We start from the raw sequence: 113,686 nt of genomic DNA, 5'->3' as shown, positions 1-113,686 counted from the left end.
CGGTCCGCCACTCACCCCCGCGTGCACCGGCCCGCCCGCCGCGGCCCGCTCAGGCGCCGGGCAACGGACCAGGAGCCGGCCGCCGTGACCCGTGCCCGGAGGGCCATGGGGGACGTCGGCGACCGACGACAACGCGGCGAGGCGCGGTGCCGGGCGTCGCGAGCCCGGCAGGACCGGCGAGACACCCCCTGGCGGTTCCCTCGCGGCCCGGACGGTCGAGGAGGCCGATACCGAGCCCCCGCACCGCCCTCCACGGCTCCGGCCGGGTCCCCCGTCCGGAGCCGTGCCGACGCGACAGATGGCTGGTCCGACAGGAGTACCGTCATGGGCCGCCCGCACGGAGTGCTGCCGACCCCCACCCCCGGCGCGTGCGCCGATCGCTCCGGGCCCAGCTCCACGAGCGGTGACCGGAGCCCTTCTGAACGACCGGCAAGGCGCGGACGTCATCGATCACGGCCGGGCGGGCAGAGGACAGGCCCGGCCCGCCCGGCACTGTCCGCCCGCTCACCGCCGCGTCGCCGTCGAGGACCACCCGCCCTTGGCAGCCATCACCGGACGCACACCGCGCAGGCCCCCTCGCCGACGCAACACGCTGCGCTTGTAACGCCCCTCGGTACGGCGAACCGTGGCCGATCGCACGATCCGATGAGCGTACGGTGAGGGGTTTTCGCCCCCACTTGGCGGCCACGCCGGGCAAATCAGGGGTGCCACCGCGCCGTTGCCGGTGAGCGGGTCACGGCTCACGCACCGGATGCCGTCGTCGGGACGGCCCGGGCCGCGCGTTTCGTACGGTGCCGTCGGCGCGCCGCGCGTCATGATGACCGTGTCGGTGGGCACAGGCGCGTACCGTTCGGTGCGGTGGGCGGCACCGGGTCCCTGACAGCGGGCGGTCGGTGCGTGCGCGCGGGGCCGCATCGGGTTCGGGGCGGCCGGGGGCTGCGGGCGGCCGGCGAGGGTCAGGCCGACGTCTGACGCATCTCGGCGGACACCGAGCGCGATCCCATGCGTGCGCTTGGTCCGGGGTGGTCGCCGTCATCCGGGCATGAGCCCGGGAAACCGGGGCAAACGGTCGACACTGTGGTTGGTTTGCTGAAGGGGATGCAGACATGCTGATGGCGGATCCGCACCATGTGAGAGCTCTTCTCGCCCGGTACGCGAGTGCGCGTATCGCCCTCGCGGAGAAGGACGAGCCGAGTTGGCAACGAGCGCTGGAGGACGTCACACACGCGCTGTGCGAGGCGACGGGCACCCGCTCGATCGCCGACGCGCTCCCCGCTGCCGACAGCCTCCTCGCGAGGCCCGTACAGCCCCGGCGGCCCCTCGTTCCCGAAGGCGCTCCGTGCTCCACGGACACGTCGGGGGCCGGTCTGGCAGCTTGACGATTCCCTCTCGTCCGCTGCGGGGCACCGGCATGTGTGGCCGGGGAAAGACGACTCTCCCCGGCTGCGACCCCGTCCCCCGGGCTGTGAGTCCTGGGCCGGTGCCCGCAGCGACCGATCGCCGGGACGGGTCGTGCCGCCGCCGCCCGGGGGTCTCCAGGGGGTGTCTCGCCGGTCTTGCCGGGCTCGCGACGACTGGCACCGCGCCTCGCCGCGTCGACAAGACACCCCCCAGGCCTGACCGCGACCGACCGCGACCGACCGCGCCAACCGTTCGGGCCGGCCCGCTGTTCCTGTGCAGCGAGGGCGCCGGCAGCTGACTTGAGCTGCTCCACGCTGGCGCGCTGCGACGGGTCCGGGTGGCCGCCCAGCAGGTGCGGTGCCGAGGCATCGCGCGCCGACGTACGGCGCATGCGTCCGCCCTCAATTGCAGCCTCGTGCCGCCGATCGCGCATCCGCGCCGGGCCTGCGCCGCCGGTGCTCTTGGCAGGTTGGGAGCGGTGGCGACGCAGGTGCCGTGCCCGCACGGCCGTAGCACCGGCATGACCGTCGACCACAGTCAAGGCATCGTCCTCCTTCGGCCACGCCCCGCGCTGCCGGGCGGTCGGGCCGTTGCGTCCGTGCGTCGGCGACGCCGGGTGCCGGGGCCGGCCGGTCCACGCGGGGATCCCGGGGGTGTGCCACGAGCCCCGACCACCGGCGGCTCCGATGGTGCCGAGCCTTTCGTCCGTGCGACGTTGATCGGCCAGGTCCTCTGCCGGAGACTTGGCACACCGCCGGAACCCACGAGCAGGATGAGCACATGGTCGACGACGAGAACGCGAAGTGCGTGCTCCCGCGGGGAGCGACGGGCTTCTTCCGCCCGAGCGATGGCCCGCTTCCCGAAACCGATCTCGCGACCTTTCGGACCGCGCTGTACGCGGCTGCCCGCGCCGCCGGAGGCACGGTGGGTGAGCTGGAGAAACAGTCATACCCTTGCACGTTCCACACTGCGACGGTCGTCGACGGTTCAGGCGAGTTCATCATCCTGTGCCACGCCCACCTCCCCTGGATCGCATTCGCCCAGGAACGACGGAACTGGTACACGGAGGAGTTCCTCGCACCGCCGGCGTGGAGCGAGACCTTCGGTCACCTGGGTTTCGTGGTGCTCGACCGGGCCCAGCTCACCATGCCTCTCTCCGGGGTCGACACTTCGGCCCTGTCCCGGAACGAATGGCGCGCGGCACGCTCCTATGGCATCACCACGGTGGGAGGAGCACTCTTCAACGCCTGGGTCTGATGAGCGACGGCTTTCGCCCGACAGATCGCGAACCGTCCTGTGGCCGGACCCCCTCGGGCCCCACCCGGTGGTGGACCCACCATGCGGGCGGCTCCTACGTGTGCAGTCAGCAGGGGTGCAGCAAGAGGTGAACCCGACCGTCTTCGGTCACGACTGCCGCGGCCGTTGCCGGCCCGGCCGGGACTGCCCGAGAGCCGCGCAACGCGATGACGACGGCCCCGGCGGCTTCGCTCACACCTACTTCGGGGTGTTCCTGCGTCCCGGCGTCTGCGAGGTCTGCGGCGAACCGCCAGAAGTACATCCCTGGGTGTTCGACTCTCTCACCGGCCAGCGTCGCTCCGCCGGCTGACGCGCCCGGCGACGCCGCCGCGCTCCCGACAACCACCCATCGGTCGCGTCCCCCAGCAGTCGCTGGCCGGCCGGCCGTGTTGGCGGTCTGGTCGTTGTGAGCCGATCAGACACGGTGAGAACGCCGCAGGCGGCCCGAAGGAGGCATCGCGGCGCGAGGCGGTCTCGTACGCCGTGGTGACGGCAGCTGATCGCGTGCGTTCCGCGATGCTGCCGACCCGGAGGGCGACGGAGCACCGAAGTCGCCGGTCACCGCGCTTTCCCGACGCTCTCGGGTTCATGGGGCTCGGGTCCCTGGAGCCGTGAAACATGTGGGCGCAGGGGGATTCGGCCTGCCAGGATGGCGCGGGGGAAGCGAGGTCTCGTGGACGAGTTGAGACGATTCCGTTCGGCGCTGATCGCCTGGGCGGCCGGCGGGGCGGGGGCGGCCGAAGCCGCCGCGGTGGCGCGGGAACTGGCCGACGGCAGGGTGCGCGCGGTCGTGCTCGTCGAGGGGAGCAGTGATCAGGTCGCCGTCGAAGCGCTGGCCGCACGCCGCGGCCGCGATTTCGGCGCGGAGGGCGTTGCGGTCGTCCCTCTCGGAGGTGCGATGAACATCGGGCGCTTCCTGGACGCGTGCGGTCCGGCGGGACTCGGCCTCCCACTGGCCGGTCTCTGCGACATCGGTGAGGAGCGGCACTTCCGGCGACATCTGGAGCGGGTCGGGCTCGGTTCCGGTCTCACGCGTGCCGGGCTGGAGACACTGGGGTTCCACGTGTGCGTCGCCGATCTGGAGGACGAGCTGATCCGGGCACTCGGGGCCGAGGGCGTGCAGCAGGTGATCGACGCCCAGGGCGAGACGCGCCCCTTCCGTACCTTCCAGAGCCAGCCGGCACAGCGGGAGCGGCCCGTGGAACAGCAGCTGCGGCGTTTCATGGGCACGCACAGTGGGCGCAAGGCGCTCTACGCCCAGGCCCTCGTCGCGCATCTGGACCTCGGGCGAGTCCCCCGGCCTCTGGAACGACTCCTCGGCCACCTCTGAGACGACCGGGGCCACAGGCGTCGCCGACGGCACGTCGGTGCTGCGTCCCGCGTCCGCGTCCTGGTTCGCGGTCCCTGCCCCGCGCAAGAGTCTGGCGGCCGAGGGGGCCGCCTCTGCCGCATCGGCCCTCCCGCAGCGGCGCGGCCTCGGATGTCCGTTCTCCCAGCAGGCGGGCGACGGGTCCTTCTCCAGCTGGCCTCACCGGGCCGCGTCGCCCGGCGTTCGCCGTGCCCGGGTGCGTGGACGCCTGCGCCCTGCCGGCCCTGACCCGCCAGCCAGCGGGCCCCCGGGGCGGGCAGGGGCAGGGGTGGCCACGCCTCCGACCGATCCGGGGACTCCGTCACCCGATCGCCCCGGGCCGACCGATCGGCCGGAAGCCGCGAGGGCTGCTGTCAGGACCGGCCTGACGCAGGAAGCGGCCCGGCGTGCGGCTGCTCGCCGCCGGCGGCCGTCGAGTGGCAGCCCCCTTGCTTCCCGCAGCCGCTGCCAGGGGGGAACGGCTCGCCCGGTGGATCACTGTGCATCAGGCATGTGACCTCGGAGAGCGGGCACGAGGAAGATCCCCGACCGGGGTGACGGCGGACCGGGGCGTCGAACGCGTGGATGCCCCGTGCGCCCTCGCGAGTGACGGGAAGATCTTTGATCCTGACGGAGGTTCTCGATGACGACCGCTGCCGCACGCCCGGCCGACCTGGGGAAGCTGTGGACGCTGCCGGGGGTCTACACCCCTCAGGCCGATACCCATCTGCTGGCCCAGGCGCTCGAGGCCGAGAGGATCACGGAGGACATGGACGTCCTCGACATCTGCACGGGTAGCGGCGCGCTCGCCCTGCTGGCAGCGCGCAGGGGGGCCCGGGTGTCCGCGACCGACATCTCCTGGCGTGCCGTGATGACCGCTCGGCTGAACGCGGCCCGCGCCGGTCAGCGGGTGCAGGTGTGGCGCGGCGACCTCACCGGGCCGGTCGCCCAGCAGCGCTTCGATCTGGTGGTGAGCAACCCTCCGTACGTGCCCACACCCCACGCCCACCGGGCCCGCCGTCACCGGGCCGAGATCGCCTGGAACGCCGGCCACGGCGGGCGGCGGGCCGTCGACCGGATCTGCGCCTTCGCCCGTGATGTGCTCCGGCCACGGGGTGTGCTGCTCATGGTGCATTCCGGTCTCTGCGGCGCCGAGGAGACGCTGGGGAAGCTGACCGACGCCGGTCTGCACTGCACGGTGGCCGACCGGTCCTCCGTGCCCTTCGGCCCGGTGATGACCGCGCGCCTGCCGTGGCTGCGCGCACAAGGCCTGATCGGCGCCGACGAGGACGAAGAGGAACTGGTGGTCATCCGTGCCGAACGAGGCTGAGCGCCCCAGGCGGGTCACCGTCGACCGTGACGGTCCGATTCTGATCGAAGGACCGGTGGACGTCGTGGGGGAGGACGGCACCATCAGCACCTCCGACCGGTTCGTCGTCGCCGTCTGCACCTGCCGCCGCAGCCGTTCCTACCCGTGGTGCGACACGAGCCACCGCGGTCACAAGAGGCCCCCCGCCGCCGGACGCCGTGCCAACGACCGGCACTCCGGCGACGACCAGGGCTCCGGCGACCAGAGCTCCGGCAACGACCCGAAGGACACCCATGACGGCGACAACCACTGACCACAGGCATGCGTGCCCCACCCTTCCGGCGGCCAGAGGCCCCCTCTCCGCCGGTCTGCTCGCGGCGCTCGCCGTGCCGCACCAGGACCCTCCCCCGGTACGCGAGGCCGTGGAAGCGGACCCGTACGGGGAGGATCTGCACCTGGCCCTCTACACGCTCTACGAGCTGCACTACCGCGGATTCGCCGGCGTCGCCGAGGACCGGGAGTGGGACCCCGCGCTGATGCCGCTGCGCCGGGCGCTCGAGGAACGCTTCCTCGGCGCGCTGCGTGCCGATGTGCCCGCCGGACGGAACACCGACGAGGCTTTCGGGGAGCTGCTGGTCGAGTCCACCGACCACCGGGACAGCGTCGCTCATCACCTGGAGCACGAGGGCGAGTTGTGGCAGATCCGGGAGTACGCCGCGCTGCGCTCGCTCTACCACCTGAAGGAGGCGGATCCGCACGCCTGGGTGATCCCCCGGCTGCGCGGCCGGGCCAAGGCCGGCATGGTTGCCATCGAGTACGACGAATTCGGCGCCGGGCGCGCGGAGAACGTCCATGCCCAGCTCTTCGCCGACCTGATGACCGACCTCGGGCTGGAGACCCGCTACGGCCACTATCTGGACGCGGCGCCCGCCGCCGCCCTCGCCGTCGTCAACGTGATGACCCTGTTCGGTCTGCACCGGGCGTTGCGCGGCGCACTGGTGGGCCACTTCGCCTGTGTCGAGGTCACCTCGTCGCCGGGCTCACGCCGGCTCGCGGCGGCGATGCGGCGCACCGGCGCCGGGCCGGCCGCCGAGCGTTTCTACGCGGAGCATGTGGAGGCGGACGCCGTACACGAACAGGTCGTACGCCGAGAAGTGGTCGGCGGCCTGCTCGCCGAAGAGCCGCATCTGGAGGCGGACGTGGCGTTCGGATCGGATGCCACGGTGTACTTGGAGAGCAGGCTGGCCGCCCATCTCCTGAAGGCGTGGAGGGACGGACGGTCGGCGCTGCGCCGAAGCTGACGCACGCCGCGCACCGTTCCGCGGGCGGCGTATCGCTCCGGCTTGCACCGAGGGCCGTCACCCGGCGTCCGCCGCTGCGGCGAGCGGACCCGCACCCCCGCCCTTCGAGGGGCTCCGCTCCTTCGCGGAGAACGCCTCAGGCGCCGCCTCCCGTCCCGTCGGCGCAGCCGCGGACGAGCACGAGTCGCCGACGGCAGCCGTCCCGCGGCAGGCCGCGCAGCGTCAGCGCCGTATGCGCCGTCGGCGGCGGGGCGGCGGACCGGGCTACGTGCGGCAGCCGCTCGACACGGGCCGCCCGCCTTGCTGCCCCGGGGAGGCGATACGCCCGGAAACCCGGCGAAGGGCGTCGACAAGAGCGGGGACCCCGCGGTGAGCGTGTGGTTCTCGGCCGATCGCGACGCTGACGAAGAGGACCGGTGCCTGTCGGCCCAGAAGCCGGCCGAGACACTGCTCCGGGCGTTGCCGAAGGCCTGATACGGCTGCGTGCGATCCGGGCCGGCCCGCGCCGGCCAAGCGTCCGGCTCGCGTGCCGTACCCGTGCCCATACACGGCGGCTCCCGGTGGGGCCGCCTCGTCATGGGGGTGGCCGTGGCGAGGTCCGGCGGTATCCGGTGACTGCGGAGACCGGGGCGGAACCGGCAGCGGCTCCCGCTCCTCCCCGGGCGCCTCAGCCGGAATCCCGGCCGGTCCCCGCTCCCGGCCGTCGCACCATGCGCACGTCGATCGGGTCCGCTGCCTCGACGGTGAATCCGTGGCGCTCGTACAGCCGCCGGGCAGCGCTGCCCTGGAGGACGTTCAGGCGCACGGGCACGCCGTCGTCATCGGTACGCTCCAGCAGCGCTCCCAGAACAGCCGACCCGACGCCCCGCCCCTGGATACCGGGAGCGAGGTAGAAATGCTCCAGCCAGCGCCCGTCCTCGGCCGGTCGCAGAGTGACACAGCCCGCGAAGATTCCATGGGCCAGGATGACCGACGTGTACTGCGGGGAGAAGGAGTTCCGCAGCCGCTGCCGGACCCGATGCTCGTCGAAGCGACCCAGCCGTTCCAGGTCCGGGCGCATCACCGCCGCCCGAAGCTCCGCGATCGCCTCGACCTCCGCCGGCTGCGCGGGGCGCATGGCCCATCGCACGGGCCGGCCTCCCATCGGACCGGGCGTCACCCGGTCCGCAGGTATCTCATCCGTCCTGGTACCCACGTCCATGGCCGCATCATCCCAGTGTGCTGCCGCGGCGCCGTCGCGGAGCCCCCGGTCTTCACCGGCTCCGTGACGTGACGGACCGCCCCAGGACGCCGAACCAGGGTGTCGGGAGGCCGGGCCGGCGAGGCGGAGGCCAGGGGCGTCGCTTCCACCCCGTCGGCGCGGCGGCCACGGGGACGCCGAGCCGGTCCGGTTCATCGCCCTGGCACCATCGCGGGCGTTGTCCGGCCGGCACGGGCCGCTGCGTACATCCGGAGGCGGCACGGGGCTCGACCGCGCGACACGGTTGCGGCCGGGGGTTCACTCATCCCTGCTGATGTGAAGGACGGCGAAGGAGCCCCGGACCCGGGCGCCGTCCGGCAGCTCCCACACGCCGGCGATGTGGCCCGCCGCCCCCGGGGCGAGGGGCGCCTGGCCGTCGGACGCGGGGCGAAGAACCCGCCGCACGTCCAGTACCACCCCTTGCGGTGTGCGCAGACCGGTGCCTTCCCGCGTGTCGCGGGTGGTGGCTCCGGCACCCGTGAGTGCCGGCCCACCGGTGTACGAGCTGGTGACGTCACGATCGGGTGTGTCGCTGGCATTCTGGTCCTGTGCCCGTACCCGGCCGTCGGCCAGGGCGAACAGCTGGGCCACCAGCGCCGGGTCGTGGCAGCCGTCGTACACCCAGCGCCGTCCCAGTACCCCGTGCTCCATGGTGCCGATGAGAGCGTGGTCCGCCCCTTCCAGCGGCGCGCCGCGGTACGTGAGCGGCACGAAGTACGTGACCGGCTCGGACCCGGCTGTGTCGACGAGCGCCATCAGCTCCATGCCGACCTCTCCCTGGGGGTCGTCGAGGCGGAAACCGCCGGCCTTGACCAGCTCCGGTTCGTGGCCGCCGGTGAACCACGGCCTCGACGGAAGCCAGCCGGTGAGCAGTTCCAGTTTGGTGGGCTTGAGCGTGGTGTGGTGGATGACGGCCATGGCTGAACCTTCCCTCGGAGCACGTGAGTGAGTGCCCAGTCTTCCAGGTGGGCCCATCTGCGGCCGCTCGGCACGGACCTCCGGAGGACGGCGCGCACACGCCTACGGGAGGGGCAACAGGTCCCGGCTCGTGCGTCGTTCGGCCTCCACCGCGCACAGGCGGCCGCCGGCCTGAGGACGGGCCGGACCCGAGCCAGCCGCGAGTGGCTCACCCCCTGGCCCCGCGTGGAAGAGGACGACGGCATCGCGCTCTCCGACCTGACCGGGCCCGGACGGTCGCGACCTGACCGGGCCCCGCACCGACTCGGACCCACGGCCGCCACAAGCGAGCGATGGCGGCGCCGGCACCCGCGGGGCCGGCGCGTCCGCCCGAGCGGCGCTGCGCGCTCGGGCGTGACCTGTCGCCTGGTGAACCGTTTAACCGATCATGATCTTTACGCAGGGAGAAGAGCAGAGGGCCAAGCGGCTCTCCACGGAGTTGTCCCGGTCGCTCTTCGGTGACGAAGGAAGCGTGCACGAGCACTGGCGCCACGTGGTCGCCGGGGAGGCGTTCGCCTACCGGGACGGCCTGGACCGCCAGGAACGGATCGACCTCGCCTACCGGCGGCTGAACCTGGTCAACGCGTCCGTGGACGACCCGTGGGAGCTGGCCGGGGACGTGCATCGGCTGGCGGCCCTGCACGAGTGGGCGGCGATGGTGGACGGCGGGCTGACCACCGTCGCGGGCATCCACTACAACCTTTTCATGGGCAGCCTGCTCGATCACGACGCCGATCCGCGCCGGGACCTGGCGCCGCTGGCGGCGATGGAGCGCCTGGGGACGTTCCTGTGCACCGAGAGCGACCACGGCAACGACGCCGCGCAGTTGGAGACCACGGCCACATTCGACAGGTCGTCCGGAGGTTTCGTCCTGCACACTCCGCACCCTGGTGCGCGCAAGTTCATGCCCAACACCAGCTTGGCCGGGGGCGCGAAGAGCGCGGTGGTCGCCGCTCGTCTGCTGTCCGGGGGGCAGGACCTGGGGGTCTTCCTGTTCCTGGTCGAGCTGAGCGATGCCGCCGGTTTCCGGCCCGGGATCCGGGTGCAGCAGCTCGACGAGCGCACCGGCAGCCCGGTCGACCACTGCCTGACCACCTTCGACCACGTCGAACTGCCCGCTTCCGCCCTGCTGCAGGGCGCGCACGGCCGGCTCGCTGCGGACGGGACGCTGACGAGCGGTGTCGGCAACCGGCGCAAAAGGTTCCTGCGAAGCATCGGCCGCGTCACCGCCGGCAAGCTCTGCATGAGCGCCTGCGGCGTCGGAGCCGTGCGGGCCGCGCTGACCATCGCCGTGTGCTACGCGCACCAGCGGCACGTCGCCGGCATGACGGCCGGCCGCCGCGTTCCGCTGGCCGCCTTCCGAAGCCATCAGGACCGACTGCTCAAGGCCACCGCACACGCCTACGCCATGACCTTTCTGCACCGCGCCGCCACCCGGGCCTGGGCCCGCCACGAACCCCACGAGCGTGAGGACGTGGAACGCCTCGTCGCCGTCACCAAGGCGTGGAACACCTGGCAGGGCCGCCAGATCCTCATCGAGTGCCGGGAACGCTGCGGGGCACAGGGACTCTTCCCCGCCAACGGCCTGGCCGACTTCCCCGTCGACATCGAGGGCGCCATCACCGCCGAGGGCGACAACCTGGTCATCTGGGTCAAGGCCGCTGGCGAACTCCTCTTCGCACCCGCCGACACGCCGCCCCGTACGGCCTCCGGCCGGGCGCTCGGGGACGTCCGCGCACTGCGGGACCTCTTCGCCGCACACGAGGCCCGGTCGCGGTCGCAGGCATCGGCAGCACTTCGCGCGGGACCGGCGGGGGATCCGCTGGCCCGCTTCAACCGCGCGGTCGGCCCGGCACAGGAAGCCGTGGACGCCCACGCGGTGGTCCGGGCCGCCGACGCCTTTCTCGACGCGATCGCCGCCGCCGATGCCGAGGCCGCGCCCCTGCTGAGCGATCTGTGCCGTCTGTTCCTGCTGGAGAAGCTGCGTCCGGTCAGCGGCGATCTCCTCGCCGCAGACCTCCTGACCGTCGAGGAGGTACGGTTCCTGCCGGGGGCCGTCGACGACCTCTGCGTCCGGCTCACCCCGCAACTGGGCCTCCTCGTGGAGGCCTTCGCCGTGCCCGAGGAGCTGTTGCGGCGCCTGCCCCTCCTCGACCCGACCGCCGATCTTCCGGTCACCGCCCCCGCACCCATGTGACCGGGCGCCACGCCGCCCAGCCCGACGGTGACGCGGCACGGGCAACCGGCACGGGTGGCGCCGAACCCGCTCTTGAACCCGGGACCGGCCGTGGCGTCCGAACGGTTCATGCCGGGGGAGGGCGGGGCGACCGGCTTCGGTCGACAGGCGGGCCGTTGAGTCCGCTGCGCGGCTTCGGGTGTCGCCCAGCGGTCCTCAGCGCGTCCTGCCCACGCGATGGATTGACATGCCCAGCACACGAGTTGATGCTGTGAAGGTGCCCTTCCATCGATGTGAACGGCGTCGGTGAAGAGAGGGGGCAATGCCAAGGAGAGGTTTACCCGCTGCCACCTTTCCGGTAGAGCCTCTACGTCTGAGTCTTCATGTCGGCCCGACCTCGCATCGGGCCACTCGAGGGACGGGACCATGACACTGTTTCGCTGCATTTCAGGCGCTGCGGCCTTTGTGCTGTCCGGTGTCCTCGCCGCCGTGCTGGCGCTGTCGTCCGCCGTACCCGCCCAGGCGGGCCAGACCGGTCTCCGGGCCGCGGACCCCAGCGTGATCCGGGTCGGTGGTACCTACATATCGGTGCAGTCGACGGGTGGCGGCATCGCGGTGCGGCAGGCCGCGTCACCCGCGGCGCTGGCCACGGCGGCCGCTCGGCAGGTCTGGACGGACACCCGGAACCGGGGTGAGGTCTGGGCTCCGGAGATCGTCACGGAGGGCGGCCGCTACTACATCTACTTCTCGGCCGGAAGCGGACCGGCTCACCGGATGTACGTGATCGGTTCCGCGAACCCCGACAGTGGCTACACCGCGGAGGTGAAGCTGGCCCTCCCGGACGACAAATGGGCCATTGACGGAACCCTGTTCACCTTCAACGGGCAGCGCTGGTTCGTCTGGTCCGGCTGGTCCGGCGACACCGACGTCGAGCAGAACCTCTACATCGCCCGGATGAGCAGCCCGACCACACCGGTCGGCACGAGGTACGTCATCTCGCAGCCCCGGGAGGGCTGGGAGCGGGTGGTCGGGAGCCCCTTCATCAACGAGAGCCCCGAAGCCATCAAGGACCCGAACGGCCAGCTGCACATCGTGTACTCCGCCAACGGCAGTTGGAGCGACCAGTACTGCCTGGCCGACCTGAGGCTGCGGGCCGGCGGCGACCCGACATACGTGTGGGACTGGTACAAGTCGAACGGCTGCCTGTTCGGCTCCAACCGCTCGACCATGATGCCCGGCTGGGACCCGACCCTGCACGTCAACGGCCCGGGTCACCACAGCTTCGTCCTGCTCGACGGCGACATCGCCACCAGCCCGCCCGCCGGCCCGACGTTCCCCCTGATGTTCCACGCGGTTCCGAAGGGAACGCCGTACTCGTGGGCGAACCGCTCTTGGTACACCGGCTCGTTCGCCTGGTGGGGCAACACCACCTACAGCCGTGCCGGCGTCCCCGGCCCGAACACCGATACCGGCTGGAGCCTCAAGTTCTTCGAGTAGCGGCGGGACAGGCGTTGTACGCGCCCAGGGGCACCGTGCTCGCGCAGGATTCCCTCGTCGGCGGCCGCGCAAGAGGCCCGGCCGCCGTCGGGCGAGCCGAGGCGAGGCGGATCCTGCCATGACCGGGCCGCCGGCCGACGCTCCGTGCCGGGCCCGTGGTCGCCGGGGGTGACCGGGCCGCCGGCCGACGCCGGGGCGGCCCCGCAGCCTTCACCGGCGCCGCGTGAACGGCGGACGAGCCGGCGCCGTGGTGCGGTGCCGCTGCCCGCCGACGTGCTCGGTTCCCGCGGATGGCCGCGTGAGGAGGCGCGGGCCGGCCGACGGCCGGACGGGACTGCGTCACTCCGTCGCCGAGCGTGCCGCGGCCCCGTGACCGCTGGACCGCCCGGGCGGCGGACGGCCGGGGCGTCGCCTGCCCCTGCCCACGTGTCACCGCGCGGTCCCTACGAGTGGTGAAGCCCGTCGATGGTAGCGCTTTCTTCCGGCATTTCCACCACGTTCAATCACAATCCAACAAAGAAGCGCAGGTGAAAGGTTCTCTTTCTGTGCTCCCGCACATAGGTTCCGTGGTGAACAGTTCGCGCGACGAAGCGAGTACCCATGCATTACTTGGCCGACGGGCTCCGGCTCCCCACGAACGGGCTCGACTACACGATTCTGGCGATCTACTTCGCCGTGGTCCTGGGCATAGGATTCGCCGCCCGGGCGAGTGTGAAGACCAGTCTCGACTTCTTCCTCTCGGGCCGCTCGCTGCCCGCGTGGGTCACCGGGCTGGCCTTCGTTGCGGCCAACCTGGGTGCCACCGAGATCCTGGGCATGGCGGCGACCGGCGCGCAGTACGGCGTCGCCGTCGTCCACTGGTACTGGATCGGCGCCATCCCGGCCATGGTCTTCCTGGGCCTGGTGATGATGCCCTTCTACTACGGCTCCAAGGTCCGCTCGGTGCCCGAGTTCCTGCTCCAGCGCTTCGACCGGTCGGCACACCTGCTCAGTTCGGTCCTGTTCGCCTTCGCCGCCATCCTGATCGCCGGTGTCAACCTCTACGCCCTGTCGATCGTCGTCGAGGCGCTGCTCGGCTGGCCGCAGTGGGTCGCGATCGTGGTCGCCGGCTTCTTCGTCCTCGCGTACATCACGGTCGGGGGACTGTCCTCCGCGATCTACAACGAGGTCCTCCAGTTCTTCGTGATCCTGGCCGCGCTCATTCCGCTGACCATCCTCGGTCTGAAGCGGGTCGGCGGCTGGGACGGACTGACCGGCTCGCTGGAGAGGCAGCACGGCTCCGACTTCCTCTCCGCCTGGGGCGGTACGGGCATCGGTGACGCCAATCCGCTCGGCGCCAACTGGCTGACGATCGTCCTCGGTCTGGGCTTCGTGCTCTCCTTCGGCTACTGGACCACCAACTTCGCCGAGGTGCAGCGCGCCCTGTCCGCGAAGAACCTTTCCGCCGCACAGCGCACTCCGCTGATCGCCGCCTTCCCGAAGATCTTCATCGTCTTCGTGGTGATGATCCCGGGCCTGGTCGCCGCCGTCCTCGTCCCGAAGATCGGCACGGCGGGGTCGGACCTCACCTACAACGACGCGATCCCGCTGCTGATGCAGGAACTGCTGCCCAACGGTGTGCTGGGCATAGCCGTGACCGGTCTGCTGGCGGCCTTCATGGCCGGCATGGCGGCGAACGTCTCGTCCTTCAACACCGTATTCACCGCCGACATCTGGGCGAAGTACGTGGTCAAGGACCGCGACGACACGTACTACCTGCGCTTCGGCCGACTGATCACGGCGATCGGCGTCATCGCCTCCATCGGCACGGCGTTCCTGGCCGCCAGCTTCTCCAACATCATGGGGTACCTCCAGACCCTGTTCTCCTTCTTCAACGTGCCGATGTTCGTCGTCTTCATCATCGGCATGTTCTGGAAGCGGGCCTCGATGAAGTCCGGCTTCTGGGGCCTGATCGCCGGAACCGGCGCCGCGATGGTCAACTACTTCGTCATCTACAAGCAGGGCGTCGTCGACATCCCGACCGACCAGGGCGCCAACTTCGTCTCCGCGATCGTCGGCTTCGTCGCGGGCGCGGTGGTGATGGTCGTCGTCACCCTCTTCACCGCTCCGAAGCCCGAGTCGGAGCTCGCGGGCCTGGTGTACGGGACGAGGTCACCGGGCATGGAGGAGGCGCCGTCCGAGGGCGACGACGCCTGGTACCGCCGCCCCGCCCTGCTTGGCTGGGGCGCGATCGCCCTGGCCGCCGCCTGCTACATCCCGTACTCCTTCTGACCTGCCGACCGGAGGCACCGAGAAATGTCCGAACTGCAGCGTGAAGTCTCCGAGCTGGAGCAGAAGTCCGCCACCGCCGCCCGCCTCTTCGACATCCGGCGCATCATCGGCGGCCTGTTCACGGTCTACGGGATCATCGTCACGGCGGCCGGGTTCACCGCGTCCGACGCGGACCTGAAGAAGGCCGTCGGCGTCAACATCAACCTTTGGACGGGGCTGGGCATGCTGGCCCTCGGGCTGTTCTTCCTGATCTGGCTCCGACTGCGCCCGCTGGCGCCGCCCCTGCCGTCCCACGAGTGACCGATCCTGTCCCTCGTGCCCGTGGCGACAGCGCCGCTGCGGACACCGCTGCGGCGCACACGGGTTCCGTGTGCGCCGTGGTGCGGGGCGCGAGACCTCGGTCCTCTTATGATCGGGAGCATGGACGAGGGCGGGGGGCTGTACGAGGCCCGGCGCGGGGAGCGCTACGAAGACCGGAGCTGGACCTGGGAGCGGAGCCATCCGCTGCGGTTCCTGTTGGTGAGCGAGGAGTGGGACAGGGAGCAGACGGTGTGGGCGCGGTGCTCCGACATCCGGGGTCTGTTCGCGGAGGAGCCGCGCCGCGAGCGGCTGACGCTCACCGGGTGCATGCCGCAGGGCAGGCTGCGCAAGGCCGTCGACGGGGCCGCGCGGGAACGCGACCGGCTGGGTGACCTGTCCCTGCTCGTCGAGCACGAGGATGCGGACAAGCCCGCGCACGACTGGGCTCTGACCGGCGTCGTGGTGCTCGACAGCCGCCCCGACGCCGATGATTCCTCGCGCGTGGACGTGGTGATCGAGGCCGAGGTCGGCGACTGGCCGGGTGCGCACACGGAGGCGCCCCGGTCGGACCGGGTCCTGCTCTTCAACGGGTGGGGCGGTGGACTGATCGGCGAGTGCCGACGGGTGGACGGCCTCTACGGGCAGCGGCGGCCGGCCGCGAGACCGGTGCTCACTCTCCTCGGATGCGAACCCGAGGAGCCGCTGCTGCGGCGCCTGACCACCCGTCGGGAAGCCGGAGACCCCCTGTCCCTGTTCCTCCTCGACCGCATGGGACGCGTGGTCCGGGTCGAGGACCACTTCTTCCTGCACGTACAGGAGGCACGCCCGTCCGTGCTCGGGGGAGCCCTCGTCGACATCCGGGTCGGCGGCGGCTTCCCCAGACCGCTGCCGTACGGTGCCCGCCCGGCCTGGGACGCATGGTACGAGGGCGTCCCCAGCAGGCCCAACGTATGGGCCCCGCTCGATACGAGGGCCAGGGCGGAGTGGCTCCGGTTCACCACGCCCGTCGGCGGTGAGGACCGGACAGGCGACACCTGCCACCTGGACGGCCGGTTCGCCACGGACGTCCCGGGCGTCCAGTGCGCCGTCGGTGAGGCCCTCGGCGGCCCCGGCAGGCATTTCGCCCAGTGCTGGGCCACACTGCGTGGCTGTTCCTGCGGCATCGATCCTCTGCCCGGACCGATCACCCTGATCTGGCACGACGCCCACATCGCCCGGGAGGCGCTGGCGTCGGTGAGCACCGACCCGGAGGGCGAACCGAACTGCTTCGAGAGCGTCCTGCGGCTGCTGGAGCAGTCGGGCATCACGGTCGAGCAGGCGTAGGAGCGGACGTGCCGGCCGCCGTTCCGCTCGGTTGCGCCCCATTGCGCCGCAGCGCCGCTGTCCGGCGCCGTCCGGACGGCGCCCGGAACGTCCGCACACACCGTCACGGTCAGCTGATGTCCCGGGTCCACATGGCTGGGCCGGGCCGGCCGCCGACCGGTGGGGAACGGGTATCCGCAGCCACCGGTCGACGGCGCCCGGCCCGGGGCGCGGCTTCGGGTGACGGAGATGGGGTGGGGTCCGGTCACCCGCTCTCCCGTAGGGCATGGATCGGGTGCACAGCGTCGAGGACACCGGGCCACCGGGCCGGCCGCACCCTTCGGATCACCGCCTCCGACGGGGCCGATCCGGCACCCCCCGGCGCCCGTGACACCGCTTCCTGATCGCCTCCACCCGAGGCCCGAGGCCCGAGGCCCGAGGCCCGAGGCCCGAGGCCCGAGGGCTGCGGCTCGTGGGCTGCCGGACGTATCGGAGAAGATGCGGCAGTGAACGACTTCGAAGAGTTGATCAACCGCGTCGCGGTCGCGTCGGCGGCGAGTGACCTGCTCCAGCCTCCGGTTTCCGCCGCAGAGTTGGACGCGGCCCAGCGCACTCTGGGCTTTCGGCTGCATCCCCTGCTCGCCGCGCTCTATCGCGGGGTGGGCAACGGGGGCTTCGGCCCCGCGGGCTCCGTGCTGCCCCTCTCCGGCGGCCCGGAGGCGGATTGGGAGACGTCGGTCGTCAAGGGGTACGTGGACAGGATCCCTCCGGAAGGATCGGAAACCTGGTGGTCCTGGCCCGAAGGGGTGGTGCCGGTGCTGGACCGGGGCTGCGCGGTGTTCACCTGCGTGGACTGCCACAGCGATGACGGAACGGTTCTGCTCTTCGATCCCCATACGATCAGCGGCCAGGACCTCTCCAAGGCCTGGTTCGTCGACGCGGGCAGCCTCGCCGAGTGGCTGGAGACCTGGCTGGACGGTCGAGGCCGGTACGGAGAAGACGGGCTCGGCGACGTCTTCGGCCTGTCGCCCTGGGCCGACGCCACCGCGCGGCTGTGAACCGGCCCCGCGCCTGCCGGCGATCCAGGCGCGGGTGCCGTCGCTTCCCATGTCCAGGGCGATGCCGCAGCAGCAGCAGCGGCGGCGGCACAGCGGTGGCCAGGGCAGGCACAACGGCGGTCAGGGCCGGCACACCCGTGCCGGGCGGCCCCCGTGTGCCTGCGGTGTGTGCGGGTCACGGGACTGTCCTTCTGGTCTGCCGGCAGCGGGCGCAGTAGCGGGCCTGCGGCACGATCATCAGGTGGTCCCGGTCGATGAGGGTCCGGCACAGGGGGCAGGTGCCGTAGGTTCCCTCGTCCATGCGCGCAAGGGCCGCTTCGACGTCGGCGAGGACCATGCGGGCGGAGGCGGCGAGCTTGACGCGCACCTCGATCTGCGCGGCGGCCTGCTGCTGGAGCCGGTCTTCGGCGCGGGGGGCGACCGGCCCGCCGATTCGGCGCAGTTGCTCTCTGCGGAACAGGCGCTGCTCATAGAGGTTCTCGCGCAGTGCGGCGAGGTCCTCGTGGGACAGGAGTTCCGGGCTCCCGCCGATGGTCCGGTGGTTCACGACTTCACCCCTTTTCCGAGGCAGGGAGGAGGGCCGGCACGGGCGGCGGTCAGGCGGCGCGGCGCCGGCAGGCGACGCAGTAGCGTGTGTACGGCAGGATCTCCAGCCGCTCCGCCGGGACGGGCTTGGCACAGCCCAGGCAGATCCCGTAGGTGCCGTCCTCGATGCGGGCGAAGGCTTCCTCGATCTCTTTGAGGACCCGCTCCACCGCCGTCTTCTGCGTGGACAGCAAGTGATCGTCCGCGGTCTGTCCGGTCTCTTCCAGGGCCCGCAGTTGTGCCAGTCGGGAGGAACGGGCGTGTTCCAGGCGCCCATGAGCCTCGTGCGGGTGGGCCTCGGCCCGGCTGACATCGAGCGACATGGTCAATCCCTTTCTCTGTTCTCTGTGGTTTGTGCGTAGGCGTGCGGCGTGCGGCGTGCGGCGCGCGGTGGGCGGCGTGTCGGCGGTCGCGCGGCTCGTCATGGGAGGCGGGAGGCCCCCGGCGGTGCGGGACCGCCCGCCGGGTGACGGTCGTGTCGTCTTCCACCCTGGCCCGGCGGGCGGCGGTCACCTATCGGGCGCGGGCCCCATTTACGCCGGGGAGAGGGATCCATACGGCCGCCATGGGTAGTGCGCGCCCCGGGAAATGGGGCCCCGGTCCCATCGACGGGGCAGCGGGGACGGAGGAGGCTGGCCGAAGGACCGCTCCAGCACCCCGAGGGCATGGACGCGGTGGGGCTGCCCGATGCCCGACAGTGGAGGTGACCGATGTCGTAGAAGGAGAGGCTCAAGGCCGATGTCCTTGTTCTGGCGGATATTCGCCCTCAACGCCGTGGTGCTGGGCACGGCCACGGCACTTCTGCTGTGGGCTCCGGTAACCGTCTCCGTGCCGGTTCTGCTGACCGAGGCGGTCATCCTGGTCGGCGGTCTCGCCGTCATGCTGGTCGCCAACGCCGCGTTGCTGCGGCTCGGCCTGGCCCCGCTGGATCGGCTCACGAAGCTGATGACCACCGTGGACCTGCTGCGACCCGGCCAGCGTCTGCCCGCTTCCGGCGGCGACGAGGTCGCCGAGGTGATCCGTACGTTCAACGCCATGCTGGAGCGGCTGGAACAGGAGAGGGCCACCAGCAGTGCCCGGGCCCTGCTGGCCCAGGAGGCCGAACGCCGCCGTATCGCGCAGGAACTGCACGACGAGGTCGGCCAGAGCATGACCGCGATCCTGCTGGGACTCAAACGGGCTTCGGACCACGCACCGACGCTGCTGCGCACGGAGCTGCAGGAGATGCAGGAGATCACCCGGGAGAGCCTGAACGAGGTACGCCGCCTGGTGCGCCGGCTGCGCCCCGGCGTCCTGGACGACCTGGGTCTCGTCAGCGCGCTGACCTCGCTCACCGAGGATTTCGCGACCCACACCGGGATGCGGGTCACCCGCCGCTTCGATGCCGACCTGCCGGCCCTGGGGCCGGAGACGGAACTGGTCCTCTACCGCGTCGCCCAGGAATCGCTCACCAACGTCGCGCGCCACGCGGACGCCGAACGGGTCACCGTGGCCCTGCGTCACGCCGAGGACCGTGTGCTGCTGACGATCACCGACGATGGCTGCGGCATCGAGGCCCCCTGCGAAGGAGCCGGCATCCGCGGCATGCGCGAGCGGGCCCTGCTCGTCGGGGGCGGCCTGGAGATCACCCCGGCACCCCGCACCGGCACACGGGTACAGCTCACCGCGCCCGTTTCCGGGAAGCGACCCTGACCATGCCCGACAGGACCACGACCCCCATGACCCAGCAGCGCACGATCCGCATCCTGCTCGCCGACGACCACGCGCTGGTCCGCCGGGGCGTTCGGCTCATCCTCGACCAGGAACCGGACCTCGAAGTGGTCGCGGAGGCCGGCGACGGTGCCGAGGCCATCGAGCTGGCCCGCACCCACCATGTCGACCTCGCCGTTCTCGACATCGCCATGCCGCGCCTGACCGGCCTGCAGGCAGCCCGCGAACTGGCCGCCCTCAAGCCCGGCGTGCGGATCCTGATGCTCACCATGCACGACAACGAGCAGTACTTCTTCCAGGCGCTGAAGGCCGGAGCCTGCGGGTACGTACTGAAGTCCGTCGCCGACCAGGACCTGGTCGCCGCCTGCCGGGCCGCGATGCGCGATGAGCCCTTCCTCTATCCCGGCGCGGTCACCGCACTGATCCGCAACTACCTCGACCGGGCCCGACAGGGCGAGGAAACCCCCGACCAGATCCTCACCCCCCGCGAGGAAGAGGTCCTCAAGCTGGTTGCCGAGGGGCACTCGTCCAAGGAGATCGCCGACCTGCTCTTCATCAGCATCAAGACCGTCCAGCGGCACCGCGCCAACCTGCTGCAGAAACTCCGCCTGCGAGACCGGCTGGAGCTCACCCGCTACGCCATCCGCGTCGGCCTGATCGAACCCTGACCTCCGGCCCGGTGTCCGCCTGAGGTTCCGCCGGCCGGCCCGGCCGCACTCCCAGGAGCCGGACCCGGCCACCGCACCGCACCGCACCGCACAACACGATGAAGGGGGATGGCGCATGCAGCACACCGCGCGCACCGCCCCCGACACCATCGCCCGGCCCCCGGCCGTCGCGGTACTGGCCGCGGTCGTACTGGCACTGCTCGCCGCTCTCACCGTCGCCGGCCCGCCGCCCGGTACGCCGGGTGGACCGATGGCCGGTATGCCGGGCGCCGGGCCGGTGGCCGGTGTGACGGGCGGACCGGTGGCCGGCGCCGCGTACCACCACACCTTCGGACCGCGCGCAGGCGATGGCTGTGACACCGCCTGCGCCGTCCGAGCGGCAACCCGCCTGGAAGCGCAGAGCGAACACCCCGCCCCGCGCGCCCACCTCGCCGTCTGCGGCCAGGGCACAGCACTGTCCCCACCCGGCCCCGCACGGCTCTCGGCGCCGACCGGCAGCATCCCCGCCTCGGAGCCCCACGCTCCTCATGTCCGCGGGCGGGCGCCCCCGGCATCCTCCGGCACCTGACACCCCTCGTTCCTTCACCCCACCTCGCCCAGCCGCGGCCGCTCCCGGCCGCAGCCATGGCCGTGGTGCCCTGCCGGAGGCCCCCGTTGAACCGTTCCCCGCGCGCGAGGGCGCTGCTCGCCCTCACCGTGATCGCCCTGTCCCTGTACATCACCGTCACCATGCCGGTCCGCCTCGGACTCGACCTGCGCGGCGGTACGCAGATCGTGCTGCAGACCCGCTCCACGCCCACCGTCGATGCCGACAGCGAGGCCACCGACCGCACGCTGGAGGTGCTGCGCGGCCGTATCGACGCGCTCGGCGTCACCGAGCCCACCCTCGTCCGTTCCGGAGAGAACCGGATCATCGTCGAACTGCCCGGTGTGCACGACCCCAAGGAGGCCGCAGACGTCCTGGGCCGTACCGCACAGCTCACCTTCCACCCGGTGCTCGGGATCGCCGGCGGTGGCGACACCTCCCGCCCCCTGCCGGAGCCTCCTGGAGAACGCGTCCTGCCCGACGCGTCCGGCGAACCACTGCGCCTCGGCGCCGCGGCCCTGACCGGGGAGCACGTCAAGGAGGCCGTCGCCCGGTTCGACCAGCAAGGCGGCGCCGGCTGGCACGTCACCGTCGACTTCAAAGGCTCCGGCCGCGACGCGTGGGCCCGGTCGACCGGCGAGGCCGCCTGCCACCCGGCGGGCGATCCGGCGCGCCGGGTGGCCATCGTCCTGGACGACAAGGTCATCTCCTCCCCGCAGGTCGACCCCTCCGTCGCCTGCGAGGCCGGCATCCGCGACGGCGCCACACGGATCACGGGCTCCTTCGGCGCCCAGGAAGCCCGCGAGCTCTCCCTGCTCATCAACGGCGGAGCCCTGCCCGTACCCGTCGAGACCGTCGAACAGCGCACCGTCGGCCCTACCCTGGGCGCACAGGCCATCGCCGCGAGCGCCTGGGCCGCGGTTATCGGAACCGCGCTGACCACGCTGTTCATCGTCGTCGTCTACCGGCTGATGGGCGCCCTGGCCGCCGTCGCCCTGGCCTGCTACGGGCTTGTCTCCTACGCTGTCCTGGCCGCCCTCGGCGCCACCCTGACCCTGCCGGGCCTGGCCGGTTTCGTCCTGGCGATCGGCATGGCCGTGGACGCCAACGTCCTGGTCTTCGAACGGGCCCGCGAGGAGTACGCGGGCCGTCGGCGCCCCAGCACCCGCTCGGCGCTGTCGGCCGGGTTCCGCAAGGCGTTCAGCGCGATCGCCGACTCCAACATCACCACGCTGATCGCGGCCGCCCTTCTGTTCTTCCTCACCTCCGGGCCCGTGCGCGGCTTCGGCATCACCCTCGGCATCGGTGTGCTCGCCTCCATGTTCAGTGCCCTGGTGATCACCCGCATGCTCGCCGAGTTCGCCGCGAGCCGCCCCGGTGTACGCCGCCGCCCCGGTCTCACCGGCATCGCGACCACGGGCACGGTGCGCGGCCGCCTCACCCGACTCGACCCCCGGATGATGCGCCGCCCGCGTCGCTGGCTGGCCGCCTCCGCCGCCGTGCTCGTCCTGGCGGCCTCGGGCATCGCGGTGCGCGGCATCGACCTGGGGGTGGAATTCACCGGCGGTCGCCTCATCGAGTACGCCACCACCGGCCCCGTCGACCCCGACCAGGTCCGTACCGCCCTCGCCGACGCCGGATTCCCCCACGCCGTCGTCCAGACCTCCGGCGACACGGGCCTCACGGTACGGACCGAGCCGTTGACCAACGCCGAGGAGGCCGAGGTCACCCACGCCGTGCGCGACCTCGCCGACCGGGCGGAGAAGGTCCGCGACGAGCTGATCGGCCCCAGCCTGGGCGAGGAGCTGCGCCGGGGGGCGCTGCTCGCGCTCGCCGTGGCCCTCGGCGCGCAGTTCGTCTATCTCGCGGCGCGCTTCCGCTGGGTGTTCGGCACCGCGGCGGTCGTCGCTCTCGCCCACGACGTGGTCATCCTCGTCGGCGTCTTCGCCTGGCTCGGCAAGCCCGTCGACGGGGTCTTCCTGGCGGCCCTGCTGACCGTCATCGGCTACTCGGTCAACGACTCCGTCGTCCTCTTCGACCGCGTCAGGGAACTGGCCCGCCGCACCCCCGGGGCGTCGCTGACCGGCATCTCGAACCGGGCGATCCTGCAGACCCTGCCGCGCACCGTGAACACCGGCATCGGCGCCGCGTTCATCCTCACCGCCCTCGCGGTGCTCGGCGGGTCATCGCTCACCGACTTCGCGCTGGCCCTGCTCATCGGCCTCGCCGTCGGCACCTACTCCTCCGTCTTCACCGCCGCCCCCGTCGCCATCCAGCTCCACCCCCGGAACGGACCGCGGCAGCCGCCCCGCCGGCCATGACCCGCCGGTCCCGCAACGGCACGAGGCCCGGCCGAGGAGCGGCGCGCGCCTGCGGATCCCGTACGTACCCCCCCGTGTCGCCGAAGCCGGAGAGCCCGACCGCCTTTCAGGCGAGCCTCCGTGTGAGCGAGGGCAGTGGACCCGGGCCTGCCGCGGCCCGCGCCCCGGACGATCCTCCCCGGGAGCGTCCCAGGCCGCCGGCGGCGGAAGGGGAGGGAACACTCGCCGAACAGCGACGTGTCCCCGGTCGCACACCACCGGGACGCTTCCCAGGGGGCGGTCGAGGCTTCCGGACCGGACAAGCATAGGGTCGCCGTTCATGACGAAGATCAAACTCGCCTGGACGGCGACCACGGCAGCAGCAGCCCTCGCCCTTCTCGGCGCCACCGCCCCGGCGCCCGCGCTCGCGGACGGCGGCACGCACGCTCCGGCGCTGACGACCGGGGTTCTGTTCAACGACCCCACCAGTTCCGATCCCGCGCGGAGTGACGCGATACCTACCCACCTCGCCCGGCTCATCGACGGCGCGGTGCCAGGGTCCGACATCAAGATCTCCACGTACGTGTTCGGCTCCAGATGGGTGGTGCAGCGGCTGAACGCGGCGCATCTGCGCGGGGTGAACGTCCAGGTGCTCCTGGACAGTGAGACCCGCCGGCACTGGGAGGGCGGTCCGACGTACGACCTGCTCGCCGCCGGGCTCGCGAAGAAGCCGGCCGGCTCGGGCGACTCCTGGGTGCGGTTGTGTGCGGACAAGCAGGCGTGCCTGGCGAAGGACCCGAGCCCCACCGACGGCTGGCCCGGCGTCAACCACAACAAGTTCTACCTGTTCTCCCGGACCACGGGCAGTGCCGGCGCCACCGTGCCGGTGGACGACGTGGTCGTGCAGTCCTCCGCGAACATGACCACCTGGGACCGGCTGAAGTCCTGGAACGACGCGTTGACAGTGGCCGGCAACCCGGCCCTCTACGGTGCCTACGCCGCCTACTTCGGGCGTCAGGCCGAGGCGCAGGCGGACCCGTCCAAGCAGGTGTCCGACGTGCTGATGGACACCCAGGCAGGCAGGGCCAAGGCCTACTTCTTTCCCCGGGCGACCACGGACGTCATCGTCAACATTCTCAGCATGGTGGACAAGCCGGTTGACGGGAGGCCGGTCTGCCAGGGCAACGACCCCGGCTACGGCACCACCGACGGTCGCACGGTGATCCGCGTCGCGATGCACGGGATCACCCGCCCGCAGGTCGCGCAGAAGCTGTGGGAGCTGGACGACGCGGGCTGCTACGTGGACGTCGTCTACCGCGACCTCGAGGCGTCGGTCGAGCAGATCCTCACCACGCCCACCCGGTACGGCGGTGTCGCCACGCACAAGCTGGACGACGCGGCGGGCGGCACGGACACGGCCACCCACACCAAGTACCTCCTCGTCGAGGGCACCTACAAAGGCGTGAAGAACCAGAAGATCGTCTTCACCGGCAGCCACCCCTACACCAAATCGGCCCTGGTCGGAAACGACGAGGCGCTCCTGAAGTGGGACGACTCCACGGGCCCCGGGCACCCCACCGCCTCGGTGTACGACGCCTACCGGGAGAACTTCCGCACCCAGCGCGCGGTCTCGGACGCGCAGAACGCTCTGCCGTAGCCGTAGCCGTAGCCGTAGCCGTAGCCGTAGCCGTGACGGCGGTGTGTGAAGCATCCTCGTCGCCCGTACGGGGCAGGTCGAAGAGACGTCATTCGCCTCCCAACTGCAAGGCGGGCACCGAAACTGGAGAACACGCTGCTCTGCTCGGACCGGGCGAGCCCCGAAGCCAAGGGCGCTGCTCACGGACGGCGGGCCTGGACGCGGTGGACCGGATGAGCGAGACGGACCCGCCCGCAACCGACAACCCCCACGCACGCGTCGCACCACCCATGGAACGCGCATGGCTCTTCTCACTCATACCACTGCTGATCGGCGTGGTCTTCCTCAGCTTCGGCGTGTACGGACTCCGCCGCGCCCGCGCGCTGCGTCGGACAGGTGTCACCACGGAGGGTCGGATCGTCCGCCACGAGGTCATGCGGGGCGACGACGGGGCATTGCTGCACTACCCGGTAGCAGCCTGGACGACCCGGGACGGCCGCGCGTGTGAGTACTCATCCAGGTTCGGCCGGGGTTCCGTCGGAGGCAGCTTCGGCGTGGGGGCCCCTGTCGTCATCCGATATGATCCCGCGGATCCTCGCAGGTTTGTGATACAGAACTGGGACGCAGCGGTCGTCGATCTACTGTTCACCGTGCTGGGATCGGTGTTCACCGTGGGCACGCTGGCGGTGTTGCTCACCCTGCTGCTCACTCCCTGACCGCGGTCGGCTTTCCTTCTCCGCGACGGCAGCACGTCCGCATCGATCGACGCGACGCGGGTCACCACCGTGGCTCCGGGTTCGTACGGGTGCGGCCCGTTCCGCGCGCGGGCACACCACGAGTGCCGGGGGATCACCCAGCCCCGACGGGCAGGGGGCCGACTCGGTCCTCCAGCCAGGCCGGCAGCTCCAGGAGCCGGACCCCCTCCTGCTCGTTGGGGTCGGTCCGCGCGACCAGGCACACCATGTCCTCGTCACCCGTGTTCACCGGCATGTGGGGAGTACCGGCCGGGATGTGCATGTAGTCACCCGCGTGCAGCACCACGTGTTCGCCCAGGTCGTCCCCGTGCCATACCTCCACCTGGCCGGACTGGATGAAGATGGCCGACTCATGACCCTCGTGCAGGTGAGGGCGGCCCCGGCTGCCGGCTGCCATCACCAGCCGGTGCAGACACAACCGCTCAGCCCCCGTCGACTGCGCACTGACGCCCACCCCGAACGTGCCGCCCTGCACCCCCTGGTAATGCCCGGTCCGAACCACTGTGCACAGCTTCTGATCCGCCATAGGAGCAGTACAACAGGGCACGCTCGACTGGGCGAGCACTTCCCGCCAACTTCCGGCGAACGTCCGGCGCCTCCACCAGGACGTGCAGGTCCCCACGGTACGGCGGTGTCCGCCGGACGCCCTCATAACCCTCGGCTGTGAATGCCGACGGAGACCAGGCGTCCACATGCGCCTGGACGACCGCCCGCGGCCCTGCCTCGTCGGCGGTACGGAAACGGAATCCGTCCGGCAGCACCGGCTGCTCCACGTCTTCGAGGTCCCGCACGTTGAGTTGGGTCCAAGAGCCGGTGTCACCGAGCGAGGCCGGATCGGTCTCATAACCGTGCGCCGCCCAGCGTTTCAGGGCGAACACATCGGCGGCCGACGGCATCACGGTGCGGTCCAGGCCGACCGTCACACCGTCGTACCAGTCGATCACCTCGTCCACCAGTCCGCTGTGGTCGGGATGGACCTGCGCCAGACAGGCGTTGGTGACGTCCTTCACCGACCCGTCGTTGCGCCTCACCTGGTGCGGCAGACAGACCCAGCCCCCATGCGACCAGAGCGTCACCGGAGAACCACAACCGACGCAGCCAGCTCTCTCCGGCACCCGTGTGCCCTGCGCCCCAGATCCAGGCCAGCTCTCCGGACGTCGCGTCGCTGTTCACCAGGTCGGGTCGGACGGCCGTGACCCGCTGCGCCAGGTCCTGCATGAGCCGCACGTCCGCGGCAGTCACCAGATCGGAGTCATCCATGGTGCGCCACTGTGTCAGGGCATCGCGCAGCCGTCGACGCAAATCCCGCGGGGCCGAGGACCGCTGCACCCCTGTGCACAACGCCCGCAGCACATCGTCGGGCAGCCCGGACGGTGCGAGTAGACAGGCACAAGGGTGTGGCCGGAAAGACCAGTGCGTGGTGCATGGTGCCGGACATCACTGCCCGTGGCCGGACCAGGAGAAGAACCGCGACGCCCCCGCGAAGCCCCGCTGACAGGCCGCGCCCACCGGGCCCGTCGCGTTCCGCCGGGCGGCGCCCTGGCGGGTGAGACCGAGAAGGTGCCACACCGGGGCCAGCAGGTCTATACCGCGCTGGCCGAGGTCGGTTCGACGCATCGCTGCCTTCTGGACGGCCGGCACGTGGCTGGCGCTGCCACCCATTGTCTGCTCGCGCACCCGGGCCCGCCAGATGAGCCGGAAGGGCAGGGCCTATTCGCCTGTCCCTGGGGTGTTCGGTGGGGTGGACGCGGAACGTCACTGGTTCCGTCTCCGCAGTGCACACGATGCTTCGAGGCGTCCGCCCAGCTGTGTTCGCCAGGAGATATGGACGGTTTTCCGAAGTCAAGTCGAATGCCCGAGGAATGCCATGAATATTTGTTCTCAGTGAATTGGCCAGCGCGTCAGGCATGCGACGGCATGACGGGGAGCAGAGGGCTTCTTCGAGGCGGTGGACGCACTTTGCTGGGCCGTCGCTGATGCTGTTGAACTGCGACGCCGGCCCTTGCCGGTCGTGGCACGCAGTACCCGACAGGCCGCCACTTCCACCCGGTTCGCCGATGTCAAATCCGCTCCCGGACGGACAGTGGCACGCAGCGGCCGGGTTGGACACACGGATGGGCGTGGGGTACCAAGGAGTGTAGGCCGCGTAGTTCGGTGATATCCGCCCGTGCACCACTGTTGCGGGGACGAAAGGACGTCACACCGGTGCGCGGCGACGCACCTTCTTCGTTCCCGCGGCGTCATTCAACAACCACGCGGGCCTTATCCCTGAGAGGCAGTGAAACCGGGCTTCGCCTGCGTCATTGCCCAGAAGGAGATCTCATGCGCGCAAAGAAAATCGTGGTCTCGCTCGTGACTCCGCTCGCCTTCGCGACCGCCTTCGCGATCCCGACGGCTGCGTCCGCCACTCAGGCACCCGCCGCCCCCCATGCCATCACAGCGCCTCAGTCCGAGTACACCCAAGCCGTCTCCTCGCCGCGCGACTACCAGCGTGGCTACTCCGACGGCAGCCACCGGGGCCTGCGCCACGGGAGCAGGGACGGTCGCAACTGTGATTACCGCGGCAACTACAACCACCGCAGTGACCACGGCAACCGCGACTACCAGCGCGGTTACCGCGACGGATACAGGAACGCCTACGACTCGGCGTATGAGCGTGCCGCTCGGCGCTGCTGAGCGTCCTGCGCTCGACCGTGCCGCCTTCCGGGTAACGGAAGCGGATCCCGAAAGCCAGGGGTGAGCGGCGACGACCCGGAGGACGTCTCCTCCTGGGGTCTCGGCACACCAGCGGCGAACCGGCGAGGTCCGCGCCTGTGACGGGCGCGGAGTCCCGGGCCAGGGAGACGACAACGTCCACCCGCAGGAGGGAATCCGGCCACGGGCGGTGACTCGCTCGAGTCACCGCCCCTGACACGTCTCCAAGCCGTGTGGGGCGTCGTCCACCCCATCGAGGCGGGCATGCGCACCGCCCTGGCCTGCACACCGAGTACCGACACACGCGACCCCCAGTCCGCCCTGATCCACGGGCACGGCGCGAGCAGGGTGGCCAGGCACAGCAGCATGAACTGCCCTGTCACCGAGGAGTCCTTGATCAGGGCGTGCGGGCCGAGTACGCCGATCAGCGAGACGACCGCCGTGATCACCGGGAACACGTTCTCGTGCCGTGAACACGGTCTCGCCGGCATCCCCACGCGCCCTCAGATGTCCGTCCGGGACGCTTCACCACGCATCGACCCTCCTGGTGTGTGCTGAACCCACGTGCGTGCGGCGTCGTCGTGTCGGCGTGTCACACGGCGGTGCGCGCCCGGACGGCCGCCACCGCGGCTGCCCCATGTCCGGCCGCTCGGAGGCGAGGTCCCGGAGGCGAGGTCCCGGAGGGAATGTGGCAAGGTATGCCGACAGCTCACGTCGGCCGTGCCTCGCGAGGGAGTCCGACCCGTGATTGCTGCCTGGGCTTCGGCATCCTGTGGCGGCGCCCGGAAGCCGGACCGCTGCTCGCCGGGCGGAAGTGTTCCCCCGCCCGGTTCCCAAGCAACCTCGCAGGAGTACACCCGTGAACGGAAAGCGTCGCCGACTGCTGCTGGCGGCCATCGACCCCATGCTCGAGCCGGCGGAGCAGGTCGAGGTGACGACCATCGTGAACCTGAGTTCGGTCTCGGTGCGCCGGACCGCCGCGTTCGCGGCGGCCTCGGCGATCATGAGCGGTGGCGGAATGGCGGTGATCCCGACACCGACCCCCATGTATCTGGCGATGACCGACCGCCGCCTCTTCGTGTTCCGGGCGAACCCGACTTTCGCCCGACCGGAAGAGCACCTGATGACGATTCCGCGCGCCGGCCTCGTCCGCTCCCAGATCAAGGAGCGCCTGCTCAACTCGTCCTTCGTCGTTTCCTCGCCGGACAATGAGCAGGGCTTGAAGATCATATTCCCGCTGGTGGGCCGCAAGGAGCGGAACGTGATAGCGGCTGCCCTACCCCTGGCGGGCTGACCACCGAACACGGGCGCCCGGCGAGCGGCTGTCGGAGCAGGGGCACTCGCATGTCGCCCGCTGATGTGCGGCACACACGGAGACCCCTTCGGTCATGGAGACCGAGCGGAAGGGACCGTACCGGCCTCCCGCACGCACTCGGCCATGACCCGGCCGCGACCAGGCGCCTTGGCCCCTTGTCCGGCCTTGGGCGATCCGCGCGAGGTGCGAGAGCGTCCTCGACGGTGTGCGCGCTCTTCGGGCCGACCGGGCCCTGGCCGGGCGCCAGCCGTAACAGCCCTGGAAACAACGGCCGTTAGCGGTGTTCAGGACCGGTTCTGCCGTGGTCGGTGCCCCCACAGGCGCCCTGGACACCCTGCCACGCGTGAACACGCCCGAGGACCTCGCGCGGTCCGTGACGCCCGTGAACCCCGTAGAGCCCCGTGCAGGCCGGCGTCGCCGGTACCGAGGCCCGGCTCGGCGACATCTCCGTCGTGAAGCCGCGCGGCTACCGGGCGCTCGGAGTCCTGGCCCGCACCTCCGAACGGCCCGTCGCCACCTGCCGGGCGCCTTCCGCGGCTCTGCTCGTACGAGAGCTGCTCGACCTCCTCGGTACGCACACCGGGATCCGCCGCGCGGGTGTCACCGCTCTGCTCGCGCACGACCGGCGGCACGGCTCGGAGCTCGCGCGCTCGCTGTTGCGCTACCGCGACGGCTTCGGCGACGTCACCCGCGTCGCGAAGCCGCCCGGCCGGTGCGGGAGCGGTGCGGGTACGGGCGTCAGTCGGCGTGGTGCGGTCTGCCGTGCACGGCGTCGAGCACCAGGGCCAAGAGCCTGTCGGGCTGTTCGGCGTCCTCGTCGCGGGCTGTGGACAGCGCGATACCGACGACGAGCTGGAGCAGGTCGTCGGCGGTCAGGTCGGCGCGCGCCGTTCCACGCCGCTGAGCCCGTGCGAGCAGTCCGGCCGCCGCTTCCACGATCCTTTGATGGCAGTCGAAGTCCAGCGCTGCGGGCGCTTCGACCATCAGCGCGCTGCCCATGCCGTGATGGACACGCGCATGGACGAGGAAGGCGCGCAGCCATCGCGCCAGGGCGTCGTCGGCGGAGTCCGAGGAGAGCAGTTCCTCCGCCTCCCCGCACAATGTCTCGATGCGTTCCGCGAGTACTGCGGCCAGCAGCGCCGTGCGGTTCGGGAAGTGGCGGTACAGGGTCCCAGGGCCGACGCCCGCGCGGCGGGCGATCTCGTTGAGCGACGCCGTGGGACCGAGTTCGGTGAAGACCTCCCGAGCCGTCGCCACCAGACGTTCCCGGTTGAGGCGGGCATCCGTGCGCCGCGGCCGCTCGGCGGGGGTGTGGTCATGCGTCGTCGTCATCGTCCGGTCCTTCGGTCGTCTCCCGGGATAGCCAAGCGGAGAGGTTCTCCGTATCGTATCGGACAGAAACCGGAGAACCTCTCCGGTTGAGTGTCCGAGGAGTACGGATGACGGGGAGCACACGGACAGGTCTCGGCCAGGTCGGGATCTGGACCTTCGCCTACGAGGGCCAGCCGGCCGGACGCGTGCGGGAATCGGCCGCCGAACTGGAGGAGTTGGGTTACGGAGCCATCTGGTACGGAGAGGCGTTCGGCCGGGACACGGTGGGCCAGGCGTGGCTGCTGCTGTCGGCGACCCGTCGGATCACCATCGCGTCCGGCATAGCGAACATCGCCTTCCGGGACCCGCTCGCGACCGCCGGCGCGGCGCGAACGATCGGCGAGGCGTTCCCCGGACGCTATGTGCTCGGCCTGGGCGGGCACCGGATCGACGACACCGTGCACGAGGTGTCCGGCTATCCCGTGCCGGCCCGTGGCAGGGCGCTGAGCACGATGCGCGGCTACCTGGACGCCATGGACGCCACCCCCGCCCATGGCCCGCGACCGGACCCGGCTCCACCCCGGGTACTGGCAGCCCTCGGCCCGAAGATGCTGAGGCTGGCGGCCGAACGCACATGGGGCGCACACCCCTACTTCGTGCCCGTCGAGCACACCGTGCGGGCGCGCCGGATCATGGGGCCGGACGCGTTCCTCGGGGTCGAGCAGGCCGTCGTGCTGGAGACCGACCCCGCCCGGGCCCGGGAGGTGGCCACGGCGCATGTCGCCGGATACCTCGCGGCGGCGCCGCACCAGGAGGCGAACGTACGACGGCTCGGCTTCGGTGACCAGGACATCATCGGCGGCCCGAGCCGTCGGCTGGTGGACGCGATCGTCGCCCATGGCGACGCGGACGCGGTCCTCCGACGTGTTCAGCAGCACCTCGACGCGGGAGCCGACCATGTCTGCCTGCAAGTGCTGACCGCTGACCCGGCCGCGCTGCCGGACCGGGAATGGCGTGAACTCGCCCCTGCCCTCCTGCCTCGCACGTCACGGCGGGCTGTCCAGGATTCGACAGCCATGTAGTGCCGCTCTCCCGGGCGGGAAGACGAACGCCACGAAGGCCACCCGCCTGCCGGGCCGCACCGCGACCGCAAGTCCCGCGCACTGGACGTCATCCTGCACGGCACCAACCAAGGGCGTGCCCCAACGCCTCCAGCCCGCCACAGATGGCGCTGGGCGGTCGCCGGGGGCATGTCCGTTCCAGGGCAGGCCTGAGCGACACCGCCTGCTTGGTGTCATCACCGGTGCGACACTGGCGGCGTGAGGGACACCGAACGGCAGACGGACCGGCGCCTGGAACGGGCCATTCTGGAGCTGTTGGAGCGTCGTGGCCCTGCCGCGTCGATCTGCCCCTCCGACGCCGCTCGGGCGGTGTACGGAGGGGACGACGACGGCTGGCGCGCGCTCATGGAACCGGCCCGCCGCGCGGCCCGGCGGCTGGTCACGGCCGGCGAGGTGGAAATCACCCAGGCCGGCCGCCCCGTCGAGCCGTCGGAAGCCCGGGGTCCGATCCGTATCCGCCGCGTCCGCTGACGGATCCCGGGCGGGGCGCCCCCCGGAGGGGCGAGCGGCCGTCTCAGGGGGTGGCTCGCCGGTCTTGCCGGGCTCGCGGCGTTCGGCATCGCCCCTCGCCGCGTTGCCGTCGGTCGACGACCGATCCGGCGGGATCGACAACGCACCCCTGGGGCACGCCGGCACCCGGCGGTCACCGCGCCCCGGCTTCCTCGGCCCATGGCGGGCCGCCGCCGAGGGCCGGGTTCCTGGTCGGCGGAAGGGTGGGGTCACATGTGCGCACGTCCGAATCAGCGGCCGGCGCGGCACACGGGCTGCCCGAGCCCGACGGAGCGGCACCTGGGCCGCCGCGGCACGGCGCCTTCGCCCCAGGGCATACGGCCCCCTTCGGCCGGGTTCCGCCGCGCCAACGGGGCTTCAGCCGGTCCCCGCGACCTCGACGGGGATGCCCAGTCGGTCGGCCACGGTGGTGAGCGCCGTTCCCAGGGGGAGCGCGACCCGGGTGAGGGCATGCTGGTCGCCGCGGGTCGGGTCCCGGTTGACGATCAGCACCGGCTTTTCGGCCTGGGCTGCCTGACGGACGAACCGGAGCCCGGACATCACCGTCAGTGAGGAGCCCAGGACCAGCACCGAGGCCGCGTCCCGGACCAGCTTGCGGCAGTACTCGATCCGCTGCGGCGGAACGGCTTCGCCGAAGAACACCACGTCCGGTTTGAGGATGCCGCCGCAGATCGCGCAGGGCACCACATGGAAGTCCCCGACCTGTTCGTCGGTGAGGTCGGCGTCACCGTCCGGGTTGATCCCGGCCGCCACCGGCTGGAAACCCGCATTGGCCTCCCGGAGCCGCCGGGCCAGTTCGCGGCGCGGGCTGAAGGTGCCGCAGGAAAGGCAGACGACGCGGTCCAGGCTTCCGTGGAGCTCCACGACGTCCTCGCTGCCGGCGGTCTGGTGCAGGCCGTCGACGTTCTGGGTGATCACACCCGAGAGCAGGCCCTGTCGCCCGAAGGCGGCCACGGCCCGGTGCCCGGCGTTGGGGCGGGCGCGGCCGAAGGTGCGCCAGCCGAGGTGGCTGCGTGCCCAGTACCGGCGCCTGGCCTGGGCACCCGAGGTGAAGTCCTGGTAGGTCATCGGGGTGTGCCGGCTCAGGCTTCCGCCTTCGCCCCGGTAGTCGGGGATGCCTGATTCCGTGGAGATGCCGGCCCCGCTGAGCACCAGCACACCGCCGGTGCGCAGCGCGTCGGCGACCGGCTGCAGATCCGTGGTGCCCGGCGGCAGGTCCTTGGCGGGGGTCCAGCTCAGAGTGGGGCGCATGCGCATACGGCCCAGGGTACGGATCGGGTTGTACTCGGCTCCACTGTTCGCGGCGGGTGAGCGCTCATGGCGGGAACAGGCCGCGGTGTCGTCCGCGAGGTGCCGGCGGTGCGCCGCGGGAGCGGGGCGGTGCCGCGGCGTCGCCAGGCGCAGCAGCGCGGTGCCAGGCCCCGGCCCCATCGGTGGGGGTGCGCCGATGGTGGAGCTCGTGCGGCCGGACCGGCTTCGTGTCGGATGCATCGGCCACATGGGCCGGGGCCCGTCCGGACGGTCGACGGGTCGACGGGTCGACGGGTCGACGGTTCGGCCGGGAGGTGGCGCGTGGCCGCGGGCAGAGGGGTGCGCTGTCGGTCGGTTGCCGATGGGGGGCACGGCCGGCACTCGGCACGGGTGTCGGGGTGGCCGGCGTGGGCAGGCGGGAAGCGCTCGGCTGCGTGCTCGTAGCGTCGGTGCGGTCCGGCAGCCATCGAGCCGGCCGCCGCTCGACCACCCTGCGGGTGACGGCCCGGCAGGGACATGCCGTCAGGCCGTACGCCCAGGCCGCCCCGGCCTGGGCGTACGGCCTGACGGCCGACGGACAGGGCCCACGGCCCACGCGGACGTCGTCCCCGTCCCGGCCTCCGCCCGCGCACCAGGTCTGCCGCGCGGCCCGCCCCGTCCGTCCGGGGAACGGACCCCGGGGAGTGGTGCACCGACGGGGAGTGGAGTCCGGGAAGTATCGGCGTCCGCCCGGAGGGCGTCGCGGTCCGGGCGGGACTTTCCCGGCACCCCCTGGAGAAGCGCACCGCTGATGGTGAGGGCGCAAAGGCCGGTGCGTCGCGAAGCCGACGGGCAACCGGCCGAGATGACTCAGGCCGACACCGGCGTCCTGATGTCGCGGCGGCGGCGAACTCCACTCCCCGTCGGTGCGGAGCTGGTCCTGCCTCTGCCGGTAACGGGCCGGTGCAGCGGATGCTCCCGGCTCTCGCGAGGTCACCGCCCGTATATCCTCAGGGAGTGACGCAGCGACCCCTCCCGCATGAGAGGCAGCCCGCCAACGAAGGGCCCAGGGCAGGTGCCCGCAACCGGGCCGCCCTTGTGGCCGCAGCCCGGGTCATCTACGCGGAGCAGGGGCTGAACGTGCCGCTGTCCGCCATCGCGAAGAGGGCGGGCGTCGGTCAGGGCGTGCTCTACCGGCACTTCCCCGACCGCGCCGCAGTGGTGATCGCCGTCCTGGAGGAGAACGTCTGCCAGATCGAGCTGGCGTCGGCAGCCGACGGCGCGGACATCGCCCGGCTTCTCGGAGTCCTTACCTGGCACCAGACGGAGTCGGCGGCTTTCGTCAGCGTGCTGCACGCCGACGGGGCGGGACGCCGGTCCGGTGTCCCCGACTGCGCCGTACCTCTCTCCCGGAGGGTCGAGCGGGCCCTGCGCAAGCACCTGCCGGCCGGGCACCCGCTCGCCGCCCGGCCCGATGACCTCATGATCGCGGTCGCCATGGTGTCCGGTGCTGTGGCCGGCCCCACGCGCGAGCACAGGGAGCGCCGCGCGCTGGCTGCCTGGCGGCTCCTCGGTGTCGATGTGGGACCGGTGCGGCCCTTCGGGCGGTGAGCCCGGGCTGTGTCAGCCGCCGTTGGACTGGCGGACCCCTTCAGCCAGTGCGTCGAAGGCGAACAGGTAGCCGCCGGCAGGCCCGCTGACGGTCATGTAGGCCCGCTTGCCGCCGGGCGTGATGGCCACGTTGGTCGCCGACTCGAGTCCCTGCGCGGCGCGGGCGGGAATCTCCACGGTCGCCAGGTGCTCGCCGTGCTTGCTGTACACCGCCATCGCGGGCCGGCCGTGCAGGCCCTGGTAGAGGTTGCCGTCGGCGTCCACGGCGATGGAGTCGGTCTGCGCGATCCCTCCGTCGACCCGGATCGCGGTGTGCCGGGACGCCACTCGGCCCTCGCCGTCCAGCAGCAGGTAGGAGATGCGGTTCTGCGTCAGCTCGCTGAACCACAGCCCTCGGTAGTCGGCGTCGAACGAGATGCCGTTCGGTGCTGACAGGCCGTCCGCCAGGACGGTGGCCCTCCTCCCGTCCCGGTCTATGCGCACCACGCGGCCGGTGGCCTTGCCCTCGGACATGCCGACCGAGTCACTGACGTACAGGTTGCCGTCCCGGTCGAAGGCGAGGTCATCGGGGTTCATCGGCGTTCCGTCGACCTCGCCGGAGAAGAAGACCCGCCGGCCGGTGCCGTCCGGGGCCAGGCTGACGATGTCGCCGTGGGAGAAGTCGGTCAGGTAGACGCGTCCGTCGTGTGGGCTGAACTGGGCGGAGGTGTACGTGCCGCGGTCGTCGGTGTGGAGCGCCTGCCCGGTCCTTTCCCGGACATCGACGCGCAGCACCTTCGGCTCGCCACTGGGCGCGGTGACGTCGACAACGAGCAGTTTGCCGTTCTCGTCGAAGGTCGGTCCCTCCAGCAGGGTCATCCCGGTCTGCTCGTGTACGTCCGTCAGCCGCATGAGCGCGTGCGCGGGGATCGTCCTGCCGCCGACGGGGCGGCCCGCCGCGTCCGCAGGGCTTCCGGCGGTTTCCACGCCGCACGCGGTGAGCGTCAGCATGCCGAGGGCGGCGAGTGAGGCGAGGGGGCGGGTCGGGAGTCTTCTCATGTCGATCACCGTTTCTGTCCGAAAGATGCGGAAGCGACTTCCCAGCTACCGGACAATGTTGTCCGGTTAGTTGTTACGGTAGTGCACGGCTGCTCAAGTCCCCTGTCTGCACGCCCAGTTCGCGGAACGGCGGCTCGACGGCAGCGAAGCGGAAGGAACGAGGCCCCCATATGACGCATGCGTCACACTTGCCCGTAGAAGCCCTTGCCGGGCTGAGGGAGCGCTACCTGTTCGAGAGGCAACGGCGGGTGCGGCCCGACGGCGTCCGGCAGTACCTCGGCGCCGACGCCCGGTTCGGCTACTTCGCCGAAGACCCGTACGCGGGCGAGGCGGCCGAGCGTGAGCCGCTGCGGGACCGCGTGGACGTCGCGGTCATCGGCGGTGGCTTCGGCGGCATCCTCGCCGGAGCGCGGTTGCGCCAGCGGGGCGTCGAGCGAGTCCGCGTCATCGACAAGGGAGGCGACTTCGGCGGCACCTGGTACTGGAACCGGTACCCGGGCATCCACTGCGACGTGGAGTCGCACGTCTACCTGCCGATGCTCGACGAGACCGGATACGTCCCGGAGTGGAAGTACGCGCCCGGCGAGGAGATCCGCCGCCACGCGGTGCGCATCGCGGAGAAGTCCGACCTCTACGCCGACGCTCTGTTCTCCACTACGGTCACATCGCTGACCTGGGACGATTCATCCGGGTCCTGGACCGTCACGACCGACCGCGGGGACGAGTTCAAGGCCTCCTACGTCGTCACGGCCACCGGCACCTTGTCCGAGCTGAAGCTTCCCGGCATCCCCGGCATCGAGAACTTCAAGGGCCACACCTTCCATACCTCGCGCTGGGACTACGGCTACACCGGCGGCACCCCGGACGGTGGCCTGACCGGCCTCGCGAACAAGCGCGTGGGCATCGTGGGTACCGGCGCCACCGCCGTCCAGGTCGTCCCGCTGCTGGCCGAGGACGCCGAGCACCTCCACGTCTTCCAGCGCACCCCGTCCACCGTGGACGTCCGCGCCAACCGGCGCACCACCGCTCAGGACGTCGGCGCCGACCGGCCCGGCTGGGCACGCGAGCGCCGCGACAACTTCCTGCGCATCGTCTCGGGCGGGTCCGTCGACGAGGACCTCGTGGCGGACCAGTGGACGGGGTCGGCCGGCCTGCTGGAGAAGCTACTGCCGAGCTTCCACCGCCCGGCGGACGGGGCGGTCTTCGAGGCCTCTTACGAGGTCGCCGACGCCGTCAAGATGAACGGGATCCGCGCCCGGGTCGATCGGATCGTCGCAGACCCGGACACCGCGGAGAAGCTCAAGCCCTGGTACCGGTATGCCTGCAAGCGGCCGACCTTCTCGGACCTGTACCTGCAGACCTTCAACCGTGCCAACGTCACCCTGGCCGACACGGCCGACACCCACGGCATCGAGCGCATGACCGAGCGCGGTGTCGTGGTCGGTGACACCGAGTACGAGCTGGACTGCCTGATCTTCGCCACAGGATTCTCCGTCGGCGTCTCCGGCATCCACTCCGGCAGACTGCCCGTGTACGGCCGGGACGGCGTCCAGTTGCAGCACGCCTGGCGACAGCAGGGGCCGCGCACGCTGCACGGGTTCACCAGCCACGGCTTCCCGAACCTGATCCAGCTGGGCGGCGTGCAGAGCGCCAGCAGCGTCAACTACACGCACATACTGGACGAGCACGCCGTTCACGCCGCCGCGCTCGTCGCCGCGGCCGAGGCGGGGCACGCCCTGATCGAGCCCTCCCGCGCGAGCGAGGACGCCTGGATCACCGCTCTGGCCCAGGGCGCCGCAGACCACGAGTGGTTCCACGCCGAGTGCACGCCCGGCTACTACAACGCTGAGGGGCGTGGCCGGCCGAACGGTCCGATCGCCTATCCCCACGGAGCCCCCGCCTTCCACGAGCTGCTGCACCGGTGGCGAGAAGAGAGCATGGACGAGGTGCTCCACGCGAAGACCGCCGCACGCGACCGGGGGGTGTGACCGGTTACGTCCCGCGCAGGGCGGCGGGCGCTCCCGCCCGCCGTCGGCGCGTCGCCCCTTCGCACGGGGCGGTCGCGGGCAGAGGGGTGACTCGGCTATAGTGGATCATGTGAGGCGGTCGCTGCGGCAACTGTCGTCCACGCGTTGGTCGTCCAAGGAAAGACACCCCGCTTCCTGTGGGGAAATGCAGGTGCAAGGCCTGCCCAGCGCTCCATACGGTCCCGTCCCGCTGTCGCGGGGCGGGACTTCTCACATGGTGCTCCCTCGACAGGCGGCCCGGCCCCCTCCCGACGGCGCCACCGGCGGAACGCCCGGGATGCCCCGCCTCCGTGGCGGCCGGTGCCGTGCGCGGGCGACGGCGACCGACCTCGGCCGGCCGCGGCGTCCGTGCGGTGACCCCCGGGGCGCACGGGCGCGACCGGCGAGGACCGGACGGCTCATGGGGACGGCACAGGGCAGCCGAAGGCAAGCACCCGCTCGCACAGCCGGCCCGTGACATGAGTGCCGGTGACCGAGACGTCAGTGAGCCACTCGGCAGCGATCAGCTGTGTCACCAGTTCGCGGAGCTCGGTGGTGTCCACGGCGCACAGCCCGGCCAGCGTCTCGATCTCCAGGCCCTGTCCGGAAGCCCCGAGACGCCCCTCGGCGTCGCTGTGCGCGGCGCAGGCCAGCGCGAGGAGCCGCCCTGCGGCGGGCAGCTTCTTCTTGCGCAGTTTGCGCTCCCCCACGACCTTCTGCGCCCATCCGGACAGCTTGGCCCGCGTCGTCTTCCCGAAGCCGAGCGGGCCGCGGCCCTCGTCGTGGGGGAGGAGGGAGGGCACGACGATGTGGGTGGGGTTGTCGGAGCCCGAGGCCAGGAGATCGGTCACGGTCCCGGGCAGCCGCAGCCAGCCTGTGTCGAGGACCTCTCGCAGGACCTGTTCCGCGTCGCCGAGCGGCCAGCCGGTCAGGTCCTGGCCGGTGACGTTGCCGCTTCCGTCGCGTGCGGTGCGCAGCGTCAGCATGAGCACCAGCAGGCGCCCCTCCGGGCCCGCAACCGGTGCGTGGTCGCGGACATGGGCGAGTACGGCCCGCGCGTGCTCCCACTGGCCCGGCGCGGTCAGCACGCGCGCGACCGCCCCCTCGGCACCCTGGCCGGTGCGCTGCTCGTGCTGAAGGCGGACATGGGCCGCCGCCTGCTCTGCGCGCAGTGCCTCGGCACGCAGGGTTTTGTCGCCGGTCACGTCCGCCCAGACGGTGAAGGCGTTCGCCTTGCGTTCGTGCAGGTCGGCCAGGAGCGCCAAGTCGGGTTCGCTGGACCGCTGGTAGGCACGGAACGCGTCACCGAGTTCGATGAGCTCGTCGCGCAGGGCCACCGGCCGCAGATCGTGCGGCACCGGGCGCTGCGCGATCTTCCCCCACCGCTTGGGCCGACGCGGCCTCGTCGCGGGCGCGGCGGCCCGGGCCGTGGGAAGCCGCTCGCCGCCAGGCACGTTCCCGCCGGGTGGTGTCGGCTCAGCTGCCGAGAAGACCGGGGCCCCCACCCCGCTCTCGCCGGCCCGCGCGGGAGCTTCGCCCCCGTCCGGGGTCCCGGAGGCCGTCGCAGGAGGAGCGGTGGCCACCACCTGGGCGGCGGGATGGGCGGCAGCGCAGCGTGAACAGCACTCCCACGCCCGCCACCAGCGACCGGCCGGGTCGGTGACCACGGCCAGCACCGTCGCCCCTCCGCACCGCCAGGCCGCGTCCGCGTGCCCCTGGGCGGCCCCCTCGGTATGCGCCTGGCAGCCTGCGGCCCGGCACGCGCACGCCGCCTCCCGTCGTGGTCCTGCGGCCGCCCGCAGATGAGCTCCCAGATGGGCAGCGGCGAACGACCGGCCCTGTGCGACGGAGCCCAGACGCCGCGGTGCGCAGGCGGGCCGGCTGCAGCTGACCTTCACCGCCATCACACCGCGCCCGGCGGCATCCAGTCGTACGGTCCACACCCGCCCCGTCACCCGCTCGCTCTCCACATCGGCCTGCGACATCAACCGCCCCTCTCCGCTCGACCGAACACCCGGAACTGCTGTCCGGCATCATCCGCCATCCGGCGGCCCCGGCGCAGGGCGCCGACCGCACGACGCCACGCCGTGACCACCCCATGCAGCCGGTCGACGCCCGGGCGGTGCCTCCCCGGCACGGCCCCTCGCCCGGGCGAAGCCCGGCCACCCGCCGCTCCAGAGTTCCGGCCGGGTCCTGCCCATGCCGTTCGACGATTCATGCCGATGCTCCGAGCCGATCACCCGTACGAGTACAGGGTTTCGATTTCTGTTCGGCATTGCGGGGAGGGCGAGGTGCGGTCAGCGCGGTCGCGTACCGACCGTCCTGTGCGCTGCCCGGACCGGCTGCCGGCAGAGATGTCCGCAGTGGCTCGACGTCCTTCACGGTGACGGCGGAAGCGTCATCGCCTCGGAACCGCACGGCGGACCGCACGGTCCCGCAGGGCACCTCTCCGAAGAAGAGGAGGAGCGGGCTCTCGCCGGACCGAACCGCCCGGGCCGGGGGCTCAAGGAGTTCGACCTCTCGGCCTTCCGAAGGCCGTGCGGGGTTCCTCCGGCCGGGATCCCTCGGCCGGTGACTCCGCTGACCGCCGCTCGTACGCTCATCACCCTGGTCGCGGCCGCGGTACGGCCGGTCAGGTCCGGACCGCGGCACGCAGGGCTCGCGCCAGCCACTCCAGCTCCTCGGTCGCGTCGGCAGACGCGTACTGTCCGCGCACGCGGGCGACGAGCCTGCGGTAACGCTCCGCACCGGCTTCGATCCCGGCCTCCAGGCACAACAGCACGGCGGCCCGATCGTCGTTCCCGAACAGCTGGGAGAGGACTTCGCCGGCTGCCGGCCCCTCAGCGGCGATCCCGCGTTCCCTGGCCGCCGCGACGGTCCCCACGACCTGCCTGGCCCACCAGATGGACGCCCCGGGGGGACGGCCCCGCCCCGGGACCGGGGTGCTCAGCTCCAGCATGGTGCGCATACGGGCACGGAAACCGGGGTCCCGCACCAGCTCGGCCAGGTCGATCCAGGCATCGACCTGCTCGGATGTGGGGTCGTCGGGAAGTTCGACACTGAAGGTGCGCATGCGGTCACGCAGGCGCGGGTCGATGTCCAGGCCGCCGAACACCTCCTCCTTGAACTCCTCGATGATCTGCCCGCGTTCGGCGGCGGAAAGCCGCGCCAACCGGTTCATCAGTGCTGTCTCCTCGGCGGTCGATCCACGTTTCGACACGGTGGACAGGACGGCCCGGCTCACCTTGAGGGAGCGGATCTGCGCGTCGAGCGCGGCCACGTGCGCGTCGGCGACCTCGGCGACCGTGGTGCGGCCGCTGAGGACGCGGCACACGGCATCGAGCCCGAGGCCCAGCTCCCGCAGGGTGCGGACCAGCTCGACCCGGGCCACGGACCCGGCGTCGTACAGCCGGTAGCCGCTCGCGGAGCGGGCCACGGGTGGCACCGCCCCTTCGTCCGACCAGAAGCGCAGGGTCCGCACCGGAATTCCGGTGCGGTGCGCGAGCCGGCCGATGGTGAGCGGATCGGGGCGTTCGTCTTCCATGGACAGATCCTGGACCCTCCAGCCGGTGGAGACTCAAGCGCCGGGGCGTACGAGCCGGTGGTTCTCGGTGGCGAGGGGTTCTCCGCCGCTTGCCCTGACACACCTGTGGGGCGGCAGCCGGGCAGGTGTGCGGGACGGGCACGCTCAGGGCCGACACGTCGCCCACCCCGTCCGCACGCCCGGCCGCGCGTCCCGCGAACGCCGCTCGGGCGGTCCGGCCACGGCGGCGCGTCCGGTCGGAGGGTTGCGGTGCGAGGCCGCGTGTGTCCGGCGGCGAATCAGCGCTCCGCCACAAGAATCACCTTGTGACGCTCATGCATGCACAGATCGCCCCGCCCGAGGGGCGCACCGCGGGCACCGACGTGCCCCTCCCAGGTTTCGCCGCCCGCACCCTCTCCGAACGGGACCGTCGTCTACTCGACCGCCGCGAGCACGTGCTGATCGGCCTGAGCCCCTTCAACGGGTACTACAAGCCCCCACTGATCCGCCGTCTGCTGGCCTGGTGCCACACCCGCTTCGAGCACCTTGACGTGTTCGTCCCCGGCTACGAGGCCGCGCACACGCTCACCAGTGCAGGCCTGGAACCCCGCGAGGCGGTCCACCGGGCCCGCCGCGCCACCAACCAACTGCGCAACGCCGCTCTGGGCGCCCTGCGCGACTGCGGCGTCGCCGAGGCCCACAGCCACGTCCACACCTGGACGACGCTGGCGAACCGTCCCGCGTACGCGCGGCTGCACGAACGGGTGCGGCGGGACTACGCACACGACCCTGTCATTCGCTTCGCCTGCCGGGAAACCGCGCGGGCGGCGGTGCGCACGCACACGTCCGAGGAGCCGAGCGAGCGGCAGATCGACGGGGCGGTCAGCTACCCGCTGGCCGAGCTTCCGCTGCTGCTGGACAGCCCCGCGATCTTCGACGTCGATTCGTCGGTGTTCGTGTACCACCGCGAGATGGAACCGTTCACGCCGCTGATCCTGGGACGCTCGGGCTCCGTGCGCCCCAGCGACGGGCAGGGGTTCGCGGTGCTCACGCCGGCCCTGCCCGGAGCCGGGCCGACCGAGAGGGGCGCCAGACCATGAGCCGCGCCGACGACTTCACTCCGCCGCTGGCCTACCCGTTCCTTCCGCCCGGACGGCTCGGCACCCCACCGCCCGCCATCGCGTGGGCACGCAAGCACCGCCCCGTGTGCCCGGTGATCCTGCCCAGCGGCACCCAGGTGTGGATGATCACGCGCAAGGACGACATCGGTTCCGTCTTCACCGATCCGCGGTTCTCCCGCGATCTGGTCCGCCCCGGCTGCCCCAGATTCGTCGGGGAGGACTTCACCGCGGTGCCCGGCGGCATCTTCAACGTCGACGGCGCCGACCACAGCCGTATCCGGCAGGTACTCGCGCCGCACTACACGCGGGGCGCCGCCGCCCGGCACGCCCCGATGATCGCCCAGCACGCGGAAGCGCTGCTCGACGCCATGGCGTCGGGTCCGGATCCGGCCGATCTGGTGGAGACGTACGCGGGCCCGCTGCCGCTGCGGGTGAGCTGTGACATCCTCGGCGTCCCGGTCCGGTCGCGCGCCGACTACCTGGACGCCTTCCGCACCCAGGCGAGCCTTGGCGTCACCGCCCTGGACGTCGAGGCGGCCACCGCGGCGACCATGGACCTGACCTCGCAGATCGTCAAGAACAAGCGCGCCAGGGGCGACACCTCCGGGCCGATCGGTTCGCTGATCGCGGCCGAGGCCGAAGGGGTGATCAGCGACGCGGAACTCCACGGCACCGTCTGCTATCTGCTCGTCACCGGCTCCGAGCCCCTCGTTCCCCCGCTGTCCGCGGGACCGGTCACCCTGATGCTCCACCGCAACCAGCTGGAACAATGCGTCGCCGACGAGAGGCTGTGGCCGCGGGCCGTGGACGAGGTGCTGCGCTACCACCACAACGGAGTCCTGGGTCTGCCCCGGATGGCCCTGGAGGACGTGACGCTGCACGGAGTGCGGATCCGGCGCGGGGAGGGCGTCTGCGCGCCGATGCTGGGCGCCACCTGGGACCCACGGCACTACCGCCATCCGGAGAAGTTCGACATCCACCGGGCGGAGGACGCCACCGCCACGTTCGGAGCGGGCCCGCACTTCTGCCTCGGCGCCTCCTTCGCCCGGGTGTTCCTCACCACCGCCTACGCGGCGCTGTTCCGCCGGTTCCCCGGCCTGTTCCTGACCGTCGCCGAGGACGACCTGCCGTGGCAGGACGACCTGGTGCTGTCCCGTCCGGCGAAGGTTCCGGTCTGCTGGTGACGTGCCGGGAGGTGGTGTGACGTCGCGTGCCGCGGTCGGCCGGCCCGGCCCCACCGGTCCGCGGCGGCACGGTCGGTCACGGGGCGGGCGTGGCTTCCGCGGGCCGGGGCACGGGCGACGCGGCGGGGGCGGGCGGCCTGTCGGCGGCCGGCGCGAGTCCGGCCAGGCGCGGCACAAGGTCGCCCGGCTGAGGCATCGAGGCGATCTCCAGCCGCACCCGTTCGCAGGCCCGGTGCACGGCCGGGTCGTCGAGCACACGCTCCAGCGCGTCGCGCACCTCGCGCACCCCGGGCCTGGTGCGGGGGATCGCGACGCCGATGCCCGCGTCGCTCACGGCCTGTGCGTTGAGCGGCTGGTCGGCGACCTGCGGAATGACCAACTGCGGAACGCCCTGGGCGCAGGCCGTGAACGTGGTGCCTGACCCCCCGTGGTGGATCAGGGCCGCACAGCCCGGCAGCAGCGCGCTCAACGGCACCCAGCCGACCCGCCGGACGTTGGCGGGCAGCGGCCCGTCGGTACCGGTGGCGGAGCCGGTAGCGAGGACGACCTCGGCTCCGGTGGGTTCGAGCGCCGCCAGGACGGCGTCGAGGGTGGGTCCCATGCCGTGCTGGTCGAGCACCGACCCCCAGGTCACGCAGACCCGGGGGCGCACCGCTCGCCGCTGGAGCCAGCCGGGCAGGACGCCGCCACCGTTGCACGGCACGAAGCGCAGGGGCCACCCGTTCCGGCCCGCCCCCTCCGGACGCAGGCTCGGCGGGCACACATCGAGCACGGCGGCCGACGGAGCGGGCCGCTCCGGATGCAGGCCGGGGAAGTCGGGGTGGGGCAGACCGATCCCGACCCGTACCGAGGGCACCCCGGCGCGGGAGGCGGCGAGCTGACCGCCGCACAGGAACGTGGTGTACAGGACGAGATCGCCGCCCCAGTCCCGGATCACCCTGGCGGTCCGGTCGACGGTGCAGGCCACCAGGTGCAGCAGCAGGTCGTCCGGTCGGTCCGTGTCCTCTCCCGGATCCGCGAACCGCCGCCAGGCGGAGGAGAGGTCGTGTCCGTCGGGACGCGTCTCCATCTCACGTGCGGCGAGCCGCCGGTACGCGGCGTACGCCTCGCCGTCGTCCGACACGTCGACGGCGGCGAACCCGAGGCGCTGCGCCATGTCGAGGCTGGGACCGGTGGTGGCGACCAGCACCTGGTGACCCGCCGACACGGCGGCCCACGCCACCGGAACCGCAGGCAGCAGGTGCCCCATTCCGGGTGCGGCTGCGACGACGATGCGCACGTCGAACTCCTTGGGGAGGGGAGGGACGGGGGTGCGGTATGAGAGCACCGTAACGCGGCAATCTATCAAGAGTCCGGATATGCCGTTTTAGGACTGCTATGCAGGCTTCGTTCAGTTCCCTGCGCGCGAGGAGCGCCGATGTCGCCGTCCAACCACCGCGTTCCGACTCTTCCGTCGCTCACCGGGCTGCGGTTCGCCGCCGCCTTCGGGGTGTGGCTGTCGCACGCCGCGTTCCTGAACCCCGCGCCCTGGGGGCAGGCCCTGCCGGTGCTGATCGCCCTCGGCCCGGCAGGGGTCTCGCTGTTCTTCGTCCTCAGCGGCTTCGTGCTGACCCGTTCGGCGAGACCTGATGACACCCCGCGCGCCTTCTGGCGCCGACGCGCCGTCAAGGTCTACCCGGGGCACCTGACCGCATGGGCCGCCGTCACCGCGCTCACGGTCGCGGCGGGCCTCGCCGGCGCCTTCACCCTGACGGACTTCCTGCCGGGGATCCTGCTGGTGCAGACCTGGCTGCCCGTTCCCGACCACCTCATGGCCGGGAACATCATCTCCTGGTCGCTGTGCTGCGAGGTCTTCTTCTACCTGATGTTCCCCCTGCTGCTGCGCCTGGTGAACCGCATCCCCGCTCACCGGCTCACGGCTGCCGCGATCGGCGCGGCCGCGGTGGTCTGGCTGTGCCCCGTCGTCTCCTCCGTCTTCGACGGCCCGCGGCTGCCCGGCTTTCCGCTCGAACTGCCCGCCCACCAGACGTGGTTCGTCTACTTCTTCCCACCGTGCAGGCTCCCCGAGTTCGTCCTCGGCATGCTCCTCGCCGCCGGACTGCGTTCCCCCGTCGCCCCGCCGCGCCGGGCCGGCGTCCGCGCCGCCGCGGCGCTGCTGCTCGGCGCCCTGACGGTCGGCACCCTGGTCCTGCCACCGGCCTTCACCTTCGCCGCGGCCGGGATCATCCCGACGGCGCTGCTGATCCGGTCGACGGCGGTGTCGGACCTTCACCACGCCCCCTCCCTGCTGCGAACCCGTGTGATGCTCTTCCTCGGCGAGATCTCCTACGCGTTCTACCTGACGCACACCTGCGCACTGCTGGCGGTCCACCAGGGCCTGCGGCTTCTGGGGCAGAAGGACTTCGGGCCGCTCGCGATGTGCTGTGGTCTGATGGCCTCGGTGGCGTTGGCCTGGCTGTTGTACATCGCGGTCGAACGGCCGTGCATGCGCCGCTTCGCGGAGCCCGGCGGCATGAGGAGGCAGCGGCTCGCGGCGGCGGCACCGACGGGCCGACCGGTGGCGCCCCACTGACCGCCCGGTGAGCCCGGGCCGCCCCGGCCGCCGATGCAGCCACCCCGGGCGGCCGCCTTCCCGGGCGCCGGGCGTTGGGGCGGGGGAACGGACGCTCTCGGCGGGGGAACGGACGCTCTCAGCGGGCGCGACAATAGAGCCATGGTCATGGCAAGGCGCTTGTATGCCTCTTCTCCCGTCGTGGACGGTCTGCCGTTGCTGGCGGAGCCGGAGTTCTGGGCCGCACATCTGGCCGACCTGTACGACGGCGCGCTGGTGGAGTCCTTCGGTGTGGATGTGGCGGACGTCGAAGTCATGCTGGACCGCCTGGCCGACAAGGCCGCCTGGCCGATGTTCCGCATCCCGCTCGCGGGCGGACACACCGTCCTTGTGCACTACAACAACGGTGAGGAGTACACCTCCACGGACTTCTTCCTCGTGCACCCCGCCTGGCGGGCGAACGAGCTGGTCCTGGCCAGCACCGACGCGGACCGGATCGGCCCGGGCCTGTGCTGGGCCGAGCTCGCCGCACTCCTCGACGCCCCGGGGGACGGGGAAGGCGTGACCGACCCGCATGCCCGGCTGCTCCTGCTGCTGCCGGTCCTGGGCGACACGAACGTCCCGGCGGGAGCCGTCACCCGGGTCCAGGAGGCGCTCGTCGCCCAGGGCGCCGCCCACGCCTGTGAGCCACTGGCCCGCCGGCTCCTCAAGGGCCACCCCATGTGGGGAGCCGCCCCCTGGTCGTACGACGGGGACGAGCGCGCCTGGATCTGCGAAGGTGCGCACAGCCCTCGCAAGACGCCACTGGGCGATCACCTCCCGGCCTCGCACCGCACGGCGCTGGAGGACTGCCTCACGCCGTGGGAGGCCTGACCCAGGCGGCACCGGCCGTACCTTTCCGGCAGGCCGGTCACGAACCGCCCGCTTGCCCCGTCCTGGCGCGGCTGGGCCCTGTTGCCCGCGGCCCCGGCGGATCGGCCGTCCAGCTTTGCGCGCTCCGCTGGGCAACCGCACGCTCCGCGACGGGATCAGAGGCACGGCACGGTGGCCGGTGTCGCACGGTGGCCGGTGTCGCGGCAACGCCGACCAGCGGGCCGCGGACAGCGCACCGAAGGGCGGGAGGGTGGCCCCGGCGGCGAAGCCTGCCGACATCAGGGGCACCGCGGGCGCTCCCGGCACGGCCAGTGCGACCAGGGCGGCGATCGCTCCGGCGTGGGCGCACAGCGGAGGGATGAGGACGCGCGGCTGTCCGAAACGGTCCATGAGGGGAGCCGTTCGCGGGCCCAACAGGGTCTCCGCCACTGCGAACGAGCCGACGACCAGGCCGGCCACCCCGAAGGACCCGTACGTGGCATGGATCAGCCAGACCATGCCGAGACCCGCCATGGCCACCCCGACCCGGGCCGGAGCCGCGGCAAGGAAGAAGGCCGCCGCGCCGGGTGTCCGCAGGACAGAACGGTAGGACGCGCTTCCGGTCCCAGCCACATGGTGGAGCGAATCCCCCGAGGGACGGCGGACATCCGGTGCGGACCGACGGAACCAGTGCCGTGGTGTCACGGCGAACCTTCCGCTGCCGGGTGGGACGGTCCGGGGGAGCGCCGCCCGTCGCGGGCACGGCCCCGGCCGCCAGGAGTCGCCCATGGTGACGCAGAACGGGCGGAATCGAAGCGCGCGTCGGCGTCGGCTCCAGCGCCGGCAGAAACGTTGAGTGCTGAGATCGGGGATTCGAGATCGACAGGCGGACAGGGCAGAAGGAGACACTGGCGGCGGTGCGGGGCGGAAGGAAGACCGCCCGGAGAAAGGGCCCGCCGCGACGTCAAGCGTCCGAACGGCTGACGGCACACCCTGAGCGGCCCGCGAGCCAGACGGCGATCCGCTCCTTGAACTCGCGGTCGACGTAGGGACTGTCGCGAAGCCCGATCCCCTCCAGATACCGCAGGATGTTCTCCGATCGGTCCGGGTGGCGCACCGCGATCACGTCGACGCCGATCTCGCCCGTCGAGGCCTTGACGTACACGCTGCCGTCGAGAGCCATCATGGCGAAGCCCGGACGGCCCGCGTGTACGCCCAGGAACGCCGATGCCGCGCCCCGGCCCATGATGTCCCAACGGTCCAGGAGGCGGACCCGGGCCCAGAGGTACGGCGCGGTGCGGCTGCCGCTGTACGGGTCGCGCAGGGCGGCCTGGTGCGTGCGGGTGCCCTGGGGGAGCTGGACGAGGAACTCGCGCCGGTCATCGAGGAGTCCCGAGGAGACGGCGAGGTCGTACCAGTCCTCGTTGAGCCGCTCGACGAGCCGTGGGGTGTCGTACCGGTGGGAGAATCCGCCGGCCATGTCCTCGGCCCGGTATCCGGCGACGAACGGCATCGTGCCGTCCGGCACGGCGTCCGGGATCACCTCCAGGCCGGCCCGCCGCAGCGGCCGTAACACCTTGCGGTCGCGCTCCTGGATACCCACAGGTCAGTGTTCTACCAGGGCCGGCACGCCGAGGAAAACCGGCCCGGGCCCGCACCGGCACGCGGCTGTGGACGGTCGACGCCGACCGGCCCCCAGGCTGTTACGGCGGCGAGCCCGCCCAGAACCGGCAGATCGCCGCCGGCCGCGCGGTGTTCGGCCACGCGGTGTTCGGCCGCGGGGGAGCGACTCGGCGGCACCGGCACCCTCACGCCGCGGCAGCCGGCCCATGGGCTCGTCGTTCGGCACAACACGGTGCGCGCGGAGTTCGCACCGGGCCGGATCGCCGTGCACGAGAAGTGGTACCGCGCCGACGATGCCCCCCGCTGTCCCAGCGGCGACGCCACCGCTGTCCGGACCCGTGGAGGCGACCGGCTCACACCCGGCGATCCCCGCATCACCTCGTGAGCGCCGTGCGGCCGGCGGGGCACCGGCGCGGGAAAGCGCGTCCACGCGGCGAAGTGGACGCTGCTGCCTGGCCGGACAGGTCCCCCGACGGCTGTCACGGACCACGCCAACGCCCCGACCAGGAACGGCCCGGGCCGGCGCGGGACACTGCCGGCGGAGGGACGGGTCCGCGTGGTTCACGCCGACCCGCCCGGCCTTCTCAGCTGACGGCGCCGACCAGCAGTTTCGCGGCCTGCATCGCTCCGTCGATGCGGACCGTGCCGGCCACGGTCTTCGCCCGGGCGGCGGTTTCGGGAGCCAGGGCCGTCCCGAGCGCGGCCGACAGGGACTCGACGGTGGGCACCGGACCGTCGTGGGCCACGCCGATGCCCAGCTCGGCCACCCGGCCGGCCCAGTACGGCTGGTCAGCCAACTGGGGCACCACCACCTGGGGAGCGCCGGCCCGAGCGGCCGTCGTCGTCGTACCCGCGCCGCCGTGGTGCACGACGGCGGCCACCCTCTCGAACAGCTGCTGGTGGTTGACCTCGCCGACGGCGAAGCAGTCGTCCCGGTCGTCGATGAGGCCCAGATCCGCCCAGCCACGCCCGACGAGGACCCGGCGGCCCTTCCCGCGGACCGCCTCGATGGCCACTCGGGCCGCGTCCTCCCCCGCGCGCACGGCCATGCTGCCGAAGCCCACGTACACGGGTGGCTCGCCGGCGTTCAGGAAGGCCACCAGCTCCGCCGGGAGCGGCCGATCGTCCGGCAGCACCCACGCGCCGGTCTGTACGACGTCGAGGTCCGGCGTCTCCAGCCACGGGTCCAGCGCAGGGTCCGTCGCCAGCCACGGCCGGTCGCCGAAGGCGTAGTCGCGGACCCCGTCCACCGGGGGCAGGCCGATCGACGCCCGGCAGGTGTTGAGCGCCTCACCGAACAGCGCGTCGATGCTCCGGGCGTCCAGTTCCCACAGTGCCCGGTTGTCGGACACCTCCGGCGGGAACGGCCGCCCCGGGTACGCCAGCGGCGGGCGCTGCGGCGAGGGCAGGGTCAGCTGCTGGAAGATCACGGACACGCAGCCGATGCCCAGCTTCTCGGCCACCGACCGAGCCCCGGCGATGGCCGGCATCGCCCCCGTCGCCACCAGCACGTCGCACCCCTCTGCCGCCGGGGGTATTACCTCGAACTGACTGGCAATCAGTTCGGCCGCACGCTGGGGCAGATTGCCCTTCGACGGCGGCGGTGCCCCGGTCGTCAGCGCGCGCGCCGACTGCCCGACACCCACCATGGGTACGCCGACCCCGGCCAGCCGCTCCGCGAAGTCCTCGTCCGGCGGCGCGCACACCCGCACCTCCGCGCCGAGTTCCCGCAACCGCACCGCGAGTCCCACCAGTGGTTCGACGTCCCCACGTGACCCATACGTCGACAACAGCACACGCACTTCGTGCCTCTCCTCTTTCCATGGTTCCCTGGTCAGGCACCCCATCATGAGGTACGGCCCGGAGTGATGACCGTCCGGACCCGTTCACGGCGGGTGGAGGGCTCCCGGCCGGTCGCGCCGGCATCCACCGTGACGGTCCAGGTGCCGGGTCCGGTACTGCCCGGCTGGAGGTCAGGCCGGTCATGGTGGCGTTCGGGCAGATGGTGACATCGTCGGTCGGGGGAGTGATGACACGTACGCCGTGTTCCCGTCCCGGCCGGTGCCGAAGCCGTCGTCGGTCATGGCCGCCTTCGAGCCGAGTGGGTGCGGATTCTCGCGACGCGCGAGCGGGCCCCCCTGACCGGGGGACCCGCCTGACCTCTGCCCCTGCCGGCTGTTCACATCCGACGCAGTGCCGAGCGGCCCGCGAAGCGCGCCGAGTCGCCCAGTTCCTCTTCGATCCGGATCAGTTGGTTGTACTTCGCCGTGCGGTCCGAGCGGGAGAGCGAGCCGGTCTTGATCTGACCGCAGCCGGTCGCCACCGCCAGATCCGCGATGGTGGTGTCCTCCGTCTCGCCCGAGCGGTGCGACATGACAGCCGTCCAGCCCGCCTCGTGGGCCGTGGCCACCGCGCCCAGTGCCTCGGTCAGGGTCCCGATCTGATTGACCTTGACCAGCACCGAGTTGCCGACACCGGTGCGGATGCCCTCGCGCAGCAGAGTCTCATTGGTGCAGAACACGTCGTCGCCGGTGAGCTGGCAGCGGTCGCCCACGCGGGCGGTCAGCTCGCGCCAGCCGTCCAGGTCGTTCTCCGCCATCGGGTCCTCTACGGAGACGACCGGGTAGGCGTCGATGAGCTTGATGAGGTGGTCGGCGTGCTCGGAGGGAGTGCGGCGCACCCCCTCGCCCGCGTAGTCGTACACCCCGTCGCGGAAGAACTCCGACGACGCGGGGTCCATGACCAGGCCGATGTCCGTACCGGGGCGGTAGCCGGTGCGCTCGATGGCGGTCATCACGAAGTCGAGCGCCTCCTCGGCGGTACGCAGCGCGGGCGCGAAGCCCCCCTCGTCGCCGACGCCCGTGGAGTGACCGGCGGCCAGCAGATCGCGGCGCAGGGTGTGGAAGATCTCGCTGCCCATGCGGACGGCCTCGGCGAAGGTCTCCGCGCCCACGGGCGCGATCATGAACTCCTGGAAATCCAACGGATTGTCGGCGTGGGCGCCGCCGTTGACGATGTTCATCATCGGCAGCGGCAGGAGGTGGGCGTCGGCGCCGCCGAGGTAGCGGTAGAGGGGCCGGCGGTGGGCCGCGGCGGCGGCCTTGGCGGCGGCGAGGGAGACGCCGAGTATCGCGTTGGCGCCCAGCCGGGACTTCGTGGCGGTGCCGTCGAGGGCGACCAACGCGGCGTCGAGACCCGTCTGGTCCGCCGCGTCCCGGCCGCGCACGGACGCCGCGATCTCCCCGTTGACGTGGGACACCGCGCGGTCGACGCCCTTGCCGTGCCAGCGCGTGAAGTCGTCGTCGCGCAGTTCCACGGCCTCCCGGGCACCGGTGGAGGCGCCGGAGGGGACAGCCGCGCGCCCCAGGGAACCGTCCGCCAGGACGACGTCGACCTCGACCGTGGGGTTGCCCCGGCTGTCGATGATCCGGCGGGCGGTGACGGTCTCGATGGTGGCGTTGACGGTTCCGGCGGCCTTTGCGGACATGGAAGGTCCTTCCCGTTGTCGTGTGCCGTGGCTTCGGCTGCGACGACGTTGGCGCTGAGCCCGACAGAAAAACCATACAGCAATGCTGATCAGTTTGGCTGTTCAGCGTTGCTGTGCAGGTCAGGTGCACGGCTCTGCCGACCAGCGGGGTAAAGTGCCCTATGCCCACCTCGGAAGCCGCCGCCATCGCCGCCGAACTGCGCACGGCGATGGGCAAGCTCACCCGACGCGTCACACACGAGGACCGCATCCCGCTGGGTCAGGTCGCCGTGCTCGGTGCACTCGACCGCCACGGCGCCATGACCACCAGCGACCTCGCCGCCGATCAGCGCGTACGCCCCCAGTCGATGGCCCGGGCGGTGGGGCTGCTCATGGAGCAGAACCTGATCACACGCCGGGCGCATCCCACGGACGGCCGCAAGTCGCTGGTCGAGCTGTCGGACGCGGGCCGGGCCGCCCTCGAAGCGGAGCGCGGCCGCAGGGTCGGTTGGCTCGCGCAGGCCATTGAGGCCGAACTCACGGATGAGGAGCGGACATTGCTGGCACGGAGCGCCGCCCTGCTGGAGCGGCTCGCCACACGCCACTAGTCTCGCCACATCGCTGAGGGGCGCATCCCGGATCTGCGGGCGGACCCGGCCCGGGCGCTGAGGATCAGCGGCGTGGCCGTCGTGCCGGCCGCCTTCCTCTCCCTCGCTTGGGGGCCGCGGATCTCGGCGCTGCTGATTGCGCACGGAGCGCCGGACGCCGACCCGGTCCGCCGTTGGGCAACACGCTGCAGGCGTTCGGGCTCGGGCTCATCCCGTTCTCCGCCCAGCACCCGCTGTTACGCGGCTTCTGTGCCCTCGGGGGCACCCGCACTCCGTTTTTCACGGCGGCCTGGATCGCGGTCGTGAACATTGCCCTGGCCACCCGCCTGTCATCTGCTGCCGCCCGCCCGGTGGGCGGCAGTCGGCATGGCGGGCGCCCACACCCTCCTACGCGGCCGGCCTCACGCCTCACCGCGATCCTGCCGCGCAGGCGGCCCTGGGGCACCTCCTCCTTGCCCGGGAGTGAAGATCAATGCGTTGCGTCGCCTGCCCGGGGTGCGTTGAGTCCAGGTGAACGACGCGAGGAGGCGTGCTTCCGGGCTCTGACCCGGGTGCCGTCGTGGCGACCGCGGCAGGTGCGGACCCAGAACACGTCCACCTGCGGCTTCATGGGATTCCGTTCCGTCCGGGGCTCCGTGCCCTGGTCCGTGACGGCGCCGGCTGGCGGGCTGAGATGTCGGCATGCCGTCGAGGCCCGGGGGGCGCTCCCGCTCGCGCCGGGCCTTGTGTCACCGGCCCTGCTCGTGAGCGGGGGAGGCGTCTTGCGGCAGGTGGAAGTAGACGGTGCCCGACCACCAGGGGCCGTGCTCGGTCGCCTCCGACTCGATCACCACGTCCTGGATGTCGGCAGGGCCCAACGACTCGACGGAATCGGCCAGCCGTCGCAAGAGGGCCGGAACACTGTCACAGCCCGGGCCGGCGGGATTGGCCTGCGAGAAATGGCGCACGGTCCATTGCTTCGGGATGTCGCTCATGTGCAGATCGTAGGACCTGCCGTTCGGGGCCCGGGCGGAATCCGAACGGCAGGCCACAACCGCGTGGTGTTACAGCGGCCGGTGAGGGCGCCGGCCCACCCCTGAGCCCGTGTCGCGGCCGGCCGTGCCCTTCCTTCGGCGCCCGTGCCTGCCATGGCCGGACCCGGTCAGGTGGTGCCGATCAGGCCGCGAGCGCGGCCGGCCCGGGTGCTGGGCGATGGCGCGCCGTGACGGCGTGGTGCGCGGCAGCACTCGCCGACCGGATCTCGCTCGGAAGGCGGAGGGGGGCCAGGTGGAAATGGACACCCCGACTGCACGGGCTGTGAGAAGCCCCCGCCACTTGCTCGGCGGGCGGCTGCCGTCGGGGACCCCGGAGGGCGCCGGGCCCCGGCCGAGCGGTCCTACGCCGCCGCAGCCGGACGCCGCCCGCCGGTCGGCCGAGCGCCTCACCGAGGCCGGCTCCGGCCACCCCCGGGGCCGGGGTGTGGCGCAGCGGCGCCAGGGGCAGCCGCGAGGGCCTCGACCCGGCCCGGTCGTGTTCCCGAGCCGGTCGCGGAGATCAGCACCGGCACTGCCATCACACGGCATCCGGTGCCGCGCCCGCGCTTCGTCCGGCTGCGCCTGGACTTCACCCTCGCCGACGTACCGCCCTTCGGGGAAGGTACCCGGCCCTCCGGCGGCAGGCGCCCTGTGTCCGTAAAGGTTGACCAGTGCAAGGATCTTTGGGCACGCGGGCACAAAGGCGCCCATCGGCTCTGGAGGCGGAGGTGGGCAGGCGACGCTGCCCGTCGGAGCGTTATCCCCCTTTTGCACCGATATCCTAGGGACTGTGATCGAGTCTGTACGGATGCGGCTCCGTCGGCGCTACGGTCGGGGGTCGCTTGTGCGGCTGTCGCCGGTCGTTCTGACCATCGTCATCGCCAGCCTGGCCTATGCCACTCCGCCGGACATGGCCTTCAGCCGCCTTCTGCCCGCCGCGCCGGCCCTGGCCGCCGCCATGTGGCCGGTCCTGCCCACCGTCCTGCTCGGGACGGTCTGCCTCTTTCTCATGATCGGCCTCAGCCTCGTCTTTCCCGATCTCGGAACCTGGTGGACGGCCGCGGGGATCATCGCGGTAACCGTGGCCGCCGCGTACGGAAGCCATGTCCGGCTGCAGCGGGAGCGCACTCTCTTCCAGGTGCGGCTCGTGGCCGAGGCGGCGCAACAGGTGGTGCTGAGCCCCATGCCGCGCCGCTTCGGGGACGTCGAGATCGAGTCCCTGTACCTCGCCGCCGCGGCGGAGGCCCGCATCGGCGGGGACTTCTACGAGGTGGTCGATACGCCGTACGGGGTCAGGCTGCTCATCGGTGACGTACGGGGAAAAGGCCTGCCGGCGGTGGGGGCGGCCGCGGCGATCGTCAACGCTTTCCGGGAGGCGGCCTACGGCGAGGCCGACATGATCGACGTCGCACGCAGGATGGACGCCAGCAGTACCCGGTACAACGCCGCCTTTCCCCCCGACGGGCCGATGGAGCGCTTCGCCACCGCCCTTCTCGTCGAGATCCCGCGCGGGGGCAGACGTATCGACATCCTCAACTGCGGACACCCCCCGCCGCTGCTCCTGAACCACAGGAAGCTCCGTGTCCTCGAGCCCGCCACCCCCTCGCCGCTGCTCAGCCTCGCGGAGCTCATCGGCGATCACTACAACGTCGACACCTTCGACTTCGCCCCTGGCGACCTGCTGCTCCTCTACACCGACGGGATCGCCGAAGCCCGCGCCCATGACGGCGAGTTCTTCCCGCTGGCGGCCTGGATGCGCCGGCAACCCCCGACGCCGCCCGGCGAACTGCTCACGGCTCTTCACCGCGACCTCCTCCGCTACAGCAGACGCCTTGACGACGACATCGCCGCCCTCGCCGTACGGCTGTGCGAGCCCTGAGGTTCGGAGTCCCGGTGATGTCCGTGCCCGCACCACTCGACTTCGACGGCACACGCTCATGATCCGGTGACATCGGGCAGCCGGTCGCCCCGTCCGCTCCCGCGTGCCCGCATGACACAGAAATCGAACATGCGATCTAATATTCGCATGGACTCCACCACTGCTTTCCCCCGCGACCTGCTGCAGGCCCAGCACGACTGGAACACCGCCTACCGCGCCCTCGCCACACCCCGTCCGGCCCACAACACGACGCTGCGCCGCCGACTGCTCCGCCTGTCCGCGCAGCTCTGGTGGCACCCCTACTGGAGGACCGTCCCTTCCGTCCCGGCCGCGCGCGTGGAGCTGCGCGAGGCCGTCCGCACGCACGAGGCGCTGAAGGCCGCGTGAGGCAGGGACACCCCACCGCGCACCGGACGGAGACACCGCGGCCGCTGCGTGAGTGGATCGCGGACCACCGCCAGGCGTCCCCGATCCACCGGCGGGCACTGTTCTCGACCTGTCCGGCCCGGGGGCGGCCGCCTACCAGCCCGCCCGGCTGGAGGAGCGGGCATTGACCGGCCGCAACGAGCGGCGCTCGCGCTCCCGCCTGGGCGGCTGACCGAACGCCGGGCCCCGGAGCGAGTCGGCCGATGCTGCGGGCAGTGTGCCTCCGCCACCTTGACGTCCCAGGTCAAAGGGTTGGCGCTACCGATGCCCGGGGCGCTCACGCGGGTCTTTGATGACCCGCGACCACCTCCTCAATCCCCTCCGTCGCATCGCGCGGCGAGAGAGGCGTCCGGCACGCAACCCCCGGCGGCACGGGCCCGCCGGTACTCGGCCAGGTCCGCGTCGAGCGCGCACACTCCCACGTCGGCATGCGGGTACTGCCCGACGGCACCACCCGGGCCGCCCCACCATGGCCGCTCAGCCGCTCAGCCGCTCCGCTGCCCAGCCCCCCAGCCGCCACGGCCGGGCAAACGGGCAGCATCATCGACCGGCTCGCCGCCGCCAGGCAGCCGTCCGCTCCCACTTCGATACGGCCTTTCGGCCTGACCCGCCTCGGCGGGGAGCGCACGTGCGCGACGCCTTCCGGACCCGGCCCGCCCCTGCCCGGCAGAGGCGAGGCGCACCAGCGCCAGATGGCCCGCCAGGCAGGCTTCCGGGGCTGACGCAAGCCAGTCCTCCTCGCGGGATGAGCGGGATGAACCCTTGCTCGCGGCGCGATAGATTACGGCCGACACGAGAGAAGAGCTCGCATGGACTCCCGCATCCCGCGGCTGCGACGCAAACTGGCACGCATCCCCTACATGCCGAACCGAAGCCACTCCTTCGGCGAGGAACGACACGAATTCCGTCTCGGCCCCCGCTTGCCCAGCGCTCGGGTGGATGTCTTCGAAGCCGAGCATGACGTCGAACTCCCGCAGGCGTATCGCGATTACCTCACGAACATGAGCGGCAGCGGTGCGTCCCCGTACTACGGACTGATTCCGCTGGAAGCCTGCGCCCTCTTCACGATGAACCCAAAAGCTCCCGACAGGGTCACCAGAGGGTTCCGCCGGGCCTACCGCCCCACACACGACGGTGACCTCTTCCTGCATGTCATCGAACGTGGCTGCAGTGATCTCGTCCTCGTAGGCGTATCAGGCCCTCTCACCGGGCGCATGCTCATCGGCAACGCCGACGGCTTCTGGGGTCCGAACGTCTCCTCGGCCCCGGACTTTCTCGCCTGGTACGAACGATGGCTCGACCACATGGCAGCCGGACTGGACAACCCGGCCCTGCTGCTCACGTCGCCGCGGCTCCACGCCCACCCGAATCGGTACCGTCCGGCTTCGAAGACCTGACCGCCCGCGGGTGCTGCTCACCGGGCCAGGGCCTGGCCTCGACGGGGTTCACGCCGCTCCGCACCAAGGAGGACGCGGCTGGGGGGGGTGACCCCTCTGCCCCGGGACCAGGTGGCCGCCCGCCCAACCCGTTCGCCCCAAGGGTGCTTGGTGCCTCCCGGCACCGGGTCCTGTGACGTGCACCCGCACACCACCGCGCAGTGTTCGGCATCGCGGGGGCATCATCAAGGGGTCTCATGCGCTCGCCCGTGCGGCTTCCCCACGCCCGTCGCCCCGATGGCCGGGACGGTCCGCGCCTGAACGCTCCGCTTCACACCCCGTCGACGCCGGCGTCGCGGGAGCACGGGGACGGGCCCTGGACACCGGCCAGAAGTCCAGCCGGATGCGTCCATCACATGGCTGTCCTCGACCATGTGGAGCGACGTCGTGTCGCACACTGAGCGCTGCGGTCGGCCAGTCGGGCAAGGGCGGCGCGTTCACACCGTCCGCCCGGTCGATCTCGCTGTCAGTGCCCTGTGCAATTATGCGTACGCGTCCCGGGGTGTGGGCCGCGGTCTGCTGATTGCCAGGGGGTTGGGGATGGGCGCGGGTACGGAGCCGGACAACTCGTCCAGGTCGGACGAGGAGTGGGAGCGGTTTCTGCGCGAGTCGGTGGCGGGTGCCTCCGACGCGCCCAAGGAGCCGTCGGCGCGGGCTCGCGAGGAGGCCGGGCGGCTGCGCGCGGAGCCCGGCCGTGGCGTGGAGGGCTGGCGCGGGTACACGCCCGCGCGGCCCGAGCGTCGCAGGGGCTGGTATGTGGTCGGGCTGCTCGCCTCGCTGGTGCTGCTGGTGGTGGCGCTCGCGCCGGGACGGATAGTGGGCCTGTTCGCCGGCGACGACCCCGACTCCCCGACGCCGGCGGCCGAGACCGCCCGCCCGACCCAGGCGCCCCCGGTGGAGGCCGCCCAACGCCCCACCATGGACGAGCCGTTCCGCGGCTCGCCTGCGGCGAGCTGGGCGGGCGGAGCGGCGGGGATCACCGTGCCGAAGGCCGGGGCGGTCGGCTGGATGAGCGCGGCAGAGGTCGAGCGGGCCCTCGCCCGCAGCCGGGACTTCGTCGTCGCGTCCGGCCTGGACCGCGGGGTGTTGCGGGGCGAGCGCCCCGAGAAGGCGATCGCACTGATCAACCCGCATCAGAAGGACGTCCAGTCCCTTCTGAACACCGCTTTCCGAAACCCGAGCGAGAAGAACGACCCCCTCCTCCTCTTCAGCCGCTTCCAACCCTCCCGCACCCGTCTGGTTGGCGACGTCGTGAAGACCCGGGGCCGGCTCACCTACCGGGAGGGCGAGCGCGGCGCGCTCCAGGTGACCGCCGACGTCACCTTCGTCTACCCGGTCACCCGCGCGGACGCGGGCGGCGACGACGAGGTCGTGCGCACGATCGTCCGGCGCGAGCTGGTCCTGAGCTGGGACGACCCCGACAAGGTGATCACCGAGCCAGGCACGTTCTCGATCGTCTCGTACAAATACGACACGACCAACGGCGGCTGCGGAGCCTCCACTGGCTACTTCACCCCTCCCTTCGGCACGGACCGCCGGGCGGACGAAGACGGCACGGAGGTCGACCCGTACGACCGCAGCGTGCCGGTCGGGCGGGGTGGCTCGACCGGGGACGAGTGCGGGAGGGCGACGCGGTCATAGGCCGTACGGCGTGCTGACCATGCCCCGGCCCGAGCCCTGGGGACACGGCTGTCGGAACCGTTTGGCACGCACCACCTGGCCGTCCGCGGCGTCCGGATCTCGGCAGAGGTCATGCGGCGGTGCAGAGCCGAAGGCATCCACCCCTACGGCGACCGGCCGGCGACCGGCGTCCTCGCCATGGAACGCCGGACCTCGACGTCGCCGTCACCACCGCCCGCCACCCGCTTCCCGCTTCCCGGCAAAGGGTGGCCCGCTCCCGAGCCGTGGCGTCGGACCGAGGAGGAGCTCAGGACCTGGCGTACCAGCCGTTCACGCCGCTGCCCTCCGACGGGTCGTACGACTGGTGCAGCCCGAGCAGCGCGGCCACCAGCCGGGGGTCCCAGCTCCCGTCGAGGACCCGGTACTCGTCGGCGACCCCCCGGAAGACCAGGTGCGCCCGGCGTGAGGAGTCGCGCCAGATCACTCTGCGCGGCTTGCCGAAGGCGTCGTCGCCCTCGCCGAGCAGGGACAGGATCAACCACACCAGGCTCACGGGCAGGCCGACCGGCCACCACACCGCCCACCAGAACAGGCGCCCGCGGAAGCCGCGTACGGAGTGTCCGGTCACCGACTCGACGGTCCACCGCGCGCGGGCGCCGCGCAGGGCGCGTCCGCGCCGGTACGTGATCCGGCCCAGCGGGGCGCCGTACGGGTCGTCGACGCGGTACACGGCGGGGCGTCCGCTCCCGCGCGAGCCCGTGTCCTCCGTCGACACCCGGGCCATCGCGCTCTGGTCCTCGCCGACGATGTCGAAGGTACGGGCGGAGGGGTGCGCGGCACCGGCGTGGTCGTCGGGCACACGGCGGAGCAGCCCCATGGCGATGTGCCCTTCGTGTCCCGCGCCGTCGCCGTGGCGGACGACGACCGGCAAGGACGCCCCGTACCGCACGTTGTACGTCATCCGCCCCTGGGTCACGCTCTGTCCTTCCCCCCGCGTCGCCGCACGGCGGCGCTTCCGACCCTGATGATCTCATTCGCCGTTCAGGGACGTACGGTCACCGCCGTCATGCTTGTTCGCCGAGCTGGAGCATGCCTGCGAGGGAGAAGCACAGGGCGCCGGTGAGGGTGCCCCAGTTGGCGATATCGGCGTTGATGAGGCTGCCGGTGGCGGGGCGGGTGTAGGCGGCGAGCGCCGAGATCATGAACAGGACGGAGCCAAGCTGGTTGACGGCGACGATCCACCAGCCGAGGTCGTGCGGCCGGGCGCAGAGTCGGCCGTGGCAGATCTCCCCGAAGGCAAGGTGGCCGGAGAGCAGGAAGAGGATGCAGCCGATCACGTCGGGTGTCCAGATCAGCCGGTTGACCTGCTGGACGGACAGGCCCTGCAGGAAGGAGTCCAGCAGGTCGACGGCGAAGACGAGTGTGCCCGCGAAGAGGACGAACGTGCTCAGCCAGTCCACCCGCGTCGGCTCATAGGTCCACCAGCGCCACTGGCGGGTGACGAGCCGTCCCTCGCCGCCGGCGACATGGCGGGGCGCGTTGATCACCTGGAGCAGCGAGACGTAGCCGCCGGTGGTGAAGAACAGGCCGCCCGCGAAGTAGATCGAGGCGCACTCGGTGGCGTCGCCGGAGCCGAACTGGGCGTCGGCCGCGCCGGCCCCGAACAAGGACCCGCCGACCACGAAGGCGATCGCGGCAATGGCGTTGAGCCGGCGCAGCCGGGTGAGGGAGACGGCGTCCGCGGGGATGGGACCGGTGGCCGCCGCGCCGGGGGGACGGACGGAGAGCACCCCACGCCGCCGCGCGGGCCGGGACTCCCACACGGCGGTGCCGCCGTCGGGAAGGTGCCAGGTGAACCGGGTGGTGAACGGTCCCGTGCCCTCGGCACGCTGCTCAGGTTGCCCCACGGGCCGAGCCTAGAACCTCAGGCGGGACGGAGGACGGGCAAAACGCCGTCCCGCCGGGCTGTCGCTGGGGCATGCCTTCAGCACCTCGATCGAGCGGGGTCTCTCCGTCGTGCGCGCAGGCCGTCGCGTCACCCGACGTGCGACGGTCACCGGCAGGCGCATGCTCACGGAAGCGCCGAGGTCCGACCGGGACGCACGGGGGATCAGGGACTTACTGCGGATCAGGGGTGCGCGCGGGGCGTTCGGCGTGGCGGCCACGTCGCCGTCTCGCCGCATCGCGGCCCACACACATCTAGGGAGTATGTCCACGGGGCCCGTTCGTGAGCGGTGCGCGGTTCCGTCTTGGTGTGTCCCTCGCCCGCGTCAGGGCCTGCCGCTGTTTGAATCACCTCATGACCAAGCGCGACGACGCGGCTCTTTTCGGTAATCGATTCCTGACCGTGCCCGCTCCCTCGGAGACCTTCCCCGAGGAAGGCATGGCCGCGACGGACGCGATGAGGCTCGTGGATGTGGATCTCGCCATGGAGGGTGACCCACAACGCAACCTCGCCACGTTCGTCACCACATGGATGGAGCCGCAGGCGCAACGGCTGATCGCCGAAAACCTGCACCGCAATTTCATCGACCATGCGGAGTACCCCATCTCCGCAGAGATCGAGCAGCGTTGTGTGCGCATGCTCGCCGACCTCTTCCACGCGCCGGGCAGGACGACAGGATGCCGGACCCAGGGCTCATCCGAGGCAATCATGCTCGGTGCGCTGTCGCTGAAGTGGAAGTGGCGCGAGCGCCGCCAGGCGGCCGGGCTCTCGACCGACCGGCCCAACTTGGTTTTCGGGGGAGACGTGCACGTCGTGTGGGAGAAGTTCTGCCGCTACTTCGACGTCGAGCCGCGGATCGCTCCGCTTGCCGAGGGCAAATACACGATCGGCCCGGAGGACGTGGAGCCCCACCTCGACGAGAACACGATCGGCGTCGTCGCTGTTCTCGGCACCACGTTCACCGGCCACAAGGACGATGTCGTCGGGATCGACGCGCTCCTGCGGGATGTGCGCGAGGCGCGGGACCTCGACATCCCGATCCACGTCGACGGCGCCAGCGGCGCGTTCGTGTGGCCCTTTCTCTACCCGGATTCCACATGGGACTTCCGCCTCGGGCAGGTCCGTTCGATCAACGTCTCGGGACACAAGTACGGCCTGGTCTACCCCGGCATCGGATGGTTGGTCTTCCGCGAGGAATCCGACCTGGCCAAGGACCTCGTGTTCTACGAGAACTACTTGGGCAAGACCGACGCGACGTTCACGCTGAACTTCTCCACCGGTGCGTCGATGGTGCTCGCGCAGTACTACAACTTCGTGCGACTCGGGCGCCAGGGTTACACCTACGTCATGAAGATGATGCAGGAGAACGCTCGCGCGTTGGCGGACAACCTGCGGAGCAGCGGCCGCTTCCAAGTGATCGGGAGCGACGTCGAGCAGCTGCCTCTGGTCGCTTTCCGTCTCGACGGCGAGCACTCCTACGACGAGTCCGACATCGCCTGGCAGCTCTCGGCCGAGCGGGGCTGGATGGTGCCGGCGTACACGCTCCCGCCCAACGCGGAACGGGTGAAGATCCTGCGGGCCCTGGTCAAGGAGACCCTGAGCCGCGAGCAGATCGATCGCCTGAGCCAGGACATCGCCGACGCGTGTCGCACGTTGGACGACAAGGGGGCGGCCCACAGGATCGAGCGGACCCGGATCAAGCGCGGCACCGGCTACTGACACACTGTGACGGAGCAGTGGCCGGGCGGACCGGCCATGGACGACCCGGGGCGACCGATCCACGCCGACCGTTCGGGCAACTCCCCGAGTCCGCTGATCGTCTGTCTCCATATCTGTGACCCGCAACGCACCCGGGCAGTTCTGACGGTGGGCGCCCACTTCGACGGCTGGGTCGTCCATGGCGGCAAACTCCATCACCAGGACCTCACCGTCCAGGAGACCGCGACGGAGTTCACCTGCGGGCCACGGGCGGACCTACGGAGGCCGCGACCAGAGCGGCGGAGTGGTTCGAGGCGGTCCTCGCGCGACCTCTGGTCCGCTGCCGATGGCAAACACGCGGGAAGGACGTACGCGGTCCGCTACGCGTACGCAGACACGGGGCGAGGCGTCGGTGAGGGCTGCGAAGACTCCCCGGCGCCCCCCCACGCACTGCGGAAACGACCGGCCGCAGACGGCGTTGTCCGCGGCCGGGGCCGCGTCAACCGTGACGGCCTGGGCCAACCAGATGTGATCGCACCCGTCCGAGGCGTCCGCCCCACTGACACACCGAAGACCTTTTGACGTGTTCTCGGAACGTCTCTCTAGGCTTCTTGCATCGACGGCCGCAGCTTCTCGGGGTTGCGGACCGCCCAGATCCGGGTGGGGCGGCTGTCGGAGATGTCGAACGACGCAACGGTCACGACGACGCCGGCACGCTGGGCCACCAGGCCCGGCGCACCGTTGACCGATCGTTCCAGGAGTTCGAGCCCCGGAGCTCTGTCGGCGATGGCGGCCATGTACTGGGCGATGCGCGCGCCGCCCTCGAGCGGGCGCAGAACGGTGCCGACCATGCCGCCGCCGTCGGCGGTCATCACGGCGGCCGGGGCGAGGAGACCGACGAGGGCTGCGATGTCCTTGGTCTCCCACGCCCTGTCCCGGCAGTGCACCGGACTTCACCATCATGCCGGGGCAGCGGGACGACGGCCGCAGGTGATGTGCTGTGCGCGAGTGGCTCTGCGCGTGAGCAGCTCCGAGTTCCTCGGCACGGTCACCGTCGCCGCGATCAGAGTGTGGCTCCGCCCCTGAGTCGCAGCCAGGCCGCTCCGGATTCTCCGTGATCTACCGCATCACCGGCCGGTTGGCGGACGTGTACTCGTCCGCGACGTTGAAGACACTGGCACAATGCGGGCATTCCGCCTTACCGAACAGGTAGGAGATTCCGTTGGCGAGCACATCCTGGCCATCGCGGACGGCGATCTCATGCATCCACCGGCCGGTTCCGTGGAGTTCCTCGGCACCCGCCGGCCGCAGATCCCGCCGGATCTCCTTGGCTCCGGCCCACACCTGCGAGTAGCACCCGAAGCCGCCGATGACGATCATCACTCCCACGCCGCAGTGGGGGCACTCCACATGATTGATGTCGTCGGTGAAGCCCTCCAGGGCGTTCGCCCAGTGGTACTCCTCTTCGACCGCGAGCAGGGCACGGAAAGACACCAGATAGTCGGCCGGCCGCGAGCGCAGGTGCCGGCCCAGCACCTCACGGAACTCCCTGATCGCATCGGTGCAGTCCGCCAGCAGATCATCGCAGCCGTGCCGCCCGGCCGCTCGCACCAGGATCCTCCCGGCCAGGCCGCGTGCCTGCGCACTGCGGGGTGCGAGGCGCACCAAGTCCGGCAGAGCGGCGAAACTGGCCGGGGACACCAGGTCATGCTCAAGGACAAGTCGCCATCCCAACTCCTTCCACGCTTGAGCGTCGTCCTGATGCTCCACCCGCTCCAAGAGCTCCGGAACGCGATCGACATCGAACCAGCAGTCACGCATCCGCGCCCAGTTCACCACCTGAGTATTGAACCCTCCCGAGGCAGTGAGCGGTGTGCCTCGTGAAGTTGCTGGTCACGGGTCTGGTGTGATGTTGGTTCGGGGTACTCGTGCTGGTCGTGCGGGGCAGTCTGGGGTGTAGAGCGTCGGGCGGGGTGGTTTTGCTGGTTCCGGCCCGTGGTCGCCGGTGCTGCTTCTACGATCCGGCGCCAAGGCCGGGTCGCCGGTCGTTCACGTAGCGGGCCGGGCAGTTCGGTTGGTCCCGGACCGGGCGCCGGGCGTGGAGGAGTCCGTGCTGCCGGCGGAGTACCAGCGCATCCTGGCCGCGGTGCGGCAGGCCGCCGGCCCGGTGGCGGTCCGGCAGATCGGCGAGGTACTGGGCCTGGACACGGGAGTGCGGGGCAAGCTGGAGCCGCTGCGCGGGAAGATGACGAAGCTCGCTGACCGTGGCTGGCTGCATAAACGCCCCGACGGACGCTTCGCCGCGCGCCGGTAATCGTGCTGAACAGGGCGTAACTGGCTGGCTGCCGACAGCAGTTGAGTTTGGTGTGAAGAAAAACAACCATCACGCCGAGAGCCCTGACGGCTTTGTCTAACCCCGACACCACGAACATTCACGGATGCATCGCCAGACCCGGTCAACGTTCGTGGCCAACGTAGTAGACAATACGCGAACGAAGGTACGACGTTGGATCTAGCTTGCGAGAACGCACCACACGCGCGATCAAGCACGCCCAAGTACCTCCATGCCCGCGACCCCAAAGGGGAATCAACATGCTGCCCACCCGAATCACGATGTCCATCGCGATCGCCGCGCTAGTGGCTGGTGGTGCCGTCATGACCGCCACCGCACAGTCGGCATCGGCATCGGCATCGACATCGGCATCGACATCGGCATTGGCATTGGCATCGACATCGACATCGGCCGAGGATGCCAACTGTCGTACGACGACGGGGACCCAGGACTTCTACCCCGGGCCGTCCGCCGGTGAGACGTACGACAGCACGTTCCACAACAGTGTGGCCGTGCCGCAGGGTCTGTACGGCGGCGGGTTCACTCCGCAGGGTCTGGCGTACTGGAACAACTGGGACGGGACGAGCGAAGACGTCCTGCTGATCTCGGCGTACCACTCGAGCGCTGACGGCGCGAGCGCGATCTGGGGCATCGCCCTGAGCGGCCCACGCCGGGGCGAGAGCCTTGGTCACATGCTGATCCCCAACACCCACGCGGGCGGCATAGTCGTGACCGGCGGTCACGTGTACGTCAGCGGCGAGGGCAGCGTGAAGTACTGGTCGACCGCCACCGTGCGTGCGGAGCTGGCGGGCGCCAACACAAACAACGTGATCCAGCCGAAGGGTACGCAGGACATCGCTGGCAAGGGTTCGTTCCTCGGACTCGGCGGTGGCGAGGGCACCACCTTGTGGACCGGCGACTTCTCCGAGACGAGCCACGAAAGCATGTGGCAGTACTCGACGAGCAGCACCGGTGCGCTGACGTACACCGGCAAGAAGCGCTGGGTGCCGACGAAGACCCAGGGCATGGCGGTCGTGGGCGACAAGTACATCTTCGCCACGTCGTTCGGCCGCGACAACCGCAGCAACGTCTGGGTGCGACCCACGTCGTACGAGACAGACATCACCGATGGGACGGCTTTCTGCATGCGCGCCCCCTCGATGATGGAGGGCCTGGCGTACGGCAACTCCGACGGCAACGAGCACGTCTGGGCGCTCTTCGAGAGCGGAGCCGAGCCGTACGTGAGCGACCCGAACACGCTCAACAAGATCACGAACATCCACTGGGCCGGCGGATCCGAGCTGGCCGGGCTGTACGGCCAGGGCGACTGACACCATCGACGCTCCTGCGGCTGACCAGGGATGTCGAGCTAGACAGGCACAGGAGCGTCGTGCAGTGAGCGGTGTGCATCGTGAAGTTGCTGGTGAGGGCTCTGGTGTGCGTGGGTTGTGGGGTGCTCGGCCTGGTTGTGGGCGGATGTCTTCGGTGAAGATCGTCGGTCACCGGGAGACTTCGCGGTTCGTCAGGACCAGCAAGGCCCTGATCAGGGCAGTCGCCCACTTCGGGTCGGTGCGGACTTTGCCGAGCACCCTCCAGTTCTTCAGGTGGGCGAAGCCGTGCTCGACCGGCGCCCGGACCGCGGCCAGTGTGGTGTTGGACAGTTTCTGGCCGCGAGTCAGGGGCTGGTATCGGGCGGCCTTGTAGCCGGTGATCACTGCTGGGTCGGTGTCCGGGCCGCTGTCGTCGAGGCCGACGAAGCCCAGGTCGGCGATGGCGCCGAGTCCAGCCGCCCGCAGGTGGGCGGTGAGCTTGTCGTGCCGGCAGGCAGTGATCTCCAAGGTGCGTCCGGGCCGCACCGCGGAGACCCGTATCAGTCGGCCCCTCTCGTCGGTGAGCGCGATGACGAGCAGGCCATGGCACTTGCTCTTGCCCGAGTAGTTCTTCGCGACGACCTCGCGGACCCAGTGCGTGACGGTGGTGCGGTGTATCCCGTTCCCGCCGGCCAGATCGCCGGGCCGCTGGTCACAGCGCAGCACCGCCAGCACGATGCCCGCGATCTTCCCGGCGGACAGTGCCCGCCAGCGTGTTCCGACGTCGAGCGGTGATCCGCTCCAGCACCTCGGGGTCCATCATGCGCCGGATCGTAGAAGCAGCACCGGCGACCACGGGCCGGAACCAGCAAAACCACCCCGCCCGACGATCTACACCCCAGACTGCCCCGCACGACCAGCACGAGTACCCCGAACCAACACCACACCAGACCCGTGACCAGCAACTTCACGAGGCACACCGCTCACTGAGCAGTGCGACGGAGCCCCGTCCACCCGCACCGCCCCACGGTGGGGACAGGACCCACCACGCGCGCATGCAGGGCGAGCACCGCACCGACCACCCCGACCACGAGGACGAGCAGTCCGGCCCGGGTGGCTCGCAGCCACCGGGGCCGTTGCTGCACCCAGCACGCGGGCCGACGCCGGCCGGGCCGAGAGCCGAGCGCGCGCCGGTGCCCTGGAGGGACGCCACGGCGTACACCGTCCGGGATGGGCGCCGAAACGCGTCAGCGGCCCCGGTGATGGCGGCGGCCGTTCATGGATGCGGCCGGACCGGGGAAGCAGGCCTGCCGTGCCGGGCGTCGAGGGGCCGGCTCCGTCAGTGGGCCGTGCCGAAGTCCTGCGTCCAGTAGAAGTTCGGCTGCGCAAGGCCGACGCCGATCTCCGTGAACGAGCAGTTGAGGATGTTCGCCTTGTGGCCGGGACTGTTCATCCACCCCGTCATGACCTGCTCGGGGGTGCTGTAGCCGTAGGCGACGTTCTCGCCGTACGCGCGCCATGTGTACCCGGCTCGGGTGATGCGCTGCCCCGGGTCGGAGCCGTCGGAGCCGGTGTGCGACATGTTGTTGTGGGCAGCCATGTCCTCGCTGTGGTTCTGGGCGGCCGTTGTCAGCTTCGCGTTCACCGCGAGAGGTGAACACCCGACCTTGGCTCGCTCCTTGTTGGCGAGGGACACGACCTGGGCGGCCACATCGGCCGGAACGGCTGGGGCCGTCGGCTTTGTCGAGGTGCTCGGGGCCGACGGCTTGGGCGTCGTCGGCTTGAGCGGCTTCGTGGTTCTGATGGACGGCCTCGGCTTCTGCGGGGTGCGCGTGGCCTGCCCTGCCGACGGCCAGGTGCGGTCACGGCGGTCCGCGACGTCCGTCCGGCCCTCCGGGCTCGTCTGTGCCTGTGTCTGCGCCTGCGCGTTCAGGGGGGAGGCGTCGCCCGAGGGAGGCAGGCTCCCCCGAGTGCCGACCTGGGCAGCCCCTGGCTCCTCCGGGTACAGGCACGCCATCGCGGTCGTGGGTATGCCCACGATGCCGACGGTGAACGCGCCGATGGCTATTTTCTTGAAGTGAGTCTTCTTGCGGTGCTTCTGCATGTGTGACCTCACTCGGTGTCTGCGAAGCGTTGACGCCCGTGCCGCTCCGGTGCCGGGCGGGCCGCCATTCTTAGAAACCTCGTCATGGCCTGGCAAGTCGCGTTGCGGGTCTGTGCGGGTGTGCCCGACGCACTGACTTGAAAAGGGCTTCCGGTCGTGCCGAAGGCTGCGCGGCCTTCGGCGGGATCATGTGAGACGACCTTGCAGAACCGTCCTGACCTGGCATGTTGACACGTACCGCCACATGTCTTGGGAATGGACATTCAGGGAGATGGGGGAATGTGTGACGACAACCGACAAAGTGCGAGATGTCGATGGGATTCAAGAGGTCGTGATGGTTCCGTGACGCTGGTTTCCGGTGTGATGCATGCCACCGTTTCGCGCCAGGGTGGCGCTGGTGTTGTGACCGGAACGAGGCAGGGCGGACACGGGGCGCGTACGTCATGCTGCACCCCTGAACGGGGGCCCTGCATGTCGGTGTCGCCTGGCTCCTGCTGCGAGGCCACGTTTTCGCCCGGGCCCTGACCGCCGCCGGCGTCACCCACGGGCGCGTCCGTCCCTGCCGTCCGCAGACCAACGGCGAGGTCGGACGCTGCAACCGCGCCCTGCTCGACGAACAGGGCGCACATGGCCCTGCACCTCGAACAACGAACTCCTCCGGCTCACTGCCGCAGTCAAGGCCCGGCCCTTGGTCCTCAGGATCCCGTCTGGCCGACGACGTCTGACATGCACGCTCACCGCGTTGTCGTCGGTCGCCCATGTCCCCCGTAGCTTTACGGGCACGGGCGGTACCCCCACCGCGGTGGCTCCTTCCTCCGCCTTGCGATCGCACGCACCGGAGGCCGCCGGCCCCGCCCTTCGGGCAGACGACGCCATGGTGAAGACACTCCTAGCGAGGGGTGCATTCAAGCAGGATCTCGCTCAGGCCCGTCGGCATGGTGATCATGCAGTCGTGTCCGGTCGGCAGTTCCCGTATCCGTGCCGGGGAGCCGTTGGGCTGTGTCGCGGGAACGGGTCGTCGCACGATGCCTTCCGGCTCTGCCCCGACGCAGTGGATGTGCGTGCGCGGAATCGAGTCCGCGGCAGGGTTGTCCAGCCGGACCGGTTGACGTAGGCAGCGTACTGGCTGGTCGGAGAGCATCGTACGCAGCCAGGCGACGTCCGCCGGGCCGGTGACCCCGAACAGGCCCAGGGGCGGAGGCATCTCGGGCAGCGGCGGGATGCGCCAGTCGTTGTCGGACCCGGCGGCCAGGTCGATCAGGTTCTGGGTCATGGGCTGCACGTCGACGGCACTCTCGCCGTGCTCCGGGACCATCGCGTCGAGGTACACCAGGTGCGCGATCCGTTCCGGTATCTCGTTGGCCACGGACGAGACGACCAGCCCCGCGTAACTGTGACCCACGAGCACGACCTCGGTCGGGTCCTCCTCGTGGATCAGTTTCACCACGTCCTCGACGTGCGTGTCGAGCCCCACCTCGGGACCGAGCAGGTGTGCCTTGTCGCCGTAGCCGGTCAGCGAGGGCGCGAGCACGCGGTGTCCGGCCGACTCCAGCAGGGGGACCACCCGCTCCCAGCACTGACCGCTGTGCCAGGCACCGTGTATCAGTATAAAAGTTGACATCTATGAACTTTTCTTTCTCTTTGGGGCGTGGAGGCGCGGGAACCTTTCAGTTCCTGTTTGTGCCTCGGTACTCTTCGGGAACCGAAATCATCGTGCTTCACCTGTCGCACCCGATCAATAAGGCACATTTCGGTGCCCCGGTTCTCTGGAGGTAACCATGAGCGGCACAGTGGGCGGCGAGTCGCGGCCGGCGTGGTCGGAGGAACCGTGCCAGGCACGTGAAGTGCTCGGCATCGTCGGCGACAAGTGGTCGCTGCTGGTCGTGCGTAACCTCAGCCAGGGGCCGCGCCGCTTCACCGAACTCAAGCGGGCCGTCGACGGGATCAGTCAGCGCATGCTCACCGTCACCCTGCGAAGCCTGGAACGCGACGGGATCCTCACACGGACCGTCCTCAACGTCATGCCGCCACATGTCAGTTACGAGCTCACCGCGATGGGCAGGACCCTCCGCGAAGCCACCGCACCACTGCTGGAGTGGAGCGTCACGCACCTGACGCACATCGACGCCGCCCGCGCGGTGTACGACGCCCGCTCCGACAACCCGCCCGCCTGACCCCAGCCCGGCCGTACTCACCGGTCGGCAGGTACGGCTCGACGGTCCCCCCGGGTCATCGGTGGCCATAGGCTGTGAGGCGAGCTGCTTGGGTTGGTCCGAGGCCGCAACGACGGCTGGCCCTCTCCTCCGGATCTTGCCGGGTCCGACGGAAGACGCCCGAAACGGGCTGATTTCCAGATGCCTTCGCACGGAGGCGACCCATGACCGCGGGCTGTTCGAGAGAGACGTACGATGCCGCCGTGGATGCCTCGAGAAACAACGTGAGCTGTGGGCTCTGTGGGCAGCCCTCGGACGCCCGGCACGAGCCGCATGGCGATGGGCCGATGGCCGGCTCGGGGAAGCGTGTGGAGTATGTGGTCATCGAGCTGCGGGGAGCCCTGGCCTGCTACCAGGACACCGATGACCTCTCTCGGACAGGCAGGACCGTTGCCGCCGGACTGGCGGAAGAGCTCGGGATCGATCTCGCGGATCTCCCCGGCTGCCGTTACACCTGCTGGGAGACGCCTGCGGAGTACGGTGTCTTCCAGAGTGGCTTCGAGTTGGCCTGACACGCACCAGCACCTGATCATTGCCGCCGGATCATCTGATCGTTGGTTGCTGTGGGCCGTGAGCTGACGCGTGGGTGCGAATCGATCCATCACCCCCAGATCGGACGCCGGGACGGGGTGGCGGGTGGAGGGGCCGCCGAGAGGTGATCGACGTGATCGCCTGGACGTTCCGGACGGAATCGCAGTGGGTCCACCTCCCTGGGGAGTACGGCGACGGTCGAGGGGTCCACAACAGGCCCAGGCGAAATCGGCAGACCGTGCAATCGGCCGCTCGCGCAGCGGACCGGCCACAGAGATCCGCCTGGCCTCCGATGCCCACTGCCGACCACCGGCCTTCGTACTGACCGCCGCAGGACAGGCGGCGACGCACCCGCCTCTGCACACGTCATGGCCTGCCTTCGGGCTCCTCGGCGGCGAGGACGGCCCGCACCAGGCAGGACGTGGTCCAGGCCGGCAAGGCGTACTCCTCCCGCGCGATCCGCAAGCACCCGCGCAGGCGCGGGATCCGCGCGGTGATCCCCGTTCCGGCCGATCAACGCGGCCACCGCCTACGGCGCGGAAGCCAGGCGGCAGGCCACCTGCTTTCGACCGCGAGGCAAACAGACGGCGCAACACCGTCGAACGCCGCATCAGCCGCTTGAAGCAGTGGCGAGGCATCGCGACCCGATACGAGAAGACCCCGACCACCTGCCTGGCGGGACTCCCCATCGCGCAGAAGAAGCCCAAGCGCTGTGTCCACCGCTGCGTCCCCGGCCCTCGAAGGCGACATCCGGGCGTGGCTCACCGACGGGAACGAGCACCTCAGGTCCCGCGTACGGACCAAGGCAGGCGACGAGATCCGCGACAAGGTCACCGCGTGGTGCCGACGAACTCCGTCTCGGGTCATCAGGACCCTTTCCTGTGGTGCAGACCGGATCGGAGAGCGGGCCTCCGGCGCAGTGGAGCCACGGGTGCCGGGTCCGGGCAAAAGGGATCGATCTTCTGGGCATGAGCGACGTTACGGCGGGCACCTGCCGCACATGAGCGGCTTGGCTGACGGAAGGAGGGCGGCTCCCGGGTACAGCACTGCCGCTGTCGGCTTCGGCGCCGACACCCGTCCATCCGCCACCGGCGGCAAGTGGAAACAGAGCTGACGACAGTCCAGGGATCCTCGTTCGGGGACCGTGCCCCGGAGAAGGGCAGAAGAAGGGCAGGTGAATGACCATGAGGACCGATGACCGTCCCACCGGGCACATCGGTCAGGACGATTCCGTCGGGACGCTGGTGACGCAGGCGTCGCAGCAGGTGTCCCAGCTGGTACGGGACGAGATGCGCCTGGCACAGGCGGAGATGGTCCGCAAGGGCAAGCGGTTCGGAGCGGGCGGCGGACTGTTCGGCGGCGCCGGCGCGGCGGTGTTCCTGGCGCTGCAGGCCCTGGTCATCACGGGGATCGCCGCGTTGTCCCTGGTCCTGCCGGTGTGGGCGTCGGCGCTGATCGCCTGCGGCGTCCTGCTGGTGATCGCCGCGGTGCTGGCCCTGAACGGCAAGAAGCAGGTGGCCCGAGCCACCCCGCCCGTCCCCGAGCGGACCATCGACAGTGTCAAGGCCGACGTGGCCGAGATCAAGGAGAAGGCGCACCGATGAGTGACAAGCCGCAGTCCCATGAAGAAGCCCTCACCCCTGAGGAACTGCGTGAAAATGCGGAGGCCACGCGCGAGCAGCTCGGACAGACCGTGGAGGCGCTGGCCGGCAAGGCGGATGTGAAGGCCCAGGTGCATCAGAAGACGACCGAGGCAAAGGCCCAGGTGCAGCAGAAGGCGGCGCACACCAAGGACAAGGCGTCCGAAGCCCTGCGGGTGGCGCAGGACAAGCTTCCCGACCCGGTGGCCGAGAAGGCCGCGCAGGCGAAGGAACAGATCGTCCAGGCGGCGGCGGTGGTGGCCGGCAAGTTCCAGGAAAGGGCCCCGGAGGGCCTCGGCGACACGGCAGGTCAGGTCACGAGGGCTGCCCGTCGGCGTCGCGGCCCCCTGCTGGCGGTGGCCGCCGTCGCACTCTGGGTGCTGGTCAAGAAGCGCCGTGGGAAGGGGTGACGATGAAAGCGTCCAAGATCGCCTACAAGCCCGTGGGACTTGTCCTCGGGGCTGGCAGCGGCATGATCGCGGGAGCGGCGTTCAAGCAGGCTTGGAAGGTGCTGGGCCATGACGACGACGCCCCTGACGCTACCGACCGGGACCGCAGCTGGCGGGAAGTCCTGCTGGCCGCAGCCGTCCAGGGAGCGATCTTCGCCGTCGTGAAGGCCGCCGTCGACAGGGCAGGGGCCGCCACCGTGCACCGCGTGACCGGCACCTGGCCCGGCTGAGGCGAAACGACCGCCCGGTGACCGATCCCCGCGCCCGCCCGGCAGGCCCCGAAGCCCTGCCGGGCGGGCGCGGGACGTTCCAGCGGCTCCGCCTGGGTGGTGCGGCCCGGCGCCAGGAGCCGGGCCACGGGCGGGGCGCTCGCTCTCGTGGCCCTGACAGTGCGGGCCCACCACTTCGGTGCTGTTTCCAGGTGAGGAGCATGAATCGCGACGCGATGCACAGGTGTGAAGTATGGAGTGTGTGATCTACCGCAGTGATGGCAGTGCACGGACACGAGAAGAGGTGGAGGGCAGCGAGGAAGCGTTGAAGCGGCTGCGCGACGCGCCGGAGGGTACGTTTCTGTGGATCCGTCTGACCGATCCGTCGGCGCCGGAGGTCGAGGCGCTGGCGGGCGAGCTGGGCCTGCACCCCTTGGCGGTCGAGGACGCGGTCCAGGCGCACCAGCGTCCCAAGCGTGAGCGCTACGGCGATGTGCTGTCGGTGGCACTGAGAACGCTGTCGTACGTCGACGAGACCTCGCAGATCGAATCCGGCGAGGCCATGGTCTTCCTTGGTCCCGACTTCGCCCTCACCGTCTGCCACGGACGGGTGGACCCCGCGCTCGAAGCCGCCCGCCGGCTCGACCAGGACCCCGGCATGCCGGCATTGGGCCCGGTGGCGGTGCTCCATGCGCTCCTGGACGCGACCGTGGACACCTACACCGCCATCGCCGAGGAGGTGCGGGGGGATCTGACCGGTCTGGAGCGCCGGGTGTTCTCCTCGGCGCGGGAGGACGTGATCGAGGAGATCTACTCCCTCAAACGGGAGGTCCTGGAGTTCCGTGACGCGGTGCAGCCCCTCGTGCCGGTCGTCCAGGACTTCGCCGGCCCGCGTTCCGGCTGGCCCGAAGAAGCCCTGCCGTACTTCCGGGATGTCGCCGACCATGTGCACCGCACCGACACCGAGGTCCGGTCCCTGGACGAACTGCTCAACTCCGTTCTCGACGCGCACCTGGCCCGCGTAGGGACCTGGCAGAACGAGGACATGCGCACCATCTCGGCGTGGGCCGCCATCTTCGCCCTGCCCACCCTCATCGCGGGCCTCTACGGCATGAACTTCGCCCACATGCCCGAACTGGGGTGGACCTACGGCTACCCCCTCGCCGTCGCGGTGATGGTCGGCGCGTGCACCCTGCTCCACCGGAGCTTCCGCCGCAATGGATGGCTGTAGCTCCCACCACCCGAGGCGTTCCCGCTCGGCGGCCGCTTCCTCGTCCTCGGCCGGTACCGGGTACCGGCCCTGCCGGCCATGCGTGCCCCCCCGCGACCGGCCGCGTCACCCGCCGACCCCGCTCGGCCACCGGCGGGTGCGGAGGCCCCGTGCCGGCCTTGAGAGACGATCCCGAATGCCCGTCCCCGGAACCGCCGCCGACCCGCCGCCGTGCAGGTCAGTCCCCAGGAGGCCGACCGCGACCGTGGAGGCTCGTACGTCACCGCGCGCCGGTCCCGTTCGCACACCGACGATGTCGTGTGCTCCCAGGCACCGCTCCGCGCGCATGCGGCCCTCAACTCCGCTTACGCCTGATCGGGCGGCGGCCGGAACGTGGCCCGCCTCGGGCCGTACCCGCCCGTCATCCAGCCGCTGACCGGGCGCCAGGACGGACGGCACTGTCAAGAATGCCCTCGGACGGGTGCTGAGCCTCAACCCTGCTCGGGGCCGGTGTCGGCTGATCCGCGCCGGCACGGCGGCTGCGATCCGGGCGACCGAACCGTTGGGTTACGGGTTGGCGCTGTTGTCGACCGGGGCGAGGAACAGCCGTACGCATTCGGCGAAGGCGTCGGGCTGGTCGTGGTGAACGACATGCCCGGCGGGCAGTTCGATGAGACCGATCGATCGCTTCGCTGCCATTTCACGGGCGTGGGGGGCCGACAGTTCGTCGCTGCGCGTGCCCCGGATCAGCAGGGTCGGGCATCGAACGCTCAGCCAGTCGTGCCAATGGACACCGGACAGTGCTTGCTGGGACCGGACCGTGTCGGCCGCGTCGAAGGAGAACCCCCAGCCGTCTGCTCGCTCCCTGAAGGTCCGCTCCAGGTACGGCGCGGCCGCGCCCAGAGCCTCGACAAGCCCGTCCCGGGTCGCGAAGCGGTCGGGCAGGTTCTTCGCAAAGGTCAGGTCGATGTCGCAGACCGCTCCGATGTCCTCGACGATGAGTGCGGTGACGCGGTCGGGATGTCGGGCGGCGAATTGGTAGGCGTTCACTCCGCCCAGGGAATGACCGAGCAGCGCGACCTTTGCCAGCCCGAGGTGGTCGAGGAAGGCCGTGACGTCGCCGACATAGCTGCTGCGCTCGTAGTCGGTGGCCCGATCGGACCCACCATGCCCCCGCTGGTCGAGCGCGATCACACGCCATGAGGAGCCCAGCCGTTCGGCCAGCGGCGCGAAATCCGCGCCCTCGCTGAAATGCCCGTGCAGAGCGAGCAGAACCGGGCCCGGCCCGCCGAAATCGAGATACGAGAGTCTGCGCCCGTTCACCTCGAAGCTGCCCCGCACACGGTCGTCCATGGCCAGTGAGTCTATGTGATCACTTACTCGCGGTAGTTCCGAGGCGACCCCTCACAGTCACCGGACAACGTGGCCGTAGGTGGGGGAGGAAGTCGCACCGGCCGACGGTACGTGGCCATTCAAGCGCCGACCACCACGTCGACCACCAAACGGTGCACGTCTGTCCGTACTTGGCGGGACCCCAGGTGGATCGGGATGCCGATGGCATCACCGACTCCGACGAAATTCCGTCCACCACGGAGAAGATGGGGCGTGCCGCGCGCGACGAGACACATCCGCAGGCGTCGGCCGGCCGGCCGGACCCCTCCACGACGCCGGCCGCCCCGCCGCGCGGCGGCCAGAACGCCGTCGCCGCACGCCCGGCACGCGTGCTGGGCGGCGGGCTGCGTACAGCCGGTAGGAGACACCGTCGGTGGGCGGGCCGGTGGGATCGACCCGGAGCAGCTCGTCGTGGGTGCCCCGCTCCTGGCTGTACGGCTCGCCCTCGCAGTCACGGACGAGGCTCACAGCGCCCACCACCCGTTCGCCGTCCGCGGCGTGGAAACGGGTGAGCGGGCAGAACTCGAGCCGTTCCCGGGCGATGCGGATCCCGGTCTCCTCGGCGAGCCCGCGCGCCGAGCCTGCGTCGAAAGGCTCGTCGGCTTCGAGCCGGCCGCCGATGACGGTCAGCCGTGCGCCGATGCCGCCCCCTGTGGCGGGGCGCGCTGCCAAGGGCTGGCCGGGTCGCACGGCAGCTGACCATGGACGTCACCCGTATGGGCTGGATCAGATGGTTCGCCGCGCAGGTGCCACACAAGGATGGGCGTTGATGGGCATACGCCGCTGGCACCCGCTGAAGGAACGGTGCCTCGGCGAACTCGATGAACGGAGTCTCGCATGTACAGCAAGAGCGGGTACGAGGAGATGAGCGGCATCAGCCAGGGCGCTCAGATGGTGTCGAACTTGATCGGCAAGGTCCTGCGCACCGGGCGGAGTCCTTCGGGCGCGCAGCTGTCCGACAAGGAGCAGCTTGACTTCATCACAAACGTGGTGACGCACGTGGAAGAGAACGCGGGTCAGGACGAGGCGATCAAGACGTTCATCGAAAGCGTCGGTAAGGGGCTCCAGAAGCCGGGTGAGTTTGTGAACGACAACGCCGGCGGCGTTCTTGACGACAGCACGGTCAATCGGACGGGCGGCGGCAAGGTCGTGCCCGGACTGTAGTTCGCGTCACGAGCCGACGTGGCCTTCTGGCGTTCGGTCCGGAGGGCCACAGCTCCGCGGCGTCGCGCCCCACTCCAGTCGCTGTTGGCGCGCGACAGGCGGGACTTCACGAGCCACGAGAGCTCCGGAACTGCATCACCCCGGGCCAATGCACCGGAATCCGCTCACCCATGCCGGCCGGGGAGAGCTCGGCGTGCCGGCCCTGGTAGAACACTGACCTGTGGGCATCCAGGAGCGAGAACGCAAGATGTACCGGCCGCTGCGGCGGGCCGGCCTCGAGGTGATCCCGGACGCCGTGCCGGACGGCACGATGCCGTTGGTCTTCGGATACGGTCCCGAGGACATCGTCGGCCGCTTCTCCCACCGGTACGAGACCTCCCGGCTCGTCGAGCGTCTCAACGAGGACTGGTACGACCTGGCGGTTTCCTCGGGTCTTTTCGATCATCGGCGCGAGTTCCTCGTCCAGCTTCCCCAGGGCATCCGCACGCACGGCGCCTTTCTTCAGGACATGCACTGGGGCCGCCGTGCCGAACCGACGGCCTGGACCCGGGTCCGGCTCCTGGACCGCTGGGACATCATGGGCCGGGGTGCGGCATCAGCGTTCCTCGGCATCCGCGCGGGTCACCCGGGCTTCGGCATGATGGCGCTCGACAGCAGCGTGTACATCGGTTGCTCGACGGGCGAGATCGGCGTCGACGTGGTCGCGGTGCCCCACCCGGACCGCTCGGAGAACGTCCTGCGGGACCTGGAGTGGTTCGCGACGTGGGACTACCATCGTGCCGACCGCGAGTTGCAGGAGCGGATCGCCGTCTGGCTCGCGGGCCGCGCTCCACGTGCTGTCAGCCGTCCGGCCGATGACCACGCGGTCCCGGCGGCCGAGGACGGCAATGCAGTCGCTGGCCAGGTGACCATGTGACTACTCCCTTGCCGAGTCGTCGTCGACGGAGCACCAGTTGGCAGAGCACCAGGACGAGACGCCATGGCAGAGTCCGGCCTGTGGCTGTCGTCGGTGGGGTCGATCGGCGGGCCTCCACGGTGATCCCGGTCGCGGCGGCCGCCCCCGGCGTCGGTCACTGATCTTCGGCTGCCGGCGAGCGCGAAGCGCCGCATCGATCCGGCCGGCGATCGCCATCGGCGCGTTCTTCGGTCCCCCTCCTGATGTGGATCACCGGCCGCGCGTGTATCCGCCGACGACGCGCCTCACGAGTGCCGGCATACGTCAGCGCAGGTCGCACGAGCCGCCCCTAGGGATGGTCAGGCAAACGCTTCGAACGGCCCGCCGACGTTCTGACCAGGCAATTCAAGGTTCGCGCAAGGTCTGTCCCAGGCCGGAGTCCGAGGGTGTTCCACGGAAGCACAGAACCGGGTGACCAGGCCTCGCGCTGAACGGGCCACCGTCATCCGCACGTGCCCGGCAGGAAAGCGACCAAGCATCTCATCGAGGGGACCCACTATGCAGAAGCACCGCATCTACACCGCCATCGGAGCAATGGTCCTGAGCGGTCTGGCACTGACGCCTGAAGTGGCGAGTGCCTCGTCGAGTCGAACCGGACAGACCGTCGCCGCTCCGGCCGTCTCGCGAGCCAGTGCGACCGACGTTGGCGTGAAGGACTGGAACGGCGACTGCTACGAGATCAGCTTCACCACCACAGGCTTCACCGGCTGGTGTGACGGAACCGGACCGGAGAAGTACGGCACCTGGATCGCGTGCTCTGTCGGTGGCACCAAGTACAGCACGTACACCCGCGCCTACGGGGACCGCAGGGGCGTGTACGCCGGATGTACCTCCGGTAGGCGGGTGGCCTCCGGTTTCTGGGACGCCGGCTGACCCGAGGGCCGCTGGGGAGATCGCCCCGCTTCAGCGAGGCCGAGGCTCCGGTTCGGCCTGGCTGCCCTGTGCAGCTCCTCCGGCCGCGCAGGGCCTGGCCGGGCACCCTCATCGTCAGCCCCGTCATGCCCGGCGGCCCGAAGCAGACCGGGCGGGCGGAAGCCGACCACTGGCTGGGTCTGGGCGCCTACCTGATCGCCTTCGGCCGCGGCTTCCTCGCCAACCCCGACCTGGTCGAACGCCTGCGCTCGGGCCTGCCCCTCGCGCCCGCCGACGGGAACACCTTCTGCCAAGGCGGCGACGCCGGCTACATCACCTACGCGACGTACCAGCACACGGCCTGACCGCCACCCCCGCAGGCAACGGAGGAGGGCTCCCCGCGCGGACCGTGATGCGCCAGGACCGGGCCTGGGCGGTGAGGTGGTGGGTCAGGGGCAGCCGTTATGACGAGCGGTTGCTCGCGAAGAAGAACACCGGGCGGTTCTCAGGAGAGCGGCCAGTTCCGCAGGCTGGCGTCGGCCAACGCCTGGAGTTCATCGCGGCCGACGCCGCTCGCGGCTTGCACGGCGATGCCGAATGCCAAGGTGGTGATGACTGTTCGCGAACGCCTCCGTCGCCGCGTTCGCGACCCTGGAACAGGTCACCGAACAGCACGTCGACGCCCTCTTCGGCATCAACGTCCGGGGCACGCTGTTCACCGTCCAGAAGGCACTGCCACTGCTCAATGACGGCGCCTCGGTGATCTTGAACGGCTCCACCAATGTGGACGTCGACGCGGAGGCGTTCGGCGTGTACGCGGCGTCCAAGGCCGCCACCCGATCGTTCGCCCGCACCTGGGCCAACGAACTCAAGGGACGCGGCATCCGGGTCAACACCGTCACGCCCGGTCCGACCGATACCCCTGGTCCGTCGGGACTCGCTCCCGACCCGGAGCAGGCCGCCGGCCTCAGGCGGCACCTGGCTACGCAGGTGCCGCTGGGCCGGCTCGGGCACCCGGAGGAGATCGCCGCCGCCGTGGCCTTCCTCGCCTCCGAGCAGAGCAGCTTCATCACCGGATCGAGCCTGTACGTCGACGGCGGCCTGAACCAGATCTGAGGTCCATGGCCGCGTATCCGGCGAGGACGGCGGCGCCGGCCGGCCGGGATCACACGACGGCCGGCCGTGCCGCAGCGGCGCGAAAGCGACGTGGCGCACCAGCGGTTCCCTGCCGCCCGCGCCGGACCGCTCCTGGCCGGACCGGTGCGCTTGCGTCGTCGCACACGTCCCGATCCCTGGCTCTGACCGTGGCCGGCGACCATGGGCCGAAGGGCGGGGCCCTGGTCGCCGAAGGCGTGGGCGTACCACTCCCGTGCGCTCCTCGCGGATCTCGCTGTACCGGGTCTGCACAGGCGAGCGAGGTATCGCCGAGAGCGACCGGTGCGTCCGATCCGGTGATGCTCTCGACCGGGGACAACGCGGCGCGGGGCGGTGCCAGGTGTCGCGAGCCCGGCAAGATCGGCGCGACACCCCCCCCAGGGCCGGAATGAGCGGGGGAACCTCCTGGCGGCTCAGGGCGTCTGATCACGAGAAAGCGATCATGGGGCGTGCACGGGGGTAGTGGGTATGGCGATCACACTGGCCGAGGATATCATGCTGCTGTCCCTGGACGATGAGTCCGGGTCGGCGAAGCAGCGGCAGGCCGCCGGGTGGGCGGTTTCGGGAGGGATCCTGCTCGAACTGGTTCTGGCCGGGCGGGTGTCCGTTGCAGGCAAGTACCTCGAACTGACGGACACGATGCCGACCGGGGACCAGTTGCTCGACAGCCGGACGGCACTGATCGCGACGTGGCTGCGCGGTCGCAGGAAGCGACGGGTGACGGAGTGGCTGACGAAGGACCAGGCCAAGGCCGTCGGTGCGGCTCTGGAGAGCTTGTGCAGGCGCGGAGTGGTCGTGGAGGAGAAGCACAAGGCACTCGGCGTGTTCCCGATACGGCGCTATCCCGAGGCCGATGGCGCCATCGAGGCCGAGTTGCGGGAACGGCTCCGCGCCGTCGTACTGGGCGGCGTCGAGCCGGACGCACGGACGGCGGGCCTGATCGCGCTGATCCACGCCGCCAAGCTGCACCGCCTGGCCTTTCCCGACAGCCCGCGCAAGGAAGTGGCCGCGAGGATGGGGGAGGTGGCCGCCGGGCAATGGGCGGCCGAGAGCGTCCGTGCCGCCATCCGTGACATGCAGGCGGCGATGGTCGCGATCACGGTGGTCACGGCCGCCACGGCCGGGAGTTAGACCATCGTTCGTATGCCTCGCGGTCGAAGACGGGTGGTCCGCCGCCCCGGTCACCTCGCCGTGGGCGGTGGGCCCTCGGCGTCGCCCTTCGCGCGGTGATCGGGTCCTGCGGCCGGGAGAACCAGGCCGGCGGCGCGTGGGAGGAGCGAGGAAGGGGCACGGTGGCGACGGACGGGGAGCTTCGCGCGTCACAGCCCCCAGCCGCCACCACCGGGCACGCCCGGCAGGACCCGGTGGGTCACCGCCCCCATCGGAAGTCCATGCCGCAGTCGAGGATTCAGGCCGATCGTGCGGGGTCGCCCGGCGGCCCGACTCGCACGCGCAGTGAGCCGACGGCGGCCTCGGAGCGTTCCAGGGCCTGCGACGCGGTGTCCGCCAGGGCGATCACCTCGCCGAGGTAGGAGGAGTCGTTCTGCAGCCCCTCCAGTCGGGCCCCGTCCGGGGCAAGCCGAGCGACATGGTGGACTCCGTCCAGGGCGGTCGCCTCGTCCCAGCCGTCGATGCCCAGCAAGGTGCCGCTCTCGCGGGTGGTGAGGAAGCGTATGGCAGCGGCGCGGGAGTAGACCGGCGTCCGGTCGGGGCGGGGCAGCTGCGGCGCGGTGGCGATGTCCTCTCCCGCGATCTGGCGCAGCCACAGCCGCACGATGTCGAGGCCCGTGGCGAGAAGGATCAGTTCGGGGATCCGGTTGCCGGAGGCACGCAGATGGGTCTCCACGATCACCGGTCCGTCCGGGCCCAGGATGACGTCCGTGTTGGTCAGCCCCGATTCCACCCCCAGGGCGTCCAGCGCGGCCCGGACGTGGCCGGTGACGGTGCGGACGGCGGCATCCGGCAGCCGGGCCGGTGTGACATGGGCGAGATCCGCCTGGGTCCCGGGGTCCACCACGGTCTCGCTCACCGCGAAGACGTGGTGCTCGCCCTGGTGCGTCAACGCGTCGACGCACAGCACCAAGCCGTCGACGAAGCGTTCCGCCAGCAGGGGCGAGGGCGCGATACGCGGGCCGGAGGCGCTGACGGAGCGCTGGAACGCACGGTCGATGTCCGAGGGGTGCCGCACCAGGGATATCCCGATGCTGCCCCGCGCACGGGAGGGTTTGAGGATCAGTGGCGGGCCCGCCTCGTGGAAGAACTCCCGCAGTTCCGCGACGGAATCGACAGGCCGGTACGGCAGCGACTCGATCCCGGCGGACCGCAGCCGGGCACGCGTCTCCCGTTTGTCGTTCACGGCACGCACCGTGTCCGGGGAGCTGAAGGGAAGACGGAGGCGGTGCGCGACGGCGGCCGCCTTGTCCTGGTCCACTTCGCTGAACGAGGCGATGCGGTCGATCGGCCAGAGCCGGTCGATCGCCTTCGCGGCGGCACACCAGTCGTCCGCCCGGGCGTCGTCGGACAGGACGACGACCGCGTGGTGGTGCTCGACCCCCCGCACCGAACCGAGCGTGCCCGCCCGGCAGAGGACGGCGGTGGTGATGTCGGGGGAGAGGTCTCGGAGCAACTGCTGGAAATGCAGGCCGCCACCTACGATCAGGATGCGTGGCATGTGCTGTCCCTCTCCTCGGCCGGTGAAAGCGTGCCCCCCGCCTCGGGCTCCCCGGTGGCACGGATGACGAAGTCGACGCGACCGGCGGCGATCAGAGTGTCGGCCTCGTCGCGGGACATCCGGGGAGCGAGGAGACCGACGGGTTTTCCGGACGCCTCCCGCCGGCTCAGAGCGGCGCGGGTGGCCAGGACGCGGGGACCCGGGCCGGCCGGCACCGCGAGGAAATCCCACCGGGCGGTGTCCGGACCCGGCCCGGGACGGGCCGTGCCCGTGAGCCGCAGCCCGAGCGGCAGGCGCCGGCCCGGCCGCCGCAGTGCTCCGTTCTCCATGAGTTCCTCGCCATCGGCCAGCAGTGCCACCGGTACCCCGGATCCCGTACCGGTGTCCTGCGCGGTGTCCACCAGTGTGGTCACCCCGCGGGGCAGCCCCGGCTCCTGCCGTTCGGCGAGAATCCGGCCGGTCGGTGACAGGCCGTCCGAAAGCCGCAGGGGCAGGGCGGAGGGACGTTCCGCCGCACCGTCGGTCCCGGCCGCGAGGCGGCGCATGACCTCCCGGACGAAGCCCGGGTCGCGCCGGAGCAAGCCGGCGTAGGAGGTGATGTCGCGCCGGGTTCGCAGGGCGAACATGAGCAGGTACGGGTCCGCGGCGGCAGCGTGGCCGATTCCGGCGAACCATTCCTCACTCGCCTCCGCGTCGAGCCGGATGCCGCCCAGCGCCTCCGCTCGCTCGCTCTGGTAACCGCGCAGCGCCTGGTCGAGGGAGGGTGCGCCGGCGAGGTGCCTCGCCAGTGCCTCGGCGTCCTCGATGGCCAGCGCGGTGCCGGAGCCGATGGAGAAGTGAGTCGTGTGCGCGGCGTCCCCCGCCAGCACCGTACGGCCGGCCGACCAGTGCTCGTTGCTCACGGTCCGGAAACGCCGGAAGCCACGGCGCGGGACGTCGAACCGGAGATCGGGCACCTCGGACCGGAACAGGGCCGTCAGCCGGTCGGCGAGTTGTGGGCCCGCGCTCGGCCACAGCCCTGTGGCGCGGAGCAGCTCCTCCGGTCCCTCGACCACCATGGTGTGCCGGCCGGGCCCGAAGGGATAGGTGTGGCCGACCAGCTGACCGCTTCCGGCCGGGACGAGGAGGAATCCGGGGCGTACCAGCGCCGAGCGGACCGAGGCCCACAGATAGCCCGTCCGTGACGGGCGTATCCGGGTCCCCAGCCGGCCGGCGAGGGCCTGGCGGAAGGTGCTCCCGGCCCCGTCCGCCGCGACGACCAGGTCGGCGGCCACCGTCTCCTCCCGGCGTAGTCGGCGGCCTTCCCGGACCGTGACGCCCGCCGAGCGGACGCGTTCGCGCAGGATCGCCCGCAGGCGCCCCCGCGCGAGGCCATGGATGTGGTGTCCTCCCGCCGACACCTCGCGGCCGCCGGTACGGACGGTCACCCGGTCCCAGGAACACGCCGTGGCCCTGATGTCGTCGCCGGTGCCGGGGACCGTCCGGTCCAGGAAGCTGACGAAGGACGACTCCAGGACGATGCCGAGCCCCTCCTCCGACGGCTGGTCGTCGAAGAGCTCCACGTCCACCTCGCCGTTCATGAGGTCCCGGAACCGGCGGGCGGCCCAGAGCCCGGCCGCACCACCTCCCACGACCGTGACCCGCATCCGGCGCGTCATGACGCGTGCTCCGGCGGACGGCGCTCCAGGATGCCCAGCTCCGCCAGACGCCCTCCCGCGGCGCGGGCCTGCCGCTCGGTGACGCCGGTGAAGGACAGCCGGACCTGGTGGGCGGAGGCACCGAAGGCCGTGCCGGGGGAGACCTTGACGCCGACGGCGGCCAGTGCCCGGGCGAACGCCGCACCGGTCCATCCCGGTGGGCGGTCCAGCAGGAGATGCGGCGATCCGGAGGCTTCCGCGTCGGCCGGCCCGGCCTCGTCGGCAAAGGCCCGGACGGCTCGGAGAGCGTCTCCCCGGATCCGCGCAGCCGCCTCGTCGTAGTGGGGATCGGCGAGGAATCCGCCCCAGGCCCGCTGCCAGATCGCGGAAGGCGCCCAGGCGGCGAGGTCGGTCACCGCCCGGGTGGCGAAACCGTTACCGATGGCGAACCCGATCCGGGCGCCGATGCCCCATGTCTTGTGCAGACCGCCGACCAGGTCGAGTCCGTCCGGGAGGTCGTCCGGGGGCCCGATGGCGTAGGTCCGGTTGACGACCACGGTGGTGTCCGGCCGGGAACCGAGCCGGGCCAGCGTCCGGTACTGCTCCCGGGTCAGTGTGCGTCCGTCCGGATTGCGGCAGGGGGAGGTGGCCCACACCAGGACGGTGCCGCCGGCGTCCCGGGTCCGGTCGACGGCGGGCGGCTCGTCCCAGGTCCAGCGGCTCAGTGCGGCGCCGGCAACGGTCAGCGCCGGCACCAGCCCTTCGAAGGTGGGTCGTTCGAGGTGGACGTGGTGGGCGGTACGCCCGTAGATCAGGGCCGCCGAGCGCACCCCCGCGGTCACGCACACCTCGTCGGGGCGGCGGCCGTGACGCGCGGCGAGTTGTTCCCGCAGCAGCGGGTCCCCGAACTTCGCGGGTTCCGACCAGAGACGCGGCTCCGAGGCGGCCTTGGCGAGGTGGTCGTGGAACCGGGTCATGACGTCGGCCGGCAGGCGGGGGGCCGCTCCGGAGAGGTCGATGACGTCCGGGCTCATGCCTGGCTCTCCGTGGCCAGCAACTCTGATGCCAACCCCACCGATTCCGGGCTCACCTCGCCCCAGACCGTCGGTACGAAGACGTGATCGGCCAGGGTCACGGCCACCGCGGATCCGCGGGTGTGCCGGGTGATGCCGTCGGCCAGTTCCTCGCCGGCGGTGGGGCCGCCGGCCGCATCCGCTCCCGCGGGGGCCGGCCAGCTCTCCGGCGGCACCAACCGCCAGCACACGTCGGGCCTGCGCCAGCGGCGCTCCATCCGGGCCGACGGCTTCCCCGGGCGGACGGACAGATCGGCGCCGTAGTAGCGGTAGGAGGAGCCTGCCACCCGCAGAGCGCCGAGTACGGAGTCTCCGTCGAGCCGGCTGAGACGGTAGGCGAACCGTCCCGCCAGCAGGGCCCGGTTCCTGCCCTCGGGAGGCACCAGAGTGAGCGGCCCGGCCGTCGCCCTGGCCAGCAGCGCGGCGGTGCCGTCCGGTCCGCCCAGAGTTCTCAGGGCGGCGACCGTCCCGCGTATCTGATCCAGAATCGGCTCGCAACCGAACGCCCGGCAGGTTTCCGCCAGAGACGCGGCATCGATGTCTCCGCCGGCCGTCAGGGCGGCGAAGTCGTTGAGGTCCTTCAAGGACAGGAAACCGTCGTTGGCCGCGTGTGCGACCAGGATGACCGCCAGCGTCACGGGATCGCACAGGCGGCTGGGCACCTCGAGCGCCGTGCCCTCGGCATGGCCGAGGCCGTAGACCCTCCCGTTGGGGCCGACGGAATAGGGGCCGACGTGCAGGTCGATGCGGGCGACGGGGTCGCGGTTGTCCGGTGTGACCAGGGACAACTGCCCGTAGAGCGTTCCCTTGTCCCACTTCACCCAGGGGAACTCGGTGACGTCCCAGACCCAGCCCCGCTCCGTCGCCCGTCGGCAGAACGCGACCACCGCCGGCCAGTCCGGGCTGTGCAGATCCACGTCGCCCATGTGCCGGGAGAGCGGCTCGTCGTAGTGCGAGGCGAGGGCCAGCCCCTTCATGACCGCGAGCCCGTGGTCCTGTGCGTCCCGCAGCGCCTCCCGCATCGGGGCCATGGCCTGGTCGCGCCAGGCGTCGTCCTCGCCGACCGCGGTGCCCAGCCGCTCCCGCAGCGGTTCGAGGACGGCCGGGGCGGGGACACCGTCCCCGGCGGCCCACTCGGACAGGCGCCGGTGAGCCTCCCGGATCACCTTGCCGCGCCACAGGAGGTCATGGAGGCCGTCTCCCGACGGCGTCGTCGGCTCCGAGGCGAGAACGGCCCGCGCGACTCCGCTATCGACGCTCCGTGAGGCCAGGAGAGCGGTCCACAGCCACAGTTGACGCATCTCGGGCTCCTTTCCGGTTGGCTGCGTGTGGTGGATGGAAATGCTGAGAGGTTTCCAGCACCGCGCGCTCCCACGCGTCGAGGCCGACGCCGAGCGTGCCCAGCAGCAGTTCCATGGAATCGATGTCGATGGGCTCACCGGCCGTGGTGAAGTCGTGGCGGAGCAGACGGGCGAACGGGGCCGCCCGCTCGGGGTCCGCGGATTCCTCCAGCGCGGTCAGTACCCCGGCGAGCCGCGGCTCCTCGGCCGGCCCGGCCGAGGAGGCCTCCAGCAGCCGGGCCGCCGTCTCGGGGTCCAGTACGCAACCCACGGTGGCGATGAGCCGTCCGTGCACCGCCCGGACCACCTCCCGGTGGCCTCGGCGCTCCGGCACCGCGGGGGTGAGCAGCTCCAGCAGCGAGTCCAGATGACGGCCGTCCAGCCAGGCGTTGCCGGGGGCCAGGATCGCGGACTCGCGTCGTGAGTCGGTGCCGCTGTCGGCGATGTGCAGCAGACTGAGCACCGTGTTCAGGGCGCACAGGCCGTGCCGGATACTGCCGGGCTGGGCGGGGGCGGGTGGCGCCGCGCCCTTGAGCCGGGCGGCGTCGGAGTCCCGCTGGCCGATGGGCCGGGACCGGGTGTCCACAAGAGTGAGTGCCAAGGAGGGGCCCAGGTCGAACAGGGCGTGCAGGGCGCGTGCCCGGAACACCTGTCCACGCCCGGTTATCTGGGCTCCGGTCATGCTGTCCACCTGGTCGTGCGAGGGCGCGATGACCCTGCACCGGCCGACCGTGAAACCGCCGGCCTCCAGCCGGTCGACGATGGCGCGCGCCACGCCCCGGGCGATGGCGTCAGGGGTGATCATGGCGAACAGCGCGGTGTCCCAGTCGGGTGTCGAAAGGCCCGTCATGTGACGATCTCCTTCTCGTCCCGCAGGCGTTCGTCGTCCGGGACGCCCACCATCCACAGGGGCGCGGCCACCACGAGCGCCGCCGCCAGGAACAGCACCGGGCGGATGCCGAACGCCGAGGCCAGCGCTCCGCCGGCCAGCGTCGTCAGGGGCAGGACGCCGAAGTTCACGGTGCGTGCCACCGAGATCACTTTGGCGAGGAGATGCTCGGGCGTCACCGACTGCCGCCACGACATGCACGTCACGGCGATGACGGTGAGGCACGCCATCCCGACGCACTCGGCGAGACACACCATCGCCAGCCGGACCGCGGCCGGCCCGGTGGCGAGCGGCACCAGGACCGACGCACCGCCGGCGACCACCAGACCGACGCCGATCGCGCGCTTCGGTGAGATCTCCTGGGGCAGCCGGGCCACGCCGAACCCGGCCACGACGCCGCCCACGGCGCCGCAGGACAGTACGAGCCCCAGTGACCAGGCCGGCAGCCCGAGCTCGTTGATCAGCCACAGCGGGAGCAGGCTGACCACCGACACCGTCGCGGCATTGGACGTCGCGGCCACAGCGATGACCGCGCGTTGCCGGGGGTCCCTGCGGACCTGCCGCAGACCGGCTGCCAGGTCGCCCCGGAGGCCGTTGACGGTGCGGGGGGCCACGGATCGGGTGCGGGGACGCAGCCGGACCCGAAGGATCAGCAAGGAGGAGACGAGGTAGGAGACCGCGTCGGCGATCACAGCGAGCGGGGCGCCGAACGTCTGGACCAGTGCCGAGCCGGCCGGAGGTCCGGCCGCCGTGGACGCGCTCCGGGTGGTCTCCAACCGCCCGTTGGCGGCCCGCAACTGCTCACGCTCGACCAAGCGGGGCAGCGCCGACTGGTAGGAGAGGTCGAAGAAGAGGGTGAACAGGCCCAGCAGGAACGCCACCGCGCACAGCAGCGGGACGGAGACCGCGTCGGCCAGGTGGGCGAGGGGAACGGCGAGGAGGACGGCAGCCCGCAGCAGGTCGGTGACGATCATGACGAGGCGCTGGTCCATGGTGTCCACCAGGACCCCGGCCACCAGGCCGAACAAGAGCGACGGCAGATACTCGGCCGCCGCGACCGCGGCCACCTCGAACGGTCCGCTGCCGAGCGTGACCACCGCGACCAGGGGAAGGGCGACCAGTGAGATCTGCGAGCCGACCTGGGAAACCCCCTGCCCCCACCACAGGGCCGTGAAGCTTCTGTTGCCGCCGAGACGCGGCGGCACGACGGCGGGTTGTTCTCCGGTCACGTCAATGGCCTCCCCTGGGTGTCGAACCTCTCTCCGCGTTCCAGTGCCGCGCCACGGGATGCCGCCATGAGATCACCGGCCGCGATCAGCATGATGCCGACGAGTTCGGAGAAGAGCGGCTCCGGCGCACCGGCCTTCCGGCCCGCCTCGGTGAAGAGATCGATCCAGCGGCGCCGGTGGCTGTGGCCGATCAGGAAGGTGGAGTGGGCGCGCAGCAGCCGGCTGCTCCATGCCTGTCCCAGGTCGCCGGCACCGTACATCCGGTGGAAGTGGGCGGCCAGGCGGCGGGCGTGCACGTCCCACCGGCCGTCGAACAGCGGGCCGAGAAGATCGTCCTCGGCGACCAGGTCGTAGAACGTGCGGCACAGTCGCTCGAAGAACGGACGCCCCCCGATGTTCTCGTACCACTCGATGACTCCGTCCCGTACCTCCTGGGGGTCGCCGGTCGCGAGTACGAGATCCTTGGCCTCCGCCGAGATGTGTATCTGTCGCTCCTGTCCGCTCATAGAGCGCTGTCCTCTCCGGGTACGGTGGCTGCCGCCCAGAGCATGCTGGTCCGGCAGCCACGTGATGTCTTGGCCTGCCAGGACCCGAGCCCGTAGCCGACCGCGGTGATGCCCAGCGTGGGGGCGGTTCGGGCCGGTGCGTAGAAGAGCGTGGCGAAGTAACCCAGCCTGGCCTGCGGACGGCGGTAGTCGCTGCCGGTCAGCAGCGCCGTCCAGTGGTCACCGTCGCGGACGAAGAGGCCGAAGCTCATCAGCCGCCCCGCGTGCTCGGTCGCGAAGGTGGTCAGCGCTCCCGGGCCGAAAGTGTCCCGCACACGTCCGAAGAAGGCGCGTTCCTTGGCGGCGTCCGGGGTGCCGCCGTACTTGGCGACCAGTTGGCAGCGCAGCCGGATCAGTTCGTCGAGGTGGTCCTCGGCGTGGATCTGACGCACTGTCGTCCCCGCCTCGGCGAGGGCGCGTAGCTCCCGCCGTACGCCGACCCGGCGTTTGCTCGGCAGCGTCGCCAGATAGCCGTCGAAGTCCCGCCAGGTGATGTCGAGGAAACACTCGCGTGCCAGTGGCAGCATCCGGGCCCCCGCACCCCGCAGGGCGGTCAGCAGATGCCCGGGCTCCTCACAGGCGTACAGCACGGCGACGGAGCGGATCCCCCGCGCTCGGCGCCAGCGGCCGATCCCGTCGAGGAGCGCGGACACGGCAGCGGGCCCCGAGGGAGACCCCAGCACGGAGAGCCGGTAGTTGGGCATGGTGAGGACCAGGGCCGGGTGCACGGCCGTCGGCGGCAGTGCCGCCCAGGGCCACGGGCCGTCGGCGGCCAGGCCGAGGGACGCGGTGCCGCCGGAGAGCATGGTGTAGGCGTCCGCGCGGGGGCGCTCGCCCGGGGCTTCGGCCACGGCGCCCAGCAGGCGGAGCCCGCCTCGCTCGAAGACCAGCGGCGGTCCCGGCAGCCGGTCCAGGGCCAGCTGCGTCCAGGAACGGCGCAGGATCGACTGGCCGGGGGGGGACCCCGTGATCCCAGTCGTCGGGTATCCCGTCGCTCACCCTCAGCCCGTCTGCCGGGGGCCGGACGGATGCGGACCGGTTCACGGGCCCGTCCGCCCGATGAAGGCGAGCAGTCGCTGTTCGCGTAACCCGAACCGCACCTTCACCTCCGTATTCCGCCGACCGCCGACGAGACGATCACAGCCGGTGGCGATCGCCTCGCGGACGGCGGCGGTGAGCAGCAGCGTATGGACGCTGAACGGCAGATCTCCGGTACGGAATCCGGCCGTCGTGGTGTGCAGTGCCGACCCGTCGCGCACCACGGCTCCGACGCCGTACACGGTGTCCTGGCCGCGTGCCACGAGCAGCAGCGTGTGATCGGCGGTCTCGCGGAGGAAGCCGGAGAGCCGCCCGGGAGTGAGGAATCCCCGGCCGCCGGCGCGCTCGGCGGTGCCGACCATCAGGCCGACCGCCGTCTCCAGCAGCTCCCCCTCGGGGCGGCGGATGACCACGTCGACCCCGTTCTCGGCGGCACGGCGCAGATGACGCCGTACCTGGCCACGTGTGCGGTAGGACAGCAGCGCGAGGTAGGACTCGAAGTCGCGCACCCCACGGAGGTCGAGTTCGTGCAGGCTGTCGATCGGGGTGCCGGGACCGAAGGCCCGGGTGAGCGCAGGCACGGCCGGGTCGTCGGCCGGAACGTTGACCAGCCCGTGGCGTGGCGCCCGGCTGCGGCGTGCCGCGCCGGCCAGTCCGCGGCGCAGCGCCTCGGCTGCCGCGTCCAGGGCGCTGGGCGTCCGGTCGACGGCGGCCAGGGTGGAGTGGTACGCCTGCCAGCAGCCGCTGACCAGGCAGAGGCCGTCGCCGCCGAGGACTCCCAGGGGATCGCCCTGCAGATAGGCCGGGGCGATGGCCTCGACTCCGCCGCCGGGGCGGTGGAACATCAGGTGATGGACGCTCCGGTACGGCTGTGTGGGATGCCTGCGGTAGGCGTTCAGGTACCAGGAGCGGTAGAAGAAGGGCGCCTGGGCGGACTCGGCGCAGCGGTCCCAGGCTTCGCGGGGCCCGCCGGTCAGCTCCGGCACATCCTCGACGACCAGCGGGGCGGGAAGGTGCCGACGGGTTCTCATGTCCTGGAGTGCTTCCCGGGAGCGGCCGGGAACGGGAAGAACCCGTTGTCCTCCAGGAAGTCGAGTGAGCGCCGCAGTTTGGCGGTACCCGCGTCGAATCCCACCCCCGCCATCACGACGGGCGCGTGCGCCGTGCCGCGGAGGCACGCGTCCAGGGTGGGCCAGTCCACGGTGCCTTCCCCGAGCGCCAGGTCCTCGTCGGCCGCCCCCGAGTTGTCCCCGTACTGGACGTAGGGCGTCAGGGAACCGGCCGTCTCCCACCAGGAGCGAAGGCCGCCTGAGCCGTGGACGCGCTGGTGAGCCACGTCGAGACAGAGCGCGACGGAGGGCGAGGAGACCGCACGTACCAGCCGTACCAGCAGCCGGGGGTCGGCATCCCACATGTTCTCCATCACCAGGGTGATGCCGGCGGCTCGCAGACGGGGCTCCAGACCGGAGAGGAACTCCGCGTTCCGCTGGAGCCAGATCTCGTCGTAGTCGTGCTCCCTGATCAGCGGCAGATGGTTGCTGTGCAGCAGCAGAAACCGGGCTCCGGCTCGTTCGCAAAAGTCCAGACTCTCCCGTACACGCCGCTCGGAAACCTCTCGTATCGCGGGATCAGGGCTGTGCAAAACGATGTCCAGGAACGGCCCGTGCACGGCCTGGACAGCGGACGGCGGCACCCAGCGATGTATTTCCTCAAGGTACGCGTCAAGGTTGTCCAGGTGGTCCGGATATGAGGGCTCGATGAGCTCGAAACCTGCTCCGATTTCCTTGGAAAACTTGGCGTACTCGGCAATCCGCGCAATGCGTGGCTGTACCAGGAGAGTCGATTCCACCCTGCCCCCAACAGTCAGGTTGGCGTTCTTCCTTATCGGTCGACTAGCCGTCAGGGACGGTAACAGCGCGGTCCGGCGGGGTCAACGGGCACTTGCCGGGCGCATCACCGACGGATTTATTCCGGCCTGTCCGTCGAGGGCATGGGGAGACACGGGGCCTTGACAGGGCTTCAAACTGCCATGCACGCTCACAAAGGCCGAGCAGCGGATTCTTCCCGCGCTTTGGCGCGACGGGCGCTGACTTGCTGGTTGTGCGCGATTCCAGCCACGGCAGTCGAATCTGTGCTGCCGGTCGGACGCCCCTGCACCACCCTGGTGAAAACAGTCGGACCTGGCTCATCCGGAGCCCATGGATTCGATTGCCCACAGATCCATAGAGGGGGTGAATACATGGAAAAGACCCTGTACGTCGTCTACAGCGACAGCCTGGCCGTCGAAGCGGAATTCGACGTTCTCGGTGCCGCCGAGGTCGGTGTGCTCGGCGCTCACGCGCCGTTCGTCACCGAATCCGGCGTCGAGACCGTTGCCTGCTGCAGCTCCGGCGTGGCGATGGGCTGACGGCACCGACCGGGCGGCGGGGCCTGCCGGCCCCGTCGCCCACCCACGACCGACATCCGCACACCTCGACGGGGGCAGCCATGCGCGTCCGCCTGCAGACCAATCACGGCGAGTACCTGCTCGCCGACGACACCGCGAAGACTCTGGGAGCGCTGCTCCGCCAGTTCGGCATCCCCTTGAGCGCCGTCTGGACCTACCGGACCACTCCGCTGGGCGACGGCCGCCGGCAAGCCGATTTCCTTCCCTCGACGACCACCGGGGACGGCGAGGAAGAGGTCATCGCCCGCATCTCCCGGAACATCAACATCCCGGGTCTGCTGGGCCATGAGACGACCAGCGTCCGCCCCGTGGAGAACGCCTCGTCGGAGTGGACGTTCCCCAGCCCCGACGGAGGGGCGTTCCAGCGCGTGGTCGCGCAGATGACCGCCGAGGAGTGCCTGGCCTTCGTCAAGCAGAGCGTCGCCCGGACCCTGGAGGCGTGGCCGCAGGACGTCCCGCACGGCGTGGTGGTGGGGACCTCGGGAGGGGGCGACTCCAACGCCCTGCTCTCGGCGATGATCGAAAGCGGCCGGTTCGAACCCTCCCAGGTGCGTCCCGTCATGATGCTCGGCATCCCGGACTGGGACACCCAGGTGGACAACGCACGCCAGCTGTGCGGTTCCCTCGGCACCGAGCTGCGTGTGGTGGACGAGGCGGAAGCGGCCGACCTCTGCGGCATACGCGGCATCGCCGACGCCCGCGACCACTTCCTGGAACTCTTCCCCGACGCGGACCTGGAGTTCCTGGGAACCTGGCTGCTGCGCCGGGTGCTGTCCGCGTGCGCCCGGCAGGCCGGTGTCCAGGCCGTCGCGCTGGGAGCCAACCGCGAGGACATCGTCGCCGAGCACCTGTCCCGGCTGGTCCGCGGGCTGATGCCGCTGCCCGCGCCCTACCGGCGCATCGGCGACGTGCTGTTCACCTACCCGATGTGGCAGGTGCCCAAGAAGATCGGCGACGGCGTCTATCCCAGCTTCAGCCTGGAGAACTACGAAGCCCGCAACGCCAGCTTCAGCCCCGGACGCAGTGTCTTCTACTACTTCAGCTACTGGATGTCCGAGCTGCTGCCCGGCCTGGACGTCTCCTTCCTCGACGGGGCATCCCGGCTGGCGGAGCGCGAGCAGTCCATCGTGTGGGACGACTCGCTCGACGACTACGTCTCCTCCGGCGGGATCGCGGAGGACACGCGCAAGCGCTGGGGACGGTTCCTCGATGCTGTCCGGCTCTGACGGGCGGGCGTCACCCGCCCTGCGGTTCGGGCTGGCCGGCGGGGAGTACGACGCCGGCCGCCCGTCCTACCCGCCGGCCGCCGTCGCCTGGGCCGTGGGCGCAGGCCGGCCCCGCGTCGTCGATGTGGGGGCCGGTACGGGCAAACTGACCCGCGCGCTGCTGGAGTCGGGTGCGGAGGTGGTGGCCGTGGAACCGGACCCCACGATGCGGAGCCGGTGTACCGAGTCGCTGCCCGGAGTGCCGGTCAGGGCCGGGACCGCCGAGTCGCTGCCGCTCCCGGACCGGTCGGTGGACGTGGTGGCGGTCGGCCACGCCTATCACTGGTTCGACCGCACCGCGGCCCTGCGCGAGTTCGCGCGGGTCCTGCGGCCGGCCGGGAGGCTGGTCCTGATGTGGAATCTGCGGACCGAACTCCACGGCTGGGAAGCGGAGTTCACCCGGCTCATCGCGGGCCAGGACAGCGTCCGGCGCAACCCGCTGTCCGGCATGGGCGAGATCGGGCCGCCGTTCTCGCCCTTCGAGGAGAAGGACGTGCCGCACACCCAGCAGCTGACGCCCGATCAGCTCGTGGCCCTGGCGGCGTCCCGCTCCCACGTGATCGGACTGCCGCCGGCGGAACGCGCGGACGTGCTGCGCGGCGTGCGCGCCGTCGCCCGCTCGGCGGCCCGCGACGGGACGGTCACCCTGCACTACGTCACGCGCTGCTGGCGCTCATGTGTCGCACCGCCGTGAAGACGCATGAGGGGGATCTTCACCGTCTTCGGTGAGATGGCATGGGGCATCGACGAACTCGCCGCCGCCCCGCCATCCACGGCCCGATACTTTCCGGGCACTCCCTGGTCACCGCCGGACCAGCCGCGATCACGACGTTCACCCGTGCAGCCACCGTGATCGACGACGGCCAAACCCAAGCGGGCCGAGGCGATCGAGGGGGCGACCAGGCCGTCGCCGAGTGCGAACCGGTAGCGCAGACCGACGGTGCCCGCCTCGGCATCGAGCCCTGAGACGCCTGACGCGTCGACCGGTACGCCTCACACGCTCTCAGCACGTGGGCCTGTCGCATAGGCCAACGGCGGCGCCATCGCCCGTACGTCGACCTGCTCCGCCACCCACAGTCCGATGAACAGCGCGGCGGTCGCCTCCAGCAGTCCGGCACGTTCCAGCGCGCCTCCGGCCACCGGCTCGCAGCCCACATCCCGCACCAGCTCGTACACCCGTGTGAGCGCTGCCTGGTCATCCCCGCAGACCGGAACTGCCAGGGGCTGACCGTCGAAGAACGGAGGGGTCATCCGCCATACGTCCTCGTGACAGAGGTTGAACGCCTTGACGACCTGCGCGCCCGGTGCCGCCGCGGCAAGGCGGGCCGCCGCCGAGGGGCCGCCCTCCGTCAGCAGCCGGAAGCCGGGCCCGACCGGATTGGCACAGTCGAGCAGGACCTTCCCGTTCAGCGCCGACCGGAGCTCCTTGACGACATCCGCCCCCGCACCGTACGGCAGCGCGGCCAGCACCACCTCGCCGAAGCGCGCCGCCGCGTGCAGACTCCCGTACCCCGCACCGCCCCGGATGCGTGTCGCAAGCCGTTGGGCCTTGTGCTCGTCGCGGCCTCCGACGAACACCTCATGCCCGGCCCGCACCCAGTGCGTGGCCAGTGCATCCGCCATGTTCCCCGTTCCCAGCACACCGATCTTCATCGATCCATCCCTCTCCGCGTCTGCTTCAACCGCTTCCGGGACGACACTAGGAAACCCGTCAGGCACCATTGGGTACGTGACGACCGACGCCTACCTCGCCGACTGCCGCGCCCGCCTCGCCTTCGACCTTCTCTCCAACACCTGGAACGCCGTAGTGCTCTGGTCCCTGCGGGACGGTCCCAGGCGTCCGGGCGAACTCCGCGAACACATCGGCGGCATCAGCCCCAAGGTCTTGACCGAGACGCTGCGGCGGCTGGAGTTCAACGGTCTGGTGGAACGGCACGCGTATGCCGAAGCGCCGCCCCGTGTCGAGTACGGACTCACCGCTCTGGGAAGGACATTGCTCGCCCCGATCGACGCGTTCGGCGCCTGGGCCTTCGAGCACGGCGATGAGGTCATGGCCGCCCAGGACCGGAACAGCGGGTGAGTTCTCAGCCCGGCCCTTCGCTCTGACACGCCTTCATCGCGATGGGTTCAAGCGTCCCCAGCACATCAGAAACGGCTATCCGGTCGCTGGACCGCGTTCCGGCCGGTGCGCGGGTGGCGACCTTGCGGCGTGTCCGGCGATCCGGGTCACGGCGTCGGCCGCCGCGTGGGTACGCCCCGGTGCTGGCCGGCTCGCCCAGGGCAGGGGCCGGCCGCATGGACGACCCGTACACGGAGCCGATCGAGGCCGGCCGTGCCCGCCTGGTCCGCACCGGGCTGCGCGGACGCGAGTCCGAGGGGCGTTCCATCCACCTTCGCCCCAGCGGACGGGTCCATACGGAGCAGCCGTGTTCGCCCCGAGCGGGACGGCCGGCAGCTCATGGTATTCCACGCTCATGGTCTTCCACACGGAGACCGACGCCGACGTCCACGGGGGCCACGGGGCCACGGGGAAGTCCACCCCCGACGCGGCTGCAACGCCCAGCCGCGGCGACGGTCCCCGGAGACGACGGCGCGTCGCGTTCGGCTTTCCACAGCGCCGAACGCCTGGCCGCCCTCGTATCCCGCGCCCGCCGCCGCCTCGACCCGCTGACGTACGCCACCCACCACTGATCGGTCATGCGCCCACCCATGAGCAGCCGCCCCATGAGCCGGGGACCTGTCGTGCCGTGCGGTCCGGCCGGGTTCCGGCGCGGCAATGAGTCCGCGGGCAGTCGCAGGTCTATCTCTTGATGGGGGCAATCGCCTCCAATCGACGCATCGGGAGTGAGCCATGGGCCTTATCCACATCGAGATGTTCGCGACCCTCGACCTCGTCGGGCAGGCGCCCGGCGGCCCCGAGGAGGACCCGGTGGGGTTCCCGTTCGGCGGCTGGCAGGCGCCCCTGCTGGACGAGGTCGCCGGGGCGCAGGTCGGTGCGGCGTACGAGGGCACGGACGCTCTCCTGCTCGGCCGGCGGACGTACGACATCTTCGCCGCCTACTGGCCTCACCAGCAGGGCGGCGAGGACGACGGGATCGCCACGCTCTTCAACAGCGTCCCGAAGTACGTGGCCTCCCGCGGCAGGCCCGACCTTTCGTGGGCCGGTTCCACGCACCTCGGCCCGGACCTGGCTGCCGCGGTGCGCGAGATCCGTGACCGGCACGAGCACATCAAGGTGGTCGGGAGCTTGAACCTGGTGCAGAGCCTCCTGCGCGAGAGGCTCTTCGACCGCCTCGACCTCTGGCTGCACCCGATCGTCCTCGGAGTGGGAAAGAAGGTGTTCGAGGGCGGCGCGGTGCCCACCCGCCTCACCCTGCTCGAACCCCCGGCGGCCGGCCCGAAGGGCACCGTGTACCTGCGCTACGGGCTCGCCGAGGGCCTCCCCGCCACGGGCGACATGAGCGCGCCCGATCGCGGCACCGGGAGCGACGACGGGAAGCGGTGACCCTGGCGACGGCCGAACCCGCCCCGGGCCCGGGGGCCCGGGGCGGTCAGGCCGGGTGCGGGATGTACGCGAGGCCGTGGGCGCCTGGCTCGTCGAGCCTGGCGATGTCCAGCCGGGCCAGGCGCTCCAGCGTCTCCAGGTCGACGATGTCGACGGTGGACGAGAGGACGCAGGCCACATAGGCGAGCCGGCCGTCGGGGGACGAGGCGATGGTCAGCGGGAAGAGGCCGACCTCGAGACTGCCCAGCTGCTTGCGGGTGCGGGCGCAGAACACGGTGAGGCGGCCCGGTGCGTGTCGCCCGAGTCGGGAGACCGCGTCGGGCGCCATGCGCACTTCGCCCGCGAGCAGTTTGCCTGTCGAGGTCAGGTGCACCGGCAGGACGATGTCCCCGGTGGGCAGGGTGTCGACGACGGACGCCGTCCGGGTGTCGATGACCAGGATGCCCGTGGGCGGCCGTTCCTCGGGGGCGCCGGAGAAGTTTCCGTAGGGCGCGGCGACGAAGGCGTGCGTGCCGTCGGTGGAGATGGCGAGGCCCTCACTGCCCGGTACCTCGACCTTCGCGGTGAGCGTGCCCCGTTCGAGGTCGACGACCGATACGAACGGCGCTTCCTTGTTGGTCGCGCAGCCCGTCCGCCCCGCCGGATCGATGGCGAACCAGTGCGGGCCGGGCGCGTCCGTGTCGATCCGGCCCAGGGGGCGGCGGGTCTCCGTGTCGAGCACCACGACCCCGCCGGAGCGGTCGTCCGTACTCTCCACACTGACGTAGAGGCGACCGCGCACCGGGTCCAGCGCCAGTCCGTGCGGCCCGTGTGCCGGGGCGAGGTCGACGACCTCGACGATGCGACGGGTATCAGGGTCGATGACGGCCACTTCGGTGCGCCGGCCGCCGTTCGCGTGGTAGTAGCCCGAGTGGTACGTCAGGGTGCACCACAGCAGTCGCCGCGCCGGGTCGAAGCACAACTCGTGCGGCTCGGCGGGGACCTCCACATCGCCGAGGTGCCGGTCGGAGGCGGCGTCGAAGAACGAGACAGTCGGTCCGCTCTGACTGACGACGGCCAGGACGTCGCCTTCCCGGCCGGCACGGGGGGACTTCTGCACAGCGGCTCCTCGAAAGGGGTGAGGGGAATGCCCCGCGTCTTCGCGGGCATTCCCACTCTCCGGTCCGGAGGATGCCGCGGCAATGCACGGATTGGCACGCAATCATTGACTCAGGCGTAATAATGCAGCTCAGGAGGGATTGATGGATCTCAATCTGCTGCGGGCCCTGGACGCCCTGCTCCAGGAGAACAGCGTGACCCGCGCAGCGGAGCGCCTGGGCACCTCGCCCGCGGCGGTCAGCCGTACCCTGGCCCGGCTCCGCCGTGCCGTAGGCGACCCGCTGCTGGTCCGGGCAGGCCAGGGGATGGTCCCGACCCCGCGCGCCGTGGAACTCCGGGAGGAGGTCGGAGCGCTGCTGCGCGGCTGCGACAGCCTCCTGCGGCCCGGTCCGGGTCTGGACACCGAGCGTCTCCGGCGCACCTTCACCGTGCAGGCCGCCGACCTGTTGCTGGTGGGCCTGGCGGGGATCCTGACCGAGCGGATCCACGCGGAGGCCCCGCAGGTCGACGTCGTCTTCCTGCCGGAGGCCGTGGAGGGCGGCCCTGGGCTGCGGCAGGGCTGGGTGGACGTCGAACTGGGCGTTCTCGGACACCTGGACCCGGAGATCCGGACCCGGCAGCTCACGCGGATGCCGCTGGTCGGTATCGCCCGCAGTGGTCATCCCCTCTTCGACGGGCGGATCGACGCCCGCCGTTTCGCCGCGGCCGACCACATCGGCATCTCCCGGCTCGGCAAGCGCCTCGGGCCCATCGACAGCGCGCTCGCGGAACTCGGGCTGCAACGCCGGACCGCGGTCGTGGTGCCCAGTCACACGAGCGCGATGATGCTCGCCCGGGACACCGACCTCGTCGCGCTCAGCCTGGCCGGCTGGCTCCCCGACACCGTCACCGCCATGGGACTGCGGACGTTTCCCATCCCCCTCGACCTGGCCCCCCTGGACCTCGGGATGGCCTGGCACCCCCGCAACTCGGCCGATCCGGGGCACCGCTGGTTCCGTGAGCACCTGGCGGCCGCCGTCCTGTCCCCGGCGGAACCGGGGGCGGAGTCCGCCCGCGCTGCCGGCTGACTCCGCCCTGCCCGACCGGTCGGTCCACGGACGCCGGGAGCCGCCCGCCGTTCACCCGCCGGGGCGGCATTCCCCGCAGACCCCGCTCCTCCGACGGGATCGGGGCGGCGGGGCCCGATGTCCGGCTGACGACCCCGCGGAAGCGCCTCGGAGCCGCCCTGACGGAGGAGGCCGAGTCCGTATGCATGAGCCGGAGCACGAGCAGTCCGGCACGCCCGTACAGTGGGAGCTGTGCCGAAAGACGGCACGGCGACAGACCGTCGTCCCCGAGACCGGAGTCACCGGCCCGTTGTTCGGGTCGGGCATAGTCGTCGAGGGCCTCGCCGGGGACACTTCGGCGCTGGAGGGGGGAGACCGGATGGTCTACGCAGAGCCGATGGCGCGGGCCGTCGTGGAGCCGGCCGTGCGGGACCTGATGAACCGATGCGGTGACGGCCAGGGGCTCTCCACCACGGTGGCCTTCGGCGGAGACGGCTTCACCCTGTACGCCGGTGTTCGCGTACGCCGGGTAGCGACCGGACAGGCCGAGGTCTCGCTTGCCTGCTGGGTCACCAATAGGGACGCAGCGCGCTATCTCGGCGGCAACCCTCCGAGCGAGGACGAAACCCGTCTGCGCCCAGAGGGAACGGCCACGCCGGACGGGCCACTCACCACACGGGTGGCCGGCCATCTGGCCACCCGTATGAACGCCCTCGGTACCCCTCGGCCGGACAGTGACGGCTACCTCGCCGTCACTGTCCCCCTCGCCTCGCCGTAGCAGCCGATCGGAGGCGGCCGTGCTCGGCGACAACAACCCTGTCCTCCGGAATCACCGGTGCCGAACAGCCGCCGACCCGGTGACAGCCGTGGGCCGCATCGCCCCGGAGACGAAGTCCCGTTGCCCTGGTCGTGGCACCTGTCGTGCTGCGGCGCCATGCGGCGGGCCGTCATCCAGCGCTCCGGCGGCGCCCCGCTCTTCGAGTCGACCCTGAATACGAGGTTCTGATGACCACGCCCCGGCATACAGCCCGCCGACCCCTCGCTGCCCGTGCGGCCGCGTTCCGCGAACGGATCGACCCGGCGCGTATCGGCCGGCGCTCGGTCCGTCGCCGCGCCACGGGCATGGACGCCGGTGCCATCGCGGCGGCCCTCGGGGAAGCCCGGTTCCTCGCCCGGCAGGACTCGCAGCACGAGGACCTGGCCGACGACCCCCGCGGCCGGGCCGAGCTCGCGGAGTGGGAGCGCCTCGACCAGCTGTTCGCCGCCGCGATGCCGGGCACCGTCTACGACCCCGCTGCCGACGACGTCGTCCAGGCCGAGCTCGCCGCCGACGCCGCGGCGGCCGCCGCCCGGGAAGCCGGGCTGTGCGAAGCCGCCCGGGTCACCGCCCGCGCCGACGAGCTCCAGACGCTGCGCGAGCTGGGCACGCTGGAGCAGACCGAGCCCCGCGACGGCGACGAAGCCGTACGCGACGAGCTCACCCGCCGCGCCGGCGGCCACGCCCAGGCCGACGTCGACGCCTGGCTCGCGTACTCCCTGTCCGCGCACCTCGGGCACTACCGCGACCCGGCGGCCCGCGAAGCCGCGGCCTGCCTTCTGCCGCCGCCGGTCCTCGCGCACGCCGCGCTGCTCGCCGAACTCGCCCGTCTCGCTCCCGGTGTCGGCGTCGACCGGCCGGCGTTCGCGGCCCGGCTCGCCACCGCCGAGCCCGAGGCCGCCGGAGACCTCGCCGCGTTCCTCGCTCGCGCCCGCTCGCAGCACAGCGTTCGTACGACCCGTTCCGACGACGGCTGACCTCACCCTGCGCCCTCAGTCCTCCCGGCGCCCCCGGAGGTGACCTCTGAGGACCTGCCGACCGCTCCTCGCGTCGAAGCGGGTGTCAATCGGGGGCCCCTACGGGATGGGCGGGCGCGCCGGCGCGGTGAGCCCGCGCCCGAGGGCGTGGGCTATCGCCTGTGAGATGGGCTGGCCGGTGTGGTCCTCGTAGAAGTTGAACGCCGGACTCGGGTTGACCTCGAAGCAGTAGACCTCGCCGTCGTCGGCGAGCAGCAAGTCGATTCCGGCGAGCGCCAGCCCGAGGCGGGTGGCCAGGTCCGTGCACCGCCGTGCCAGGTTTTCGGGCAGGTCCCACGGAGTGAGTTCGACCCGGCCGCCGTACCGGCCCGCGTAGCGGTAGTCCACCTGGTCGCTGTCGACGCGGGTGGCGAACGGCTCGCCGGCCACCACGTGCACCCGGACGTCGACACCCGGTATGTAGCGCTGGAACTGGACGGGGCAGGACCGGATGAGCGGCAGCCGATCGACGGCCTCGTCGTCCAGAAGGTGCACGATCGACCGCACCGAGCTGATCGACTTGTAGATCACCCGGCCGTGGCGGGCCCGGAAGGCCAGGGCGAGGTCCGGGTCGTCGGTGGCCAGGGTCTCCGGGACCCGGAAGCCGGCCTGGCGGATCAGCTGGGCCTGATAGGGCTTGGACCCGTTCGTCGCCGTCGCGGAGGAGCGGTTCATCACGCATCCCGGTGCGATCTCGATCCAGTTGTCGAGGGTCTCGTGCCACGCTTGGCATCGCCGCAGGGTCTCCGGGCCGGCGTCGCGCATCCCTGGCAGCAGACGCCAGTCCATCAGCCGTGTGTAGATGCCCGTGACGGAGGAACAGGGCACGGTCCGGCCGTCGCACCGCAGCCGGCCGAGCACCGTGGTCCCCTCGACCCGGATGTCGAGCGAGGAGTCCATGAAACGGCGTTGATGCAGCATGGTGTACGGCAGGCCCTGATGGCGAAGCGCCTCGGTGACCAGCGCGACCGGCGGCTCGCTCGCGATGCCGCAGACGACGATCACCACGGCCTCGCCGGCAGCCGGGTCAGATATGTGTGCAGGCGGGCGATGAGAGGGGGGCCCGCGATCCGCAGATCGGGCAGGAGCGTCGCCCCGGCGAAACGCGCGCCGTGCCGGTCGTCGAGCTCCAGGTCGACCCCCAGGAGGTCGGCACCGGCCCCCCGCGCCAGCCGTCGGCACCCCGGGACGAGGCCGGGTACCGCTTCGCCGCCGAAGACGTGCTCGCCGAGCACCACCACGGTGCGGTCCACCGGATTCCTGGCCGTGGTCGGGCTCTCACCGGACAGCCGCAGCGGTGCCACCCGCAGCCCCGCCCCGGCCGCGAGCAGGCTCCACTCGGCGGGGGAACGCCAGGGGCCGGACAGGCCCAAGGGGCTGGGACGATTGACCGAGACGGGGGCGAGGCACTGGAGCCAGCTCAGCACGAGCGCGCTCATCTCCGCCATGGCATAGCAGCTGTCGGTCACCGAGGCGAAGACGAGATGCCCGACGGGTGCGTAGGTGAGCCGGTTGAGCACGCCGTCGACGTCGTCGCTCGCGAGGACGCGACCGTCCGGAAGCGTCGTCTCGAAACGCGCCGGACCCTCCTCGATGGAGTGCGCGGACCGCACCGAGCGCGTCAGCATCTCGGCATCGACGAGCTCGACCGGGGTCGGACCGCGTTCCCTCAGGCCCGTGCAGACCCAGCGCGCCGCCTGGTCCCCGGGGTTGCACAGCACCAGCCACATGCCGACCTCCGCCGTCCTAGGATCCCTCGTCCTCCCGGGCCAGGGCGCTGGCCGACAGGTCGGGGCGCAGCTCGGGCGGGATGAAGTGCACGTGCGCGGAGTCCGTGCTCGCCCGGGCCGGGGCCGGGCCGGCAGGCCGGGAGAAGGGGTCCGGCACCATCCTCTGCTCCTGCGACCCGTCCTTCTGCTCCTTGTCCTTGCCCTCCTTGCCGTCCTTGTCCTTCGTCTCCTTGCTGTCCTTGCTCTCCTTCTCGATCTTCTCGGAGCGTGTGAGGTGGAGGGTCTTCTCCTCCTTGTCGCGGGCGTTGCTCTTCAGGACGAAGTCGGTGGAGAGGCGTGCCGGACCGCCGAACGGCTGGTGTGCGATGGGGGCGACCTTGATGACGAGGTGCCCGCATCCGTTCGGCGGGATGGTCGGTGTCACCTCGTCCAGGGTGAAGCCACGCCCCATGTCGGTACCCGCCGTATTGGTCAGCCGCAGCGTGCCGGGGCCGACGTTGCCGACGCGGACCTCGATGTCCGCCATCGGGGCTCCCGCCGGAGCGATCCGCCCGTGGGACCGTTGCATGGAGATCCGCGGTTGAAGGGTGTCCTCTTCCAGATCCGACACCACCCACACGAAGGAGAGCTCCTTCGGCGCGTTGTTCGTGATCCGCACATGCCAGGGGCGGTCGGCCGACCTGCCGATGTTCAGTCTCACCAGGAACACATCCCGCGGTTCGCGGGTCCAGCTGGCGGTGCCCACCTCGAACAGCATCTCATCGAGGAGGGGTACCTCTTGCGGAAAGGGCGGGACCACGGCGAACTGACCCAGCCCTGCGCGCAGTTCCAAGGTAGGGGCCGCCTCGCCGGGTGGCGCGCAGTCAGGTCCCACGGCAATGAGGCGGAGGAACACGCCCGGTACCTGCGCGCCGACGTGGAAGGCATGCGGCGGGTCGCTGTGGGCGCGGGGGGCGAGTCGGAGAGGGCCCGCCACCGGCAGCAACTGGAATATCGGGTCAGCCATGTCACCACACTCCCAGCGGGACGATGTCGGCGTAGACCAGCCGTGCCGTCCCCTCGACCGCTGTTCCCGAGTCGCTCGTGGCAGGGGGATACGTCTCGAACTCCTGGACGACGACACGTTGGGGCCGGTCGCCGGTGTCGGGGAGGTCCAGGTCGCATACCCGCCCCAGAGCGCCGGAGGTGCGCAGGACCGTGGTCCAGCCCGCGCTTCCGGGTCCGGGGGTGTCCCGGACCTGGAGTTCCGCACGGACGGTGTTCGGCCGGGGGCCGGAGGGGCCGAGGCCGTCGACGACCACGGTGCCGTGGTCGGGCCGGCGTGTCACGACGAGACGGCGGTGGGGTGGCAGCTGTACCGGCTCCGTCTGGACGGAGGGCGACAGCGACGGGATCCCGGCCACGGTGTGTGACTGGTAGCGGGCCAGCGCCAGCCGTACGAACGGGAAGTAGGAGGCGGTCACGAGCGGCGACAGGTCGATGTCGGCGAACCAGCGGTCAGCCTGATCGTCGAACTGCACGGGATACGCGATCACATCCAGCGAGCGCTGCGCTTCCGGCAGCTCCGCCCGGTCGCCGCCGCGCGGTGCGTGGACATGTGCTTCGGTCAGGATCGCCGGCGGGGCGCCGGTGTCCCAGATCGGATCGCGCCCCGCGGTGCTGATGTACTTCAGTACGTCGGCGGGGGCCGCGGGACCGGGCCAGGTGAGGACGGCGAGCCTCTCGTCGTCCCCGGAGGCGTACCAGGGCCGTTCGAGGAGGGCTCGCAGCCCGCCGCCGTAGCGCCACCGGGTGAGTGATCGCTGACCGTCGTTCGTCTGGGTCCAGCGGAAGGTCGGCACGGTGTTCAGGAGCTTCGGCGCGGGTGGGCGGGCCGAGCTCGGTACATCGGTGACGCCGAGGGCTCCGCCGGCGAGGCATGCCTCGGGATCCGCGGCTGTGGCCCGGGCGAAGCAGTCCTGGAAACGCGAGACCGCGGTCACGTCGTACCTGACGTGCCGGCGGCGGGTGTCACCGAACTCCTGGCGGATCGTGGGGAACGCCTCGTGCTGAGGGGCCCGCTTGACGTCGTACGAGCCGACGAACGCCGTCCGCTTCTGTGACGTCGGCTTCGCCGGCGGAAGGTCCTCGTGGTCGCTCCACTCGGCGCGCAGGTCAAGCCGTCCGGTACTGGCGATGTGGATCCTCAGATCATCGGTGAGAAGGACGGCGCTGGTGTCCCCGGCGTCCCGATGGGCGGTCAGCCGCCCGGTGGGGTCCGACCCCGGCCGCTGTACGGCATGGACGAGGGTGACGGTCCGCGGAGGTGTGACGAGGCGATTGCGGCCGCGGGTGATGTGCTGGAACTCCGGCGTGCTCGGGTTGCCGGGATCGATGCCCAGCCAGGCGACGATGCCGAAGAGCTGGACGCCCCGGTCCCCCGGACACGACGGAACGTCGAAAGTCACCTCTTCGGCGGGGCCGAGGGCGACGGTGAAGACGCGGTGGTCCGAGGACCGGGTGAGGGTGCAGCCGGAAGGGGCTTCCACCAGCCGCAGGGTGATCGGCCCGTACGTCGGCCACGCGCCCTTCCAGACCGCGGTCCTCTTGTCCCCGACGACCGTTCCGTACTGCCCGGTGTCCGGGTCGACGGGCCGGGGCCGGGGATTCAGAGCGATGTGCGAGCCGGCCGGGTCGGGCAGCCACGGCAGGGCGACGTCCGTCTCGGGGAGGATGATGTAGGGAGCGGCGATACCCGAAGCGGCTTCGGCTCCCACGACCTGTGCCCCGGGGATATGGGCCAGCTCTCGGTCGGCCCGCTTGGCGACCTCGAAGAACTCCTTCACCTTCGCGACCGGTACGTCGGGGCCGAGGGCGGCGTCGAACGTGCGGTCGTGCTGGATGGCCAGCTCCAGCGAGCACTTGGGTGCCAGAAGGTGGCGCAGATCGTAGGCGCGATGCCCGTGCGCGGCCGCGTAGTCGCCCGCCGGGGTGCCGCGGTCGCTGCGGATCACCATCCGGTCCAGGGTCTCGCCGTCGGCCAGCACACGGGTCGGCACCAGCTCCGGTGGCAGCAACGGCTCGAAGCGGTGGTGGGTGAACAGCTCCGACTGCTCCTCCTCGGGCCCGGCGTCGTCGGAGCGCAGTCCGCCGCCCACGAGGTCGGCGATACGGACCCGCAGCCGGTACTCACGGCCGAAGCGCAACCGCGGCAGCGACCCCGGGTCGCACTCGACGACCGCCTCGAAGGGCGGAGGGGCGGTCGTCGCGGCCATCGCGTCGCCCGTGTCGACGACCCGCTCGGGCCGTTCCGCCACCTGACTCCAGCCGTCCCATGCCGCCACGGTCTGGTGGACGTAGAGGGCGTCCTGTGCCCCGGCCCCGGTGACCGCCGGCCCGGGACGTACGTACCCCTCCTCCAGCAGCCCGCCGCGGCCGCCGCCCGACGTCTCCTGCCCGATCGACACCCCGCCGATCGTGTAGCGCACCCGCCTTCGGCACAGCGAGTACCACTGGTCGGTCGTCACGTCGTAGATGTCCATCCGGTAGCCGCCCAGCAACGAATCCGCCGTCAGCGGAGAGGTGGTGAGGCCCTCGGCCGTGGCCCGCTGCTGTGCCCGCTGCAGCTGCTTGCGATGCTCCGTCTCGCGGTCCCGCTCCACGAGGGCGAAGCCCATGGAGCGCAGGGCCGGCAACGCCCCGACGTCCGCCGATTCCCCGGACGGCGCCCGGGCGCCGTCCGACTGGGCGGCGCCGACCATCCGCAGGGCGGCCCCGTCCACGTCGAAGGGCATCACCTCGTACCGCGGATTGGCGGACGGCGCGACCCCGGCATCGGCCAGCGGCAGCAAGCCCTGCTTGAACTCGGTCGCCCCCGGTCGCGTCAGCGACGCGGCGACGAAGCGCTTCCCGTCCAGGACGTAGGCGGTCTTCGGCGACAGGTCGTTCTGCACCGCACCGGCCCAGCCGGACGGCGGGGAGCTGTCGGGATTCGGCCATCGAGGGACGACCCGCAGTTCCTTGACGTCTCCCTGCGCCAGCTGAGCGGCCGGGACGGCCATGTCGATCAGCAGCCCGAGCGCGCGCAACAGCATCGGATGGTCGGCGAGCCTGGACACCACGTCGTGGAATTCGTGCACGGCAGCCGAGGCAGGGGATGACGGCGTCACGGACGCGGCCTCGTCGCGGCGGTAGAAGGCGTACGCCTCGGCGATCGCCGACCGGTGTGCGGACGGGTCCGCGGTCGCGCCGTCCAGCGGGCCCAGAGCGGTCTGCCACATCATCGCGATCCGGCCCAGAGCCGCCCGCAGCTCGGGGTCGGCCTCCGGGACCCTGCCGTCGAACTCCAGATGAGTGCCGGCCGTGGCCGTGTACGCGTCACGCAGCTCCTTGGCGGCCTCGGAGGCGGGGAACTCGCGGACGTCGCGTCCGGCGTAGGAGGTCGGACGGTACGGGTGCACCGGCGTATCGGCGGTGAACAGAGCCTGCCAGGCCGACAGTTGCTGCGTCGTCGAGAACGTGACCTCCTTGTCCTCGGGCGTGACGTGGGGGACCCGGTACGAGGTGACGAGCTGCGCGCCGCGAAAGACGTCGAACCGCACGGTGGACAGCCGTTGCGGCCAGGTCTGCATACCGAAGTCCGACAGTTTCCCGTTCCCGGCCGGCCCGAGCAGCCGGGGTGTCAGCAGCACGGACAGCAGCGCCATCGGAGCGGAGTGACCGGGCACCGGCCCGGCGCGTCCCACCGGAATGGGGGTCCAGACGAAGTGTCGCTGCGCATTGGTCACCGGCATGGGGCGCTCCTCACGCGAAGGCCTGGCAGTACGTCTGCCACGGGAAGGACCGGCCTTGGGGGCCCAGCGCGGTCTCGACGGACGAGGCCCGCGGAGCCACGGGTGCCTCCGGAAGGTCCTGCTCGGAAGCGAGTGTGAGTCCGGGGCCCGGGAAACTCTTGCGGCACTCCAGCGTCACCGAGGTGGACCAGAAGGTGAGGTCGACGCTGATGACCAGCCGGGCGGTGCCGTGCAGCTCGTTGCGCTCCACGCTGTAGGTGAGGCTGAGGGTCAGCTCCACCGAAACCCGGATCAGACCCAGCACCGACACGCTGCCGCCGATCCGCAGGTAGCCGGTGATCTCGATATCGCCGCCCGTCTTGACGAAGACGACGCCTCCGAAGACGTGCACCTCGCCGGCCGCGACGCCGAAGTCCATGGCGACACCCGCACCGAACTCGATGCCGCCGACGAAGCGTTGCAGCCCTCCGTCGGGTTCCCCGGCGCTCACCCCGAGCTCCAGGTATCCGCCGCCGCCGAACCCCGAGACCGTCACCAGGAACGGCCGTTCCCGCGTGGCGAAGGCGAAGTCGATCTCGATGGGCCGGTTCTCCAGCGACAGTGTGAGGCCGATGTGGATGGCGAGGTTCTGGACGGAGAAGACCCCCATGCCGAGCGTGGGCACGGCGATCGCGTACGTCGCCCTGATCCGTACCGCCGATATCTCGATGCGCGGTCCACCACGTCCCGCCTGCGGGATCTTCTCGGCGAGCGTCCTGACGAAGTTCAGCTTGCCCGCGAGCCGGGCGTCCGCCAGGTCGAACGTGAGGCCGGGGCGCTCGCCGGAGTGGGCGGTGAAACGCACGTTGTTGAAGGTGAGGACGACCAAGGCGGCGCTGCGAGTGGGAATCTCCAGGGTGAAGTCCGTCACCTCGCCCGTTGTGCGCAGGCCGGGCCGGTTTCCGGTGCTGTTCGACACCACTTCCAGGAACACCGACGACCGGGGGACCTTCGGATGGAAGGGCTCCACCGCCGTCGACAGCTTCTCCCGCCACGTCAGTTTCGCGGACGGTGCCCCGACGACGTCGGACCACGTGATCTCCGGGCGTGAGGTGATGACGGAGACGATGCGGCGGAGAGGGATGACCCCGAAGAGCTTGGCGTCCTCGGTGAACAGGTCCTGCGGCCGCGGCGGGAAGGGACCGCCGGCGACAGGACCCGCCTTGCGCGCGATCTCGGTGACGGCCATGTTCGGGGCCGCCACCATCCCGGTGCGCGCGCCCGCCGCTGCGAAGTCGAGCACCTTCGGCTGCAACAGGGCGAGCATCACATCGGGCGGCCGGGCACCCGCGGCGGTCTGCAGGAAGGCGTTCGAGAACTCGACCGGCACCGTCGGCGTGGACCCGAGCAGCTGGCGTACCGCCGGCAAGGCCACCTCCATGCGGGTCACCCGAGGGTGGAAACCGACGCCGTTCGCGGCCGGTGCCGTGCCGGCGCCGCCGAAGGTCATCGACCGCACCTCCTGCACCGCCCCGTCGAGGGGGCGGGCCGCCGACTCCATGGCGAGGGCGATCCTGCGGCCGACGTCCCCCGTGGGGCGCCCGCTGTCGCGCTGGGTACCCGTCCTCGGCCCGCGCGCGTACTCCGTGTCGAGGGCCGAGGCGTTGGAGGTACCGGTCGCCGTGTCCGGAACGAACAGCATCGGCAGCCGGAAGTCGACGACCTCCCGGTCCGCCCGCGCCCGTACGGTGAACTGGACGGTCGCCGCGGACCGGGTGGGCCAGAACGCCTTGCTGGGCAGCCACGTCGGCTCGTCCAGCTCCGTCAGCTGCTGCGGCTCGACGGAAACCTCCTGGAAGGGGAACGCCCTTTCGTGCGCACCGCCTTGGCCGATGCCGTAGCGGCGCGTCGGCTCGGTCACGATCAGCACGCGCCTCTTGCGCAGCGCCGCCACGACGGACGGCGACTGTTCGAACCGTCGCTCCGTCATCTCGACGTACGCGGCGCGGTGCCCGAACGGGAAGAGCGCACCGCGGGTGAGGACCCGGACGTAGTAGTCCCTTCCCATGGCGGTCCGGTGGGTCCAGTCCAGCGTCGGCCAGGACGCCGAGGCGGAGAACCAGGCCCCGTAGGCGCTCAGGATCAGACGGTCGACCGCCACGTGCCGATCGGGGTACTGGGCCCCGAGCGCGGCGATCGTCGCCACGTGGTGACCCAGAGGGGTCGCCATGCCCGGCTCGTTCGCGAGGGACTTGACCGGCCTCACCCGCAAGGGCTCGGTATCCTCGGGCACCCATATGCGGCTGTGCCACAGCTCGGTGGTGCCGTTCTCACCCGGCGCGGGCAGGGCGCGGTGCGCACACCGGGCGCCGGCCGGGAGCCCCAGCAGCAGGCGCCAGGGCAGTTCGAGTCGGGTGCTTTCCTGCCCCGCGGTCTCCGGCGCGGTGACCAGGGGCAGGCGCGCCATCGCGCTCAGCACACCCTCGACCGTGAGCGGTACGACCTCCTGCCCGAGGGTGAACGCGAGACGCGACGGCCCCGCGATGCGTGCCTGGCTGCCCGGTCCCGAGTCCGCCACCGTCTCGGTGACGTGCTGCGGCGGGAGCTCCACGACCAGCCGGGCACCCGCGTGTTCGGCGAAGACCTCCACCACCCCGTCGGGGCGGACCCGTTCCCGCAGCCCGGTGCCCCGGACGGTCAGCGCGACGAGGTCCTGGGGGCGCAGCGCGTGGTAACCCTGCGGGTCGGCCCAGATGTCGATCAGCTCCCACTCGGACCAGTCACGGTCGAACGACCGGTGCATCAGCGCAGTGCCGGCCCACACGGTGAACACGTCGGTCCTTCCGGCATCTCCGCCCTCGGAGACCGCGGCCAGGTGCGTGGCACCGCCGGCGCCGGCCGTCAGGTCCCCGCCCAGGTCCTCCCACTTCGACGGCTCCGTCCATGTGCTGTGCCACAGCCCCGTGGCGCCCGCCGCGAAAAGGCCGTGGTCGGTCGCGGCGAAGCGGAGCGGCACCGGCCCGTCCTCGGGGAAGAGGGCGAACTCGTCCCAACCGGCCGACCAGCCGTCGGAGAAGCGCCTTCGCAGGATGAGCCGCTGCCGGGCGTCCGCCACGAGAAGGTCGAACCGGCCGGGCGCGACGGAGACGGCCTGCAGCGGGCCGCGGGCGTACGGTCCGGGGCGGAGCACCGTCCTTCCGTCGTTCAGCCGCCAGTGCGCGATCTCCCGGTCACCGGCGTGGAAGAGCACGTGCAGATCGTCGGGTTCGGTCGCCGCCACCGCGTACCCGTACACCGCGGGGTGCGAGGCCAGCGGGCCGTGCGACGTCCATGGCGTCCAGCCGTCCACCGCGAGGCTCCGGTGCCGCACATCGCGCCCGCCGCCGAGGGCGAGGAGCTCGATCCGGCCCGGTCCGGACGGCGACGCGGTCAGCCAGCCGTGGCCCGTCGGCGTCCCGGGAGACGTCCAGGGGCGGTCGAGCGAGTGCCACGCACCCCACTCCCCGTCGAAGGTCTTGTGCCACACGCCCCCCTCGGCGTCGCCGACGAAGACGTCGAGCCGGCCCGGTGTGCAGGAGCAGGCGGCGAGCGCTGTCACTGTGGCGTTCCGCATGGGGCGTCACCTCGCGCCGACGAGATCGCTACAGCGTCTGGTACTCGGGCGACGACGCTCCCGTCGCCCGGGTTCCGGACGGTGCGAAGGGGGATGGGGGAGGGACCTCCAGCAGGCGGTAGGAGTAGTCCCACACGCGATTGACGTAGTAGTCCCACGGGAAGTACGGGCCGGGGTCGGTGTGGTCGTTCCCCGGCACGTTGTAGTGACCGCCGAGTCCCGTGAACCAGTCGCGGGTGTCCGGGTCGAGCGGTACGTCGATCGGAATGCCGTAGACGCTGCACAGGTACGCGGACAGCTCCGCGGAGGAGTCCAGCATCTCCTCGGTCCAGTCCGCGGGACCGGTGGCGCCGGAGTAGCCGTACTCGTGCTCGATGCCGAAGTAGATGCCGTTACCGCCCTTGCAGTGCCAGGCCTTGTAGTTGCCGTCCCGTGGGCCGGCCGTATCGGGGTCGGGCAGCGGCACCATCTGGACCCGACGCCCGTCCCTGGCGACGACGAAATGCGCCGACACCCGCGACACGGGGTTCTGGAACCAGCCGACGGCTCCGTCGTACCGGCCGGCGGTGTAGTGGATCACGATGCCCTGGGGGACCATCGGGCTCCCCCCGGAACGATGCGGGCTGTTCTTGTAACCGACGCCGGGCCGCCTCATGCCCGACAGATCGCTGTGCATGCGCAGACCGGCCGACGCCACCTCGCCATTCGTCTCCACCGCGTGCGTCGCCACCTCTCCGCAGGTCGGGCAGGTCAGTTGCACCGTTTTGCTCGTCATTTCCGCCTCCCGGAGCTGAGGGCCCGTCGCGGCCCTGTGCGCGCTTCGGGCACTCGGAACTCGGCCACGGGATCGGTGGCGACACGGCTCACGGAAGGGGAGAGAACGGTCTTCGTGCTGGCGACGCGGAGATCATTGACCGGACAACCACTCAGTCGCGTCATGCGATTCCGGTCCGAACAGGGCTATTTGCTCTCATCCTCGTACAC

The 113,686-nt window shown here is 71.2% G+C and carries 97 protein-coding genes and 5 pseudogenes; 58 read left to right on the top strand and 44 right to left on the bottom strand.

Annotated elements, in window-relative coordinates; genetic code table 11:
- The first annotated feature begins 1,106 nt into the window (after positions 1-1,106).
- The 6 genes from PUR26_RS10140 (at position 1,107) to PUR26_RS10115 (ending at position 6,655) form a co-directional block, all read left to right on the top strand.
- Positions 1,107-1,379 (top strand): DUF5133 domain-containing protein, encoded by a 273-nt coding sequence (locus tag PUR26_RS10140; protein WP_329871316.1) that lies wholly within the window; start codon positions 1,107-1,109, stop codon positions 1,377-1,379.
- 802 nt (positions 1,380-2,181) lie between these two features.
- A complete protein-coding gene (locus PUR26_RS10135) occupies positions 2,182-2,658 on the top strand; it encodes a hypothetical protein (protein WP_329871314.1) in 477 nt (158 codons plus the stop codon).
- Positions 2,659-3,370: 712 nt separating this feature from the next.
- Complete coding sequence (locus PUR26_RS10130; RefSeq protein WP_329871312.1) at positions 3,371-4,027, top strand: TOPRIM nucleotidyl transferase/hydrolase domain-containing protein; 657 nt, start codon at positions 3,371-3,373, stop codon at positions 4,025-4,027.
- A gap of 661 nt (positions 4,028-4,688) precedes the next feature.
- Positions 4,689-5,375 carry a HemK2/MTQ2 family protein methyltransferase gene (locus PUR26_RS10125; protein WP_329871310.1) on the top strand — a complete coding sequence of 229 codons (687 nt, stop codon included), beginning with the start codon at positions 4,689-4,691 and terminating at the stop codon, positions 5,373-5,375.
- Positions 5,359-5,667 carry a CDGSH iron-sulfur domain-containing protein gene (locus PUR26_RS10120; protein WP_329871308.1) on the top strand — a complete coding sequence of 103 codons (309 nt, stop codon included), beginning with the start codon at positions 5,359-5,361 and terminating at the stop codon, positions 5,665-5,667. The genes PUR26_RS10125 and PUR26_RS10120 overlap by 17 nt, the downstream gene beginning before the upstream one ends.
- The gene (locus PUR26_RS10115; RefSeq protein WP_329871307.1) at positions 5,648-6,655 is read left to right on the top strand and encodes an iron-containing redox enzyme family protein; all 1,008 of its coding nucleotides are present in this window, start codon (positions 5,648-5,650) and stop codon (positions 6,653-6,655) included. Before PUR26_RS10120 ends, PUR26_RS10115 begins: the two co-directional genes overlap by 20 nt.
- 667 nt (positions 6,656-7,322) lie before the next feature.
- Here PUR26_RS10115 and PUR26_RS10110 read toward each other — a convergent pair.
- Together PUR26_RS10110 and PUR26_RS10105 are read right to left on the bottom strand one after the other, a co-directional pair.
- Positions 7,323-7,772, bottom strand: coding sequence for a GNAT family N-acetyltransferase (locus PUR26_RS10110; RefSeq protein ID WP_329871305.1), 450 nt, complete (start codon positions 7,770-7,772; stop codon positions 7,323-7,325).
- Between the two features lie 381 nt (positions 7,773-8,153).
- Complete coding sequence (locus PUR26_RS10105) at positions 8,154-8,813, bottom strand: maltokinase N-terminal cap-like domain-containing protein (protein WP_329871303.1); 660 nt, start codon at positions 8,811-8,813, stop codon at positions 8,154-8,156.
- A gap of 427 nt (positions 8,814-9,240) precedes the next feature.
- On the opposite strand from PUR26_RS10105, the gene PUR26_RS10100 reads away from it, so the two are divergent.
- From PUR26_RS10100 to PUR26_RS10075, 6 genes are all read left to right on the top strand, one after another.
- Positions 9,241-11,049 (top strand): acyl-CoA dehydrogenase family protein, encoded by a 1,809-nt coding sequence (locus PUR26_RS10100; protein WP_329871301.1) that lies wholly within the window; start codon positions 9,241-9,243, stop codon positions 11,047-11,049.
- A gap of 405 nt (positions 11,050-11,454) precedes the next feature.
- The gene (locus PUR26_RS10095; protein WP_329871299.1) at positions 11,455-12,525 is read left to right on the top strand and encodes a glycoside hydrolase family 43 protein; all 1,071 of its coding nucleotides are present in this window, start codon (positions 11,455-11,457) and stop codon (positions 12,523-12,525) included.
- 600 nt (positions 12,526-13,125) lie between these two features.
- Positions 13,126-14,796 carry a sodium:solute symporter family protein gene (locus PUR26_RS10090; RefSeq protein WP_329871297.1) on the top strand — a complete coding sequence of 557 codons (1,671 nt, stop codon included), beginning with the start codon at positions 13,126-13,128 and terminating at the stop codon, positions 14,794-14,796.
- A 24-nt stretch (positions 14,797-14,820) separates the two neighbouring features.
- Entirely contained in the window at positions 14,821-15,096 is a 276-nt protein-coding gene (locus PUR26_RS10085; protein ID WP_329871295.1) for a hypothetical protein, read from the top strand.
- 120 nt (positions 15,097-15,216) lie between these two features.
- A complete protein-coding gene (locus PUR26_RS10080; protein WP_329871293.1) occupies positions 15,217-16,419 on the top strand; it encodes a hypothetical protein in 1,203 nt (400 codons plus the stop codon).
- A 485-nt stretch (positions 16,420-16,904) separates the two neighbouring features.
- A complete protein-coding gene (locus PUR26_RS10075; RefSeq protein WP_329871291.1) occupies positions 16,905-17,456 on the top strand; it encodes an SMI1/KNR4 family protein in 552 nt (183 codons plus the stop codon).
- A gap of 175 nt (positions 17,457-17,631) precedes the next feature.
- On the opposite strand, the gene PUR26_RS10070 is transcribed toward PUR26_RS10075, so the two are convergent.
- Both PUR26_RS10070 and PUR26_RS10065 read right to left on the bottom strand, forming a co-directional pair.
- Positions 17,632-18,003: a TraR/DksA family transcriptional regulator gene (locus PUR26_RS10070; protein WP_329871289.1), complete on the bottom strand. Its 372-nt coding sequence runs from the start codon at positions 18,001-18,003 to the stop codon at positions 17,632-17,634.
- A gap of 49 nt (positions 18,004-18,052) precedes the next feature.
- A complete protein-coding gene (locus tag PUR26_RS10065; RefSeq protein WP_329871287.1) occupies positions 18,053-18,364 on the bottom strand; it encodes a TraR/DksA C4-type zinc finger protein in 312 nt (103 codons plus the stop codon).
- 415 nt (positions 18,365-18,779) lie between these two features.
- On the opposite strand from PUR26_RS10065, the gene PUR26_RS10060 reads away from it, so the two are divergent.
- The 6 genes from PUR26_RS10060 (at position 18,780) to PUR26_RS10035 (ending at position 25,657) form a co-directional block, all read left to right on the top strand.
- A complete protein-coding gene (locus PUR26_RS10060; protein WP_329871285.1) occupies positions 18,780-19,733 on the top strand; it encodes a HAMP domain-containing sensor histidine kinase in 954 nt (317 codons plus the stop codon).
- A 26-nt stretch (positions 19,734-19,759) separates the two neighbouring features.
- Entirely contained in the window at positions 19,760-20,419 is a 660-nt protein-coding gene (locus PUR26_RS10055) for a response regulator (protein WP_443077022.1), read from the top strand.
- Between the two features lie 115 nt (positions 20,420-20,534).
- On the top strand, positions 20,535-20,987 hold the full coding sequence (locus PUR26_RS10050) for a hypothetical protein (RefSeq protein ID WP_329871283.1): 453 nt from the start codon (positions 20,535-20,537) through the stop codon (positions 20,985-20,987).
- A gap of 86 nt (positions 20,988-21,073) precedes the next feature.
- Positions 21,074-23,326 carry a protein translocase subunit SecD gene (gene secD, locus PUR26_RS10045; protein WP_329871281.1) on the top strand — a complete coding sequence of 751 codons (2,253 nt, stop codon included), beginning with the start codon at positions 21,074-21,076 and terminating at the stop codon, positions 23,324-23,326.
- 319 nt (positions 23,327-23,645) lie between these two features.
- On the top strand, positions 23,646-24,962 hold the full coding sequence (locus PUR26_RS10040; protein WP_329871279.1) for a phospholipase D-like domain-containing protein: 1,317 nt from the start codon (positions 23,646-23,648) through the stop codon (positions 24,960-24,962).
- A gap of 212 nt (positions 24,963-25,174) precedes the next feature.
- The gene (locus tag PUR26_RS10035) at positions 25,175-25,657 is read left to right on the top strand and encodes a DUF3592 domain-containing protein (protein ID WP_329871277.1); all 483 of its coding nucleotides are present in this window, start codon (positions 25,175-25,177) and stop codon (positions 25,655-25,657) included.
- A gap of 133 nt (positions 25,658-25,790) precedes the next feature.
- Here the strand turns inward: PUR26_RS10035 and PUR26_RS10030 are convergent, their stop codons facing one another.
- The 3 genes from PUR26_RS10030 to PUR26_RS10020 form a co-directional block, all read right to left on the bottom strand.
- The gene (locus PUR26_RS10030) at positions 25,791-26,222 is read right to left on the bottom strand and encodes a cupin domain-containing protein (protein WP_329871275.1); all 432 of its coding nucleotides are present in this window, start codon (positions 26,220-26,222) and stop codon (positions 25,791-25,793) included.
- Positions 26,119-26,706: a hypothetical protein gene (locus tag PUR26_RS10025; protein WP_329871541.1), complete on the bottom strand. Its 588-nt coding sequence runs from the start codon at positions 26,704-26,706 to the stop codon at positions 26,119-26,121. The genes PUR26_RS10030 and PUR26_RS10025 overlap by 104 nt, the downstream gene beginning before the upstream one ends.
- Before the next feature lie 427 nt (positions 26,707-27,133).
- Positions 27,134-27,313, bottom strand: a complete 180-nt coding sequence (locus PUR26_RS10020; RefSeq protein ID WP_329871273.1) for a hypothetical protein — start codon at positions 27,311-27,313, stop codon at positions 27,134-27,136.
- 705 nt (positions 27,314-28,018) lie between these two features.
- Between PUR26_RS10020 and PUR26_RS10015 the strand changes: the two genes are divergently transcribed.
- Together PUR26_RS10015 and PUR26_RS10010 are read left to right on the top strand one after the other, a co-directional pair.
- Positions 28,019-28,372 (top strand): hypothetical protein, encoded by a 354-nt coding sequence (locus tag PUR26_RS10015; RefSeq protein WP_329871271.1) that lies wholly within the window; start codon positions 28,019-28,021, stop codon positions 28,370-28,372.
- Positions 28,373-29,249: 877 nt separating this feature from the next.
- Positions 29,250-29,684: a hypothetical protein gene (locus PUR26_RS10010; RefSeq protein ID WP_329871270.1), complete on the top strand. Its 435-nt coding sequence runs from the start codon at positions 29,250-29,252 to the stop codon at positions 29,682-29,684.
- A 759-nt stretch (positions 29,685-30,443) separates the two neighbouring features.
- Here the strand turns inward: PUR26_RS10010 and PUR26_RS10005 are convergent.
- Positions 30,444-31,037 (bottom strand): TetR/AcrR family transcriptional regulator, encoded by a 594-nt coding sequence (locus PUR26_RS10005; protein ID WP_329871269.1) that lies wholly within the window; start codon positions 31,035-31,037, stop codon positions 30,444-30,446.
- A 107-nt stretch (positions 31,038-31,144) separates the two neighbouring features.
- On the opposite strand from PUR26_RS10005, the gene PUR26_RS10000 reads away from it, so the two are divergent.
- Positions 31,145-32,098 (top strand): TIGR03620 family F420-dependent LLM class oxidoreductase, encoded by a 954-nt coding sequence (locus tag PUR26_RS10000; protein WP_329871267.1) that lies wholly within the window; start codon positions 31,145-31,147, stop codon positions 32,096-32,098.
- A gap of 237 nt (positions 32,099-32,335) precedes the next feature.
- Positions 32,336-32,608 (top strand): DUF3253 domain-containing protein, encoded by a 273-nt coding sequence (locus tag PUR26_RS09995; protein WP_329871265.1) that lies wholly within the window; start codon positions 32,336-32,338, stop codon positions 32,606-32,608.
- A gap of 396 nt (positions 32,609-33,004) precedes the next feature.
- Here the strand turns inward: PUR26_RS09995 and PUR26_RS09990 are convergent, their stop codons facing one another.
- Positions 33,005-33,904, bottom strand: coding sequence for an NAD-dependent protein deacetylase (locus PUR26_RS09990; protein WP_329871535.1), 900 nt, complete (start codon positions 33,902-33,904; stop codon positions 33,005-33,007).
- A 990-nt stretch (positions 33,905-34,894) separates the two neighbouring features.
- On the opposite strand from PUR26_RS09990, the gene PUR26_RS09985 reads away from it, so the two are divergent.
- Positions 34,895-35,488, top strand: a complete 594-nt coding sequence (locus PUR26_RS09985; RefSeq protein ID WP_329871263.1) for a TetR/AcrR family transcriptional regulator — start codon at positions 34,895-34,897, stop codon at positions 35,486-35,488.
- 12 nt (positions 35,489-35,500) lie between these two features.
- Here PUR26_RS09985 and PUR26_RS09980 read toward each other — a convergent pair whose 3' ends face one another.
- A complete protein-coding gene (locus tag PUR26_RS09980) occupies positions 35,501-36,526 on the bottom strand; it encodes an SMP-30/gluconolactonase/LRE family protein (protein WP_329871261.1) in 1,026 nt (341 codons plus the stop codon).
- Positions 36,527-36,696: 170 nt separating this feature from the next.
- Between PUR26_RS09980 and PUR26_RS09975 the strand changes: the two genes are divergently transcribed.
- Positions 36,697-38,514, top strand: coding sequence for a flavin-containing monooxygenase (locus PUR26_RS09975; RefSeq protein ID WP_329871260.1), 1,818 nt, complete (start codon positions 36,697-36,699; stop codon positions 38,512-38,514).
- Positions 38,515-38,951: 437 nt separating this feature from the next.
- Here PUR26_RS09975 and PUR26_RS09970 read toward each other — a convergent pair whose 3' ends face one another.
- Positions 38,952-40,517, bottom strand: coding sequence for a hypothetical protein (locus PUR26_RS09970; protein WP_329871258.1), 1,566 nt, complete (start codon positions 40,515-40,517; stop codon positions 38,952-38,954).
- A gap of 647 nt (positions 40,518-41,164) precedes the next feature.
- On the bottom strand, positions 41,165-42,076 hold the full coding sequence (locus PUR26_RS09965; protein WP_329871256.1) for a helix-turn-helix domain-containing protein: 912 nt from the start codon (positions 42,074-42,076) through the stop codon (positions 41,165-41,167).
- 314 nt (positions 42,077-42,390) lie between these two features.
- On the opposite strand from PUR26_RS09965, the gene PUR26_RS09960 reads away from it, so the two are divergent.
- Entirely contained in the window at positions 42,391-43,155 is a 765-nt protein-coding gene (locus PUR26_RS09960) for a tRNA-dependent cyclodipeptide synthase (RefSeq protein ID WP_329871533.1), read from the top strand.
- Positions 43,152-44,360, top strand: a complete 1,209-nt coding sequence (locus PUR26_RS09955; protein WP_329871255.1) for a cytochrome P450 — start codon at positions 43,152-43,154, stop codon at positions 44,358-44,360. The genes PUR26_RS09960 and PUR26_RS09955 overlap by 4 nt, the downstream gene beginning before the upstream one ends.
- Positions 44,361-44,436: 76 nt before the next feature.
- Here the strand turns inward: PUR26_RS09955 and PUR26_RS09950 are convergent, their stop codons facing one another.
- Complete coding sequence (locus PUR26_RS09950; RefSeq protein WP_329871253.1) at positions 44,437-45,639, bottom strand: nucleotide disphospho-sugar-binding domain-containing protein; 1,203 nt, start codon at positions 45,637-45,639, stop codon at positions 44,437-44,439.
- A gap of 138 nt (positions 45,640-45,777) precedes the next feature.
- On the opposite strand from PUR26_RS09950, the gene PUR26_RS09945 reads away from it, so the two are divergent.
- Positions 45,778-46,932 (top strand): acyltransferase family protein, encoded by a 1,155-nt coding sequence (locus tag PUR26_RS09945; RefSeq protein WP_329871251.1) that lies wholly within the window; start codon positions 45,778-45,780, stop codon positions 46,930-46,932.
- A 147-nt stretch (positions 46,933-47,079) separates the two neighbouring features.
- A complete protein-coding gene (locus PUR26_RS09940) occupies positions 47,080-47,784 on the top strand; it encodes a hypothetical protein (RefSeq protein ID WP_329871249.1) in 705 nt (234 codons plus the stop codon).
- Between the two features lie 943 nt (positions 47,785-48,727).
- Here the strand turns inward: PUR26_RS09940 and PUR26_RS09935 are convergent.
- The 3 genes from PUR26_RS09935 to eno all read right to left on the bottom strand — a co-directional run bounded on the left by PUR26_RS09935 (position 48,728) and on the right by eno (position 52,873).
- Positions 48,728-49,366 (bottom strand): hypothetical protein, encoded by a 639-nt coding sequence (locus PUR26_RS09935; protein ID WP_329871247.1) that lies wholly within the window; start codon positions 49,364-49,366, stop codon positions 48,728-48,730.
- A gap of 604 nt (positions 49,367-49,970) precedes the next feature.
- Positions 49,971-51,188: a glycosyltransferase gene (locus PUR26_RS09930; protein ID WP_329871245.1), complete on the bottom strand. Its 1,218-nt coding sequence runs from the start codon at positions 51,186-51,188 to the stop codon at positions 49,971-49,973.
- A gap of 377 nt (positions 51,189-51,565) precedes the next feature.
- Positions 51,566-52,873: a phosphopyruvate hydratase gene (gene eno / locus PUR26_RS09925; RefSeq protein WP_329871243.1), complete on the bottom strand. Its 1,308-nt coding sequence runs from the start codon at positions 52,871-52,873 to the stop codon at positions 51,566-51,568.
- 161 nt (positions 52,874-53,034) lie between these two features.
- On the opposite strand from eno, the gene PUR26_RS09920 reads away from it, so the two are divergent.
- Positions 53,035-53,460, top strand: a complete 426-nt coding sequence (locus tag PUR26_RS09920; protein ID WP_329871242.1) for a MarR family winged helix-turn-helix transcriptional regulator — start codon at positions 53,035-53,037, stop codon at positions 53,458-53,460.
- 728 nt (positions 53,461-54,188) lie between these two features.
- Here the strand turns inward: PUR26_RS09920 and PUR26_RS09910 are convergent.
- Positions 54,189-54,434, bottom strand: a complete 246-nt coding sequence (locus PUR26_RS09910) for a hypothetical protein (protein ID WP_329871239.1) — start codon at positions 54,432-54,434, stop codon at positions 54,189-54,191.
- An 847-nt stretch (positions 54,435-55,281) separates the two neighbouring features.
- On the opposite strand from PUR26_RS09910, the gene PUR26_RS09905 reads away from it, so the two are divergent.
- From PUR26_RS09905 to PUR26_RS09885, 5 genes are all read left to right on the top strand, one after another.
- The gene (locus PUR26_RS09905) at positions 55,282-56,352 is read left to right on the top strand and encodes a PP2C family protein-serine/threonine phosphatase (protein WP_329871530.1); all 1,071 of its coding nucleotides are present in this window, start codon (positions 55,282-55,284) and stop codon (positions 56,350-56,352) included.
- Positions 56,353-56,499: 147 nt separating this feature from the next.
- A complete protein-coding gene (locus PUR26_RS09900; RefSeq protein WP_329871237.1) occupies positions 56,500-56,739 on the top strand; it encodes a hypothetical protein in 240 nt (79 codons plus the stop codon).
- A gap of 52 nt (positions 56,740-56,791) precedes the next feature.
- Positions 56,792-56,950, top strand: coding sequence for a hypothetical protein (locus PUR26_RS09895; RefSeq protein WP_329871236.1), 159 nt, complete (start codon positions 56,792-56,794; stop codon positions 56,948-56,950).
- Positions 56,951-57,587: 637 nt separating this feature from the next.
- Positions 57,588-58,175: an SMI1/KNR4 family protein gene (locus PUR26_RS09890; RefSeq protein WP_329871234.1), complete on the top strand. Its 588-nt coding sequence runs from the start codon at positions 57,588-57,590 to the stop codon at positions 58,173-58,175.
- Between the two features lie 579 nt (positions 58,176-58,754).
- Positions 58,755-59,855, top strand: coding sequence for a hypothetical protein (locus PUR26_RS09885; protein WP_329871232.1), 1,101 nt, complete (start codon positions 58,755-58,757; stop codon positions 59,853-59,855).
- 286 nt (positions 59,856-60,141) lie between these two features.
- On the opposite strand, the gene PUR26_RS09880 is transcribed toward PUR26_RS09885, so the two are convergent.
- A complete protein-coding gene (locus PUR26_RS09880; RefSeq protein WP_329871230.1) occupies positions 60,142-60,810 on the bottom strand; it encodes a hypothetical protein in 669 nt (222 codons plus the stop codon).
- 88 nt (positions 60,811-60,898) lie between these two features.
- A complete protein-coding gene (locus tag PUR26_RS09875; RefSeq protein WP_329871228.1) occupies positions 60,899-61,741 on the bottom strand; it encodes a hypothetical protein in 843 nt (280 codons plus the stop codon).
- A gap of 392 nt (positions 61,742-62,133) precedes the next feature.
- Here PUR26_RS09875 and PUR26_RS09870 point away from each other — a divergent pair, with 392 nt between their 5' ends.
- Positions 62,134-63,498 (top strand): glutamate decarboxylase, encoded by a 1,365-nt coding sequence (locus PUR26_RS09870; protein WP_329871226.1) that lies wholly within the window; start codon positions 62,134-62,136, stop codon positions 63,496-63,498.
- 581 nt (positions 63,499-64,079) lie between these two features.
- Here PUR26_RS09870 and PUR26_RS09865 read toward each other — a convergent pair.
- Both PUR26_RS09865 and PUR26_RS09860 read right to left on the bottom strand, forming a co-directional pair.
- Positions 64,080-64,406, bottom strand: a pseudogene (locus tag PUR26_RS09865) (RNA polymerase subunit sigma-24); the annotation flags it as partial.
- A 190-nt stretch (positions 64,407-64,596) separates the two neighbouring features.
- Positions 64,597-65,316: a hypothetical protein gene (locus tag PUR26_RS09860; RefSeq protein WP_329871223.1), complete on the bottom strand. Its 720-nt coding sequence runs from the start codon at positions 65,314-65,316 to the stop codon at positions 64,597-64,599.
- Between the two features lie 259 nt (positions 65,317-65,575).
- On the opposite strand from PUR26_RS09860, the gene PUR26_RS09855 reads away from it, so the two are divergent.
- Positions 65,576-65,791, top strand: a complete 216-nt coding sequence (locus PUR26_RS09855; RefSeq protein WP_329871221.1) for a hypothetical protein — start codon at positions 65,576-65,578, stop codon at positions 65,789-65,791.
- A gap of 142 nt (positions 65,792-65,933) precedes the next feature.
- Here PUR26_RS09855 and PUR26_RS09850 read toward each other — a convergent pair whose 3' ends face one another.
- Complete coding sequence (locus PUR26_RS09850) at positions 65,934-66,233, bottom strand: hypothetical protein (RefSeq protein WP_329871219.1); 300 nt, start codon at positions 66,231-66,233, stop codon at positions 65,934-65,936.
- Between the two features lie 88 nt (positions 66,234-66,321).
- Here PUR26_RS09850 and PUR26_RS09845 point away from each other — a divergent pair, with 88 nt between their 5' ends.
- Complete coding sequence (locus PUR26_RS09845; RefSeq protein WP_329871217.1) at positions 66,322-67,140, top strand: hypothetical protein; 819 nt, start codon at positions 66,322-66,324, stop codon at positions 67,138-67,140.
- Between the two features lie 168 nt (positions 67,141-67,308).
- On the opposite strand, the pseudogene PUR26_RS09840 reads toward PUR26_RS09845, so the two are convergent.
- The 3 genes and pseudogenes from PUR26_RS09840 to PUR26_RS09825 all read right to left on the bottom strand — a co-directional run.
- Positions 67,309-67,899 (bottom strand): annotated as a pseudogene (locus PUR26_RS09840) (transposase family protein); the annotation flags it as partial.
- Positions 67,900-68,458: 559 nt separating this feature from the next.
- On the bottom strand, positions 68,459-69,223 hold the full coding sequence (locus PUR26_RS09835) for a CAP domain-containing protein (RefSeq protein WP_329871215.1): 765 nt from the start codon (positions 69,221-69,223) through the stop codon (positions 68,459-68,461).
- An 889-nt stretch (positions 69,224-70,112) separates the two neighbouring features.
- Positions 70,113-70,844, bottom strand: coding sequence for an alpha/beta fold hydrolase (locus PUR26_RS09825; protein ID WP_329871213.1), 732 nt, complete (start codon positions 70,842-70,844; stop codon positions 70,113-70,115).
- A 157-nt stretch (positions 70,845-71,001) separates the two neighbouring features.
- Between PUR26_RS09825 and PUR26_RS09820 the strand changes: the two genes are divergently transcribed.
- The 7 genes and pseudogenes from PUR26_RS09820 to PUR26_RS09795 all read left to right on the top strand — a co-directional run bounded on the left by PUR26_RS09820 (position 71,002) and on the right by PUR26_RS09795 (position 75,496).
- Positions 71,002-71,397 (top strand): winged helix-turn-helix transcriptional regulator, encoded by a 396-nt coding sequence (locus PUR26_RS09820; RefSeq protein WP_329871211.1) that lies wholly within the window; start codon positions 71,002-71,004, stop codon positions 71,395-71,397.
- Between the two features lie 347 nt (positions 71,398-71,744).
- Complete coding sequence (locus PUR26_RS09815) at positions 71,745-71,948, top strand: hypothetical protein (RefSeq protein ID WP_329871209.1); 204 nt, start codon at positions 71,745-71,747, stop codon at positions 71,946-71,948.
- Positions 71,949-72,022: 74 nt separating this feature from the next.
- Positions 72,023-72,660 (top strand): annotated as a pseudogene (locus PUR26_RS34645) (transposase); the annotation flags it as partial.
- 491 nt (positions 72,661-73,151) lie between these two features.
- Positions 73,152-73,571: a phage holin family protein gene (locus PUR26_RS09810; protein ID WP_329871207.1), complete on the top strand. Its 420-nt coding sequence runs from the start codon at positions 73,152-73,154 to the stop codon at positions 73,569-73,571.
- On the top strand, positions 73,568-74,017 hold the full coding sequence (locus PUR26_RS09805) for a DUF3618 domain-containing protein (RefSeq protein ID WP_329871206.1): 450 nt from the start codon (positions 73,568-73,570) through the stop codon (positions 74,015-74,017). Before PUR26_RS09810 ends, PUR26_RS09805 begins: the two co-directional genes overlap by 4 nt.
- Positions 74,018-74,019: 2 nt before the next feature.
- Positions 74,020-74,286 carry a DUF4235 domain-containing protein gene (locus PUR26_RS09800; protein WP_329871204.1) on the top strand — a complete coding sequence of 89 codons (267 nt, stop codon included), beginning with the start codon at positions 74,020-74,022 and terminating at the stop codon, positions 74,284-74,286.
- A gap of 232 nt (positions 74,287-74,518) precedes the next feature.
- Positions 74,519-75,496: a magnesium and cobalt transport protein CorA gene (locus PUR26_RS09795; RefSeq protein WP_329871202.1), complete on the top strand. Its 978-nt coding sequence runs from the start codon at positions 74,519-74,521 to the stop codon at positions 75,494-75,496.
- Between the two features lie 546 nt (positions 75,497-76,042).
- Here the strand turns inward: PUR26_RS09795 and PUR26_RS09790 are convergent.
- Positions 76,043-76,828 (bottom strand): alpha/beta fold hydrolase, encoded by a 786-nt coding sequence (locus PUR26_RS09790; RefSeq protein WP_329871200.1) that lies wholly within the window; start codon positions 76,826-76,828, stop codon positions 76,043-76,045.
- 876 nt (positions 76,829-77,704) lie between these two features.
- On the opposite strand from PUR26_RS09790, the gene PUR26_RS09785 reads away from it, so the two are divergent.
- The 6 genes and pseudogenes from PUR26_RS09785 (at position 77,705) to PUR26_RS09755 (ending at position 82,124) form a co-directional block, all read left to right on the top strand.
- Positions 77,705-78,031, top strand: coding sequence for a hypothetical protein (locus tag PUR26_RS09785; RefSeq protein WP_329871198.1), 327 nt, complete (start codon positions 77,705-77,707; stop codon positions 78,029-78,031).
- Positions 78,032-78,251: 220 nt separating this feature from the next.
- Positions 78,252-78,947 carry a hypothetical protein gene (locus PUR26_RS09780; RefSeq protein WP_329871196.1) on the top strand — a complete coding sequence of 232 codons (696 nt, stop codon included), beginning with the start codon at positions 78,252-78,254 and terminating at the stop codon, positions 78,945-78,947.
- Positions 78,948-79,484: 537 nt separating this feature from the next.
- Positions 79,485-79,859 (top strand): hypothetical protein, encoded by a 375-nt coding sequence (locus PUR26_RS09775; protein ID WP_329871194.1) that lies wholly within the window; start codon positions 79,485-79,487, stop codon positions 79,857-79,859.
- Between the two features lie 74 nt (positions 79,860-79,933).
- A pseudogene (locus tag PUR26_RS09770) lies at positions 79,934-80,203 on the top strand (alkene reductase); the annotation flags it as partial.
- Positions 80,204-80,453: 250 nt separating this feature from the next.
- Positions 80,454-80,954, top strand: a pseudogene (locus PUR26_RS09760) (SDR family oxidoreductase); the annotation flags it as partial.
- A gap of 507 nt (positions 80,955-81,461) precedes the next feature.
- The gene (locus tag PUR26_RS09755; protein WP_329871192.1) at positions 81,462-82,124 is read left to right on the top strand and encodes a GOLPH3/VPS74 family protein; all 663 of its coding nucleotides are present in this window, start codon (positions 81,462-81,464) and stop codon (positions 82,122-82,124) included.
- A gap of 277 nt (positions 82,125-82,401) precedes the next feature.
- On the opposite strand, the gene PUR26_RS09750 is transcribed toward PUR26_RS09755, so the two are convergent.
- The 10 genes from PUR26_RS09750 to PUR26_RS09705 form a co-directional block, all read right to left on the bottom strand.
- Positions 82,402-83,664, bottom strand: a complete 1,263-nt coding sequence (locus PUR26_RS09750) for an ATP-grasp domain-containing protein (protein WP_329871190.1) — start codon at positions 83,662-83,664, stop codon at positions 82,402-82,404.
- A complete protein-coding gene (locus tag PUR26_RS09745) occupies positions 83,649-85,322 on the bottom strand; it encodes an FAD-dependent monooxygenase (RefSeq protein ID WP_329871188.1) in 1,674 nt (557 codons plus the stop codon). Before PUR26_RS09745 ends, PUR26_RS09750 begins: the two co-directional genes overlap by 16 nt.
- Positions 85,319-86,335 (bottom strand): pyridoxal phosphate-dependent aminotransferase, encoded by a 1,017-nt coding sequence (locus PUR26_RS09740; RefSeq protein ID WP_329871186.1) that lies wholly within the window; start codon positions 86,333-86,335, stop codon positions 85,319-85,321. The genes PUR26_RS09745 and PUR26_RS09740 overlap by 4 nt, the downstream gene beginning before the upstream one ends.
- Positions 86,332-87,675: a nucleotidyltransferase family protein gene (locus PUR26_RS09735; RefSeq protein WP_329871185.1), complete on the bottom strand. Its 1,344-nt coding sequence runs from the start codon at positions 87,673-87,675 to the stop codon at positions 86,332-86,334. The genes PUR26_RS09740 and PUR26_RS09735 overlap by 4 nt, the downstream gene beginning before the upstream one ends.
- Complete coding sequence (locus tag PUR26_RS09730) at positions 87,623-88,564, bottom strand: nucleoside-diphosphate kinase (protein ID WP_329871183.1); 942 nt, start codon at positions 88,562-88,564, stop codon at positions 87,623-87,625. Before PUR26_RS09730 ends, PUR26_RS09735 begins: the two co-directional genes overlap by 53 nt.
- Entirely contained in the window at positions 88,561-89,832 is a 1,272-nt protein-coding gene (locus PUR26_RS09725; protein WP_329871181.1) for an MFS transporter, read from the bottom strand. The genes PUR26_RS09730 and PUR26_RS09725 overlap by 4 nt, the downstream gene beginning before the upstream one ends.
- A complete protein-coding gene (locus tag PUR26_RS09720; RefSeq protein ID WP_329871179.1) occupies positions 89,829-90,338 on the bottom strand; it encodes a truncated hemoglobin in 510 nt (169 codons plus the stop codon). The genes PUR26_RS09725 and PUR26_RS09720 overlap by 4 nt, the downstream gene beginning before the upstream one ends.
- Positions 90,335-91,228: a GNAT family N-acetyltransferase gene (locus PUR26_RS09715; protein ID WP_329871177.1), complete on the bottom strand. Its 894-nt coding sequence runs from the start codon at positions 91,226-91,228 to the stop codon at positions 90,335-90,337. Before PUR26_RS09715 ends, PUR26_RS09720 begins: the two co-directional genes overlap by 4 nt.
- Before the next feature lie 189 nt (positions 91,229-91,417).
- Positions 91,418-92,446, bottom strand: a complete 1,029-nt coding sequence (locus tag PUR26_RS09710) for a GNAT family N-acetyltransferase (protein WP_329871175.1) — start codon at positions 92,444-92,446, stop codon at positions 91,418-91,420.
- Positions 92,443-93,264, bottom strand: a complete 822-nt coding sequence (locus tag PUR26_RS09705; RefSeq protein ID WP_329871173.1) for a sugar phosphate isomerase/epimerase family protein — start codon at positions 93,262-93,264, stop codon at positions 92,443-92,445. Before PUR26_RS09705 ends, PUR26_RS09710 begins: the two co-directional genes overlap by 4 nt.
- A gap of 390 nt (positions 93,265-93,654) precedes the next feature.
- On the opposite strand from PUR26_RS09705, the gene PUR26_RS09700 reads away from it, so the two are divergent.
- The 3 genes from PUR26_RS09700 (at position 93,655) to PUR26_RS09690 (ending at position 95,820) form a co-directional block, all read left to right on the top strand.
- Complete coding sequence (locus PUR26_RS09700) at positions 93,655-93,822, top strand: hypothetical protein (RefSeq protein WP_329871171.1); 168 nt, start codon at positions 93,655-93,657, stop codon at positions 93,820-93,822.
- 80 nt (positions 93,823-93,902) lie between these two features.
- A complete protein-coding gene (locus PUR26_RS09695; protein ID WP_329871169.1) occupies positions 93,903-95,087 on the top strand; it encodes a hypothetical protein in 1,185 nt (394 codons plus the stop codon).
- Positions 95,071-95,820, top strand: a complete 750-nt coding sequence (locus PUR26_RS09690) for a class I SAM-dependent methyltransferase (protein ID WP_329871166.1) — start codon at positions 95,071-95,073, stop codon at positions 95,818-95,820. The genes PUR26_RS09695 and PUR26_RS09690 overlap by 17 nt, the downstream gene beginning before the upstream one ends.
- A gap of 299 nt (positions 95,821-96,119) precedes the next feature.
- Here the strand turns inward: PUR26_RS09690 and PUR26_RS09685 are convergent, their stop codons facing one another.
- The gene (locus PUR26_RS09685; protein WP_329871165.1) at positions 96,120-96,779 is read right to left on the bottom strand and encodes an NADPH-dependent F420 reductase; all 660 of its coding nucleotides are present in this window, start codon (positions 96,777-96,779) and stop codon (positions 96,120-96,122) included.
- Positions 96,780-96,855: 76 nt separating this feature from the next.
- Between PUR26_RS09685 and PUR26_RS09680 the strand changes: the two genes are divergently transcribed.
- Together PUR26_RS09680 and PUR26_RS09675 are read left to right on the top strand one after the other, a co-directional pair.
- Positions 96,856-97,206 carry a winged helix-turn-helix transcriptional regulator gene (locus PUR26_RS09680; protein WP_329871163.1) on the top strand — a complete coding sequence of 117 codons (351 nt, stop codon included), beginning with the start codon at positions 96,856-96,858 and terminating at the stop codon, positions 97,204-97,206.
- A 771-nt stretch (positions 97,207-97,977) separates the two neighbouring features.
- Positions 97,978-98,631: a dihydrofolate reductase family protein gene (locus PUR26_RS09675; protein WP_329871161.1), complete on the top strand. Its 654-nt coding sequence runs from the start codon at positions 97,978-97,980 to the stop codon at positions 98,629-98,631.
- A gap of 46 nt (positions 98,632-98,677) precedes the next feature.
- On the opposite strand, the gene PUR26_RS09670 is transcribed toward PUR26_RS09675, so the two are convergent.
- Positions 98,678-99,730, bottom strand: a complete 1,053-nt coding sequence (locus PUR26_RS09670) for a YncE family protein (RefSeq protein WP_329871159.1) — start codon at positions 99,728-99,730, stop codon at positions 98,678-98,680.
- 142 nt (positions 99,731-99,872) lie between these two features.
- Here PUR26_RS09670 and PUR26_RS09665 point away from each other — a divergent pair, with 142 nt between their 5' ends.
- The 3 genes from PUR26_RS09665 to PUR26_RS09655 all read left to right on the top strand — a co-directional run bounded on the left by PUR26_RS09665 (position 99,873) and on the right by PUR26_RS09655 (position 102,569).
- Complete coding sequence (locus tag PUR26_RS09665) at positions 99,873-100,796, top strand: LysR family transcriptional regulator (RefSeq protein WP_329871157.1); 924 nt, start codon at positions 99,873-99,875, stop codon at positions 100,794-100,796.
- Between the two features lie 181 nt (positions 100,797-100,977).
- A complete protein-coding gene (locus tag PUR26_RS09660; RefSeq protein ID WP_329871156.1) occupies positions 100,978-101,553 on the top strand; it encodes a hypothetical protein in 576 nt (191 codons plus the stop codon).
- 227 nt (positions 101,554-101,780) lie between these two features.
- A complete protein-coding gene (locus tag PUR26_RS09655; protein WP_329871154.1) occupies positions 101,781-102,569 on the top strand; it encodes a hypothetical protein in 789 nt (262 codons plus the stop codon).
- A 99-nt stretch (positions 102,570-102,668) separates the two neighbouring features.
- Here the strand turns inward: PUR26_RS09655 and PUR26_RS09650 are convergent, their stop codons facing one another.
- The 6 genes from PUR26_RS09650 to PUR26_RS09625 form a co-directional block, all read right to left on the bottom strand.
- Positions 102,669-103,616 (bottom strand): ATP-grasp domain-containing protein, encoded by a 948-nt coding sequence (locus PUR26_RS09650; RefSeq protein WP_329871152.1) that lies wholly within the window; start codon positions 103,614-103,616, stop codon positions 102,669-102,671.
- Complete coding sequence (locus PUR26_RS09645) at positions 103,610-104,338, bottom strand: hypothetical protein (protein WP_329871150.1); 729 nt, start codon at positions 104,336-104,338, stop codon at positions 103,610-103,612. The genes PUR26_RS09650 and PUR26_RS09645 overlap by 7 nt, the downstream gene beginning before the upstream one ends.
- Positions 104,339-104,354: 16 nt before the next feature.
- Positions 104,355-105,095: a hypothetical protein gene (locus PUR26_RS09640; protein WP_329871148.1), complete on the bottom strand. Its 741-nt coding sequence runs from the start codon at positions 105,093-105,095 to the stop codon at positions 104,355-104,357.
- 250 nt (positions 105,096-105,345) lie between these two features.
- Positions 105,346-109,110 carry a hypothetical protein gene (locus PUR26_RS09635; protein ID WP_329871146.1) on the bottom strand — a complete coding sequence of 1,255 codons (3,765 nt, stop codon included), beginning with the start codon at positions 109,108-109,110 and terminating at the stop codon, positions 105,346-105,348.
- A gap of 10 nt (positions 109,111-109,120) precedes the next feature.
- Positions 109,121-112,702 (bottom strand): hypothetical protein, encoded by a 3,582-nt coding sequence (locus PUR26_RS09630; RefSeq protein ID WP_329871144.1) that lies wholly within the window; start codon positions 112,700-112,702, stop codon positions 109,121-109,123.
- A 28-nt stretch (positions 112,703-112,730) separates the two neighbouring features.
- Positions 112,731-113,477, bottom strand: a complete 747-nt coding sequence (locus PUR26_RS09625; RefSeq protein ID WP_329871142.1) for an N-acetylmuramoyl-L-alanine amidase — start codon at positions 113,475-113,477, stop codon at positions 112,731-112,733.
- Positions 113,478-113,686 lie beyond the last annotated feature (209 nt).

The organism is Streptomyces sp. SP18CS02 (assembly GCF_036322365.1).
GTDB lineage: Bacteria > Actinomycetota > Actinomycetes > Streptomycetales > Streptomycetaceae > Streptomyces.
This window is presented reverse-complemented; position numbering and strand designations above follow the sequence as displayed.

What these genes read in the sequence shown, in the direction of transcription:
- PUR26_RS10050 (WP_329871283.1), top strand. Translation starts at nt 20,535, where the DNA reads ATGCAGCACACCGCGCGCACCGCCCCCGACACCATCGCCCGGCCCCCG.
- PUR26_RS09745 (WP_329871188.1), bottom strand. Translation starts at nt 85,322, where the DNA reads ATGACGCGCCGGATGCGGGTCACGGTCGTGGGAGGTGGTGCGGCCGGG.
- PUR26_RS09990 (WP_329871535.1), bottom strand. Translation starts at nt 33,904, where the DNA reads ATGCGCATGCGCCCCACTCTGAGCTGGACCCCCGCCAAGGACCTGCCG.
- PUR26_RS09825 (WP_329871213.1), bottom strand. Translation starts at nt 70,844, where the DNA reads ATGTCAACTTTTATACTGATACACGGTGCCTGGCACAGCGGTCAGTGC.
- PUR26_RS10085 (WP_329871295.1), top strand. Translation starts at nt 14,821, where the DNA reads ATGTCCGAACTGCAGCGTGAAGTCTCCGAGCTGGAGCAGAAGTCCGCC.
- PUR26_RS10060 (WP_329871285.1), top strand. Translation starts at nt 18,780, where the DNA reads ATGTCCTTGTTCTGGCGGATATTCGCCCTCAACGCCGTGGTGCTGGGC.
- PUR26_RS09805 (WP_329871206.1), top strand. Translation starts at nt 73,568, where the DNA reads ATGAGTGACAAGCCGCAGTCCCATGAAGAAGCCCTCACCCCTGAGGAA.
- PUR26_RS09870 (WP_329871226.1), top strand. Translation starts at nt 62,134, where the DNA reads ATGACCAAGCGCGACGACGCGGCTCTTTTCGGTAATCGATTCCTGACC.
- PUR26_RS09905 (WP_329871530.1), top strand. Translation starts at nt 55,282, where the DNA reads ATGCGGCTCCGTCGGCGCTACGGTCGGGGGTCGCTTGTGCGGCTGTCG.
- PUR26_RS10115 (WP_329871307.1), top strand. Translation starts at nt 5,648, where the DNA reads ATGACGGCGACAACCACTGACCACAGGCATGCGTGCCCCACCCTTCCG.
- PUR26_RS09920 (WP_329871242.1), top strand. Translation starts at nt 53,035, where the DNA reads ATGCCCACCTCGGAAGCCGCCGCCATCGCCGCCGAACTGCGCACGGCG.
- PUR26_RS10105 (WP_329871303.1), bottom strand. Translation starts at nt 8,813, where the DNA reads ATGGCCGTCATCCACCACACCACGCTCAAGCCCACCAAACTGGAACTG.
- PUR26_RS10005 (WP_329871269.1), bottom strand. Translation starts at nt 31,037, where the DNA reads ATGACGACGACGCATGACCACACCCCCGCCGAGCGGCCGCGGCGCACG.
- PUR26_RS10055 (WP_443077022.1), top strand. Translation starts at nt 19,760, where the DNA reads ATGACCCAGCAGCGCACGATCCGCATCCTGCTCGCCGACGACCACGCG.
- PUR26_RS09700 (WP_329871171.1), top strand. Translation starts at nt 93,655, where the DNA reads ATGGAAAAGACCCTGTACGTCGTCTACAGCGACAGCCTGGCCGTCGAA.
- PUR26_RS10125 (WP_329871310.1), top strand. Translation starts at nt 4,689, where the DNA reads ATGACGACCGCTGCCGCACGCCCGGCCGACCTGGGGAAGCTGTGGACG.
- PUR26_RS10035 (WP_329871277.1), top strand. Translation starts at nt 25,175, where the DNA reads ATGAGCGAGACGGACCCGCCCGCAACCGACAACCCCCACGCACGCGTC.
- PUR26_RS09835 (WP_329871215.1), bottom strand. Translation starts at nt 69,223, where the DNA reads ATGCAGAAGCACCGCAAGAAGACTCACTTCAAGAAAATAGCCATCGGC.
- PUR26_RS10100 (WP_329871301.1), top strand. Translation starts at nt 9,241, where the DNA reads ATGATCTTTACGCAGGGAGAAGAGCAGAGGGCCAAGCGGCTCTCCACG.
- PUR26_RS09635 (WP_329871146.1), bottom strand. Translation starts at nt 109,110, where the DNA reads ATGCCGGTGACCAATGCGCAGCGACACTTCGTCTGGACCCCCATTCCG.
- PUR26_RS10015 (WP_329871271.1), top strand. Translation starts at nt 28,019, where the DNA reads ATGCGCGCAAAGAAAATCGTGGTCTCGCTCGTGACTCCGCTCGCCTTC.
- PUR26_RS09965 (WP_329871256.1), bottom strand. Translation starts at nt 42,076, where the DNA reads ATGGAAGACGAACGCCCCGATCCGCTCACCATCGGCCGGCTCGCGCAC.
- PUR26_RS09790 (WP_329871200.1), bottom strand. Translation starts at nt 76,828, where the DNA reads ATGGACGACCGTGTGCGGGGCAGCTTCGAGGTGAACGGGCGCAGACTC.
- PUR26_RS10080 (WP_329871293.1), top strand. Translation starts at nt 15,217, where the DNA reads ATGGACGAGGGCGGGGGGCTGTACGAGGCCCGGCGCGGGGAGCGCTAC.
- PUR26_RS09750 (WP_329871190.1), bottom strand. Translation starts at nt 83,664, where the DNA reads ATGCCACGCATCCTGATCGTAGGTGGCGGCCTGCATTTCCAGCAGTTG.
- PUR26_RS10090 (WP_329871297.1), top strand. Translation starts at nt 13,126, where the DNA reads ATGCATTACTTGGCCGACGGGCTCCGGCTCCCCACGAACGGGCTCGAC.
- PUR26_RS09885 (WP_329871232.1), top strand. Translation starts at nt 58,755, where the DNA reads ATGGGCGCGGGTACGGAGCCGGACAACTCGTCCAGGTCGGACGAGGAG.
- PUR26_RS09945 (WP_329871251.1), top strand. Translation starts at nt 45,778, where the DNA reads ATGTCGCCGTCCAACCACCGCGTTCCGACTCTTCCGTCGCTCACCGGG.
- eno (WP_329871243.1), bottom strand. Translation starts at nt 52,873, where the DNA reads ATGTCCGCAAAGGCCGCCGGAACCGTCAACGCCACCATCGAGACCGTC.
- PUR26_RS09820 (WP_329871211.1), top strand. Translation starts at nt 71,002, where the DNA reads ATGAGCGGCACAGTGGGCGGCGAGTCGCGGCCGGCGTGGTCGGAGGAA.
- PUR26_RS10030 (WP_329871275.1), bottom strand. Translation starts at nt 26,222, where the DNA reads ATGGCGGATCAGAAGCTGTGCACAGTGGTTCGGACCGGGCATTACCAG.
- PUR26_RS09900 (WP_329871237.1), top strand. Translation starts at nt 56,500, where the DNA reads ATGGACTCCACCACTGCTTTCCCCCGCGACCTGCTGCAGGCCCAGCAC.
- PUR26_RS10140 (WP_329871316.1), top strand. Translation starts at nt 1,107, where the DNA reads ATGCTGATGGCGGATCCGCACCATGTGAGAGCTCTTCTCGCCCGGTAC.
- PUR26_RS09730 (WP_329871183.1), bottom strand. Translation starts at nt 88,564, where the DNA reads ATGACGGGCCTTTCGACACCCGACTGGGACACCGCGCTGTTCGCCATG.
- PUR26_RS10000 (WP_329871267.1), top strand. Translation starts at nt 31,145, where the DNA reads ATGACGGGGAGCACACGGACAGGTCTCGGCCAGGTCGGGATCTGGACC.
- PUR26_RS09755 (WP_329871192.1), top strand. Translation starts at nt 81,462, where the DNA reads ATGGCGATCACACTGGCCGAGGATATCATGCTGCTGTCCCTGGACGAT.
- PUR26_RS09910 (WP_329871239.1), bottom strand. Translation starts at nt 54,434, where the DNA reads ATGAGCGACATCCCGAAGCAATGGACCGTGCGCCATTTCTCGCAGGCC.
- PUR26_RS09800 (WP_329871204.1), top strand. Translation starts at nt 74,020, where the DNA reads ATGAAAGCGTCCAAGATCGCCTACAAGCCCGTGGGACTTGTCCTCGGG.
- PUR26_RS09640 (WP_329871148.1), bottom strand. Translation starts at nt 105,095, where the DNA reads ATGCTGTTCGAGGTGGGCACCGCCAGCTGGACCCGCGAACCGCGGGAT.
- PUR26_RS09720 (WP_329871179.1), bottom strand. Translation starts at nt 90,338, where the DNA reads ATGAGCGGACAGGAGCGACAGATACACATCTCGGCGGAGGCCAAGGAT.
- PUR26_RS09710 (WP_329871175.1), bottom strand. Translation starts at nt 92,446, where the DNA reads ATGAGAACCCGTCGGCACCTTCCCGCCCCGCTGGTCGTCGAGGATGTG.
- PUR26_RS09630 (WP_329871144.1), bottom strand. Translation starts at nt 112,702, where the DNA reads ATGCGGAACGCCACAGTGACAGCGCTCGCCGCCTGCTCCTGCACACCG.
- PUR26_RS09810 (WP_329871207.1), top strand. Translation starts at nt 73,152, where the DNA reads ATGAGGACCGATGACCGTCCCACCGGGCACATCGGTCAGGACGATTCC.
- PUR26_RS10110 (WP_329871305.1), bottom strand. Translation starts at nt 7,772, where the DNA reads ATGCGCCCCGCGCAGCCGGCGGAGGTCGAGGCGATCGCGGAGCTTCGG.
- PUR26_RS09795 (WP_329871202.1), top strand. Translation starts at nt 74,519, where the DNA reads ATGGAGTGTGTGATCTACCGCAGTGATGGCAGTGCACGGACACGAGAA.
- PUR26_RS09645 (WP_329871150.1), bottom strand. Translation starts at nt 104,338, where the DNA reads ATGTGGCTGGTGCTGTGCAACCCCGGGGACCAGGCGGCGCGCTGGGTC.
- PUR26_RS09980 (WP_329871261.1), bottom strand. Translation starts at nt 36,526, where the DNA reads ATGAGAAGACTCCCGACCCGCCCCCTCGCCTCACTCGCCGCCCTCGGC.
- PUR26_RS09970 (WP_329871258.1), bottom strand. Translation starts at nt 40,517, where the DNA reads ATGTCGCAGGCCGATGTGGAGAGCGAGCGGGTGACGGGGCGGGTGTGG.
- PUR26_RS09960 (WP_329871533.1), top strand. Translation starts at nt 42,391, where the DNA reads ATGCATGCACAGATCGCCCCGCCCGAGGGGCGCACCGCGGGCACCGAC.
- PUR26_RS09660 (WP_329871156.1), top strand. Translation starts at nt 100,978, where the DNA reads ATGCATGAGCCGGAGCACGAGCAGTCCGGCACGCCCGTACAGTGGGAG.
- PUR26_RS09890 (WP_329871234.1), top strand. Translation starts at nt 57,588, where the DNA reads ATGGACTCCCGCATCCCGCGGCTGCGACGCAAACTGGCACGCATCCCC.
- PUR26_RS09975 (WP_329871260.1), top strand. Translation starts at nt 36,697, where the DNA reads ATGACGCATGCGTCACACTTGCCCGTAGAAGCCCTTGCCGGGCTGAGG.
- PUR26_RS09625 (WP_329871142.1), bottom strand. Translation starts at nt 113,477, where the DNA reads ATGACGAGCAAAACGGTGCAACTGACCTGCCCGACCTGCGGAGAGGTG.
- PUR26_RS09690 (WP_329871166.1), top strand. Translation starts at nt 95,071, where the DNA reads ATGCTGTCCGGCTCTGACGGGCGGGCGTCACCCGCCCTGCGGTTCGGG.
- PUR26_RS10020 (WP_329871273.1), bottom strand. Translation starts at nt 27,313, where the DNA reads ATGCGTCGAACCGACCTCGGCCAGCGCGGTATAGACCTGCTGGCCCCG.
- PUR26_RS09665 (WP_329871157.1), top strand. Translation starts at nt 99,873, where the DNA reads ATGGATCTCAATCTGCTGCGGGCCCTGGACGCCCTGCTCCAGGAGAAC.
- PUR26_RS09775 (WP_329871194.1), top strand. Translation starts at nt 79,485, where the DNA reads ATGCAGAAGCACCGCATCTACACCGCCATCGGAGCAATGGTCCTGAGC.
- PUR26_RS09785 (WP_329871198.1), top strand. Translation starts at nt 77,705, where the DNA reads ATGTACAGCAAGAGCGGGTACGAGGAGATGAGCGGCATCAGCCAGGGC.
- PUR26_RS09940 (WP_329871249.1), top strand. Translation starts at nt 47,080, where the DNA reads ATGGCAAGGCGCTTGTATGCCTCTTCTCCCGTCGTGGACGGTCTGCCG.
- PUR26_RS09735 (WP_329871185.1), bottom strand. Translation starts at nt 87,675, where the DNA reads ATGCGTCAACTGTGGCTGTGGACCGCTCTCCTGGCCTCACGGAGCGTC.
- PUR26_RS09685 (WP_329871165.1), bottom strand. Translation starts at nt 96,779, where the DNA reads ATGAAGATCGGTGTGCTGGGAACGGGGAACATGGCGGATGCACTGGCC.
- PUR26_RS09740 (WP_329871186.1), bottom strand. Translation starts at nt 86,335, where the DNA reads ATGAGCCCGGACGTCATCGACCTCTCCGGAGCGGCCCCCCGCCTGCCG.
- PUR26_RS10135 (WP_329871314.1), top strand. Translation starts at nt 2,182, where the DNA reads ATGGTCGACGACGAGAACGCGAAGTGCGTGCTCCCGCGGGGAGCGACG.
- PUR26_RS10040 (WP_329871279.1), top strand. Translation starts at nt 23,646, where the DNA reads ATGACGAAGATCAAACTCGCCTGGACGGCGACCACGGCAGCAGCAGCC.
- PUR26_RS09695 (WP_329871169.1), top strand. Translation starts at nt 93,903, where the DNA reads ATGCGCGTCCGCCTGCAGACCAATCACGGCGAGTACCTGCTCGCCGAC.
- PUR26_RS10095 (WP_329871299.1), top strand. Translation starts at nt 11,455, where the DNA reads ATGACACTGTTTCGCTGCATTTCAGGCGCTGCGGCCTTTGTGCTGTCC.
- PUR26_RS09675 (WP_329871161.1), top strand. Translation starts at nt 97,978, where the DNA reads ATGGGCCTTATCCACATCGAGATGTTCGCGACCCTCGACCTCGTCGGG.
- PUR26_RS10065 (WP_329871287.1), bottom strand. Translation starts at nt 18,364, where the DNA reads ATGTCGCTCGATGTCAGCCGGGCCGAGGCCCACCCGCACGAGGCTCAT.
- PUR26_RS09655 (WP_329871154.1), top strand. Translation starts at nt 101,781, where the DNA reads ATGACCACGCCCCGGCATACAGCCCGCCGACCCCTCGCTGCCCGTGCG.
- PUR26_RS09955 (WP_329871255.1), top strand. Translation starts at nt 43,152, where the DNA reads ATGAGCCGCGCCGACGACTTCACTCCGCCGCTGGCCTACCCGTTCCTT.